Below are 115343 nucleotides of genomic sequence, written 5' to 3'. Positions count from 1 at the left end.
ATTTACGAGTCTAGTTCATTTTTTATGGTAGTTCGCGGCTTAGGTCACACAAGTCTTATTCAGAAAGAACACATACTAGCAAAAAGTTATACTACGAAATCAATCGCCTTGCGGGTCTCTCTGACTTTTCCTATGAACTCACCAGCAGCAACATGTGCAGGGTGATTAGCATACGCTGCAAGGCCTTCTTCATCATCATACGTAGCCAACAAGATAACCTGTACCTTTTCTGTCGTGGTAGAAGTAAAACATGTTGAAACTTCAAAAGATCGCACTGAAGGAATCTTTTCCTCAAGGCTTCGCAGGAGTGTTGCAACTTTCTCCGCGTTTTCTTCTGCAAACGCCCCTTCCGCTTCGTCCTTCATTGTAAACCATACGATATGCTTAATCATTTCTTCTACCCCAATCTAGCTATAGCTAAAATTTGTCATTGAAACAGAACAGCAGCGTCCTGAACTCTAAAAAAAGGTCGTGGAGATTAAAACACGTAACGAATCATTTTCACTTAATCCTTCGACCACTTGCCCTATCTGTAGCAGACTGGCCTCGTCATATGGACGGCCTATCAATTGAGCACCAAAAGGCAAACCGGAAGAATGAATCCCGGCAGGCACGCTCAATGCGGGGAATCCGACAAGGTTTGCCGCAGCATTCATCCGAATAAGTGTCTCGAGAACACTCTCTTCCTGCCCGTCAGGCCATAGAAACGTCTTCTGGTCTCGTGTCGGCGCAACCATAGGATTTGTAGGAGCAAAAAGCACATCAATCTGCTCGAACATTGCACTCCATGCCCTGCGTAACGCAGCTTGCATTCTTTTGGCCTTAAGATAATCCTGCGCCGATAACAAGCTACCAGCCTGAAGAAAATCTCTTACATCATCACCATACAGTTGTGGCGTTTTCCGAATTGGCTCGGCATGAACCGAAGCTGCTTCCGGCATCACAATACCCCATTGAGTAGGCAAAATAGCATCCGTTAACGGCACGGTGACTTCAATCAGTTCGGCACCCAATGCTTCCAATGAACGTAAGTGTTCCCGCAAACTTTCTTCTATCTCCGAATCAATCTGGTCAAAAAAGAAATTCGACGGCACTCCCACACGTAGTCCAGATACCCCCCTTCCCAATTTTGAACCAAAACCATGCGCAACTAATTGGGGGATGGCTATAGCATCCATTATCGGTGCCACATCAGCAACCGTACGCGTAATCGGTCCCGCATGATCAAGCGAAGGAGATAAAGGAACAACGCCATCCAGCGGCACTAGACCGTAAGTCGGCTTAAGCCCGACAACTCCGCATAGCCCTGCAGGAACTCGAATTGACCCGCCTGTATCCGAACCTGTCGCGGCCAATGCTCCGCCATACGCCACAGCTGCTGCAGACCCACCACTTGAACCGCCCGGAGAATGATTCAACTCCCAAGGATTGCCGGTTTGCGGTGTCATCGCACCAAAGGCAAATTCATGCGCATGAGTCTTACCAAGAATAACAACTCCTGCATCGCGCAAGGCTCGAGTAACATACGCGTCTTTTGTTGCCATGTGTGTGCTGCGAACCTTCGAACTGGCGGTCGTTGCCACTCCTTTCATATCGAATAAATCTTTCAGAGCAATCGGAATGCCGTGTAATGGACTACGCCTTTTCCCTGCAACCAGTTCAGCCTCAGCTTGGCGAGCGTCACGAAGTGCCTGATCCGCAAATACAGTGACATATGCCCCAATAATATCATCAACTTGAGCAATACGTTCGAGGACAGACTTTGTCAGTTCCACTGGTGACATCGTTCCGCTTTCAAGCTCGTCAATTGCTTCGGTGAGGGACAACTCATACAGTTGCATCTTCATCCCTCCAAGCCAGATATTCATCTTGAAGCATAACAGTATCAAGAACGGCAATCTGGTTTCGCATGTACGTCAGATTTCCTGCCACAGTTTCCAGCTGTTCAACAGGCAAGGGTAAATTCTCACGCTTTGCCATCTCTGCTATTAACTCTGCTGTATACGGCTCTAGACTCATAACCACTGCTCCGTAAATTTATGAAACTGATTTTTCTCCGCTATCCATAACGAGTGTAATCTGTCACGTAGATGCAAATGGTTGATTTCTGACGAGTAGGGACAGCGTATTTTTTTTGAATAAAGATGTACGTCCGTTGCCTCACCAGACGAACAGTGCAAAGACCTGAACACCGGTAATTATCTGGAGAAAGGCAAAAAAGCAGAGCAAAAACCCAAGTGCGCCATGCGCAGCGCACAGAACCGCGCGTTTCTTTTTGAACAATTCCATCCAGTAACCGGTAATAAATGTGGTGAGCAACAACGGAAGCATGAACATGCCTACTATATAATGCTCACCTGTAATGCGGTAGTTGTTCCACTCCTTGTGGGTAAAATACAACCCTACGCTGATACCAACTAGCCAGAGAAAGATTGCTATTTTACCGTACAGCACATGATGATTCCACGGAAAAGAGAACTTCATTTGCCTATGAACAACTAGGAAGCGTTTTGCGCCCCAGTACATTGCAATGTATCCAAAGACGATACCCAATAGCTGAATGGCTGGATGAATATAGAGGTGAAGTTTTGTTCCTTGGATCATAAAAATCCCCCCGCAACGGCTAGAGTTGTATCTCGAGTTGCCTAAAGTTGCACAAGAACGGCTCCGAACAATATGCATATAGATGCGATATCAAAGAGATAAAATGACGTTAGCCGCGTCAACGGCAGCATACTTCCGGCTAAAAAAGCACTTCCCAATATTGTTCCCACTAGCGAAGGAACTCCAAGTCCCCATGTGCACACCAAGGCAAAGATCATAACGCTGCACACATAAGCGAAGTACCAGATACGCATAAGCATTTTTTGATGCATAAGAACAAAATAGCTCACAGGAATAGGACTAAAGCGGGATAAGTACTCTTCTTTGTGTATGTATATACGCATCCACACATGCGGAATCTGCACAAGATACCAGATTACGCAGTTGGTAAGAATAAGCGGATTGAACATGCTGCCGCCAGCGGCAACCCAGCCCATGAGCGGCGGCATTGCTCCAGCAATACTCCCTACCAGAAGAGCAAACGGTGTGCGGCGTTTCATGGCGGTATACAGTCCGTTGTAAATGACTAGCACCATAGCGGCTACGATCAAAGTTCGACTGGATGCAGTCATGGCGTAGAAACTCATAGCCAGTGAAATCCACAGGACTGCTATCATGATGGCCGTTTTAGAACTCATGTAACCCTGAGGAAGCGGACGCGTCATCGTGCGGGAAAAGTACCCGTCTGTGCGTTTTTCCTGCACCTGATTAAGAGCGGAACAACCAGCGCAGAGGAAAAAGCTACCAAAACCTGTTGCAAACAGTGCTATGGAAAATTCTGGTGAATGCAACAGATAACCGAGCATAGACACAACGGCCACAGCCACAGAGACTGGAACGCGCGCAAGAACAAACAGATTCGTAAGTAATCTGCGTGTATCCGTCTTAGCTTCTAAGCGATAGACATTCATGTTCCCTCCTCTGTTTATTGTTTGTCACTTTTTTTACGATCTTCATCAGCCGTTAACGTCTTCAAGTACTCCGCAATGGCGGTTATCTCGTCAGGCGTTAAGGTGTCATACGCTGGCATCATGACTTTCCAGCTTCCGTCGCGCACAGTTTCCGGATTCCGTAAAATTTGTTCCAGAACTGCCCTGTCCATTTTTTTGCGGATACTAACTCCGCCCTGCTGTAACAGGAGGCGCTTACCCCAAATGCCTTTCAGGGTTGGTGCTTCAATTATGGAACCATCTGTTGAATGGCAGGATAAGCAGCCGTTATCTTCCAACAGCACTTTCCCGTCCGTTTTTTTTTCAATCTCTCCGGTCATCCACCCGATCATAAGCGCAAGATCATCTTCAGACACCTCCCCTTTGTAGGAAGGCATAACTGCGGGATACCCTTTGGTTATTGACTTGTTCGGCTCATAGATGGCCTCTCGTAAATATTTCTTGTCAACGACGATGGTCTTTTCGTTACCATCAGGTTCTACAACAACCTGCTTTGTGCCGAACAGGTTAAGCAATGACGGGCCTGAACCTCTGCTGCCGTCCAGAGAGTGGCAACCTGTACAGCCGTAGTTTTCAAACAGAGCAACCGCCGTTTGCTGTGCTTTGGATTCACTTTTCAGCCATTTTTCATAATCTTCCCTGCTCACCACTTCAACCGTGGAAAGCATATTCGCATGCTTAATGCCGCAGTATTCAGAGCATAAAATATCGTAACTACCCAATGTCCTCGGATCGAACCATGCATATGTTTCCATCCCCGGTACAGCATCCATTTTTATTCTGAATGCCGGAATATATAGGCTATGAATAACATCGTCAGATGTAATATTCAGACGTATTGGCGTACCTACAGGAACATACAAAACCTTGCTTCGCTTGCCGTCCGGATATTCAAAGCTCCACGAGAACATGCGCCCTACAACCTGCACCTCCATTGCACCATCCGGTACAGAACGCAGTGCTTTAAATCCAATCCAGCCATAGTAGAACATGGAGATAACAAGCAGAGACGGCAGCAGTACCCATATAATTTCGAGCCATACATTATCTTTTAATTTAGATGCAACAGGATGCCGCTCATGGTGATAACGGTACACCATAAACAGCGCCACCAGCGTAATTCCGAACAGGAGTACGATGGATATTCCAAAGATAACGTAGAATGCAAAATCTACTTGTTGTACCGGATTTATCGGCTGATCCATAATGACCTCATTAGTAGCGCCACCCTACATCAAAAAAAGTCATACCTATTGCGATGCCAAGCATTAAGAAACACAGCAGGACAAGATAGGCGAAAAATGTTTTTTCATATTTCAGATACATATAGTAGTACACAATAAGAAACGCTTGTATCGAAGCGACAACAAGTGTGAACACTACATCAAACAGACCAAAATCTATGCGGGAAAGAACCACTGTAAGAATTGTCAGTACTAAAAGTGCCAACAACACATACGTGTTCTGTTTATAGGACCCACTATGGATTTTTCGTCTGTGCGTCATGATAAGGAACCCTCACGCAATCAAATAAAAAAAGTGGAAAAATAAAAACCCAAAATCAAATCTACAAGATGCCAGCACAGAGCTGCATTTTCCAGCAGTGCATTATCTTTCCAGTTAATTTTGCCTATTTTCAACCACCAAAATGCGAATAGCAACAAGCCGCACCCGACAGCCACATGAATTCCGTGCAGACCGGTCATCAAGTAATACAATCCAAAGAAAAGAACTTCGCCGTCCGCTTTAGTCGCGAACAGGGAGGAGTTGGGATACAACCCCTCAGAAATTTTGCTATGCCACTCAAAGCCTTTGTTCACTAAAAAAATAAGTCCTAAAAGCACTGTCAGTAACAGCATGCTTCGGCTCATCACAGTACGTTCTCTATGCAATGCACTGATGGACATAGCTATCGTCCACGAGCTTACAAGCATTATGACGGTATTGAATGTTCCGTAAAACAAGCTAAGTTTTCTACCCGCCACATAAAATTCATTCGGAAAACGATACAAGTACGCTGCATACAATAAAAACAGTCCGCCGAAGAGTAAAAGCTCTGTGAGCAAAAACAGCCACATTCCAAGTTTTGCGACTTCCGGATCTTTAGCAGGCATCACCGTTCCCCGCGTTCCGCGCACTATCCAAAAACTCGTATGGCCCTGAAGTCACGACAGGCTCTTCTTCAAAATTCTCATGCGGCAATGGTGAAGCAATCTTCCATTCCAGCGTTTCGCCGCCCCACGGATTATCCGCAACAGGCTTGCCTTTAAACGTACCGTACAGCACGTTCACAAACATCATAACCAGTCCGGCAAGCAGCACCCATGAGCCCAAAGTTGAAGCAAACTGCAACGGCGCAAATTCCGGCAGGTAATCATAATACCGGCGCGGCATTCCCTGAAGCCCCAGCAGGAGCATTGGAAAATACAACCAATTAAAGCCCACGAACAATACGACGCATGCCCACTTTGCAATTCTGCAATTGTACATGCGGCCTGAAATTTTCGGCAGCCAGTAATGCATTGCTGCAAAGAATCCAAAGCCCAGTCCGCCGAATATTACATAGTGGAAATGCCCCACCACAAAATATGTATCGTGCACATAAATATCCGGCCCCGCAGCGCCCAGCACCAGCCCCGTCAGTCCTCCCACTGAGAACAGAAAGATAAATGCCAGTGCGTACCAGAACGGCGGATCAGTATAAATCGAGCCTTTGTACAGTGTCGTCACCCAGTTAAACACTTTAATTGCTGAAGGAATGGCGACAACAAAGCTTAAAAAAGGAGAAAACCAGCACGGCAAAATCGCTCATGCCGCTTGTAAACATATGGTGCGCCCACACCAGTGAGCCTGCGAAAGCAATCATCAGACTCGAAAATGCCATCATCTTATACCCGAAAATATTCTTCCGCGCGAAGACCGGAATGATATCCGAAATAATGCCCATGGCAGGTAAGATCATGATGTACACAGCCGGATGCGAATAAATCCAGAACAGGTGCTGATACAACAACGGGTCGCCCCCCTTGGATGGGTCGAACATTCCGACACCAACGAAACGTTCGACCATCACAAGGAGCACTGTTATTGCCAGAATTGGCGTCGCAAGGATCTGAATCCACCCTGTTGCATACAACGACCATGTAAACAGCGACAGACGCGTCCACGTCATGCCCTCGCACCGTAATCTATGGATTGTTGTTACAAAATTCAGACCTATAAAAATTGACGAGAAGCCAAGAATAAACACAGCAAAAACAGCAAGGCTCACATTAGTAGACGTGACCTCACTAAACGGCACATAAAACGTCCACCCAGTGTCCGGCGGGCCCCCGCCCGTAAACAAAGAGCACACGATCAAAATTGCACCGAAAATATACATCCACCACGAAAGCAAATTAATACGCGGAAACGCAACATCGTCCGCGCCCAATTGGATTGGTAAAAAAATATTTCCGAACGTTGCAGGGACGCTCGGGATAACCACAAAAAAGACCATGATGACGCCGTGTAATGTGAAAAGAACATTGTACGTTTGCGCGTCCATTAAATCCATGCCTGGACGAATAAGTTCGAACCTCATAAGGCCACCGAGCGTAATGCCCACCAAGAAAAACGCCATAATCGTGTACAAGTACAGTACGCCAATCCGTTTATGGTCGAGCGTAAACAGCCATGAACGAATCCAGCCTTTGCCGTCCTGCGTCGGCTTATAAAATGCATCTATGTTTCGGGCTGGTGACACGGCGTTTCCTTTTTTCTGTATGCCTTCGGTCTGTTATGTCTTCGACGAGCCTTCGGCCTGTTGTGTCTTCGACGAGCCTCCGGCGGCTGGGCTGAAACTTTTTGAAAAAAGTTTCCCCCAGACCCCCTTCAAAAACTTTTATCCACACATTTCACCGCTAACGCTTGGCTACTTCAATGTCATCTTTGTTTGAAATCTTAGGTAATCTTCTGACTTCACAATCTTTCGGTACAACAAGGTAAGATAATTCTCGTAAAGTTCTCCAACATGTCGTGCTCTCCAAGTACTTCTATGGACGCGGTACAACTGTTGATTACGTTCTCTCACTCGTATGCTCCACTTGATTGAAGGTATGTTTTGAATCTGCCATAGTTGTTCAAACTTCAGAATCAATCACACAGCAAACATCAGGTAGTCCGCGTAAAGCTCTCCTGCGCCTTAATCAGCGGACTGTTATCAAGTAGTAAAAGGGTTGAAGATTATTACAAAAGGTTACTGGTGGTATTTCAAGGCACCAGAAAGTGCCGAATAATGAACACTGCCAAAGGAAAAAGTGCAAACACAAGCGTGCTGGTCAGTCTTACTCTTCACGTTTCTTTTTCCGTTTCTTCTTGCCCCCGAAGGACAGAATCAACGCAAGAATTACAACAAATCCGATCACACCGAATCCGGCAATTTTCATTGTATCAAAGACATACTTTTTGCCCTTAGGATCATAAGAAAAGCAGAGCTGCGCTATGCGTTGAACAGAGAACAGCGGCGTGTCTGTTTCACTTTCTGTTAACGCCATAGTCACATCAAATGGAAGAATATTAGTGCCGTAAAGATAGCGGGTAATCCTTCCTTCAGGCGACACGGCCACAAGAATAACCGGATGCACAAAGTCTTTACCGATACGCTTAAACCTAAAGCCGATCTCGCCCATTAACGTATCGATGCTTTGTTTATCGCCAGTAAGAAATTTCCATGCATCCGGTGGGAAGGATGGGTCAGCTGCATGCAGTGCATGCATAAAATTTTTCTTCTTCTTTGCTGCCAGCTCCGGTGTGTCCAATTCATCAAAACTTACCATAATTATCCGGTAATCTTTATCCGGACTAAGGCGCACACTAGGCAGCACTCCGGCAATGGAGCTCATAAGAATATGACAAACGCCCGGGCAGGAATAGTACACAGGCGCAATAAGTACGGGTGATGTCATTAGTGAACGAATGTCGACCCGCTTGCCTGTGGAATCTGTAAAATAGATTGGTGTTGTTATGGTTTCACCAAGACGCTCTGTAACTCCTGCTTCAACAGAATCTGGCGCTGGCGTTGGATGCACATGACCGGACATATCCGGCACGGAACCATCATTTGGCGGCAATACACTGCCTTCACGATTCTTCGTGTTTATGTGCAGGGAATGCCCTGCGTTATCGGTGGCATCAGAACCAGAGTGTACATCATGCATCTGCGAACTCTGATCATTCATCTTTTGTGGTGAATCCGTTGATGGTGAATTAGCTGGTGCTGAATGATTCATATGATCGGAAGAGTCTTGCAATGGACTTTGCGCTTCAGTGCTTTGATTCGGTTTCTGAACAGGCTCCTCAGCACGGGAAAGACTGACAAGAAGAAACAAAGCAAAGGCTGCAATCACAGCAAAGCGTAATATTCGTATAAAACCGCGTTGTTTAAATACTGACACGGAAACTCTCCCGATCTTTGTAATAAGCTAAAATGTACTAATGTATTCGGACACTTTAACGCGGTCTTCTTCTTTCATACGCTTAGCAATACCGACCATGATGCTTTTTTTAGAACCACCGTATGTACCGTCAGCGTATCCGTTTAGCTTTTCAAGAACTTGATTAGCGGTCTGGCCTTTTAGCGGCTTGCCTACACCAAGAGCCATTGTTTCACCTGACTGCCCATGACATCCAGCGCATGATTTATACAGCGGTTCACCGGCGGTACCACTTGCAACACTGAGGGAAGCACAGACCAACAGGAAACTACAAATTGCAAAACAGACTGCCACTTTCTTCATCATAATTCTCCGTTGAATTCGTGAAATATAGATTTAAACCATAACATACCACCAACAATGGAAAAAGATCAATAGAGCAATCGTTGATAACTCTTCTTCCCTTTAAATTTCATATTTTCCGCGTAGACCCTACGAATCTACAGCCTGCGTCAGTGCTACAGGCTTTCTTCAAACCGTCTGAAACAAGACATTGCCGCAGCCAGTGACAAGACAAAAAAAAAGACGCCCCGAAAGGGGCGTCTTTATGTCTACGAAGCGAGAGATACTTACACAGTACCATCTGCATGGTTGTGGGATTCCACTTCTTCCTCCGGAATTTCGTTCGGGCTGAATGCGTAAAGCACTGGGCTTGCAACGAAGATGGAGGAATAAGTACCAACAGTTACACCAACAAGAAGTGTCAGTGCAAAGTCGTGAATAATTCCACCACCGAAAAGGAAGAGAGAAACCAATACCAACATTGTAGTACAGGAAGTCAGCAACGTACGGCTCAAGGTCTGGTTAACAGCCTTGTTAATTACTTCACCGTAAGTTGGTGCGGTACGCTGGAAGATGTTCTCACGGATACGGTCAAATACGATAATAGTATCGTTAAGAGAGTAACCAACGATGGTAAGCAATGCTGCTACGATGGTCAGGTCAAACTCTTTACCGAGAAGGGAAAGAATCCCGACGGTAATAAGAACGTCGTGAATAAGCGCAATAACCGCACCGAGTGCGAAATTGAGCTTCAGCTTCCAGCAAATACCAAGCGTAAGCAGCATAGCGATGAGAACCTGCAACTGCTTCGGAGTACCCATCAAGTCGAGAAGGTACATACCGGAGGCAAGTCCTGCGGCCATGATGCCCGCGGTAAACCAGCGTTGCTCGAATCGACCGGAGATATAGATAGCGATAAGAAGTACTGCAAAGTACAACGCTTCTAAAGCTGCGGAACGAAGGTCAGCACCAATCTTTGGACCAACCATATCGAGGCGTTCAATGGAGAATGTATTGTTCGGCATACTTTGACCGAACTGCGCTTTCAGAATCTCTGGAAGACGCTTGTCTACTTCACCAACAGAAGAGATACGCAAAAGGTATTCGGTATCACCGTCGCCAAAACGCTGTACAGAAAGTCCCTGAAGTTTAGCACTTGCGAGACTGTCTTTAATTTCCTGAGGCTGCACTGCGCTGTCAAAACGAACCTGTGCAAGTACACCACCGGAAAAGTCGATGCCGTACTTAGGGCCGCCGTGAAGGATGAGGGAGCCAAGGCCAAGCAAAAGGAGCGCAAGGGACAATATAACTGAATATTTACGCAGTCCGATGAAATCAATCTTGCTGTTTGGTTTAATAATGCTCAGACCCATGATCTATCTCCTTATATGCTGAGCTTTCTGCCCGGCTTACCATTGATCCAAAGACCAAAGATGATGCGTGCGCAGAAGATAGCTGTGAACATGGAAGCCAAGATACCGAGGCTAAGCGTTACCGCAAAACCACGAATTGGGCCTGTGCCGAACTGGTAGAGAATGATTGCCGCAAGCAATGTAGTTACGTTTGCGTCAAAAATTGTCAGAGTCGCACTGGAGAAACCTTCATCGACTGCTTTGAACGGAGTAAGACCGCGTCGAAGTTCTTCGCGGATACGTTCAAAGATAATTACGTTAGCATCAACAGCCATACCAAGAGTAAGGATGATACCAGCGATACCAGGCAATGTAAGGGTTGCACCGAATGCAGCAAGACCAGCAACGATGAACACGATGTTCATAAGGAGAACAACGTTAGCGATAACACCGCTGAAGCCGTAGTAGATCATCATAAAGATCATTACGAGCGCGCCACCAATAAGTGTCGCAGTAATGCCCTGATCGATAGATTCCTGACCAAGGGAAGGTCCTACGGAACGTTCTTCAAGAATTTTAACCGGTGCAGGTAAGGAACCGGCGCGGAGTACGATAGCGAGATCGTGTGCTTCTTCAGTAGTAAAGCTACCGGAAATAGAAGCGCGGCCACCGCGAATTTTTTCCTGAATTACTGGTGCGGAATAAACTTTGCCATCAAGTACGATAGCCATACGTTTTTTTACGTTCTCGCCAGTAAGCTCTTCAAAACGACGTGAACCGCTGCTATTGAAAGTAATAGCAACATATGGCTTGTTGAACTTGTCGTACGCAACGCGCGCATCAGAGATGGTGTCACCTGTGAGTGCTGCGTTTTTGTTCAGAACAATAACAGACTCAGAATAAGTTCCGTCAGGATTGCGATGCATCTGCTGCATAGCTTCTGTCCCCGGAGGAACAATGCCTTTAGCAGCTTTTGCAGGGTCTACCCCTTCACGAACCATTTTAAATTCGAGGTGCGCGGTTTTACCGATAATCTTAATTGCACGCTCGGTATCAGTAAGACCAGGGAGCTGTACCTGAATACGGTAGTCCTGCTGCTTACGGATATCCGGCTCGGCAACGCCGAACTGGTCAACACGGTTACGGATAGTTTTTACAGCCTGATCCAAAGTAAGATCAGCCACGTATTTTCTGTATTCCGGTGTGTAGGTCAGTGTGTAACGAACTTTTTTGTTATCAAGAACGGTAGATTCCGCATCTAAACGGTTGAAGCTTTTTTCAAGCAAAGCATCAAGAGCTTCTTTCTGTGAAGACTTAAGAAGTACAAACTCAAGCTTTTCGCCCTGCACAAGACGCGGCTGTAAAATGAAAATTTTATCTTCGCGTGCTACTGTGCGAATATCCTGCCCCATAAGGGAAAGATTAGTGGAAAGCGCCTTATCAACATCTACACCGAGAACAAGGTGGATACCACCCTGCAGGTCAAGGCCAAGGCTGACCTTTTCTTCAGGTAAGAACTTTTTGATTGGGGATGTTCCGATCGCTGGAATGCTTGGTAGAGCGTATACTACGCCAACTACGAGCACAAAAATCGCGACCAGTAATCTCCATCGCAACCCCTCTCTCATTATAACTCCTTGATACTATTCAAACAGCAAAACCCGATACGAAACCGATCGGGACAACAACAGCGTTGTGCTGAACAAGCAGGAAACTGAATAAGTCCAGTTTCCTGCTCAACAAATTATTTCTTTTTACCGTCTTTTGCTTTTTTATCAGCAGCAGGAGTAGAAGATTTAAGACCGGAGATGTACTGGCGACCTACGTTAACGGTAGTTTCACCAAGATCAACAGAAATAACGTCTTCTTTGATTCCTACGATGGTGCCGATAAGACCACCACCAGTTACAACAGTCTGGCCTTTCTGGAGATTATCCAACAGAGCTTTGTGCTCTTTCGCTCTTTTCTGCTGAGGACGGATAAGAAGAAAGTAAAAAATAACAAACATTAAAGCGAGTGGTACGAAGGCCGCAATCGGGTTGCCTTCCTGACCTGTCTGGCCACCGCCTAATGCGCCCATAGCCCAAGCTGCTTCTGGAAAGAACATAAGAACTCCTTAACGGTTATCAAAAAATCGTAACGTCGCAGCAAAAATATTCTCTGAGTTTTCCATTAAATCAAATGATTATCGAAATACTATCAGAAAATAATGCGACTGGTAATCATTAAAGCCAAACTGGCTTTGTTTTTTACTCGTAATAACAAAAAGCTATAAACCTGAATCGAGTACCTTTTCGTCAAAAAACATGCAAGTTTTTTAACTGCCGGTGTTTCTAACAGAAATAAAAGAACATGCATTTGCAATGCATGCCACCTTTAATTTACGCCCTTTTCTACAACGCCATTGTTACAACTCTGTTTCAACAGTTTTTGTACAGCATACCCAAATATAACATTCTGTCTTTACATGACTATAGATTGCACACTACCACTTAACCGCTACAATTTCGTAACAACAAAAATATGCCCTGTAAAATATTCACATGCCACACCCTCTCGTTACGCTTGAAAGTTTTAAAATTTTCGGCTTTCTAGAAGAGTGCTTACATTCATGTGCAGTAACTGAAAAAGAGTTGCATCATCATACAGCTAACAACCTTCTATCAAAAAAGAAAAGCCCCCATGCTAACAATGGGGGCTTTTTATTCATCAAAAAATTCTCGGGCAATTAACATTCAAAAATCGTGGGAGCGTGACCGAAGCAACTAAAACTACAAAGTAGCTGTTTCCCCTGCCTTTTCATCTTCTAACAGTTCCTTCTTTTTCATTTCCGTGTCCCTTTTAAGCTTAGCCAGCCACTCTAAATAGGCTTTCTGGTCAACAAAGGGATGCGGTTGCCCGTTCGGACGTTTTGAAAGTGAAGGTCCAACCTTAATAAGGTCATTAGCTGTCATCGGATGCCCAATCACACCCACAGTAACGTTGTCATCTTTAACAATACCTATGACACGGTTCACTGTGGCAATAAATTCGTCAAAACCCTCTGGTTTTCTAGAATAAACACCTACGCCACCAAGCATGAAAGCAGTATATTCTTTCCCGCGATCCTTCACCGTAAACTCTAATGACAAAGCACCTTTTGAATGGCCGGGAGTTTCGTAAAATTTAATAGTCTTATCACCAAGAGTAAGTACGTCCCCATCAGACACGTAACGACTTACCGTTGGAGCCGTTATCGGAAAATCTTTCTGATTTCGATCTAGCTTTGTTTTCCTATGCGCGGCATCAGTCATTATGACTTTTGCGCCGTACTTATTATGGTAGCATGCAGCCCCTCCCACGTGCGCAAAGTGTCCGTGAGTTACAATCACATACTTTATGTCTTTAGGTGAGAAGCCTAGTTTTTTTATGTTGCTCTGACCGACCTGAACATAGGGGTCGTGCAACGTGTCTATCAGAATCAATCCATCGCCGGTATCCAACAGATACGCCCCTACCCATGCAAGTCCCACATAATACAGATCATCAAAGTATGCGAACGGCTCAATAATTTGTTTCTCTTTATCGTAGATAATCTCGGCAGGGTCGCCAGCCAGCTTGGAATAGGTAGTCAACTTTTCACAGGGGTTAACCAGAGTATTCTCTTTGTATCGTATTGCAGCCAGCGCCACCACGGCGACCATCGCTGCACAGAAGACTGTTACCCCCATAAACTTTACGCCCTTCATGCCAATACTCCTCTGCTTATCGGTTACGAGAGAAAGTATATCCCGTGTTCCGCAGCTTTGAAATATTGAGTCTAAAGTTATCACAATGGGAATAAGAACAACTAAGCAAAACCAAACTAGCCACTATAAGACCTTATCACTTATCACTACAAAAAATAATATTTTACAGCATGTTAAACTTAGAAAAACCTTCTCCCAACAGCACCCTAAATTGTGTATGAAAACAACTTTTGCGATATTCGAGAAAGGTATACAAGCCCTCTCTTTTAGAAAGGAACAAGGTAGTGATAATGATGGCAGCAGCTACTAAATTTTTATCCTTACACAACAGAAAAGCCCCCATGCCAATCATGGGGGCCATCCGTTTTGGTCGTTTATCAGTCAAGCTTAGGAGAAGTCCTCAGTTTGAAAGAAACTATCTAGCCGTTGCTTGCTAGGAATGTTCAGAAAAAATTTCTGACACCCTAGTTTGTTCCCACGTACATGTTGCCGTATGGACGGTGGGAGAACGGCGTTACTTTTTTAAACTCGCCCTGCATCACTTCTTCCACATCCTTATCGAATGCTTCAGCCCAGTCTGAGACATGGGAACGGATGAAAGCGATATCTTCTTCGTTAATTGGTTCGAGCTGTAAACCAGGTCCAAGCTGGTAATCAGGAACGTCACCACGGATGTAAATAATACCCGCGTGCATTCCGGTACCAAGGCTTCTACCAGTGATAGGTGCTGCTTCGTCCATGGTTGAATCCATACCGAGGAGGATAATTGCTCCACCCGCCATGTACTCACCAAGGAAGTCACCAGCTTTACCGCCAGCTACGATTACAGGCTGTTTTTCCATGTAAGACTTCATATGAATGCCTACACGGTAACCAACATCCTGCCTGATAAGGATACGACCGCCACGCATTGCGTAGCCGAGAACATCGCCAGCCATACCGTTGATCTGGATTTCTCCATCATCCATAGTATTGCCTACGCCGTCCTGTGCGTTGCCTTCTACGCGCATAGTTGCGCCGCGCATAAACATCGCAAGGTCCTGTCCTGGAACACCGTGAATCAGGAAGTGAACGGGGCCTTCAATAGAGTTACCAATGTATCGCTGACCGCGAATATTTTCTAACTCAATCTCTGTTACACCGTCACGCACAGCTTCACGAATTTGCTCGTTCAATTGGCGGTAGTACACGCCTTCAGCGTTGATAGTACATTTTTTAGCCATGCCTAGTCCTCCAGTTTCACAATCACCGGCTCGCCGGCTTTTGGTGCCCATACTCTGTCGAGATCTCGACAAACTTCACGGATGGAGCTCTCTTCACTGGACATGAATACCATATCGTCCTTTTCACCGATGACAAGCGGACGAAGCTTAACGCGGTCGTTAAGTCCCATCATGCCGTTTTTGTCGGTTACGAGGATAGCAAACGGGCCGTTGAGCATTGCCGGGCCGTAGACCATACGCAGCGCTTCATACGCTTCACGTTCATCTTTCGGCATACGCTCAATTTCATCCCAGAAAGGCGGTGCAAAAACTTTACATGCCATTTCATGAGAAAGACCGTGCTTACGGATAAGAAGGTCGAGCAAGTATGCTACAACTTCGGTATCCGTCATCATGTTACATTCATAATCGTGCTGACACAGGTAGCGTCTGTTAATACCGTAAGAGGAAATCTCTCCGTTATGAACAATCGCCCAGTCCAGCAGGGTAAACGGATGTGCGCCGCCCCACCAGCCCGGAGTGTTAGTCGGGAAACGGTTATGACCAGTCCACATATGGCCGCTGTATTCTTCTAATTTGAAGAACTCTGCGATGTCTTCTGGAAAACCAACACCCTTGAACGCTCCCATGTCTTTACCACTGGAGAATACAAAAGCACCCGGCACTCTGTTGTTAATGTGCATGACGATGTTTACTACGTAATCATCTTCACCAACATCCTGCCACTTCGGACGTTCTGCCTTTGGAGAAAGGAAGAAGCGCCACATAAGCGGGGATTCTGTAATGGCTAACACCTTACGGGTTGGAATCGGCTCAGAAATCTTAATATCAAAGTACTGTTTGATAATCTCTTCAGCGCGGTCAAGGCCTGCCTGATCATCACACATCAGGTGGAAGGCATACAAATCTGCATGCTCAGGATAAATACCATATGCAGCAAAACCACCACCAAGACCGTTACCGCGATCGTGCATTGTTGCCATTGCATCGATCGGCATAGTACCAGGTATCAGTTTTTTCTTCTTATCAATTACCCCGAAGACACCACAACCTGAGATGTCTTTATCAAAATGCCAAAAATCTTTGGGAGCTTTCATATCTATCTCCAAAGCCCTCTACTCAGCAGCAGGGGTCCACTTTGTATCAAATTCTTCTTCCGGCCAGAGCAGTGCAGATGGTTGACCTGCGATAAGCTCGTCTTTCACGTCTGGAGTAATATCCAAACCGAAGCGAACAAAACCGGTGTACAACCCTGCAAAATCGACCTCTCCCACAAGCACATAGCCAATCAGCTTTTCATCACGGAAAATCAGCTTACGATATGATCCGTTTTCTTCGTCAAGTTCGGTAAAGACTTCGCAACCCTCGTCTTCTGCCGGATTAACATGACCAAGAGAGGCTGTTGGCAGCCCGTAGAAAGAAATTGCGTTCATTGGTAAGCCGCCAGGATGCGGAGATGCGTCCTCGCTCGCCATATTAAGGCCAGCGTGGTAGCCCTGACTGAATGCGTTAGGCCAGATTGGTGTAACTCTGGCTTCCTGAGCAATCATATCAGGTGCTTCAGCAACGTCACCTGCGGCGTATACGCCATCTGCGCTGGAACACATATTGTCATCAACTTTGATGCCTCTGTTCACAGCAATTCCGGCATCCTTAGCAAGGGTAAGGCTTGGCACAACACCAATGGCAACAACAACGGCTTCACAAGCCAGTTTCTGACCATTGGCAAGACGTACGCCAATAACTTCGCCCTGCTCTGTACGCAGAATTTCTTCCACAGTAGTACCGCAACGAATAGCGATACCTTTTTCTTCGAGCCTTTGAGCTACAAGGCCACCGGCTACATCATCGAACGCTGCGGAAAGCACGCGGCTTCCAAGTTCAACAATAGCAGTGGAAAGACCGTTGTAACGCAGTGCTTCTGCGGCCTTAAGACCGATAAGCCCACCACCGATAACGACAACTCTGTGGATTCTTTTAGAAAGTTCCAACAGCATGTGTGCGTGGTTCAGCGTAGTAAAGTTATATACTCCGCTGCCTTCTATGCCTTTAAGTGGAGGCATAAAAGGTACACCGCCTGTTGCCAGTAAGAGCTGTTTGTATTCAATCTGCTCTCCGGCTTCAGTGGTAATGGTCTTAGCTGCTTTATCAATGGCAGCCACACGGGTGTCTAGCTTAACTTCAACGTTGTTCTTTACGTAGAATTCATCAGGTCGAAGATTTACTCTTTCAAGACTGATTTTTCCTGCAAGAAAATATGAAATCAGCGGACGTCCATATGTAGGAGTATCTTCTTCACTTATAACAAGGATCGGAGTTGTTTTATCAACTTTACGAATCCCCTCGATAGCTCCGACAGACGCGACACCGTTTCCAACTATGACATACGACATGGACGAGCTCCTGCTATCAGCGAGATTCGAAAACCAGTGCGCCGTTAGGACAGGCTTCCACACATGCTGGCATGTCGCGGCCTTCACACAAGTCACATTTAATAATCTTACCCTTAGTAACATTGCGGCGAACCGCGCCGTAAGGGCATGCCATCAGACATGACCAGCAACCAACACACTGTTCTTCATCATAACAAGTGCGGCCTGTTTCCTGATCTTTGTATAACGCGCCGGAAATACAGGCGGATACACAAGATGGGCTGTCACAATGACGACAACTGAGAGCTACAGAGATCTGACCCTTGTCGTATACTGCCTTACATGGCTGTAAACCTGTCACCGTTTCTTCATTAGCGGCGATAACAACATCCTGACTAGCGGAATGTGCTGTTAAGCAGGCAACTTCACAAATATGGCAGCCAATACAGACATCTTTATTTGGATAAACTCTACGCATATCTACTACCGTCCTGCGTGTTTAACGCCGAGAATGTCCAGCTCAACTTCGTTAAGACCAAGACCACGCAGCTTATCGCGGTTACCACGCAAGCTTTCAATGGAGTTGAGTCCCATACCGCCGAGCATTTCCTGAATCTCGTGTCCCCATGCGCGGATGAGGTTCGCAAGACGCTTAGCAGCAACTTCTGGATTCTGACGTTTTTTAAGACGCGCTTCGTTGGTAGCAATACCCCAAGGGCATTTACCAGTGTAGCAACGTCCGCAAAGAGTACAGCCAACAGAAACCAAGGCAGCGGTACCGATGTATACTGCATCCGCGCCCAGAGCGATTGCTTTAATAGCATCCGCAGAGCAACGTACGCCACCAGCAACAACCAACGATGCGTGGTTACGAATACCTTCGTCACGCAGACGGTTGTCTACAGCAGCAAGAGCAAGTTCCATCGGAATACCTACGTTATCACGGATCATGGTAGGAGCAGCACCTGTACCACCTCTGAATCCGTCAATAACAACAATATCTGCACCTGCGCGTACAATACCGGAAGCGATCGCCGGAGCATTATGTACAGCCGCAATTTTTACAGAAACTGGAACCTTATATTCTGTTGCTTCTTTAATTGCGTAGATAAGCTGAAGCAAATCTTCAATAGAATAAATATCATGGTGAGGCGCAGGAGAAATAGCATCTGAGCCGACCGGACACATACGGGTTTTGGAAACCTCTTCGTCGATCTTTTCACCTGGCAGGTGGCCGCCGATACCCGGCTTAGCACCCTGACCAATTTTAATTTCTACGGCACTACCTGCGTTCAAGTAATCTTTATGAACACCGAATCGACCTGATGCTACCTGTACAATGGTATTTTCGCCGTATTTGTACAAATCAGGGTGCAAGCCACCCTCACCAGTGTTGTAAGCAATACCAAGCTCAGTAGCAGCCATAGCCATCGCCTTATGCAGGTTCAAGTTAATTGAACCAAAAGACATAGCGGAGAACATGAGCGGGTAGTTAAGCTTAAGCTGTGGGCCGATCTTAGTAGTAAGTTTCGGTCCGTCAGGTGTATCCTCAAAGCTCACTTTGTCTGGCTTAGAGCCAAGGTACGTGGTGAGTTCCATTGGCTCGCGAAGCGGGTCAATAGACGGGTTAGTTACCTGACTTGCGTCAAGCTGGAGATTATCCCAGTAGATTGGCTTATCACATGGTGAACCCATGCCGGAAAGCAAAATACCACCGGTATCGCCCTGCTTGTACACGTGCTTCATATATGTAGGAGTCCAAAGAGCGTTGTCTCTGAAGTCTGCCGGGTTTTTCTTAATAGTAAGACAACCGGTAGGACAGAATGCTTCACAACGGTGACAACCTACACATTTAGTATGATCATGGCTCACGCACTGACGAGCATCATCCCAGTAATGGGCTTCATACGAGCACTGACGCACACAAACTTCGCAATTGATACAGCGTTCGTTTTCACGAACGATAACAAAGTCGCTAAAATTCTGACTGATAGGCTTAAACAGCAAAGTAATATCTCCTCGTGACACAAAGCGCCCGCGCGCGTCATACGCATTTTTTTCTGAGCTAAATCTGAAACCGGTCAGTTACCACTAGCTGGCAACTGCCATGGATTATATTTACCGAAAAATGGTCAAATTTGTCAAGATTGTAATATTTAGTTTTTAGATTCTTCTAAAAATACATATTTAGTTGAACAAATACGAGTAGTTATTTAGCATTTATACAAAATTGTTATTATTTTAAATACACTCTGTTTTTACAATTTTGTATAAATACCCCTTTTCACGAATCCTTGCACTAATTCGATCACCCTCGCAGAGGTCTCCACATGGGTCGTAATCACGTGATGTCCTGTAACTTTTTCCTCAATGCGCAATAATTTGACCGTAATTTCCTTCGAAGCGACTTTTTTTGCGATTAAAAAAATATTTTCGAGAGGGACACTCTTGTCTGTAGGGGCTTGAATCGCTAAAACTGGGGCACTGATAGCATCCACCTCACCGCGCACTTTCTTTACCCCTTTCATAAGCTCATGTAATTGCTGCATACTTACAAATTCGTCATATCCTACCCACGGGGCTATTCGTAAGTGCTCAGCGTCGCGCCTCTTCAAAGGAAAAACTGGCTTAATGTGCTTAATTATAGGCGTAAAAGGCATACGCCAATCTTTCATCTGCCACGGAAAGAGCGAATACAAAAACAGTGGTGCCGCCAACGAGACCACCCCTGCGACCGGATATTTAGACGCCAAGTGTAACGCAAGCGTGCCGCCCATGGAAAGACCTATTACGAAAACTACATCTACTTGCGCCGCCAGTGCCTCATACTCTTTATGTGCTGCCCATTCCCAATCACCCCAGCCCGTCGTTTGAAAATCTTCAAACGTCGTTCCGTGACCAGGTAACATTATATTACGAACAACATACCCCTCCGATTCCAACGGCGCGACCAGTGGCTCCATCTCAAAGGGACTCCCTGTCCAGCCGTGGATAAGCAAGCAGCCTACTTTCATATTTTGTCCTTATACTTATTTGTTTTTTTTGTTTGCCTCCGGCGGCCAAAGAACCTTTCTGGAGAAAGGCTTCTCTGGACTCTCCAAAGACTTTTATTAACGAGGTACACTTACTGTTTAATACGTTGGAGAGCTTAATCAAAGCTACAAATCATGGATAATCAGTCTATTTTCAGCAAGGTAGTGGCGCATAAGCCGCGAGGCAATCACACAGGGTAGTAGACCTCACAAATAAAAGTTTTTGGAAGGGGGTCTGGGGGAGAACCTTGTTTCAACAAGGTTTCACCCAGCCGTCGGAGACACCCCCCGCAGGGTCGCCGAAGGCTCGTCGAGGGCATCTCCAATAAATCACTGCGCACTCCACGGGTTGTTTAAGCTCCAACAATACACTACAGTGTCGCACTCACAACGTAGGATGATAATGAGGAGTTTTCGAATGCAGTCATGTGACACTTTACTATTTGCAGAGATCATCGTCACTCAGGACGAGTCACGTTCCATCATATATAACGGTGGCGTAGCTATTTCTGAAGGCAACATTATGTGCATAGACACGGCAGCTGCCGTGCGTTCACAGTACACTTCAGAAAATGTTATGGAGCTTGGCAACTCCCTGCTTATGCCGGGGCTTATTAACAGCCACACTCATGCCGCTATGACACTGCTTCGAGGCGCTGCTGACGACCTGCCGCTTATGGATTGGCTCAACAACCATATCTTCCCTGTAGAACAGAATTTGACTGCAGAAAAGGTCGAGCTTGGCGCTTTGCTGGCATGCGCGGAGATGACTCGTTACGGCACCACATCCTTCTGTGATATGTATCTGATTGAAGATGCAACATATAAAGCTGTAGATCAATCTGGATTACGCGTTTTAGGCGGCGAGGGACTGTTCATGTTCCCGTCTCCGGCATATCCAGACTTTGATGCAGGCATAAAGCTTGTTCGTGAGTTGGAAGCAAAATGGAACAAACACCCACGCATCCGTCAGGCTGTGATGCCACATGCGGTATACACAACCACTCCCGAAATTCTGACGACCTGCCGCGAAGTTGCTGAAGAGCTGGACATCCCTATCCATATCCACTTAGCGGAAACACCTGCCGAGACTAAGGCATGCGTTGAAAGCTTTGGCAAACGCCCTGTTGAGTATGCTCACAGCTTAGGTTTGCTGAGTGGACGCACCACGGTCGCCCATGCAGTTGATGTTACAGACGACGAAATTTCTTTGCTTGCTGAGACAGGCACTAATGTTGCGCATAACCCTGAAAGCAACATGAAGCTTGCTTCAGGCATGGCGCCAGTTGAAAAAATGCTCGCTAAAGGCGTGAATGTAACTTTGGGAACTGACGGCGCTGCTTCAAACAACGCGCTGAACATGTTTACCGAAATGGCATCTTGCGCATTTTTGCATAAAGTCCAGCTTCTTGATCCGACTGCGGCAAGTGCTCAGACTGTGCTCGATATGGCGACATGCAACGGTGCACGCACCATGGGACAGAGCGACATTGGCTCTCTTGCTGTAGGTAACCAAGCGGATATCATTGCAATTGATCTCACACAGCCTAATCTGCTGCCGATGCATAACCCTGTGTCACAGCTCGTTTATTCAACGACTGGAGCAGAGGTTCACATGTCCATGGTGGCGGGTGAAGTACTGTATCGAGACGGCAAATATTTAAAAATTGACTACCCTGCCCTGATTGATGCTGCGAAAGATGTTGCTAAATGGGTACAAAAGAAGATACAGAAACGCAGCTAGCAGAGTGAAACAAATCCGCGCATTGTAGCGTAACTTCGAAAAATGCAAAATTTTACAGATAACTAAGCATGAAGTTGGTCTCGGTATCCGTACTTTTAGGTGACCTCGAGAACGACTACTGTCCGTTAAATGAGTTTTTTTTCTCGCGCCGCACACTGCGCAAAGTCGTTTCAATCTGGGCAACAAAAAGCTTAGTAATAAGTTATAAGGGTAACTCCTTATGACCTTGTCAAAATACACTGACCATATGTTTTTAGTTGACTTTTCGTCAAAAAAATATAATTGGACATCGCTTCAAAGATAATATGCGCGCGTAGCCCGCGCGACCTCAGGAGGAAATTAATATGAGTGCTAAAGCTACTGTAAGCTTCGCCGATGCTAAAATGACTGAAGAAGGCATGCTCTTTAACGGGTTTACTTGCCAGCCAGTGGTCGAACAGTGTCAGGGCTGCGATCGTACTGGTGAATTCGAAGGCCAGACATACTGTACAAGCTACCCAACCCCAACTACCAAATGGGCTCTTGGCGCTTGTAACTTTGCTACCCACATCAAAGCTACTGTTGATAAAGCTGGTAAAGTTAAAATCAACCCACTTAAGGCTTCCAAACGTGCCGCTCGCGGTCGTTAAGCTGCTATATTTTGGTTAGAGAGGGGGAAGGTTGGATTACAACCTTCCCTTTTTCTTTTTCAGGAAGAAAGAATTCAGCGCAGGTAAGTCTCCATTGATGCGTTGCTTCTAAAAATTCCAACTCCTATGTAGCCTGCTACACTCCGAGCTGAATTTTTTCACGCTTCGCCTCCCCTCAGTCATCACATTCAAAACCTGATGACAACATACTACATTGTGCTCAGTCCTCTCTTCCTGAACATTGTATTGTCAGGCATATTGCTAAATTAAACACCCCGATCCCTGACGGAGAACTCCCATGAGCGAACAAATTCTTGAATTTCTTGATGACCAGCATGATCTCGTAATTGAATTGCAAAAAGAGATGACCGCACGTCCTGCACTTTGCCCAACCAGTGGCGGACAGGGCGAAAAAGACAAAGCAGATTACCTGCTCAGCTGGCTTAAAGAAAACAACATTACAGATGTCGAAGAAATGCGCGCTCCGGATTCCCGCGTTAATTGCGGCTACCGCCCTACTCTTATCGCTCGCATTCCGGGTAAATCTGAAAAAACTCTCTGGATCATCGGCCACACAGACGTTGTACCGACCGGCGACCATGACCTATGGGAAAGCGATCCTTGGACTCTGCGCGTAGACGGTGACTACATTTACGGTCGCGGCGTAGAAGATAACCAGCAGGCTATCGTTTCCGGCCTTCTCGTTGCAAAAGGTCTTGTAGACAAAAACATTACCCCAGAATACACCCTCGGGCTCATCCTTACTGCTGATGAAGAAACCGGCAGCAAGTTCGGTCTCGAATACGTTGTAAAAGAGAACCCTGAACTCTTCAAAAAAGACGACCTCATCCTCGTTCCAGACATCGGTGATGCTGAAGGAACAATGATCGAAGTTGCTGAAAAGTCCATCCTCTGGCAAAAAATTTCTGTAATCGGTAAGCAGTGCCACGGTTCTACACCGTCCGACGGCATCAACTCCCTCGAAGCTGCTTCCGCTTTCATTCTCAAAGTTAAAAAACTGCACGGAATCTTCGATCGCGTAGACAACCTCTTTGATCCACCAATTTCCACCTTCACACCGACCAAAAAAGAAGCAAACGTACCGAACATCAATACTGTTCCGGGTCTCGATGTCTTCTACGTTGATTGCCGCATCCTCCCGGGGTACGAGCTCAACGAAATCCGCAGTGAAATGAAAAAACTTGGTGACGAAGTTGTAGCTGAATACGGCGTAAAAATTCGCTACGACGAAGATCAGGCAAACCAGTCCACAGCGCAGACTCCTGTTGATAGTGAAGTCGTAACTATGCTCGACCGCGCAATCAAGAAAGTCTACAATGTCACTCCGCAACCAAAAGGTGTTGGCGGCGGTACTGTGGCGGCGCATCTGCGCGACGAAGGGCTCCCAGTAGCTTGCTGGAGCAAGCTCATTCCTAACGCGCACGTGCCGAACGAAAAAAGCCGTATCTCTTGCAACATCGGTGATGCCAAAGTTATCGCCACCATGCTGTTTGATACAACCAAATAAGTAAGTTTTATATTGCCTCTGGCAGATCTGTGACGTTTAAGATTTGCCTCCGGCGGCTGGGGAAAACCTTTCTGTAGAAAGGTTCTTCCCCAGACCCCTTTCCAAAGACTTTTAACTGCGAGACACACCTGTTTTTAATGACACCTCGCGGCTTACGCACCACTACCTTGGTGACAACAAGCCGAATGTCCATGACTGGTAGCTCTTATCAAGCTCTCCAGCATAGTAAACAACAGATGCGCCTCGCTAATAGAAGTTTTTGGAGATTTTTAAGAACCTTGTTTCAACAAGGTTCTTAAAGTCCCGCTGACAAGCGCCGTCGGAGACACAGTTCTAAATTACAGCCCTGTCAGAGGCAAACGTAGATAAATAACGAAGAAAGAAATTATGATAAAAACACCCCCTCCAGCTATTTTTGATGTCATTGTAGTAGGCGCAGGTCACGCAGGTGCCGAGGCCGCCATGGCGGCGAGCAACCTTGGCTTGACCACGTTATTGCTGACGATCAACTTGGATCACATCGGCGCATTGTCGTGCAACCCAGCCATTGGCGGCCTTGCTAAAGGTCACATGGTTCGCGAGATCGATGCTCTTGGCGGCATGATGGGGGTCTGGGCAGACCAGTCCGGTATCCAGTTCCGTACACTGAACACAAGTAAAGGGCCTGCCGTACACGCAACCCGCGCACAGATTGACCGCGACGAATATATGCGTGTTGTTAAGCGTGACGTTTTCGCACAGGATAACTTGTGGATCTGGCAGGACACTGCACATTCTTTGCTGACTGAAGACGGACGCTGTACTGGTGTTCTCACACAGTTGGGTCAGGAATTTACGGCTAAAACTGTTATCATCACCACCGGCACGTTTATGCGCGGCCTTATCCATGTCGGCATGAATAACTTCTCCGGCGGACGCCTTGGCGATCCGGCTAGCAGCGGCTTGTCTGAATCCCTAAAAAGCATAGGTATGGAGCTTGGTCGTTTAAAGACTGGTACTGTTCCACGTATCCTTAAAGATAGTATCGATTTCTCCGTGATGGATGAGCAGCCAGGTGACAACCCGCCACCTCCGTTCAGCTTCCGTACAAAAGAAATCCCTCTTCCGCAGCTGCCTTGTTACCAGACTTGGACAAACGAAGAGACACATGAAATTATCAAAACTGGTTTCGACCGTTCCCCGCTGTTTACGGGCGTAATTGACGGAACCGGCGCACGCTACTGCCCTTCTATTGAAGATAAGATTGCGCGCTTCCCTGATAAAATCAGACACCAAATTTTTGTAGAGCCTGAAGGACTGAACAGTCCTGAGTGCTACCCTAACGGTATTTCCACAAGCCTGCCTCTGGATATTCAGAAGGCAATGCTGAAGACCATTCCAGGTTTGGAAAATGCTCAGATCATTCGTCCGGGCTACGCTATTGAATATGATTACGCGAACCCGACTCAGCTGCGCCCTACTTTGGAAACCAAAGTTTTGCCGGGTCTGTACCTTGCAGGTCAGGTCAACGGCACTTCCGGTTACGAAGAAGCTGCCGCACAGGGTCTGTGGGCTGCGCTTAACGCATTCACCTCACTTACCGGACGCGATCCATTTATTCTGGGACGCGATCAGGCATACATCGGCGTTCTCATCGATGACCTTGTTACCAAGGGCACAAAAGAGCCATACCGCATGTTCACTTCCCGTGCAGAACATCGTTTGCTGCTAAGAGAAAGCAACGCCGACATGCGCCTTACTGATATCGGACGCAAGATTGGTCTGGTAAAAGATGAGCAGTGGGTAATGTTCGACGCAAAACGCGCTGCACTTTCCACCATGCTGGAAGAGCTGGACAAACGCCGCATCAAACCTGATGCTGGAGTTCGCGCCATTTTTGACGAGCTCGGTGAAGCGCACCCTGTTAAAAGCCTTACTCTTGCGGAAGTACTGCGTCGTCCGGCACTGACGATTGATGACTTAAAGCCATTCTGGGCTGAAATTGTAGACTTCCCTGAAGACGCAAAAAAAGAAGCACAGGTTGTTGTTAAGTACGCAGGCTACCTGAAACGCCAAAACGAACTTGTGCTGCGATTTAGCCGCATGGAGAATGTTCCTCTTCCTCAGGATCTCGACTACACCGAGGTTGCAGGACTCACCCGTGAGGTTGAGGAAAAACTTGCAGCCGTGCAGCCGCTTAACTTAGGTCAGGCATCACGTATTTCAGGTGTTACCCCGGCAGCAATTTCCTGTCTGGAAGTCCACTTGAAAAAGCTTGGCAAAATTTAATACATCAATAAAAAAAACAGCCACCATTCTCGGTGGCTGTTTTTTTTGATCTTTTTTTAGAGAACACTACGAGGGCGCAACATTATACTATCGCCTCAAAGCTCAAGTTCATTTTTGGTGCTATTTTTGCAAAATAAAGTTTATTTCACAAAGCTGTAAACAGCATTCAGGTAAGGCCTTACTGCCAATTTTGCGATATACAACAAACCTGTTCACATTATTATAGTTTCAGTATATTTTTCCGAAACCTGTCTCAGCATAATTTTGCATTTAACAGTACAAAAAGCAGAGTATTACGTTGCCCTATCTCTCATTCAGCGCCTCTACAAGTAATAACTTCTTTACCCAGATCGGGAATAACTTTTCTGCTTCGTCTTTTCGAACAGAAACGGCTCTTTACACTGTTTATGCATTGCTCTCAGTCGTTGTTGCACTGATTGCAGTGATCATTTTTATGTGGTTCAAAAACCGCAAAAGCGCAAAATACGTCCCGCACGACTGGGTTTTGCATCCCTCTCATATTTCCAACACGTTGGGTATGGCACGCGACGAACACGAGAAGTTCGAAATCCAATTCCATTCCAAAAGCGAAAAACGCCGCTCTACCTCTTGCCTGCTGACAAATATTACTCCTGAAGCACTCACAATCGAGTGTAACGGACTTACAAATCTGCAAAGTTCGTGGGTAGGTAAGGATGTAGATTGTTATTTTCAGGTAAAAAAATCCAGCACCGGCAATACGTTTTTCATGTTCACAACACCAATTGCTGGAATTAGGGGCTATACAGACGGTACATCTGTGCTTACACTGAAGACTCCTAACAAACTGGAACAGCGACAAAAACGAGCTTCGCTGCGTATTTCGCCGCCGAGTCAGTATATAATGGGTCTTGCGGTGTGGTCTGCACCAGACAACATTTCTGCAAAAGGCACACTTGATATCCGCCAGTGGGGGCGCCCTGTACTGACGTATCTTCCTGAAAAAAATTACCAGATTACACTGGATAATATTTCCGCAGGCGGCATCAAAGTTCGCATACCACGAACTGAGGTGCGTAACTGCAATTTAGATTTTTCAATTGGGGACAAGCTCTTTTTACTGCTCGACATGTGGGACCCAGACACTGGCCAGCGTGTTCGATACTGGCTGTTATGCAGAGTACAGAATCCATTCATCGATTTTGTTACGCATGATGCCGAGCTTGGTATGCAGTTTCTCTACTTGGCACAACCGGATGCAAAAAATGCTGCGGAATTACGCTGGAACGAGGAGCCGATTGGCTCGGGACTGGACAGCATCGGTAACTGGGTAATGCGCAGGCATCTGGAGCTATACCGCGAAAAAGGTATCTAACCACCGCACTATCGTACAGAAAACGCATATGTTCGCATCCAATGCTTGCACAAGACGAAACTCATCGGTACAGTATACATAATGTATATTGCCCCATTTTATAGTAACTTTAAAAAGGAGACCCATCTTGGACGGAGGTTCTGAGAGTCGATTGTGGAACGTACTTGCAAATCTATTCAGTAAAACGACTGAAGAGGACGTTGAAAAAGCCATTATCGATGCCCGTGAGGAAGGCGAGCTTGAAGCCGAAGAAGGTTCCATGCTCCTCAATGTACTCTCACTTGATGAAACTCAGGTCCATGAGATAATGGTTCCTCGCACCGACATAGTCTGTGCAGAGACAACCACATCCATTGGCGACCTTGTTGAACTCATTGTTGAATCTGGACATTCACGAATTCCTTTGTACGAAGAAAACAGGGATAATATTGTTGGTCTTATCTACGCAAAAGACCTGCTTATTCACCTGCATGACCCTACCCTGCGTGACACTCCGCTTATAAGCTTTATGCGCAAGCCGTTTTTTGTTCCGGAAACCAAAATAGTAACAGATCTATTGCAGGAATTCCGTACCAGAAAGCAGCATATGGCTATCGCTGTGGACGAATACGGTGGAACATCCGGCCTTATCACTATTGAAGATATTCTCGAAGAGATTGTCGGTGAAATTGAGGACGAATACGACACCCCTAAACTTGAAGATATTCGCACCACAGAGGATGGGAACTACATTATCACAGGTCGTGCAGACCTTGATGATGTGAGTGAAGAACTTTCAATCACGCTTGAATCTGAGCAGGTGGAAACACTTGGCGGATTTTTGAGTGAACTTGCAGGGCATGTCCCGCAATCTGGTGAATCTTTCCACCTTTCTGGATACGACTTTACCATTGAAGATGCGGACGCCAAACAAATCCGACTTATTCGGACTGCAAAATCTGAGGGCTTGCCCGAAAAACACTAAGTCTTTGTTTGAATAAAACGTACACACCCTGCTTTGCAGGGTGTTTTCTTTTACTCTCGGCCATTTTTCCAGCTATGTAGTAACTATTCACTACAATTTGAGTTTCTTGACCGAAACACAAAAAAACGTCAGGGTGCAGCAATGCTTCAATTTGCCCCATTACTTGCCATGGGTACAGTAGGACTTGCTATTGGTTCTGCCAATACTATCTACCAGTTACCCCCTCTTGTCTTGCTCTATCCAGCCTGTTTGTACCTTATCGGACTACAGGCAGAATCTAGCTCAGTCGCATTTCGAAGAGGTTTGCTAACAGGTACCGCAGCGTTTACCGCCTGCCTGTACTGGATTGCCGTCCCTTTTGCAGAACAAACTGCCATGCCTTGGTATCTCGCCATAAGCGGGCCTGTTGGTGTTTCGTTTGTAATGGGTCTTTACGGCGCGGCTTTTTCATGGCTCTGCTATAAATTTTTGCGAAAAGCCTCCCCGCTATATGTAGGGATAACCACTTTTTTTGTCTGGGGTACGCTAGAACTGGGACGCGGAGTTATCCTCAGCGGCTTCTCATGGGCGTCACTCGCAGCAGCATTTGCTGACTGGCCTGCATTTGTTCAGCCTGTAAGTATTCTGGGTGCAGAAGGCTATTCCGCCCTGCTCGCAGCACTCGCCTGTTATGTTACAGCAGCTTTGATCACAAGTTCCGTCAAGCATTCCGTCACTGCACTTGTGGCTCTGGCACTACTTTTTACGAGCAGCTACTATTCATGGATGCAGCCTGCGGATGCTACTGCCAACATAGAAATTGCTATGGTTCAGGGCAATGTCGATCAGGGTGCAAAGTGGGATAAACGTTACATGCGCGGCACGGTTGAACGCTATGTAACCTTGAGCGAACAAGTACTCAGCCACCCTGTTGATCTGGTCATCTGGCCAGAAACCTCTATGCCGTTCTATCTGCAAAGCAGCCGAAAATACTTACCAATGGTACGAAGCCTTGCCATTGCAAGTAAAGCACCGTATCTCATCGGCACTCCCGGCTTTGCCAGGGGAACAGAGGGACGCAAATACGATATTTTCAACAGAGCATATTTAGTAGATTCCGAAGGCCTCATGCTTTCGTGGTATGACAAAATACATCTTGTTCCGTTCGGTGAATATATCCCATTTTATATACCTTTTGCTGACGAACTCCTTCAGGGCACAGGCGCTTTTGTACCGGGCACCGTGTATCAGCCTATTTCTGTTGGAAATCTTGCAATAGGTGTACTGATTTGTTATGAAGCTACATTCACTGAGCTTGCACAGGCCAGCGTTGAAAACGGTGCGAATTTATTGGTTAATATTAGCAATGACGCATGGTTTGGAAAAACGGCCGCACCGAAGCAGCATCTGGATATGACTATCCTGCGGGCTGTGGAACAAGGTCGGTACGTTGCCCGTGCAACAAATACTGGCATTACCGCTATCATTGATCCAAAAGGGAACATTACAACCAAAGGGAAATCTTTCCGTGCGGATGTTATTTTTGGATCAGTTGGAACACGAACCGGCTTTACATTCTATCATCGGTTCTTCTCGTTAATCCGCGCACTCCTTATTGGCGGAGCTATAGCAGTATTGGCCTATTCAATTTATATAAATAAAAAGAAAGAAATATAACATGCTTCAATTAGCAGATTTAAGAACTAAGAGTAACGCTTTAACCGAACAGTTCAACTCCTTATGGAGGAGGCTTTGACCTAAAAGGCAGTAAAGACCGCCTTGATGAAATCGAAAAACAGCTCTCAAGCCCCGGTGCATGGGATAATCCAGAAAAGTTGACACCTGTATTGCAGGAAAAAAGTCAGCTAGAGTCATTAATTGACCGTCTGGAAACACTTATGCAGGTTAAAGAAGATGTAGCGGAATGGCTTGCGCTGGCTGAAGAAGATCAAAGCACTGAAGTATTGGATACGCTGCATGCGCAATCCACACTTCTTGGAGAACTGTTAGAGCAGACTGAACTTAATCTGCTGCTGAGCGCACCGGAAGACCAGAACGACGCAATTCTGGAAATTCATCCCGGTGCAGGCGGCACAGAAGCTCAAGATTGGGCTAAAATGCTTCTTCGCATGTATGCGCGTTGGGCAGACAGACATAAATTTAAAGTCGAATACCTCGACTTACTCGATGGCGATGAAGCGGGCATTAAAAGTGTTACGCTGCGTATAAAGGGTGACAACGCTTACGGATTCCTTAAAGGGGAAAAAGGTATCCACAGGCTTATACGTATTTCGCCGTTCGATTCCTCAGGACGAAGGCACACTTCGTTTGCATCCATTGATATTATTCCAGATGCCGGTAAAGGCATTACTGTAGATCTTAAAGAGAGCGATCTGCGAATTGACGTGTTCCGTTCCAGCGGCCCTGGCGGCCAGAGCGTTAACACGACAAGTTCTGCTGTACGTATTACGCATGTCCCGACAGGCGTAACCGCACAATGTCAGAACGAAAAATCGCAGCACGCAAACAAAGATACTGCAATGCAAATTCTTAAATCCAGATTGTATGAAATTGAACTGCGTAAAGTGCAAGACGAACGTCAGGCAGAATACGCAGGAAAATTGGATATAAGTTTTGGTAGTCAAATACGTACATATACGCTTCAGCCATACCGTCTTGTGAAAGATCACAGGACAAACTCGGAGATCGGGGATGTTGATTCGGTTTTAGATGGAAAACTGGACCAGTTCCTACGTGATTTCCTGCTTTATCTACATGCAGAAAAGACTACATAATTTACGCCCAGAGGGGCTAGAGAACCTGACAGCCGAACTGGACACGCTGCGTCAGCTTATTTTGACGCACGCACACTCCACCCCGACACCGCAAGCTGATCAGCAACTAGCGCTTACGCGACTCATCCCTGGCCTGACTATGGATAGTTGGAATGCCCTGTCCGAAAGGTACGGTTTTTCCGAATGGCTCGCGCTCGATTTAGATAATTCAACCTATTTCAATCTTGCGAACCTGCAAAAGGTTATCGATGACCTTACACATAAGTCAGAACGTGACCCTTTAACTGGACTGTATAATAAGCAAGCCTTTGAGAATAAACTCACAATGGAATTGCAAAGGGTTGAACGCAGTAACGGTCAGCTAAGCCTAGCTATGATTGACCTCGATAACTTTAAAAACATCAATGACACCTATGGTCATAGCTGCGGCGATGAAGTCATCAGAACACTTGCTGATCTGTTGGACGCATCAACTCGCGGATATGACCATGCGGCACGCGTAGGTGGCGAGGAATTTGCACTCCTATTGCCAGGTGCCGGCCCCATCAGAGCAAAAGCTATGCTGGACAGGCTATGTTCGTTATTCGCTGATACCTTCATAAAGTGCAAGGATGCCAGTGTGCAGTGCACTTTCTCTGCTGGTGTTGCCTCTCTGAAAGGACGCAGCAAAGCAAGTGGGCAAGACCTTTTTGAGGTGGCAGACAAGGCTCTGTACCAGGCAAAAAATGCCGGTAAGAACCAAGTACGCGTCACCCGTCAGCTCATTGAGTTCGAATATGACCGCTCCACCATGGTGCATTCTAACGAAAAACAATTCCTTTTTTCTGGATCTAAATAAGGCAGTTACCCAGTATGAAAGCCAATAATACTCTCACAATTTCTATTCTAAGCGGCAAGGGCGGCGTTGGGAAAACCAACATCGCTTTAAACCTTGGCTACTGCATGTACAGGGGCGGCTTCCCTGTTATGCTGATGGACTGTGATTTGGGTCTTGCCAACCTTGATGTTCTGCTTGGTGTTACACCGGACACGAACATGCAGAGTTTGTTAGACACTGATACTCCCGCTGATGAAGTCGCTTTCCCTATCGAACCCGACGGATTTGATTTTTTACCAGCTGCATCCGGTGTGCCAGAACTCGTAGAAATGGATAGTGACCTGCGAAACTTACTCTTCCAGCGTCTTAATCCACTTTTTAGCAGTTATGAATATCTGTTAATGGACCTTGGTGCAGGCATTACCCCTACAGTACTTGCCTTTGCAGCAATGGCACGGATACGTGTTGTAGTTGTAACACCAGAGCCGACGTCTCTTACAGATAGTTATGCGCTTATGAAAGTTCTCTCTACGCAACACAACGTAAAGGACTTTTACATCATTGTGAACCAGGCTGAAGATAAAACTGAAGAAACAAGCACTTACAATAGACTTGCAACAGCCTGTGAACGTTTCCTCGGCTTTACTCCTGAGTTCCTCGGCGGTATTTGTCAGGACAAAATGGTGCCTGAATCTGTCCGAAAACAAACTCCTTTAATGAAACATGCTCCTAACAGTCGCGCTGCAAAAGACATCTTCGCTATTGCAGTTAAGTTACAGAAAATCAAAAAGAGCATGTTAGATGACATTTCTAAATCAATTTTTACAGAAAGTATGAGTGATATCAGCAATTAATTCTTGAATAATTAAACAGTTTGCGGCATAATGAATGATATCACACAGCTAGAAAGCACATACTTACATAAACATAAATCCAGAACATCTACGCTGTATTGTACAGTGGGAGTTGAGAATGAACAAAAGCGAACTGATTAAAACTTTGTCCGAAGAGAATAACATTGCTATTGAAGAAGCAACCATGATGGTTAACGTCTTCGTAGATAACATGAAAGATGCACTTGCTGATGGCAACCGTGTTGAAATTCGTGGCTTCGGCAGCTTTAAAATGAAAGAGTACGAAGGCTACACCGGCCGCAACCCAAAAACCGGTGAAGTTGTAACAGTACACCCTAAGCATCTTCCGTTCTTCCGCGCAGGCAAAGAACTTAAAGAGTTTTTAAACAGCTAGTCTGTTTTATATATCTCTGTGAAAGCGCAGGCTTCGGCCTGCGCTTTTCTTTTGCCCTATGAACAGCGTTTACGACATGTAAAAACCATTCTTCTATATCTCCTCATCACTTTCCACGTTTAAGCCTTTAAAAAGCCTTTGAGGCTCCACCTCTCCCTCCTCAACCTGCACATTCAGCAAGAAAATGACTCCGCCTTCTCCATAGATGATTCTCCCTTCTTTAGCCTAAGAGAATAAGTAGCCAAAACAGAAAAAGCGAATACTACAAGTACGGCTCTTGATAATTGGTTAGAGGCTTTGATTAATATGTGTATGTGATAAAACATTTTTCATCTCTAGCGGGTAACGGGTTGACCTTCTCCCTTTTGTACAGCAGAATCATAGGGAGTAGATAAACGAAGGAACTTGATGTTGCACACCATCGGGCAACCTTCCACACACTATATTGATTTGATGATGAAAGTTTTTTCATCCATTTTTTTGCACCTGTATTTGCTTTACCGGTACGAAAAATCATACGTAATGTTTTTAGTTTGGGTGACGCGGTAGACACGGGCACGTTCTGCCGGCACCAGGAGTTCACATGAATCCTACTATGGATCACGTAGCTATTTTTAAAATGCAGGGCTGCGGCAATGACTTTGTGTTCATTGACAATCGGGAATACAACGTGCCTGTTTCGCATATGAGTGAGTGGGCTCAAAAAATCTGCCGCCGCGCATTTGGCGTTGGCGCAGACGGCCTAGTTTTCTTAGAAGAATCAGACGACACCACTCTTGACTACCGCTGGCATTTTTACAATGCAGACGGTTCCCGAGCAGAGATGTGCGGCAACGCATCGCGTTGTGCTGCCAAGCTTGCAGTCCAGATCGGCCTTGCTGGTCCTGTTCACACCTTTGGAACAGACGCAGGTCCAATTCGCGCAGAATTTTGCGACGATGGTGAGATCAAAGTTGAACTCACCCCGCCTTTAGGACTAGAATTAAACAAACCAATTACTCTGAAAGACGGTGACAACGAAATCCATTTCGTTAACACCGGTGTTCCGCATGCTGTATACATTGCAGAAGATGCATCTGCGCTTAACGTAAAAGAGCTTGGTGCTCTTGTTCGTTACCATGATGTGTTTTCCCCTGCTGGTACTAATGCGAACTTTATGAGTGTTATTGACCGCGAAAACGTACATCTTCGCACGTACGAACGCGGCGTTGAAGATGAAACTTTTGCCTGCGGTACTGGTGCTGTAGCTGGCGTTGTTGTAGCAAACGCCCTTGGGCTGACCGGCACTAATGTACGTGTAAAGTCTTCCGGCGGAGAAATCCTGAGCATATCCATTGAAGGCAAGAGCGTTTTCTTAAAGGGTAAAGCGCTTGTTATTTACTCCGGCAGTGCTGTGCTTGAATCACTCGGACTTACGTTAGACTAACACTACAAACCCGCTGCGGGCAGCACTTTGCCCACATGAGGAGGCTATATGAATTTTTCCGGAGCCTATACTGCACTGGTTACTCCATTTCAAGATGGCAAAATTGACGAAGACCGCTTTCGTGCACACATTGAATGGCAGATTACTGAAGGCATCCACGGTTTAGTACCGTGCGGCACCACTGGCGAATCTGCGACTCTTACCCATGATGAGCACAAAGAAGCCATCCGAATCTGTGTAGATCAGGCAAACAAGCGCGTGCCGGTTCTCGCCGGTGCCGGTTCCAACAACACAAAAGAGGCTGTCCACCTCACCCAGTTTGCTAAAGAAGCAGGTGCGGACGGCGTTCTTCTCATAAGCCCTTACTACAACAAACCGACTCAGGAAGGCATTTACCAGCACTTCAAATATATTGCTGACACAATCAGCATGCCTATGGTGCTCTATAATGTTCCGGGTAGAACCGGCAGCAACATTATGCCTTCAACTGTTGCGCGTTTGCATAAAGATATTCCTCAGATCGTTGGTATCAAAGAAGCTACTGGCAACCTTATTCAGGTTTCTGACCTCATTGAACAGTGCGGCGCTTCCCTTAACGTGCTCTCCGGCGATGACTTCACCCTGCTGCCACTTCTCTCAATTGGTGGTGCCGGTGTTATCTCCGTAGTGTCCAACCTTCTGCCTAACAAAATGGCAAGTCTATGCAACGCATGGAACGAAGGCGACATTTCGACAGCACGTAAACTGCATTTTGAAATGCAGCCACTGAACAGAGCTATGTTTATGGAGTCTAACCCTATTCCAGTTAAAACTGCACTTGCTTTGCAGGGCAAAATGGATACAGATTTCAGACTGCCTATGGTGCCACTTGCTGACGAAAACTTAAAAAAACTTAAAGCGGTTCTGGTGGACTCCGGTCTGCTGTAAAACGTAACGTCATAGTATATATGTAAAGCCCGCAACTGCGGGCTTTACTCATTTAATAAGGCATCAATTCTATCTCAGGGGGTTGCACAATCGCGCCTCACAAGGTATTACACAATATCAAAAATGACGGCTGTACTCATATCAACCCTAGCAATACCAATACGATATGAACAAAAAAGTTTTACCACTCGAACGCCCGTGGCTGGACAACTACGATCCGGACGTACCGGCGAATCTGAAGTACAAGAATGTCTCCATTCCGAGCTTTCTTGACGATGCGGCGGAAAAAACGCCGAAACGTAACGCAGTAGTATTTAAAAACTACAAGCTTACATACAAAAAGCTACACACACTGGCAGAACGCTTTGCAGCGAACCTGCGAGAACAAGGTGTTAAGCCCGGTGATCGCGTATCTATCATGATGCCAAACTTGCCACAGACCATGATCGCACTTTGGGGAGTGCTTAAGGCTGGCGGCATAGTTGTTATGACCAACCCTCTCTATATGGAGAAGGAACTGGTTCATCAAATTCATGATTGCGGCGCAAAGCACATGATCACGCTTGACCTTGTGTGGCCTAAAATCGCAAAACTGCGCAAAAAACTTCCTATCGAGAAGTACTTTGTAACGCGTATTTCTGATGCGCTTAGTTTTCCGCTGAACACTGTTTATACACTTAAAAACAAGTGGCAGAAAACGCACATCGATATTCCGTATGACAATAAATCCGTACTTCCGTGGAAAACACTTTTCGCATCTAAAGAACAATTAAGTGTCCCTGTTAAGGACCCTAAAAACTCCGTTGCTCTGTTACAGTATACAGGCGGCACCACTGGTATTGCCAAAGGTGTAATGCTTTCTCACGCCAACCTTACAGCTAACGTTGAGCAGTGTAATGCCATGCTGGCAGCCATCTCCGAAGAACATCATACGTTCCTCGGACTACTTCCGTATTTCCACGTTTTTGGTCTTACGGTTAGCATGCTGTTCCCATGCGTCATTGGTGCTACTGTTATTCCTTTCCCTCGATACGTGCCTAAAGACGTTCTCGACGGAATTCAAAAATACAAACCGACCATCTTTCCGGGTGCGCCGTCTGTATACATTTCACTTATGCAACAAAAAAGTCTTCCTAAGTATGACTTAAGTTGCATCAAGTACTGTATTTCCGGTTCATCCCCGATGCCGGTTGAACAGATGAGACAGTTCAAAAAAATTACCGGCTCCAAGCTGCTCGAAGGTTTCGGCCTTACAGAAGCCTCTCCGGTAACACATTTGAACCCGCTCATGGGTGTTTCTAAAAACGGCTCCATTGGTCTGCCGTTTCCAGACACAGAGGCGCGTATTGTTGATATGGAAGTGGGCAGTGTTCCGCTCCCTACCGGCAAGATAGGCGAGCTTGTTATCCGTGGCCCTCAGGTTATGATGGGTTACTGGAACCGTCCGGATGAAACAGCTTCTACGCTGCGTAACGGCTGGTTGTACACTGGCGACATCGCCACAATGGATGAAGAAGGGTATTTCTACATTGTCGATCGTAAGAAAGACATGATCATAGTTGCCGGATACAACGTGTACCCACGCGAAATTGATGAAGTACTCTACGAGCATCCAAAAGTGCAGGAAGCTGTCACTGTCGGTGTTCCGCACAAAACCCGTGGTGAGATCATCAAGGTTTTCATTGTGCCTAAAGTCGGCGAAGAGCTATCTAAATCGGAAATTCTTTCCCACTGTCGTGAAAAGCTTGCGAACTACAAAGTTCCTAAGCAAGTAGAGTTCCGTGAAGAACTACCGAAAACTATTGTCGGCAAAGTTCTGCGCCGTGCGCTGCGCACAGAAGAAGAGCAGAAACAAGAAAGCAAAAAAGCTGCGGCTAAAGCTAAATGTGAATGCGTTGAAACTGACAAGGAACAGGGACAGCCTGAACCTGTCACGTCTCAGAAAGCTACATCTGAAGAAGCTCAAGCTGAAGCTACTATTCAACAAGAGCAGATGATTCACGCAGAAGTGACATCAGATGAAGCCGAGGCTGTATCTACCGCCACAACTGAACCTGCTGTTGAAGCGACTGCTGAAACCAAGACTGTACAGTAACTATGAAATTACTATTACAACGAGTAAAAAACGGAGCCGTCCATATTGACGGAGCCTCTGTTGCTTCCATAGATACCGGCCTCGTTGTCCTTGTCGGCTTTGGCGAACAGGACACTGAGGACATGCCGTCTAAAGCAGTATGGAACACCATGCTGCAAAAAATGATTGGCTTACGCATCTTCTCTGATGAACAAGGGAAAATGAACCTGAGTCTCAAAGACACAGGTAACAGCTTGATCTTAGTTCCTCAGTTTACTCTCTACGCAGACTGCAAACGGGGGCGTAGACCATCGTTCACATCTGCATGTCCTCCTGCTATTGCAAGCAAACTGTTCGACACCTTTGTGGAACAATGCAAAGCAGAACTTCCGGATCTAGTACAATGCGGTGTATTCGGAGCAGAAATGGATGTATCGCTTACCAACTGGGGGCCAGTCACCATTATGCTTTCGTCTGACGACGTTGCATAGCAAAGCACAAACAAATCCCCAAAAGGCTGAGTAGCTACCTACTCAGCCTTTTTCTATGTCCAGCCCTTAAGTAACACTTACCCAACACCATGCGCGTGCCACATATTACACAGGCAACTACCCCAAAGCATTGCAGCAACCCGTTGTTTTTTGGGCATTATTCACTTTTTTGAGTCAATCCTTAAATTGCAGTTACTTACTTTTTATATTAGAAAACACACGTGTCTATAAGGTAAAGGCGAAACAAACCGATATGGTTCACATTGGGAATACTACAGGTACTGCGGCTGTTTCGTGCCACAGCACCTGTACCGCTTCTACACTGGCATCAAGAATCGAGAACTATATGAATCCAGCTAACACGTTCAGATTAGGCTCTGCCTTAGTGCTGCTATACAAGAATGACCTGACACACGAGTTATGTCAGCCTCTTAAAGAGCACTTTGAAACCCTTGTAGCAGTACAAGACTATCAACACGTTGTAGTGGATTTATCTGACATGGGTGCCATTGACGAGTCCGGTCTACATCTGCTTGTGCACTTAAACTCGCGCGTGCGCGGCCACGGGAAAACATTGTACCTACTTTCCCCTCCGCGGCATTTCCTTGAACTACTGCAAAAAAAACAACTGTTACGTTTTTTTAATCTTTTTCGGAATGAGGACGATATGCTTTCCAGTCTTCCTCTCTAGTGGGATGCTTTCGTATGACATACTATTTACGCCACCACTTCGATCCCTTTTTCAATCACACAAAGCTCTCACCAGCTGCCGTATCTCGCGGTCGTGTCGATCACCATTGCCTTGGATACGTACAGAACGTTATTTCCGGTCAGATTATTGCCGAGTTCGTACCAACACCGGAAAACACTGAATTTCTTGATCCACAATTTATTTTTGATTCACCCGTACTTCCTGCAGGGCCTAATACGGTAGTGAACCCAGAAAACAGCCAACAACTTCTTGCCGCACAAAACGGATATGTTTTTTACCACGAAGATCTCATTTCAGTTAAAAAACTGTTGAATATTCATGGTGATGTAAACTTCAGCACAGGGAACGTTATCTACGTAAACGATCTTTGTGTTCACGGAACAGTGCGCACGGGTTTTGAGCTGCAGGCACGTAATATTCTGGCAAAAGATATTGTGGAAGGTGCAACAATTCGTACGTTAGATGCGTTCACTGCAGAAAGAGGGATTAAGGGCGCTAAATCCTGTGTCATCGATGCAGGCAGCAATATTCGAGCTGGTTTCTGTGAAAATTGCGACCTGCAGGCAGGTAACGACATTTATATTGAAGGGTCATCTCTTCACACAAAAATGTCACTAAACGGCTCACTTATCGTCAAAGACAGGCTACAAGGCGGTAAGATTTACGCCAACAACATGGTATATGTTGGCGAACAGCTTGGTGGCGGCATCAACACACCTACGTCCATCATAATGGGCTATCCTCCGGCTCTAATGAGAAAGCTTGAGTGCATTGAGGATAAGATAGAAACGGTTGATGAAACCATTAAGCAGCTACTGAAGACCAGCGCTAAAAGTGAACTTCATCGTACTGAAACCCGTGAGAAACTCGAATTTGAAGAGAAACGAATGGGGTCACTACGCAGAGAACAGCGGCGCATTATGAAATTAATGAAAAAAAAACGCAAACTCAGAACTTTGCCGTGTCATCGTGCCGGGTACAATCCGCCCAGGAGTGGATATCAGTATCGGCGGGCACTACACAAAAATTAACGATTATCTGGAAAATGTAGCTATCAGTTTACGAGACGGTGAACTACGCTTTACATCACCAGCAATTATTAAGAAGTAATTACATGGACATAGCAACAATTATCGGCCTATTCGGCGCATTAGCACTTATCGTCGGTGCTATCGCTGTCGGTGGCAGTCCTGCAGGTTTTATCGACGTACCTTCAATGCTCGTTGTATTTGGTGGTACCATTGCTGTAGCTTTCATCATGTTCCCGCTCGGCACTGTGCTGGGCTCAATGAAAGTAGGCATGAAGGCTTTTTTCTCTAAGCCTCCAGACCCTATGGATTCTATCGACATCGTTATCGACCTTGCAGAACGGGCACGTAAAGAAAGCCTTGTTTCGCTTGAAAAAGTCAGTATCGACAATGAATTTTTAAAACGCGGTGTTCTCCTTGTTGCGGATGGTACAGAAGAGTCGCTTATCCGCTCCGTTATGGAGATCGACGTAGATATCATGAAGAAGCGTCACCGCACTGGTCAGGAAGTATTCAAAGGTATGGGCAACATGGCTCCGGCATTCGGCATGATCGGTACACTCATCGGTCTGGTACGAATGCTTCAGGCGCTTGATGACCCGTCTTCTATTGGACCTGCTATGGCGGTTGCGCTGCTTACAACTTTTTATGGCGCAATTTTGGCTAACTGCATATTCCTCCCGCTGGCGAAAAAGCTGGAAGAACGCTCCAATGAAGAAGCCATGAACATGGAACTGATGACTGAAGGTGTGCTTTCCATTTTAAATGGCGAACACCCGAATATCGTAAGAGAGAAACTAAACTCCTTCCTTCCGCCGTCAAAACGTCAGGAACGATAGTATGGCTGATTCTCGAAAACGCGGTGGGGGGGAACCACCAGCAGAAGAAGGGCTACCACTTTGGATGGCTACTTTTGCAGACCTTGTGACACTGCTCCTTTGCTTCTTCGTTCTTTTGCTCTCGTTTGCACAGCAGGATGCTAATAAGTTTAAAACACTTGCTGGCTCTGTTAAGAATGCATTCGGTATTCAGGTAAAACGACAAAAGGCAAACTTTGCAGCATTTTCACCAGAAAAATTTGAACGCTCAGACGTTAAGCTTAAAAAAGAAGACCAGATGATTTTGGGGATGTTGCTTGAAATTAAAAGCTATATGCTCGAAGACCCATCTCTACACAAAGTGGCAACAGTAACAGCGGATAATAAAGGGCTTATTCTCCGTATTCCAGTAACAAACTTTTTTGGACCCGCTTCTGCTAGTCTGAAACCGGGAAGTGAAAAGCTACTGGATGGCGCTATCAACATTTTGAAACAACACACCGTTAATATGGTGGTCCGCGGGCATACTTCCAATACAGTGGAAGAGACAGAAGCATACCCGACAAATTGGGAGCTTTCCTCAGCCCGTGCTGCGGCTTTATTACGTGCGGTCATGGCACGTTCCGAGCTTCCAGCATCACGTCTGAAGGCTGTTGGTTATGCAGATTCACGTCCGTTATTGCCAAACACTACAAGAGAAAATAAAAAGCTTAATAACAGGATGGAGTTCTACATTCACCGTCCTCAAGACAAAAGCTGGTAAACTAACTCTACTGACTTACTTCAAGTCAACTCGATGCAGATTTACAAACATAAAGGCGACTTCCTCGAAGTCGCCTTTTTTACTGCACGAGTCTTCAGATTACAGTAAGCACATCTTGCCAATAATAAGCCGCGGCACGTAAGTCTAAAGTTACCTATCGGCAATTTTTTCCCACAACATAGAACGTCAATACACTGACATCACTATCTATTTTTATGGAACGCTTCTTGCTTTTTATCACAGCAAGGAGTCCCATGATGCAAATTTCGCCTACTGCATATCTAGCCAAACAGGTTAGTAGAATTACGACGAACAGTTCCGCAGGAACTGATTTCGACGCTATCTTTGACACCGTTCAAAAGAACAGTGCTAAGTATCGTGACAACTACACTCAGGCTAAAGAGAAAGTAAGACAGTCGGTCAACGACGAAGTCGCCTCGATCAAAAAACTTCCTATCAGTGCAGACGATTTTAGCGCTATTGAAAAGAAGCTTGAAAAAGCTGGAGTTCAAAAAGAAACGCTTGAACGTTTACAAGAACAGGCCGAAGATCAGTCCCTTACATGGGATAGCCTTTTCGGTATTCTTGAACAGACTGCAAAGTTTGAATTCAAGCCCGAGGTCGACACGCTCTCTCCTGATGCGCAGAATCGTATTTCATCTTTCTTGCAGCAAGCCGGAGTTGACCCAACTCAGACACACGACATTCTCAAAGATCTTCAGGCAGGTAAAACTGATAAAGCCTGGAACAGTATCTCTGATATATTGAAGAACGCAGACGGCACTACTGAGCTAGCCATTACCGAGGAAGAGTTACTTGCTCTTGGTAAAGGGCTTCAGCTCGACAGCAATACGCTTGCCAAGCTTAAAGGCATGGTCACCGGCCCTAACAGCACAATGAACAGCACTGATTTAAAACAGCTTGCTGCCCTACTTGATTCTTCTATAGATGCGCAGAGCGCCACAGGCGAAAAACTACTTGAAGAGATTAAGCAGCAGCTAAATCCTCTGATAGCAAAGGCCATTGAAAATAGTGATAAGGCTTCTTCAGGTATCCATGCCACAAAAGAAGAAAGTGCCGCACAAATTTTACGGGCTGATCAGGCGACTGAAAAAAGTCTCGGCTTCATGCAAAGTGTCAACAGCAAAGAAAGCACAACGCAGGCACAGCCTACAGCAAATACTGCTGATACGCAGAACGGACAGGCTACCGCCACTGCTGCTGCAGTTGCAGGCGCTGCTGGTGCAGGGTCAGCTGGTTCCGATGCAGACTCCTCACCGAACAGCAACCAGAACGGCACTGGCAACACATGGATGAATTTCTTTAATAATATTGTAGTGGCAGATCCTGGCTCCTTAGGACAATCCACTACGGCAACAATGACTGATCTTCTTAATCAAAACGTTTCTATGAAGCAGACAAATGCAACGATTCTGGAGCAGATTCAGAACGGAGTATTCAGATCCCTTCGTAGTGGCGTCAGTCAACTCTCTTTGAAAATTGATGCTGCCGATCTCGGACCATTAACAGTGTTGGTATCAACTAAAAATGGCGAAGTTGCCGCAAGCATCCGTACAGAAAATCCTGAAGCTGCCAAAGCAGTACAAGAAAACATGCATACCCTTCGTGCTTCTCTGGAAGCACATGGATTAAAAGTTGAAAAGTTGGATGTACAGAGTGGCACTCAGAACCACCTTAATGATCAAGGGTGGAATGACGCAGAACAGCACAATGCGCAACAGGAAGCACAGCAGCGCTTCATGGCTAAACAGCAGTTCCGCCAGCTCAAAGATACAAAAGAAGATCTGATCAACGGCAACACTCTTGAACAGCAATCAGCAAGCTCGCAAAGTGGGCTGTATCTTGTTGCCTAGCAATACGACAAAGCAAAAAACGGCAGACTGCAAAGTCTGCCGTTTTTTTGTTTAAATACGATAGGGTCAGATTAGCCGTACGCAATATACAATCAATCCTCTCAATACAAGCCTGCACACTATCTTTATCTGTCAACCCAGTCGGCATTTTCTCCATTCTAAAGCGATTATGACAGAGCACAGATCATCACCAACAGGTACTTTATTACCATCTCCCCACAACTATTTCCACTTCTGCCACCCTGCAAATTCTGCCAGCTTACTAGAATATATAGGCTCACTGTCCAAATTATAAGGAAAGAATGACCTAAATTCTTTATTAAGAACGACTTAATTTTTCTTTATAAAACATTAACACACTGTTTAGATTGATTTTTTTTTAACTTGGCACCTCCATTGCTATTTATCTAGCAGTACAACATGGAGGTTATACAATATGTCTTTAGTTATTAATCACAATTTGATGGCAATGAACGCAACCCGCAACCTGAACGACTCTTACGGTAAACTCGCAACATCTACCCGTAGACTCTCTTCAGGACTTCGCGTTGGCACCGCAGCTGACGATGCTGCTGGCCTCGCAATGCGCGAGCTGATGCGTGCAGATATTAAAACCCTTGGTCAGGGCCTGCGCAACGCAAACGACGGTATCTCAATGATCCAAACTGCTGATGGTGGCCTTGGCGTTATCGATGCCAAACTCATCCGCATGAAAGAACTTGCCGAACAGGCAGCTACCGGTACTTACACCGACGTTCAGCGTAAAATGATCAACCAAGAATATCAACTCATGGCTAAAGAAATCACACGTATCGCGCAAGATACTGATTTCAACAGCAGAAAATTACTCGCTGGTTCCGGTCAGGACATTGAAGTGGAAAATAGTGTCGCTTCAAGCACTCGGACGCAAGACGCTATAAAAGTTAATGAAGATGGCAATACCGAAACTTGGAGTAAAGAAGGCGCAGCTACCCTAGAGTCACTTACTGCAATTGATCCTTTATTTGGTGCTAACACAACTGATGCAAATAGAATTACAACCTTTGCCATGCCAGCTCCTGCAGTTGATGACAAAGCTTTCACATACACATCCGGTTCAGGTATTGCTAAAGTAGTTAATACGGTTGACCAAGCTGCTACAGATGTAGCAACAGTGAACATGAAAACAGGTGAACTTCTTAGCGGGTTTACTGATATAAAGGCAGGCATCTCAGCTGCAAACGGAACCTATACGGATGCCACTGGTACTGTTACAGCTGAATCACTTAACGCTGATGGTACATGGACACCGATCACTGCTACCACGACTACAGCAGCAAGCGCTACTATCCGCCTCACAATTGAGAAAGCCGATGGATCAGTCATCTCTGACACCTTCTCTGGCAGCTCCGGTGCGTTTACGGTTTCGAAGGTTGCGAATGGTTTTACTATTGAAACCGTAGCAGATTCTACAACAGGAATTAAAATTGAGTCTGGTTTCCGCGCTGCAAAAACTTTTGATCACACAACAAAGACTGGCGTTTCTGTTACCAACACAGCACTATCCTATGCTGAAGGATTTTCTGCTGGATCTGCTACTTCTACAGCCGATTTTACACATGATGCTAAAACAGGTGAAATCAACAACGCAGAAAGAGTTAATTCCTCTGCAACAAGCAGCTACGGGGATGTTAGAACCCCTGTTCAAGATTACACCATTGAAGCTTACAACGAGACTACAAATACTTGGGAAAAGTTATCTCTTGGAAATACCACTGGAGACACTCTGAACATTTCAGGGTCTGTTAAAGAATTCCGCATCATTGCTGAATACAGCGACAACCAGATGGTTCGTGATACATTCTCTAATAACACTGGCGGCGCATTTACCATAACCAAGACTCAGTATGGTATGGATCTAGGAATGACTACTGGTGCGACTGCTCAGACATCTTCCACCCAGTTGAACGTTAAATCTGAAGATCTTGTTGTTGTAAACGTACACTTCGGCTCCGGTAGCCAGTCAACCGACAGCTACGATACTTACATCAACATGGCGACTGCTAGGTCCCTTGGTGTTGGTGAAGAAGCAGGCGACAACATCGAAACTCAGGACAATGCTAAAAAAGCATTGGACAATCTGACTATCGCTATTCGCAGAAAAGACGAGATTCGTGCAGAAATTGGTTCCACTCAGAACCGTCTCGCTGCAACCATCGAAAACGTATCTATTCAGAAAGAAAACTTGCAGGCTTCTGAGTCCCGTATCTCTGATGTGGACGTAGCAACAGAAATGACTGAATTCAACAAAACTCAGATCATGACAAACGCTGCAGTATCCATGCTCGCGCAGGCTAACTCCCTGCCGAAAATGGCTCAGAAACTCCTCGACGCACGCTAATAGGGAACGTCCCCTTAATACATATAAAAGCCGAGGAAATTTTCCTCGGCTTTTTTTTCAACGATTTTGCAGTCGTTTTTTTAGACGTATCGTCACTGCTGTTAGATAGCTTTGTAGGACATTGAGGTTATACAATATGTCTTTAGCCATTGGCCACAATAGGCTGGTAATAATCAAGAGACAGCCTTAATCAGAGTTACAGCGATCTGGGCACATCGACTGAACGCCTTTCTTCCGGCCTTCGTGTTGGAACAGCACCAGATGACGCCGCTGGCCTTGCCATTCGCGAACTTATACGTGGTTGATTGTAAAACTCTTGGTCAAAAATTACGTAACGCGAATGACGGCATATCCATGTCCCAGACAGCAGACGGGGCTCTTTCCATTCCTCTACCCTGCAAATTTTTCCAACCCATTAGATCTACAGGCTCACTGTTCGAATTATAAGGAAAAAATGACCTGAATTCTTTATTAAGAATAACTTAATCTTTCTTTATTCACTATTAACACTCTGTTTATATTGATATTTTTAAAACTGGCACCTCCATTGCTTTATACAAAGCAGTACAACATGGAGGTTATACAATATGTCTTTAGTTATTAACAACAATTTGATGGCAATGAACGCAACCCGCAACCTGAACGATTCTTACGGTAAACTCGCAACATCTACCCGTAGACTCTCTTCAGGACTTCGCGTTGGCACCGCAGCTGACGATGCTGCTGGCCTCGCAATGCGCGAGCTGATGCGTGCAGATATTAAAACCCTTGGTCAGGGCCTGCGCAATGCAAACGACGGTATCTCAATGATCCAGACCGCTGATGGTGGTCTTGGCGTTATCGATGCTAAACTCATCCGCATGAAAGAGCTTGCCGAACAGGCAGCTACCGGTACGTACACCGACGTTCAGCGTAAAATGATCAACCAAGAATACCAGCTCATGGCTAAAGAAATTACACGTATCGCACAAGATACTGATTTCAACAGCAGAAAATTACTCGCTGGCTCCGGCCAGGACATTGAAGTTGAAAATAGCGTCGCTTCAAGCGCTGGTGCAAAAGACGCTGTAAAAGTTAACGAAGATGGCAACACCGAAACTTGGACTAGTATTGGCCCTACCTCAGAAACTGTAACTAAAACTGCAGGCACTACAACGCTTGGCACCACGGACGCCACTGGTATACAAACATTTAATGCAACTGCTGTTGACGTCATCTCGTACAAATCAAGATCTGGCAAAGCAGTAATTGCAAATGATATTGCTGTTAGTTCAGGAAGCATCGATACTAAAACTGGTGAACTGACTAGTGCAACTGCGCTTGATGCTGCTGGTTCGACGATTACTACGGGACAATACGCAGGCACTAAAGTCACAATTGAACAATTTGATGGCACTCAGTGGGTTGATATCACAGCAACAGTTGACGCTGGCGCCTATGTTGCCGCAAATAATGACATTCGGATTTCATCTGAAAATACTGACGGTTCTGTAATCCGAGATACATTTTCAAACAACACTGCAGGCACATTTAGCTTAACGCAAAACACTGCAGGTACAGATTACACCATTGGTACCGGTACATTATCTACCACAGCTATTCAGGTAAAATCTGAGGTAGCTGCGTCTAAAACATTTACCCAAACTACAAAGACTGGTGTAACTGTAGTCAATGACGCCACATCTTTCTTTGAGGACAACTCAACAAGCGTTATTCCTAACAAGGCAAGTTTCACTCATGATGGAAAGACTGGTGAAATCAATAAAGCCAAAGCCGTACAATCTTCTGCTACAAGCAGTTATGGTTCTATAAAGACGCCTGTTCAAGAATACACCATTGAAGCATATAATGAGACTACTAACACTTGGGAAAAGTTATCTCTTAATGCTACTGTTGGTAGTACACTTGACATCTCAAGCAGTGTTAAAGAATTCCGTATCACTGCTGAATACAGCGACAACCAGATGGTTCGTGATACGTTCTCTAACAACACAGATGGCGCGTTTACCATAACCAAAACTCAGTACGGTATGGATCTGGGAATGACTACTGGTGCTGGTGCACAGGATTCTTCTACCCAGCTGAACGTTAAATCTGAAGATCTGGTTGTAGTAAACGTACACTTTGGTTCCGGTAGCCAGGAAACCGACAGCTACAATACTTATATCAACATGGCGACCGCTAAGTCCCTTGGTGTTGGTGATGTAGCCGGTGACAATATCGAAACTCAGGACAATGCTAAAAAAGCACTGGACAACCTAACGATCGCTATTACCAGAAAAGACGAAATTCGTGCAGAAATTGGTTCCACTCAGAACCGCCTCGCTGCAACCATCGAAAATGTATCTATTCAGAAAGAAAACCTGCAAGCTTCTGAGTCCCGTATCTCTGATGTGGACGTAGCAACTGAAATGACTGAATTCAACAAAACTCAGATCATGACAAACGCTGCAGTATCCATGCTCGCACAGGCTAACTCCCTGCCGAAAATGGCTCAGAAACTCCTCGACGCACGCTAATAGCAAACGTCCCCTTAATACATATAAAGGCCGGGGCAAATTTCCCCGGCTTTTTCCCAACGATTTTGCAGTCGTTTTTTAAATGCATCGTCACTGCTGCTAGATAGCTTTGTAGAACATGGAGGTTATACAATATGTCTTTGGCCATTAACCACAATATGCTGGCAATAAATTCCAGATACAGCCTTAACCAAAGTTATAGCGGTATAGAAAAATCTACCGAACGCCTTTCTTCCGGCCTTCGTGTTGGAACAGCAGCAGATGATGCAGCTGGTCTTGCTATTCGCGAGATTATGCGTGCTGATATTAAAACCCTTGGTCAAGGGTTACGCAACGCGAATGACGGCATCTCCATGATCCAGACAGCAGACGGTGCTCTCGGTGTTATTGACGCTCAACTTATTCGAATGAAAGAGCTCGCAGAGCAGGCGTCAACTGGTACATACACTGATTCCCAACGCAAATTGATCAATCAGGAATATCAGAAACTTGCTCTAGAACTGACCCGTATTGCTGAAAGCAGTGTATTTAACACCAAGCAGTTATTGAACGGCTACCAGCATAATTTCACAGTAGAGCATGCAGCCCCCACTACCACCGGCACTGCCGCTGTAGATGCGACAAACAAAGCTATATCCACTATCGGCGCTACTGACACTGCAACTTTCACGAACAGAAACGAAGACGGTTTTGCCGTTACCACGACTGCTACATTCTCACACAAGGGAGTAGGCGGCGCGGTTCCAACAAACGCCACCTATACCTATAATGCAGATGGCACCACTTCTATTACACCTGAGACACAACCTGTTGCAGGCGATCAGGAACTTGTAAGCTCTGAAGTGTATAGCCTGAGCAAGCAGTATGAACCAAGCGATGCTACAAGCGTTCGCTACGAAATTTCTTCAGACGGCGGCAAAACCTGGAAAGATTTGCCTACCGCCGGTACCGTAACAACAAACGCCGGTGAACAACTCCGTGTTACAGCAGATTACCCTAAGGGTGAAATCACTGAAACCTTTGTTGACCCAAGCAGCACTGATCCTGCACTTGCTGGGGATGATGGGAAAATAGCATTCGTTTATGATGCCGGAACCCACACCGTCAGCTACACAACGGTACCTGTACACGGGACACCTCCACTGACTGAAGCACAAGTTGATGAAAACAGTGCGCAGGCAAAGGCTGATCTCTCAACAGTACAGAACAACATCAAGACGGACTCTGCTGCAACGATCAAATTCACCTTCGGTGCTCGTAACGAATCAACCGATCATTACGGTATTAAGATTGATAAAGTCAGTGCAAAATCTTTGGGGCTCGGTATTGAGGCGGGAGATTCTCTCTTAACACAAGAAAGCGCACGCAACGCATTGGACAATCTTTCAGCAGCTATCATCAAAAAAGATGCTATCCGCGCACGCATCGGCTCAACGCAAAATCGACTGGCAGCAACCATCGATAACATTTCTATCCAGCGTGAAAACGCACAGGCATCAGAATCTCGTATTTCCGACGTAGATGTTGCAGACGAAATGGTTGAATTCAACCGCAAGCAGCTTATGGCAAATGCTGCAATGTCTATTCTGGTACAGGCAAACTCTTTGCCGGAAACAGCACGCAAACTGCTTAGTCAGTCCTAGTCAGTTTACAAAGAACAAAAAAAAGCCGGAGAATTTCTCCGGCTTTTTTTATTGGCTCATATATCGTCAGTTATACATCAAGCCTGTCGAGTGCAATGCTGGCTGCATACTGTTCTGCACGTTTTACGCTTGGACCTTCTGCGATAACAAAAGTTCCATCTGGTAAACCAAGCTCAACCTCAAACACCTTAGCGTGTTCAGGGCCTTTACTGCTTTTAAGCGTATACGACGGACGGTCTTTAAATTTTTTCTGTGTCAGTTCCTGTAAGCGGCTTTTGTAATCTTTAGCCTTCGTGTTTTCCGGTTCATTAGGCCACTTGCCTTCAAACACGTTATCTATATATGCCAGCGCGCTGTCATATCCGCCATCAAGGAATACTGCACCAAGCACAGCCTCGAACGCATCACTCAATAAAGAATGTCTGTCACGCCCGCCCTGTGCTTCTTCACCTCTGCCAAGCTTCAAATATATTTCAAGCTGCATTTCAATAGCCAAATTCGCGAGAGACGGTTTACTTACCAGCTTCGCGCGCATACGGGTTAATATGCCCTCTCTAGCCTTAGGAAACTTGGCAAACAAGCGCTCGGAAACGCAAATTTCAAGAACTGCGTCACCTAAAAATTCTAATCGTTCGTTATGTTCTATCGCTCCGCCATGTTCATTCGCAAATGAACTGTGCGTAAGAGCTGTTTCAAGCAATGAAATGTCGGTAAATGTATAACGAATGTATTCTTGCAATCTTTCGAGCATACTATCCTTCTCGCACACAACGGTGCTTTTCTGCTAATAAATGCCTGGGTAAAAAAGAAAATAGCTGCCTTTTCTACACAATTCTTATCAACAGCATACGGTGATCGTATAAGTTTGCATTGGCGGTTATCTTTTTTTTGTCCGTATGTAAATACAGATGCTATTTTTCTATCAATTATGTCCAAAACTATGTAATAAACATTGCATTTGTGCAACATACACTACACATTCGTAACATACACTCAATTAGATATACGAACAGATGGCTCGTTGGGCATCCTGAACCAAAAAACAGTGAATATCTTCCTTGATTTTCTCTGTTATAATACGGCAAAGTGTAACTCGCATTTTAGCTCAAACTGCTTTATCTGTTTTATTATACTTTTTTAGTCCGTCGTCTATTCACGGCTGACTACTTTTTATGATATTGTTCCGACATCTGTGTTAGCATTTTCTGCTCAACTGTGCATACGTAACGCAGTACGGTTATATAGTTTTTTGACAGGAGGACGCAATGGCTGCAGGAATTTACATTGGCTCTACATCCGGATATTCCGGTAAAAACATGGTTGTTATGGGCATTGGTCTGCGTCTTCAAAAAGAAGGGTTTGATGTAGGTTACATGAAACCAGTGGGCGCTGTACCGGAAGAACGTGACGGAGTACTCGGTGATCAGGATGCATTTTTTGTTCAGGATATTCTTGGACAAGATGCACCGCCGCAGTTTGTCAGTCCGGTCGTCGTAACACAGGACTTTAAAGTTCGTGCTTTCAGCGGGCAGTTTGATGATCTTATGCCATCAATTAAGCACGGGTATGAACAACTTTCAGAGGGCAAAGATGCCATGGTTGTTGCAGGCTCCGGCTCTATGTACTCTGGCCGTTATTGCAACATTGATGGCATGCGCGTTGCCAAAGCGCTCGGCCTGCAAATTATCGTTATCGATCGACTCGATAAAGAATTGAACTACGACTACCTTGTCGTGCTCAAAGATGTTCTCGGGGACAGCCTCGCAGGTGTTATCTTAAATGATATTCCTTCCAGCTTTATGAATGAAGTGGATGGACTCATTAAGCCTTTCCTAGAACGTAATGACATTAAAGTACTCGGCGTAATTCCAAAAGATCCGCTTATGGGTGCGATCAAAGTAAGTGACCTTGCAGAACGCCTCGGCGGTAAAGTTATCTCCTGCCCGTCCAAGTCTGGGAAAGTTGTTGAAAACTTCCTCATCGGCACCATGCAGGTTGAAAACTTCATGACGCACTTTAGAAAGAATAAAAACTCCGCCGTTATCGTAGGTGGTGACCGTTCCGACGTGCAGCTTGTTGCCCTTGAAGGCAACTGCCCGTGCCTCGTGCTCACCGGTAACCTTTACCCTAACGATATTATTCTCACCCGCTCAGAGGTGCTGAATATCCCTATTGTCGTTGTTCGCGACGATACCTATACCGTAGCAAAAAAGATGGAAACAATTCTTTCCAGACACAAATTGCGCGATGTTATTAAAATTCGTCAGGGTGCTCAGCTTGTGAGTTCCTCAATCGATTTCGAATACCTCAAAGAACGTATGGGACTGGTTAACAAATAATTTTTTAGATTGTTGCTCCGGCGGCTGGGTAAGTCTTGCTAAAGCTAGATTTTCACAGCCGCCTTTCAAAAAAATTATGCCATCAGCAAGTACCCGCATACAGCTCTTTCACAACTTCATAATACGCTTTAATTTCTTCAAAATATTCCGCCATCAATAGTACCTCTACATTCCGAACAAGAGCTATGCATGTCTACAACTAGCCCACAACACAACGCGCTACCTTTTCGCACTGCATTTCCTTATCTTTGCCTTGTTGCGCTCATTTTTTATTTTAATTGTGTGGAACGGGCACTCCTATCGCCTCTACTTGTTTCCATTCAAAAAGAATTTCACTTCTCCTACACGCTGACAACCAGCTTACTTGTTGTGCGCTCGCTTGGGTTAAGCGTTAGCCTTTTTGCGAACGGCTTTCTTGCTACCCACTTCACACACAAACACATCATTACAGCATCTATATTTTTTTCCGGTGCAAGCTTTGCCCTGCTATCGCTCACGACAACCTACCTGCAACTGCAACTAGGCTTATTGTTTTTCGGACTTTCTGCCGGACTGTACTTTCCATCCGGCATGGCAACACTTGCCTCCCTTGTTGAGAAAGACGATATAAGCAAAGCATTCTCCATCCATGAATTAGCACCCAATCTCGCATTCATTACCGCACCGTTCATTGTAGAAATCATGCTTCTGTTCACAGACTGGCGTGGTGCCATGCGGTATGTAGGCATAGCGGCAATGCTACTTGCCATTTTCTTTGGGCTTTTCAGCAAAGGAGGCACAGGCAATGGAGCCCCACCACGCTTTGCTACCCTCAAGCGCATCATTACCAGACGTAACACATGGATCTTCTTTGTGCTTGCCGGCATCGGGCTTACGCTAGAGATTGCACCGTATTATGTGCTGCCACTGTTCTTGGTTGATCAACAGAATATGACAAGCCCAGAAGCAAACAACCTGCTTGCCATATCAAGACTCGCAACACCAGTCATGGCGCTTTCTGCCGGTTTTGTGTCCAGCAAAACAGGTATTAAACCTCTACTTTTCGCAGGACTGTTTTTAAGCGGGGTATCCCTTGCGCTCATGGCAACAATGCAGGGTGCGTTCCTCACAGCGGCAATAATTGCACAACCACTATTTCCAGCTATTCTATTCCCTGTAATCTTCAAGGTTTTTTCGGATTTCTTTCCACCGGAAGAACAATCACTTGTTCTCGCATTTACCATGCCCTTTATTGGCTTCATCGGCTCAGGTATCATGCCGAACTTTTTGGGATACTGCGGTGACGTGTTCTCCTTTGAGGCTGGTTTTGGAATACTAAGCGCGCTTACCTTCGCAAGTATGCTCGCGCTATTCATTACGCCATCAAAAGATTAGCACACTGAATAACTTGACAGTTGCAGAACGAATACCTACCTAAAGCCGGAACTTACTTTAAGGAGCAGAACATGGCTTATGAAATTAAATTAGTTAAATTGGTGAGCGGCGACATGCTCATTGGCAAAGCAAACGTTGAAGATAACATGCTTACCGAAGTTGCTGTTTTACAGACTGTACCAACTCAGCAAGGTGTACAGATGATGCTCCTGCCTTTCGGGTATCCGTTTGAGCAAGATTTCGACGCTAAAATTTCTACCGCACACGTAATCTACGAATACAAAGAGTGTCCGGAAGATCTTAAAACAAAATATCTCGAAGCTACTTCTAACCTTACCGTTTCCACCGGTGGCCTTGGCAATCTTGACCTTCAGGGTGGCGCAGGCGGTAACGTTACCGATATCTCCCAGCTTCTGAAAAAATAATTACGCTATTTTACAACAGTTTCTAAGAGGCGGCATTTTTGTCGCCTCTTACCTGTTTTGCACGACATAACTTTTTACGACACATCACGAATGTGAGAATGTGTCGCAGATACAAGCGCCGTTACCCTGCCAAAGGTATAAAATAAGGACATTCCATGCGTGAATTGCTGCAATTGGTTCCAAAACCAAGCCGTTACCTCGGCATTGAAGAAGGAACCGTTCATAAACAAGGTAAAGACATTTCCATCCACACCGCACTTGCATTTCCAGACATGTACGAAGTGGGTATGTCATACCTTGGTCAAAAGATTCTTTACGGAATTCTCAACGAGCGTGAAAACTGGTGGGCAGAACGCGTTTTCACCCCGTGTGTAGATACCGCACAGGTTCTGCGTGACCACAATACACCGCTTGCAACGCTGGAATCCGACACACCTCTTGGCGATCTCGACATGGTTGGCTTCCATGTTACTCACGAGCTTTGCTACACAAACATCCTGTACATGCTTGACTTAAGCAATATTCCGTTCCGTACAGCAGATCGTGGCGACACACTCGACATACCGATCATCATGCTGGCGGCGGTTGCACCTTATCTGCCGAACCACTTGCACCATTCATGGATCTCATGACTCTTGGTGAAGGCGAGTTCATGATGGTAGATTTGCTCGAAACTCTTGAGCAGTGTAAAAAAGAAAACACATCACGACACGAATTTCTCCTTCGTGCGGCGAAAATTCCGGGTGTATACGTACCGTCCTTCTTTGAAGAAAAAGAAGCAGGCGCCATGCTCGTGCCGACTGAAGACATTACCGCACGCCCAACTCGCCGAGTTGTACCAGAAATGGACGATGCCATTTTCCCTACCAGCCAGCCGATCCCGTTCGGCGCAGTACATAGCCGTCTTGCGTTGGAAATCGCACGCGGTTGTACCCGCGGCTGTCGTTTCTGTCAGGCAGGTATGACCTACCGCCCTGCGCGTGAACGGTCCGTACCGAACGTGGAAAAAATCGTACAGGAAAGCCTCACAACAACAGGCTACGACGATCTTTCTTTCCTCTCTTTATCCACCGGTGACTTCTCCGCTCTTAAAGAGCTGTTTATGAACACCGTAGATCGCTGTACACAGGAACAAGTTTCCGTATCATTGCCTTCATTACGCGTTGGCTCCATCGATGATGACATCATGGAAAAAATGGCTTCCATCCGCCGCACAGGTGCAACCCTTGCACCGGAAGCAGGCAGCCAACGTCTTCGCGACGTAATCAACAAAGGCATCACAGAAGAAGCCATCATCACCCACGTACGTAAGCTCTGGCAGCACGGCTGGCAGCAGGTTAAACTGTACTTTATGATCGGCTTGCCTACTGAGACCTACGAAGACCTTGATGAAATTGTAGAGCTTTGCCGCAAAGTACGCAGCGCAGCTGGCAGAAAAATGCAGGTAACCGCAGGTATCTCTCCATTTGTTCCAAAGCCGAACACTCCGTTCCAGTGGGAACCGCAAATTTCTTACGAAGAAATACGCAGCCGCATTTTCTATCTTCGCGACCAGTTCAAGAAAGAAAAAAATATGCGTATGCGCTGGCATGAGCCAGAATCCAGTCTTCTCGAAGGCATCTTCTCCCGTGGTGATCGTCGTCTCGCCAACGTTGTGGAAACCGCCTACGCCAAAGGTGCTGTATTCAGCAGCTGGATGGAGCATTTCTCCGTTGATCCGTACCTCGAAGCACTCGAAGAACACGGGCTCACCATTGAAGAATACACAGGCGGTCGCGACACCGAAGCAGCTCTCCCGTGGGATCATCTCAACAACGGTGTGAATAAAGAATTCCTCCTTCGCGAACTCAAACGCGCGAAAGAAGAAAAAATTACTGACGACTGTCGATACGGTGCATGCCGTGCATGTGGCGCCTGTGACAAAGGCGCACTAGAATCCGAGCTGGAACGTCTTACCGAAGACACAAAATACCAGAACATTCTCAACAACGACGCACGGGATCAGGAAGCACACGAGCTTGAGCTGGACGAAAAAGGCCGAATTGTCATCAAGTCCGAAGTCTCCAACAAGCCGCCAAAGCTTGCAGAGCACCTCACTATTAAAGCTGCGCATCTGCGCATCTGGTACAGCAAAGAAGGCGCATCCATCTTCCTCTCACAGTTGGAACTACAATCCATCTTTGAGCGTATCTTCCGGCGCGTAGAGCTTCCGCTCACCTTCTCTCAGGGCTTCCACCCGCTGCCGCTCATTTCTTTCGGCCGCGCGCTGCCAATCGGCGTAACAAGCAAAAAAGAATGGGTGAACATCTTCATTCGTGAGCCATTCACACCAGAAGAAGTATTCAAAAAGCTCATCCCTGCGTTACCTACCGGCATGTACCCAGTTGCCGTAGAAAAGCTCACCTTGTCCAAAAAACAAGCGCAGCCATATGCAGAGACATTCAGTGTTGAATACGTAGGCGACGAAGCACGCAAAGACGATTTTATTCAGGCATTCAAAGATATGCTCGAAGAAGAATCCATCATGTGGACGCGCCCTACTAAAAAAGGTGACCGCACCATGGATGTACGTCCTGTGTTCGCAAAAGTTATCTTCAACGAAGACAACATCACCATCACCCTCGACTGGACAACCAACTACGTGTCGCCAGTCAACATCGTTAAAGCCATCACACCAGGTTTCGACATCCTTGATTTCAAAATGACCAAGCTCGATCAGCACATGCCTTAAGCAGCTGGTCGAAAATAAGTTAATAGAAGAAGAAAAGCCCGTCACGTTGTGACGGGCTTTTCTTTTATTGTGCCTGCGGCGCTTGAGTTTTTATATGCCTCCGGCGGGTCTTCGACGAGCCTCCGGCGGCCAGAGAACCCTTTTGTAAAAGGGCTTCTCTGGACTCTCCTAAAACTTTTATCTACGAGGCCAGCACGTTTCTTATGGCTACATCGCGGCTTATGCGCCATTACCTTTCAGAAACTAAAAAAGGGTTATCCTTCAAATGAAGGATAACCCTTTATCTCATTATTCAAGTCAGTGGTTTTAAGCCGCGTGAAAATATCTTTGACAAAAGCCACTCGCAATAAAAATCGCGGTCAAGGGGGCGTCCCCCTTGCGGGTGCAGGGCAGCGCCCTTGCCCCTCGGAGAGCCGTCGGAGACTTGCCAGAGGCATCCCCCTGATAAGCGTCGCCAGAGGTATAAAAAAGGTAAATATTACTTACTCTTTCCCACCAGGATGTGCTTTGTCGTAAACTTCAACGAGCTTGGCGATGGTAAGATGCGTGTAGCGCTGCGTTGTGGTGAGCCGTGCGTGTCCGAGTAACTCTTGAACACTGCGCATGTCGGCTCCTGCTTCGAGTAGATGCGTTGCGAAAGAATGGCGTAAACTGTGCGGCGAAACGGCTTGCGGTAGACCTACACGCTTGCAGAGGTCTTCTATAAGCCGTGCTGCCTGACGACGGTTGAGTCTGCCGCCGCGAGCACCGAGAAACAACGCAGGCTCCTGCCCAGTTCCGTCGAGGTTACTCCGGACAGAAATCCATGCGTTCATGGCATCTTTTGCAGTGTCTGAAAGAGGCACAACGCGATCTTTTTCGCCTTTGCCTGTCACTCGCACTATGCCTGAATTCACGTTGATATCGTAAAGATCGAGTCGCAGCGCTTCGGAAATACGTAATCCCGAACCATAAAGAAGTTCAGCTAATGCGAGATCGCGTAACAATTGCTCTTCGCCATAGGCGCGCTTACGGGTGGATTCTGCTGCTACTTGCTTCTTTTTATTCAGCACTTCAAAAGTTTGATCAACATTGAGAGCTATCGGATGTTTTTGCGGTGCTTTGGGATTGCGAACGCCCTCTGTTGGAATATTTTCGATAAGCTTACGCTTTGCCATATATCTAAAAAATCCACGTAGCGCAGAAAGTTTGCGTCCCATGGAAGTTTTGCCAATTTGCACACGATGCAGCTCTGCTAAAAAACCACGGATATGCTCGCGTCCAATTTTTTCTGGCGTATCAAGCGTGTGTTGTGTTCGATGCAGGTACGTTTCAAACTGGAACAAATCCCGTGCGTACGCTTCGATAGTCGCACCTGAATATCCTTTTTCAATACTCAAGTGCCCTATGTACATTTCCGCCATATCAGGCAGGTCGGGTAATTCACCATCAAACGTATCGTCCGCAAACATGATCTTCTCCATCTAATCTGGGATGTCGCAACGTCTTTTTATAAAAACAAAAGGCTGTGAAAGACGGTCAACAGCCGTCAACAATAGAAAATTGGCGCCTGAAGAATGCTGACGTGCCGCACCGGATGCTCGCTAAACTTTTGCGTACTTCATTCCCGGAACCTGCCGCACTATCCCTGCCACTTCGAGCATCAGTAATGCGGTGCTGATCTGCGATGCAGGAACGCTGAGCATTCTGCTGAGCACATCTATATGCACAGACTCTTCGCCTGTGAGTAGTAAAATTATTCGATCATCGAGCGGCGCATCTGGATCAATAACTTTTTCTTCTAACGGTAGAATGTCGGAATGCACCCAAAGCTTAGCCTTAGGAAGCACTACATCATCTTCGGAATTCAAAACAGAATGAGCATTCTCGTTGCTAGCATTCGATCCGTCTGAAGCCACGTCCGTTATTGCAGGTTCATCACTTGCAACAGGCACTGACAAAGGAATCTCAATAACTTCTGGGATCGCTTGAAGCTGCTCTTCTATGCTTAGCTCACGCTCAACTGCTCGTTCGTTGTGGTCAGGCTCGACGGAATCTGGTTCAGCAAAAATAGATTCGGCTGGCTGAGCAGATTCTTCTAGTTTGACAACTTCTACTTTGACAGTTTCTTCGGGTGTGGCCGTTTCTTCAAGCTTAATAATTTCTTCAGGCTTAAAAGTTTCTTCAGATTTAGCAATTTTTTCAGGCTTAGAAAGTCCTTCAACTTTAGTAGGTTGTTCAGGCTTAGTAGCTTCTTCAGTGTCATGGGATTCATCAAGTTGATGAGGTTCGACTCCTACACATACAACATCAGCAGCCTCCGATTCTGGGAGATCCGGCATCGGAGCTACAACAGAAGGTTGCGCAGAAGAAACTGAGGTTGAGATATTCCCTGTTCTGGTGAAGTTATCAAGCGAAATTCCGAGCAACGGGGCGATAGATACAAGAATATCGTCGCAAGAGAACACAGCGGTTGCACCCTGACGGATAAGATCATGACATCCTGATGAAGAACGCGCCTGCATACGCCCCGGCACAGCAAAAACTTCGCGCCCTTGCTCCAGAGCATGGCGTGCAGTAATAAGGCTGCCACTTTTAGGTACTGCTTCGATAACGAGCACACCAAGAGACAGGCCACTGATGATACGATTTCGTAGAGGAAAATTGCGCCCTTCCGGAGGCATATTGGGAGGAAATTCCGTAACGATAATGCCGCGATCTGCAACATCAAAAAATAAGTCTCTGTTTTCCGGCGGGTACACATGCGAGATGCCAGTACCAAGTACAGCAATCGTGCTTCCCCATCCTGCAAGAGCATGGGCATGAGCAACGGAATCAATACCGCGTGCAAGACCGGAAACAGTTGTCACACCGGAGGCAGACAATGTCCGGCTCAGCATCTCCGTGGTGCGTATTCCGTCTTTAGAACAGCGTCTGGAGCCAACAACCCCGATAGACGGATTCGTCAGCAACGAAACATCGCCCTTATAGTACAGAAATAGTGGTGGGTCGGGGATTTCGCGCAACAGGTCAGGATACGTCGGGTCAGACCACAGCAGCACCTCGCAAGCAACCTGCGCGGCATTCTCCCACTCTTTTCGTGCCTGCTCCCGCCACTGGTTACTAAGCACAGCCTGCACAACCTTTGCGGAAATGGAAGCCCGCGCAGACCAGCCTTTAATATCTTTCATGGCGGCATTGGCAGAACCATACTCAGCCAGAAGCCGCTTGGCGGTTCTAAATCCGATGCCAGCAGTGTACCGTAGCGCCAATGACGCCCAAAAATCTTCTCGTCTATCTTCCGACAAAGTCGCAAGGCAGCTTACAGGAGTTGCATTCATATCTATCTATTAAATACCGGAAAGCATTTTGCGGGCAAGACGCGCTTCGTTCGTTTTTGGATATTTCTCAACCACTTTAAGAAGGTATCGACGCGCTTCAGAAAATTCATCCAGCCGCTCATAGGAATAACCAATTTTCAACATTGCCGCCTGTGCTTTGCTGCTATCTGGAAAACGACGGAGCACTTCGCGGAACAAGTCCACAGCAATGAGATAATCTTTTTGCGAATAGAACGACTCACCCACCCAATACACAGCATTAGGCATTAATGGATCATGCGGAAATTCAGTTAAGAACTCTTCAAGACGCTCACGCCCTTCTATGTAGCTTCCTTTCCCAAGAAGCTGCAAGGCATGTTTGTACATGGAAGTGGAACCGGTCTTCATTACAGGCGGACGAACACTTCTTTTGGAAGTCTGAGGAACAACACGCGGCGCAGAACTAGCCAATGTAGCTTTTGGTGTTGTAGGTGTTTTTACAACAGGCGTTGGTGCAGCCTTTTTGACAGGTTGAACCGAAGTCATAGCTGCTGGCTTTACAGATGGTGACGCGGAACGCTTACCGGAAGGTGTATGCAAAGGCTTTGCGATACTCTTGGTACTAGCAGCCAAGCGCTGCGAAGAAGGCTTTACAGAGTCCTTCTTCAACGGCACAAAAGGCACCCGTGCATTTGCTTTCGCCAGAGTAGCGGGACGTGGATTCGTTTTAAGAGATTTTTCTACAGCTGAATTTTTTGCATCAACGTACTTTGAACTAGAGCCTCTCTTAACGGCCTTTCGTGTGCCGCTAGACAATGCAGAACCACTAAGATCGTCTGCCATACTCTGTTTCGCAGTATTAACGCTACGAGGTGATGTAAAAACATGCACATCTGATGTTAGCTGAGCAGACGAACCGATCAACTCTTTTTGCGACGGGACAGGAAGACCCAGTTGCTTCTCTAAATTGGCAATGCGCGTCGAAAGACCAGCTTCGCGCACCGCAGCATTTTCTCTAAAATCCAGAAAACGCTGCTCCAAATTTTCCATACGCCACTTAGTACTTGCCACGTCCGTATGCATATTCGCAGTACTACACCCGCAACATACTAATATTATACTACCTACAAATAACCGCCGAATCATTGCCGCTCCTCTATGCCCGCCCACTGCTACCAAGCCATTTTCCGATTACAGCAGTCGATAACTACATCTGCAACCCAATATAACGCGCAGCATACCTTCAATTTGTTTTCAACAGAAGTTATTTTTTCAAGAAAGAACACCTGTTACACCTTTTTTCGTGCATACTGGCAAACACAGGGAAACTTGCTTTTCGTGTATAAATGGTGCAATAAACCATTGCTCGGCATAGAAGCCGTGCAAATGCATCCAAAGGAGTTCTTGTAGCATGAATGGGCTACTCAACGACCCTCAGTTTTTAGGACTTAGACTTGCCGGCTTTTTAGTCATTATGACTGTTCTCGCCGTGCCGTCTCTTCCTCTTATTTCTGCTATCAGCCAGAGCATCGCAAAATCTCAAAAAAAGAGTTTCTACGATAAATTCGGCAAGCAGCTTACACGTATGTGTCTCGTTTTCGGTGGCACCACGCTGGCAATACTCGCCCTTGGAGTTGTCCGCTACCTGACAGTTGATCCGATTATGCTTCAAGGCCCGTATCAACTACCACTGTTTATAACGATCGGCGTTATCATACTCGCATCAATCGTCTTGACCGTGTACTTCAACGCTTGGAAAGCTATGCGCAAACAAAAAAGCGCGCATATCACTCTTGGATTGGTAAGTTCTGCTCTCCTGTTCTGTGCAGTTATCTGCATTGGAATGTTTGCAAACGTGCTTCAGTCCATTGAGCATTTCCTTCCTTCTGCTGGAACACCGCTCGAGATACTGACTGCGCTTATTACAGCCGCAAGTTCAAAAGCATTCATTACCTACATCGGTCTTGGTCTCATTACAGGCTTCGCCCTGTGCGGCACCTTCGGGCAAATGTACCTGATATCCCGCAGAGAAAAAGACGACTTCGGTCGTGATTACTATAAATTTGCAATACCATACGCAGCCAAATGGGCTATTGGTGGCACAGTGCTCCAGCTTGCAGCTTCCTTTGCAATGCTTGCAGCTACCCACCTGTCCGTTGTTACTGAACTCATAACCACGAGTATGTTTAACGACCTGTTGCAGAACCCAATTGTAATGGCGTGGGCTTTTGCCCTTCTTCTGCCTGTCTTTGCCTGCATTCTCTGGACATTTATTGTACTTAGCGCAACACCAATGCGCAGAAAAGTCAGCATCTACTGTGCCGGAATCGTCATGGTTATTGCCGACATCAGTCTATTGTTCGCAGCCTACATTGGCATCATGATGACCATGGTACAGCCAATAATTGTTAGCTAGCGTCCAACTCATTGCGAGTTTTTAGAAAGCCCGACGCTATCCGCGTCGGGCTTTCTTTTTTCCTCACACTTTTTAACATAATTAGAACTCGCAACAGAACTTACACTTTTGTGCAAAAGTCGTTGACAACATATGTTAATCTGTTCAAATATTCTTCAGATTGACTGAATATTGGTGAACCACCAATTTGAATTATAAACGGTATGCAACCGGATAGAAGAGGATTCTGGAATGGATTTTAAACTTGATTTGCTCCCTGAAGAAAAACGGAATCACGAATGTTTGTTAGAGCTTGAAACACTCTCATTCGGCCAGATGCGCAGTGACCACATGTTCCTTTGCGATTACGAAGATGGCGAATGGAAAGACCCGCGTGTTGTTCCTTATCAGGACTTCTCTATTGCCCCTGGCGCTATGGTACTCCATTACGGTCAGGCTATTTTTGAAGGTGCAAAAGCATTTCAGCGCAATGATGAGATTTTCACATGGCGCTTTGATAAAAACGCAGAACGCCTTAACGAATCTGCACGAATTCTCTGCATGCCTGAAATTCCAGTAGATCTTCAGGTTGAAGCACTCAATCGCCTGCTCGACGTTGAACGTGACTGGTGTCCAAACATTGAAGAATCTTCTCTGTACATTCGCCCGTTCATGTTCGCTACACAGGACTCCCTTGGTGTGCATCCAAGTGCTAACTACACTTACTGTATCATGCTCTCACCAAGTGGCCCTTACTACGCTGGCGGCTTCAGCAATACAGTTACCCTGCTCGTAACAGAAAAATTCCACCGCGCTACACCAGGCGGCACCGGTGCTGCTAAAGCATGTGGCAACTACGCCGCGTCTCTGCGTGCACAGGAATTTGCAAAATCAAAAAATTGTGCTCAGGTACTCTACCTTGATACAACCAATACCTATCTTGAAGAAGTTGGTGCAATGAACCACTTCCATATCAAGAAAGACGGTACTATCATCATTCCAGAATTTACCGACACAATCCTTAAATCCATCACTTCTCAGTCAGTGCTGGATCTCTTCCCGAATGCTCGTCAGGAACGCATCAAAATTGCTGACTTCCTCGAGCAGATTGAAAACGGTGACATCATCGAAGCTGGCGGTTTCGGTACCGCAGCAGTAATTACCCCAGTTGGTAAATACGTAACCGATGCTGGCAAAGAATATGTTGTAGGTAACGGCGAAATCGGTGAACACACCCGCGCTATCTACGATAAATACGTAAGCATGCAGCGCGGCGATACTGAAGCTCCAGAAGGCTGGCTCGTTCAGGTTCCTCGCTACTAAGCATCACCTGCCCTTAGATCATTAAAAAGGCGCCCTTTTGGGCGTCTTTTTTGTGACTACTGTATATTACCGATGTGAATTTGTGGTGCGTTGCCTCTGGCAGGTCTGCGACGCTTTGTTGTCTCCGACAGCGCTTATCAGCGGGATGCCTTCGGCGACTTAAGAACCTCTTGCAAGAGGTTCTTAAGAATCTCCAGAAACTTTTATTAGCGAGACCAGCACGTTTTTTTATGGTCTCACGCGGCTTATGCCCCACGACCTTGAGCAGAACTCTCCAAAATTTGATTCTTCTGTGCACGTAGCTAACATATTTACACAGAAACACCCAAAAAAAGCCCCTACCTATGAGAGGTAGGGGCTTTTACACACCGAAATTTGTTGTAGTAGCTAAAAAGCAGTTACTAGCGACGTGGCTCGCGTGCTTTAGCTTCGGAAAGAGTTGCTGGGCGACCCATCAAGTTTTTTCCATTAAGGGTTTCAATTGCAGCGTCTGCTTCATCAGCATCCATGTCTACAAAGGCAAACCCGCGGGAACGACCAGTTTCCTGATCTTTCATAATGCGTACACGGATTACGGTGCCACATTCTTCAAAGAAGTCACGCAAGTCATCGTCTTCAGCAGACCATGCAAGGTTGCCAACAAAAATACTTTTTACCATCTGATTCTCCATAAAATTTCACGGCTCTCCCGTGGTTCTGCTGCAATATACCGAAATTGGGAATGGTCGCAACGAAAATATACGCCCCACAAAATATCCCGTAGAATATTCTCCCTCCACAGCCTCACCCCATACCGAGTTGCCTTACGTATCCTACTAGCTCCACACTGAGATACTCTACCCCGCACACACAAAGAAAAGCTGACTTAACCAGACACACTTCAAGTTAATCAAACCGAGATAACTGACACATAACAAATTATACACAAGGTAGTGAGGCATAAGCCGCGTGAGATCATAATTAACCAGTTCACCTCGCAGATAAAGGTTTCTGGAGATGCTTAAGAACCTCTTGCAAGAGGTTCTTAAGCCGTCGGAGACATCCCGCTGATAGGCGCTGCCAGAGGCACCTTACTGGTAAACACCACTAGAAGCTTCCCCAAAACACCCCATCTGTGAACATCGTAAAAAAGCACAAAAAAAGGGGACAGCAACCGCTGCCCCCTTTGGGAATCTATATTGGCCGACTTAGCTAAGCCAGTCGTTCAATTCTGCAATCTGTGCTCTTACAGCATCGGGGCCAGTACCGCCCTGAGTTCTGCGACGAGCGACAGCATTTTTGTAGGAGAGTACTTCGTACACATCGTCTGCAATCAGATCAGAAACAGTGTTGAACTCTTCGATGCTGAGATCTTCGAGTCCTTTGTTTTTGTCTTCTGCAAGCGCCACCGCAGCGCCGGTGATGTGGTGAGCTTCACGGAACGGAACGCCTTTGCCTACGAGGTAGTCAGCGAGTTCTGTTGCGTTAAGGAAGCCCTGTTTGAGCACTTCTTCCATGCGTTTTGTATTAAAACGCAATTCGGAAAGCATACCTGCCATGATGGCGAGGGATGTTGAAACTGTTTTATCAGTATCAATAAACGGCTCTTTATCTTCCTGCATATCACGGTTGTAGGTCATTGGAAGACCTTTAACTGTAGCAAGCAGGTTGATGAGAGAACCGAAAGTACGACCTACTTTACCGCGCATGATCTCCGAAACGTCGGGGTTTTTCTTCTGCGGCATGATGCTTGAGCCGGTGGCGTAAGCATCTGGCAGGTAGATGTACCCGAAGTTAGGGTTTGCCCAGTATACGAGTTCTTCGTTGAGGCGCGAAAGATGCGTCATAACGAGTGAACCGTCGAACAAGGATTCCAGAACAAAATCTCTGTCGGACACCGCATCCATAGAGTTTTTGAAAGTTCCGTACATGCCGAGTTCTTCTGCAACTGATGCAGGATCAAGCGGATATGTGGTGCCTGCAAGTGCTGCTGCACCAAGCGGACACACACGAGCGCGTTTGTCGCAGTCTACCAGACGCTCAAAATCGCGCTGAAGCATCCATGCGTAGGCAAGAAGATGATGTGCAAGGGATACAGGCTGTGCTGGCTGCATATGAGTGCAACCTGGAAGCAAGGTATCCACGTGCTCTTCTGCCTGCTTAACAAGCTCTGCAACTACGCCTTTAATAAGGTCCTGCCATTCGCGGATAGAGTCAGACACGTACAGGCGGAAATCAAGCGCCACCTGATCGTTTCTGGAACGTCCGGTATGCAGGCGTTTGCCAGCATCACCGATAAGCTCAGAAAGACGGTTTTCGATGTTCATGTGAACATCTTCGTACTCAGTTTTCCACTGGAACTGACCGTCTTCAATTTCCTTAAGAATAGCATCAAGGCCGGATACGATGGAATCTGCATCTGCCTGACAAATAACCTGCTGACGAGCGAGCATACGCGCATGGGCTTTAGACCCTGCGATATCCTGCTTGTAGAGGTTTTTATCGTAGGAAACAGATTCTGTATATTCTTCTACGAGCGCAGCGGTTTTCTGACGAAAACGTCCGCCCCACATCTTTTTTTCTGCCATGATGAAAACCTACTTTTTGTAGCCGAGCAAACGTAAGCCCTGAAGCTTAATAAAGCCAGCTGCGTCTGCCTGATCGTAAACGTCGTCCTCTTCAAAAGTTGCGAGATCTTCGCGGTAGAGAGAGTAAGGAGACTTACGACCAACAGGAATAACGTTACCTTTGTACAGTTTGATACGAACAGTACCGGAAACGTTTTTCTGGGTTTCATCAATAAGTTTCTGCATTGCTTCACGCTCTGGAGCGAACCAGAATCCGTTGTAGATGCAATCTGCATACTTAGGAATCAAAGAATCACGCAGGTGCATGGTGTCACGGTCGAGGCAGATGCCTTCGAGATCGCGATGAGCAACGTGCAGAATTGTGCCGCCCGGGGTTTCGTAAACGCCACGTGACTTCATGCCAACAAAGCGGTTCTCAACCATATCGAGACGACCAACGCCGTGTTTGCCGCCAACAGTGTTAAGCGCTTTAACCATTTCGGCAGGGCTTAATTTTTCACCGTTAAGAGCAACAGGGTCACCGCTGATAAATTCGAGTTCAATGTACTCTGCTTCGTCCGGAGCCTGTTCTACTGGAACAGCCATGAGGTAGGAACCTGGACCCGGCTCAAGCCAAGGGTTTTCCAGCTCGCCACCTTCAAAGGAGCAATGAAGCATATTTCTGTCCATGGAGTACAGCTTACGGGAAGCTGCAACTGGAAGCGGAATGTCGTGCTGCTCAGCAAAGTTGGTGAGGTCAGTACGGGAACGGAAGTTCCATTCACGCCAAGGAGCAATTACTTTGATGGATGGATCAAGAGCCATTGCAGAAAGTTCGAAACGAACCTGATCGTTGCCTTTACCGGTTGCGCCGTGGGCTACTGCCTGAGCGCCTTCCTCGTGTGCAATTTCGATAAGGCGTTTAGTGATAAGCGGACGCGCAATGGCAGTACCGAGCAGGTAGCGGCTTTCGTAAATTGCGTTAGCGCGCATCATCGGGAAGATAAAATCGCGTGCGTACTCTTCACGAAGGTCTTCAACGTATGCGCGGGTAGCACCGGTAGCCAATGCTTTTTCATCTACGCCGTCGAGGTCTTCTTCCTGACCTAAGTCAGCAGTAAGAGTAACAACTTCACAATTGTAAGTAAGGGCAATCCATTTGAGGATTACAGAAGTATCGAGCCCGCCGGAGTATGCGAGCACAACCTTTTTAATATCATTAGACATTTCGTACCTTCCATTCTTTTATTGAAAAGCGGAGCACATTACATGCTCCGCATACTATCTAGCAACAAATCTCAATAAATCAGCAACGTAATGTGTATGCTGCTTTGAATTTATATTCCTAGCAGCGACACAGTCTGTTGTCTGTTTGTCTTAATCTGCTTTGAATACCCATTCGAGAATTGCTTTTTGCATGTGCAGGCGGTTTTCTGCCTGATCCCATACAATCGAAGCCGGACCTTCGATAACTTCTTCACTCACTTCCTCGCCGCGGTGTGCTGGCAGGCAATGCATAAACATTGCGTCCGGATGAGCAAGAGCCATCATCTTCTCATCAATCATGTATCCTGCAAATGCTTTTTCACGGCGCTTTTGCTCTTCTTCCTGTCCCATTGATGCCCATACGTCTGTGTTTACGTAGTGTGCACCGTCGAGAGCCAATTTAGGCTCGTGGGTACAGAAGATTTTAGCTCCAGCCTGCAACGCAAATGCAAGCAGTTCTTTATCCGGCTCGTAGCCTTCCGGAAACGCCATAAACAGCTCAAACGGAAAGTACATTGCAGCTTCAATCCATGAGTTGGCCATGTTGTTGCCATCGCCAATCCATGCAACACGTACTGCGTCAAAGTTAGGAGTGCGCTCGTGGATAGTTAAGAGGTCACTCATAATCTGACATGGGTGCCCTTGGTCAGTAAGCGCGTTTACAACCGGAATATCACCATAGTGTACCAGCTGTTCAATGTTTTCCTGACCGAAGGTTCGAACAATCATACAGTCATTGTATCGGGAGAGCACTCGAGCAGTATCTTTTAGCGGTTCACTTCGACCCAACTGGCTTTCAGCCGGAGTCATAAAAATGGTTTTGCCGCCAAGTTGGTACACAGCAGTTTCAAAAGAAACGCGTGTACGGGTGGATGCCTTCTCAAAAAGCATAATCGCTGTTTTACCAGCTAGAAGTTCACTTCGGTGATCAGTGTCCTTCATCTCTTTAGCGCGGGCAATAAGGTCATATGCAGCTTGGCAACCCAAATCTCTGATACGTGTAAAGTGCTTGGTCATCATGACCCCCTGTAATTATGTGCTTTCCCAATAAAATCCTTAAAAAATAGTCTCAGATTTTCAGCAGAACTTGCAGCTTTTAAAGCTCCTTTTGCCGGATCAAAGCAAATCTGTGCAGTACAAAGTGCAAAAAAACCAAGATCAAAGCATACATAGAAGCATGTGGCATTTGGGGCTTTAAAGCAGCAAAGCAATGTACAAGGTTGCCATCAATCTGGAATATCCTTGCCGAAAATAACCTGAAGCAGATGTTTTAGGCTGAATGCACAATCTTGTAAACCCACGCCGTATGAATTTTTCGCGGAATATCCACTTAAAACACTGCCCTGCACTACTGCAGCGCCCCATTTTGACCGGAGCTCACATTACAGACCAAAAGGCGTTGCTGTATGCCTTTGTCATCAATATGCAAACGGTTCCATTTTTGAAGTGTTGCAAAACTATGCAAGCCTCGGTATATGTTCACAATGAGTACAAAAGCATACAGCAATCCCTTGCGACATTATCGGCAGCAGTATACTCGGCACGATGATGAACAGGCATTTCAAGTTTTAGTCGAAGAGACAGACTTGCATGTAACTGCATGTAAGAATCTGTCTTTAGAGATTGCCGCGTATGTGACAGAACTACGCGGCATGTTGAAGTCCTACATCACATTTCACCCCGAGTTTTTGGAAAGCTTTTCCCCTGTAGTTGTGCCGGAGCACGCGGCACTCATCATTAGACGCATGGCAGAAGCTGCCAACATTGCTAATGTTGGACCTATGGCGGCAGTAGCTGGCACTATCTCACAGATGGTGTGCGAAAAATTTGCATATCAGAGCCCCGAACTTATTGTCGAGAACGGCGGCGACGTATACATGCTTTCTTCCAAACCAAGAATTGCAGGTCTATTACCGGACCCTAACAGTGATGCCACCGTTGGTATTAAGCTGGATGATACGGACTTCCCTGTGGGAATCTGTGCCTCCTCCGCTACCATCGGGCATTCCATCAGCCTAGGCTCCGGCGAACTTGTTGCAGTTCGATCCAAAAACGGCAGCCTTGCGGATGCATGTGCAACCTCATTTTGTAATATGCTGAAACTTCCCGGCGATGTGGAACGCGTTACAGAAGAGGCCATGCGCTTACAGCACCACGGTATTGAAGGCGTTTTTGCTCAGTGCGGTGACAAAGTCAGCGTATGGGGCAAAATGGAATTAGCCGTTGTTTAAGAATTGGGCACAACATACCAATTTATCCTGCTGAATCTCGCATACCAACAAAATCTACGAGCATAGTGGAAGTAAAACGTACGACCTGATACACTGCTCTGACGAGGTGTTGATATGCGAGAAGCAGCAGTAGTCTTTCCTCATCAGCTTTTTTTGGATCATCCTGCCGTTGTGCAGAACCGTCCTGTCTTTTTATTGGAAGAACAGCTTATGTTTGGCGATCACCGCTGGCAGAGCAACTTTCATAAACAAAAACTCATGCTTCATCGCGCCAGCTTGAAGGCATATGAGCACCGTCTGCAACAGGCGGGACACGCGACCACGTACATTTCCCATCTTCCATCGCAGAACATGCACAATCTGTTTGCAGCACTGGCAGAAGCCGAAATTACGCACATCTACATCGCCGCCCTTTCAGATTACCTGCTGGAAAAACGACTCCAGCGCGAGTGTATCGCACACAACATCACCCTGACCACACTACCAACACCCTCATTCTTTTTGCAAAAAGGCGAAGCCGAGGCACTGTTAGGCGACAAGCCGCGTCAGGCATCATTCTATTCTGCCCAGCGTAAAACGTTAAACGTATTGCTACAGGAAAACGGAAAGCCAGTGGGCGGCAAATGGTCAATGGATACCCAGAATCGCTATGCGTATGATGGCATTGTGCCGGTTCCCCCGCCACCACCGGATGTAACATCTCCATTTTCCACAGAGGCATACGCACACGTAACAACAGCCTATCCAGATGCATTCGGTTCAGACTTACAACTTCTCTACCCGCACACACATGAACAGGCGCAGCAATGGCTTGATGACTTCATCGAACACAAACTGCCCCATTTCGGCATCTATCAGGATGCCATCATGCACGATCACGACTTCCTTTTTCACGCCCTCATATCTCCGGCGTTGAACATAGGATTACTTAGTCCGCAGCAGGTGCTTAATGCAGTTCTGGACATATGGGAAGAACGCAAGATTCCTCTCAATTCTATAGAAGGATTTATACGGCAACTTATCGGCTGGCGGGAATTTATGCACGCAACTTACTGCAAGCTAGGTGTGCAGCAACGTACATCAAACTTTTTCAAGCATACCCGTCCGATTCCACAATCGTTCTACACCGGCACCACAGGAATTACTCCTGTGGATACAGTCATCAAACGAGTGCTGGAACACGGATATTGCCATCACATAGAACGGCTTATGATTCTGGGGAATTTCATGTTGCTCTGTGAGTTCGACCCCACGCAGGTGTACACGTGGTTTTTAGAGCTTTTCATAGATTCTTACGACTGGGTTATGGTGCCCAATGTGTACGGCATGAGTCAGTACGCGGATGGCGGGCTCATTACTACCAAACCGTATGTGAGCAGTAGCAATTACGTACGCAAGATGAGCGATTTCCCTCAAGATGAATGGTGCCCTATCTGGGACGGGCTATACTGGCGTTTTATCTTCACACATTATGAATTATTTGAAGGCAACAACCGCACACGCCCCATGATCTGGGGATTGCAACGCATGGATGAAACCAAGCTGCAACAACATCTGTCCGTGGCGGAAACTTACCTTGCGTCGCTACCGCCAGCTATTGACGGTTCGCAATAAAGATACCGCAAACAATCAGGAAGCCGGACAAGCCATGCACCCATGTAATTGCTTCACCTAAAATAAGCCACGCCTCGATACCGCAAAACAGGGGCAAACTGTAATACACAATGCCCGCTTTTGCAGGGCCTATGCTCGCGATGGCATAGTTCCAGAAAAGGTATGCTAGAAGTGATGCGCCTACACCAATATATAAAATAGATCCTAAAACGTGCGGTGCTGGCATAACAGGCGGTGCGTATGTCCATTCCCACAACACCCACGGCAACAGCATTATCCAACCAAGAATAAAGTTGGCACCAAGGTACGCTGTCGGCAATAACGCAATCGGCTTACGGCGGACTAAAATGGTGTAGATTGCAAAAATAAGTGTGGCGAACAGCATCAGCAAATCGCCGTCATTAAACTGCAATTCAAGCAATAACCCAAGATCACCCCGTGTTGTAAGCATCACAACACCCAGCACAGAAAGCACAACACCACACAGACGTGTCACAGTGATGCGATCATTCAAAAAGATATGCGCCAATACGATAATGAAAACTGGTGAGAAAATGGCAATCAACGACAAGTTCAGCGCCGTAGTTTTATGCCCTGCAATATAAATTAAGGTGTTAAAGACGGTAACACCCATAAATGCTGTGGGGATAAGATGACGCAAACTTAAAAGCAGCTCTGTACGCTGACGGTACAATGCAGCAAATGCAAACGGCAGCAAAACAACTGTCGCGGTTGTCCAGCGGCAAAAAGCAAGCGTAACCGGAGCAATCTCACTGGATAATCCACGGGCAACAATAAAGTTACCGGACCAGATAACGGTGGCCATCAACGCAAACAGGTATCCGCCATAACGAGCAAGCTGAGGAGGAAGATTCATTATTTTCTCATTGTCAAAACATGTTAGCGATCACAAACTTTATTCAGTAAGTTAGTGAGTTGCATAATGCAAGCTCATTCAATCACATCAATCTATACCCATCTACTCCTTCTATTAGTTTATTCAATTTGTTCTATCTTCTCAGGTAGGTTATGAAATGGAAAATCTTTTTCGGGAGTCTTCATGGCGTTTCGCACCATTGTTTACACATTCTTTGCTCTTCTTATTTCCACAGCAGCCTTTGCTACCACATTTCCCCAGCTCGACACAGCGCAAGTCGACACGCTGCGCAGCCAGCAAGGCACACGTATTGTAGATGCACGTAATCCCAATGCCTTTAACGGCTGGGCATTACAGGGTGAGAAACGCACGGGCCACCTTCCCGCTGCCACCAACCTTTCAGCTTCCTGGGTTACGCAAGACCTTCCCCGCACTGCTGAAGTAACTGCGGCAAAAAATCTTTCCGCTGCCAAATCCATCATCGTCTACGGATACACACTTGAACAGGCTACCATTGTAGCTAACTGGCTTGTTGAACAAGGCGTCAGCGCATCACAAATCTCTCTTTATAAAGATTCCTTTGCCGCATGGGTGCAAGCAGGATTACCTCTTGAGCGTCTGCCGCATTACGAAGGTATCGTTCCTGCCCAATGGGTACAAAAACGTATTGCTGAAAAAAATATTCTCGTTGTGGAAGCCTCATGGGGCGAAGGCAAAGTATACAATCAGAACCACATTCCTACAGCTGTGCACCTGAATACAGATCTTCTTGAATCTGAAGCACGCAGATGGAACTACCTTCCGGCTGATGAAATTCGCACTAACCTGCTCTCGATCGGCGTTACCGCAGACACACCAGTGGTGCTGTACGGTGAAGCTGGAATTGACGCAGCACGCGCAGCCGTTGCCATGCGCTCCCTCGGCGTAAAGGACGTTCGAATCCTTAACGGCGGACTTTCCGCATGGAAGGCAGCCGGATTCAAAACTGAACGAACCGAAGTAACGCCTACACCTGCCACAACTTTTGGCACAGCGACTCCAGACACAAGCCTCATCATCGACATCAAAGAGGCAAAGCGGATTCTTAAAGATAAAAATGGCGAGCTTGTTTCCATCCGTACATGGGATGAATACATCGGGGAAACAACCGGCTACTCATATATTAAGCCTAAAGGGCGCATCAAAGGTGCTACATGGGGACATGCAGGAAAAGATTCCTACAACATGGATGACTTCCGCAACCCTGATAACACCATGCGCGATTACACAGAGATTGCAGCATTCTGGAAAGAATGGGGCATTACTCCGGACAAAGAAGTTTCTTTTTATTGCGGCACTGGCTGGCGCGCCAGTGAAGCGTTACTGTATGCTCAGGCTATGGGGTTCACCCAAGCTAGTCTCTATGATGATGGTTGGCATATTTGGAGTATGAATCCAGCTAATCCTACTGCAACAGGCACACCTGTGAAGTAGCAGCCAGCCTTTTTCATCCTTACTGTCGGTATGTCCCCTTAACTACCAAACCCCCTCGGTACAGTAAGAGATGTTATGAAAGCCAGAATCACATGTGTATAGCAGCAATGTGATTCTGGCTTTTTTTGTGCCCGCAAGAGCGAATTAAAAAAAATAATTAAACGGGGATGCTATAGCTTCCCAGCTGCGCAAAAATGGACAAAGAATAAAGTGTAAGAATTTTAGACAGTAATGCGATTTTCTGTCATATATTTTTAGATATTCAATTTTTCTTACACAAAAAGTAAAAACATTAAACTATGCTACACAAAAAACTCTCCCTATAACGACCTTACACATTCACCACAAATGAGGTCGCCATGAACCATCCGAAAACTATTATTCGAGTCGCTGATCTTCCTACTCCTACTGCCGGTCTTGCTCTTGGTATTGCCAGCCTTGGTTGGTGTTGGGAAAATGCAGCACCTTTACAGGGCTACGCACAGTTAACAGGTGCAGCTATTGCTGCCATGTTACTCGTTGCGCTCCTCGCTCGTTTTGTTTTCTACCCTAAATCGTTGCTGAACGATCTTGCTCATCCCGTTGTTGGCAGCGTTGCTCCAACATTCGCCATGGCAACTATGGTTATCTCCAACGCAGTTTCAAAATTTGCTCCAATGGCAGGCGAAGCACTCTGGCTTGCAGCTGTCGGAATTCACCTTATATTTCTTGCATTTTTTATCTTTCACCAGATCAACGATTTTTCCTTACAGAAAATGGTTCCGAGCTGGTTTGTGCCACCAGTGGGCATTATCGTAGCTAACGTAAGCTTCGCTGGAACACACTTCTACTCTTTTGCAACATTGTTATTGTACTTCGGCATGGTTGCTTACGCCATCATGTTGCCGATCATGATCTACCGTCTCATCTTCTGTAATGAAATTGTAGACGCAGCAAAGCCGACCATCGCAATTATGGCAGCACCGGCAAGTCTCTCACTTGCAGGCTACCTGTCCATGACAAGCTCTCCTTCTGCATTAATTATTGCAGTATTACTCGGCATTGCAGTACTCATGACATTTGTACTCTACGTAGCATTTATAAAACTTCTTCGTCTTCCTTTCAGCCCTGGATTCGCAGCTTTCACATTCCCGCTCGTAATCGGGTCTACCGCACTGTACAAATCCAGTGCATGGATGAGCGCACAGGGATGGCAGCAGGAGATTGTAGATCAGGTAGCAAGCCTTGCAACAATGGAACTGTACATTGCAACCATTATCGTTTCCTACGTTGCTATCCGCTACGCACTCTTTTTCTTCCCGAAGGAAGCGATTTTCCCATCCTTCAATAAAGCGCGTCTGGTAGCAGGAACAGTTTCTCACTAATTTTTCCCGCCTAGCGACAAAACAGTATTGCCCGACGTGATTCTCACAAGTGCAATACAACGGCACTAGAAAGAGCCAAAATCTGACATTCATTGCATGTAAGATTTTGGCTTTTTCAATATGCAACCTTATTTCGTGAGGATAACCGAGAAAAGACTTTATGCTTGCAATCTGTCCGCTTACACTGCCGTCCTGATCACAACGCACAATCTCATACGCCAAACTTCTGGCTACTGTAGAAATGAATTGATGGAGGACGTTATGTGTATTTTTAAAAACAAGATTGCTTGGCTATTTCTGATAGCAAGTTTGGTCTGTGGCATTAGCTATAATGTCATTGGATCTCATATCGATGAAAACGGCTTCCTCATTGAACCATTTTTCCTTATTCCGCTCACATGGCTATTTTTTTTCATCAGTATGCTCTCCTTCATTATCGGATTCACCCGCACTGTGTGCTTCCATAAAAAAAGAGCATCCTTAAAAAAATGGTGAGCATACAACTATCTGAAACAAGCACTGTCTTTAGAAAGAAGTGGTAAATAAAGCGTAACACCCAAAATTCCTGCCTAAAGGCAGTCTACAAATTGTTGGGGGTGAACATCGTTATTTAGTCCCAACTATGTTCTCTATACTGCGAGAGCCGCTATATTAATTTTCAATATGGCAGCTCTTTTATATTCTATTTTTAACGCATGTAGACTTTACTTTATAACCTCATCTTATTACGAGTACTGCAAACATAACCTCTAAGTAAAAGGTATTTACTTTATGCGTACTCTTTCAGAATGCGAAATCATAGTTAAAGACGTATTACAGGACAGCCCATACTGTGAAAAATACACTTGGGATGACACTACAACCGCTTCCGCAGAACAAAGCGCTGAATTGAACCGTGCTGACGGCATGGGCATGACGCTGTTTCTTGCAGAGCTTTTACAGGATAACAACGCCCCGTGTGTTGAAGAAGTAATTGGCCTGCTGGAAGAGTTTGTACAGGAATGCACAGCGACCGAAAAAACGGCCTTGCTGGACGAATTAAGCGCGTCCCTCAACAACGCTGATTAATCTCATAGCCAATAGCGGACAGTGCGTTACAACCAGTGCTCAGTGAATTCTACCTGGAGCTCTGTTCTGAACCACATGCTGTACAAGCAAGAACAAGACGCTCGCTTCGGGTATCCGTTGACTTGCAGTTTTCCTCACCTTATTATGGTTGTTCAAAATTAAACACATGAGCCGTCAAGCTCTTACCATAAAGCGAGATTACACATGAACGGATGTATACGTTGTGGCGACAATAAAATGATCAATTACTACTGTGAAAAATGTGGCATGCTTGGATTCTCCAAAGGTCCTAATGGCGCATGGGTTGCCAACACTGGCGACGTAGTAAAAGTAGTTCAAGCTGGCGGCGTTAAAAACGGCTGTCCAACTTGCGGCGGCAAAGTTACCGAACGTGAAGAAAAATTCTGCGTTTGGTGCAAGCCAGAAGAAGAAAAATAAGATTTTCCGTACATAAAAAGCCCCGTACAGTTCGCTGTACGGGGCTTTTTATGTACTTACACCTAATAAATTGTCATGCCAGAGGTGCCCATCGCTCAAATATGAACGGAATGCTGTCTGCAAATGCTCCTGCCTTTCGCTCTAACTTGAAGGCACATCTTTTAATGCCTTCAACCCTTCAGCAGACCGCACATGTAGATCCATTTGCGGGAATGCAATCTCAATTCCCAGCTCGCGGAAAGCTCCATCGATTTCATAGCGTAAATCAGACATCGTTTTTAACGTAAAATCAATGTCATCAATCCATACACGTAAAATGAAATCTAAACTACTTGCACCAAAGTCATTGAACAGAACCCGAGGTTCCGGTTTAGGTAATACGCGCGAATGATCTTTAGCTATTTTCATGAGAGTTTTTTCAACAAGCTTTGTATCTGAGCCGTATGCAACTCCAACAAGAATGTCCCTGCGCAATGTAGGATCGTCTTTTGTCCAGTTTGTTACCTGTGTTGCAATCAGATCGGAATTGGGAATTATGATGCTCGCATTTTCGAACGATTCAACGACTGTGGTTCTAATATTAATTTTTTTCACAGTGCACCACAGCTGCCCTACCTGAATAATATCTTCCTGTTGAATGGAACGACCAAAAAGTAAAATTAAGCCGCTAATAAAGTTATTAAAGATAGCCTGCATACCAAAGCCGATACCCACAGAAAGACCACCTGCGATAACAGTGAAGCTTGTTAAATTTACACCAAGAAATCCCATTGTAAACAAGGCAAACAACGCCCAGAATGTATATGCTGAAATAGTTTCTAAAGAATGTATTGTGCCGCGCTTTGACCTTGGCCACTTTTTCCCCTCACGGTTAATATAGGTTTTAACCACTGCAATTGCCGCACGAGTCAGGAAAAAAAGAGCCACGACCATGACAACATTGAACAACTGCAAAGAAAAACCTTTCCAGCCGAACTTTAAATCGCCTGTTGCTTTAAACACGCCTGCACCGAAGAAATCATAAAGCCAAGATCCAGCAAGCGCTGCCGATGCTGCCCATATTAATGGTGACAATATTCCCATAAGCAATGCACGAACGAATGCGTATGCGCCGGTATCCGGAAGACGGGAAATTCCATATCCTGCGAGACACGTTACCGCCATGCCTATCGTATAGATGTAATAGCCTGTATAAATCAGCATTCCCGCCAAGACAGCAAGCCGACCGAATCCAAACAATGCCATTACGACAGAGGCTATCAGCCCCCAAAACCAGATTGTCTGTTTTATTCTAAGAGAACGAGCAGAGAGGCGACGTTTCATAACGGCGACAATGATTACAACCAATAACACCCACACAAAAATAACAAGTTGCTCCGGCAGACCAGTTACAAGCAAAAGCCCACCCACTGCAAACAACCACGTTAAAAGAATTCTGGAAGGATTGTCGTAGTCACTAAATGTACGTCGAATAATATCTCCCGCCCACATTGAGCCGAAGCTATAAATGCTCACTCCCAGAATGGCGACCATACCGGTCACATGGGGGTAAAAATGATGCTTGGTGAGCATAATGGAAGCGCCGATACTCACCACCACACTGGCAGCTATAAATTTCGGCAGGTCAGACTTATGTTCATTTTTAAGAAAAATACTTTTTCCAATGAACACTCCCAGCCCACTCAAGAGTAAAAAAACTGAAGAAAAGAAGAGAATTTTGCTGCTATAATCTGTTGAGGCGGCGGAAAGGCGTCCCAACCAAACAGGAAGTCGTAACGACAGCCAATAACTGGGCGAAAAATCACTCGTCCAGAACTCACTGGTTAATGGTAGATTTTTCCCTACCAAAAAATAGTTCTCCCACTTGGAAGGTATCTCTTTTTCCATTCGCGTCAAAAGAGTCAGCGATTTCTTTTCTAGCCGCCCTGCAATATCTAATTCGATCTTTATTCGTACGGATTGTTGCTTTAATGTACTCTGGAGTGCGTTTAGTCGGTCGGTATATTTTTGATAATTCCAGTCATCTTCGGATGACAATGGCGCTTCATCTTTACTGGAAAAATTTCCTGACGCATTTTCCAAACCATCAAATCGTGTTTGAACCTGTTTTTGTAGAACCTTCAATGCGTCAAAAATATCAGAACTTTTTTCATTAATACTGGACAGGTGTGCATAAAACTCACAAAGCACCATTGGCGTGGTGCTCGCTATCCCCAGACTTAAAATTATCTGCCGATATCCAGAGTTCAAGAACTGTAATTCGTCCCTAATTTCATCCAGCTTAATGTCGCCTGCTTTACGTAAAGAAGTTTCTTCGTCTTCAAGAATTGCCAGAACATTAAGACGACCAGTATCAGCAGCATTCGCCGACATGGCCTCATCTTGAGAGAAAGCCAAGACAGGGAAAGCAAGAACCCACATGAAACAGATGGCAAAGAATAAACGCCCCATATGCTGAAACCTCTTCGTAAGAGTGGCAAGTACTACGCCAGCGAACACAACACCCAATCTCACTTATTCTATATTCCTTACCGAGTTCCTTACATTACAAATTCTTCTAAAGCTGTTTTATGCGCTTCGAACCTTCACAGCACTCTTTTGCCTCCTAAAAAGCAATAAGCGAAAAGCTCCACCGAGATCATCAATAATTACTCACAACTCTTCAGCGCGCTTCCTCATTTTCAATTGGCAAAACTTGTTTTTCCCATAAAAAAACGTCCCTGTTCTCATTCGAAAACAGGGACGTTCGTTCTATTTTTATATCTTACATTCCAACGGTGGTACGCCTACTGAAACAGCGCCTATGCTATTTTATTCCACTCACACAAACTGTCAGATCAAGCATTCTTCATACTAGTATTCTTACAAATTCAGTATTCACCAACAATTTTTATTCTTGTTCCTGTTCAACCTGATGAGCTAGCTTATGCTTTCTACGCATAAATAAAAGCGCCACTAGAGGAATAATCGCCGCTGCAATACCCATTTGAGAAATAACAGCCGACTTGCTGACCCAATCAAAGGAAATGAACTGCATGGCGAATGCGCCAAGAATAAAATAAGTAAATGTGAGAATGGACGCGGCTGTACCTACGTCGGAATCCACAGTTTCCAAGATCATATGGTTACTTACAGGTCGGCTTACGCCAATCGAGAAGGTCATAAAAAACATGGTAATGGCAAACCCTATCGCGGTGTGCCCAAAGAAAAACAATGCAATACTCGAAACCAAGATGCCAAGAAGCGAACCCTGCAATATTTCCATAGAAGTCATGCCAATACATAGACGTGAGCAAAGGAAAGAGCCCAGCATAAATCCTAAGGCATTAAAACCAAAAAAGATTGCGTACTCTTGTTCCGTCAGTCCGTATGACAGAATGTAAATATCTGCGGAGCCAGCAAGAAATCCAAAAAAACCGATCCCCATGAAGGAAAAGGTAAAACAGCTTAAGGAAAATGGCACATTGGACAATACCGCAGAGTAACGGGAAACGACTTTCCAAACAGAACCGCGTATTTTTTCGAACTCCGGTTCGTCAAAAGTAATGCTCCCGTACATTGCCAATGTTGCAAGCACCGCCTGACATACAAAAATCCAATGCCATGATGCGAATTCCAACACAAAACTACCGAACAACGGTGCAAGCATTGGGCACAACGGGACAATAACCCCCATGTACGCCAGCACTTTTTGGCGTTCCGCACCTGTGTACAAATCTTTAGCAAGAGCCATAGATAGTGCAGAAGCTGATGCCGCCCCGGCTGCCTGAATAATACGGGCAATAACAAGTAGCCAGATACTTTGAGACAAAGCACATAGCAGGCTGCCAAGAATATAGATAGTAATGCCGCCCAGCAAGACAGGACGCCTGCCGACACGGTCTGATAGCGGACCGTAGATCAACAGCGAAAAGCTGAAAAACACAAAGAAAAGTACCAGCGACAAGTTCGCAGTAGCCAGCGGTATCCCCATCTGTTCCTGAATAATAGGCAACGCAGGAAGATACATATCCGTAGACAGCGCTGGGAACGCCGCCAGAAGCGTAATAAAAACAAAATGTGACATATCTTTCCATGTACCCAAAGTTCAAATTGCTACTAACCCAAAACAGGCTCTAAAATGTTCAGCCTACAGTACCCGTTGCAAAATAGTACTGACGATTATTTACCCTGCATATGCTTCAAAGATACCCCCACCCTTAGGTCGGAATAAATCTGGGCAGTGTTACAACACGGAAAAATCTAAGTCCAAAGCCATATAGCCGTATGTAAGAATTTGATTTTTTTATGAAGTACGATCAGGCAATCGCGTGAAGTAAGAAAGCCATACAGCAACAAGTATTCGGCGCAGAATGTGTTCGTTTTTCATCAGTCTGCAATTACAGACCTTTTTTAACGCAGTAAACAAAAACACTTACGCCTATGGCAACCCCTGTCATCATAATTGCCCAAGCCAGCTTCGTATAAAAAGGATCATTTTCTTTCATAGTTATGCTCTTATCTTGTAGTGGAGTGCATCTGCAATATAAACAGACAATTTACGTACAATTTAATACGTAATTTTACTGAGACACACATACTTGCCACTGGTCACTATGTACACTACAAAGGCTGCGTCTACCTAAATATCAGCGTATTGTTACAATGATACGATATGAAATTTTTTATAGGAGGGAATATGGATATTTCCACTTTTGATAAAGAGGTTAAGGCGGCGCTTGGAACACTTCCTGAAGAGCCAATTAAGTATGCAAAAGTAGTTGTAAACACTGCGGAGAACTTCATAGATTTCTACTTTGTAGACATCACTTGGAACGACGGATTAGGCGAAACAACCACGCAGCTCAAAATAAGCCGTGAAATTTCTTCCAAAGAAATTCATGAAAAAATTACAGCTGCATACGATTACGCTTCTCTTCAAGCTCTTATGTAATCACTGCACATAAAAAAGCTCCATCTACGTTGTCTATAGATGGAGCCTTTTTTATTGGGGGATGTCTCAAGTACCCTAAACCACGTCTCTTCCTTCAAGGTAGTGCGTTCTCAGACCAACGACGTTAAGCCTTACGCCAGTTCCGCTTAGTCATTGTTCTTCCGCCTCAAGGATCAGACAAAGTTACAGATACTAGCAAGATACTCCCCTTAGGCACGGTACTATCAAATACCCTTCTTCCGCATTGCCTAATGCCTCGTACCTGCCACAAAGATAGAATAATCCTACAATGGCAGATGTGATGGCATCCAATTCATCGTGGCTGATCTTTATTCTTTTTTGTGTGACAGTTTTTTTGGTGGAAGAAGCTTGTGTTGAAATTTTTTTCGCCGAAACACCATCTAACGGTGTCCGATTATCCACGTGCTGACTCCAGCTGGCTTTAGCGCGTATCTTTTTAGGACTAATCGTAATGGCACTGGAAACCTGCGCTTCTTCCTTCTGACTCACTGCGCCCTGTGTAAATTGACCTGTGATACCGAATTCAATCAGTCCCTCAATAAGATCTGCCAACCCTGCCTGCTTGCGCGGAATAGAAAGAATGTCCTGCGTGCCGCCGGGGTACCCTTCAATTACTTCCAGACCAAGCGCCTTAAATTTGGCCGCAAGCCCCATGCCCCGCTGCGTTAACTTTTGCATACTGGGAATAAGACAAGGATAGCTCGAAATCCCGCGCTGCTTTAACACCCTTTCGCATTCACGAGTAATGCCATACTGCTCACGCATGATGTCATCATCCCAAAACGTTGTTCGTCCATGAGGGATACCAAGCGGGGAATCTATAGAAATTAAATTTGCTCCTGCAACGAGTGCCGCTTCAATCATATCTTCATCAGTCTTCATGCGTGATGTCGTCGCAATATTGCCGCGCAGAACACAAAAACCGGACTCCCTTTTTTCTGACGCAACGAGATCTATTCCCACAACGCAAACATCATCAAGCGACATTTCCGCTTGCAACTGGCTGTAGGTCACAGCAGGAGCTTGATCACCTTTGTATGCAGAGATTTTAATGCCGGAACTAAATCCATAGTTCGTTGCCGTTGCCCATTTGATTACGCTTGAAGACTTTGCAAAGCGAACTGAGGAGCGCACAGCAACAGGAATAGACTTCTTGGCGTACAAACGAGCGATGCAGGCATCCTGCAACACTTTCTGCGCTTCAATATCCGCATGGTTATGCGTGATCATCCGCCGCAACGCAGCAGAATCTCCACGACGATAACGATGCCACAATACAGATGGGGACTCAGTAGCTGTGAGGCGTACCAGCCCGACAGCATGTTCAATGGCCGTTCTGCCGCCAGACAATCCCGCCCGCTTTGCACAATATCGTAGATCAATATGAGCAGACGGCAGCACCATTTCTGGAAAGTGCTTCTGAATAAATTTGCAGTCGTGCATCGTACCGTTAAACGTCACAACAACTTTTGCGCGCCGTATTGCTTCTACAAATGCACTCGAATCCTCCCCCGCCACATACACATTGTATGTTTTACCAAACGACCAGCCTATCATAGTGAGCGAATCATAATACAGGCTGCTTCCGGTAGTTTCCACACGCAAAAACATCACATCGTCAGGAAACTCCAAAGCAATCCTGTAATGCTCTGCCTTTGGCAAGGCACGGGCAAAGAACTCAGCATCGCCTGAACTAAGTGCATCAACAGAATCATTCAACGCGCAGGGACGTGAAACCGGCGCATCCTTCGCAAACAGCGTCCAGTCCGTTACCCCCTGTTGCCAGAGAACTTCTTCCTGCCGCTTGCTGATTCCTCTAATATGAAGAAATGTATTTGTGATCATCAGTATTGTATTCAGTACGCCTATAACAGGTTAGGTGACGAAAGTTTTTTCAGCGCAATAAAGATCACACAAGAAAAAACAGCCAAGATTGATGCCAGCACCATTGCTCTATCAAACTCACCGCTGAACACAGCGTTGTAAATTTCAAGAGACAGCGTGTTGGTTTTACCGATAATATTTCCACCCAGCATAAGGGTTATACCCACTTCACCGAGTCCCCTCCCAAGGGCAAGAAACCAACCGGTCGCTATACTACGACGAATATTGGGAAGAAGAACCTGCCAGAAGGTTTCCCAATCATTCTTTCCCAGCACATGGGCAAGCTCCGCCAACCGGCGAACATCGCCCCTCAGTGCCGTTTCGACAGACTTTACCATAAGCGGCAGCCCCGCCACAAACGAGGCTATGACCACACCTGTAAAACTGAACACAATATCTACAGGAAGCGCAGTACCGATAAGCCCTGAGCGTCCAAGTAGCATAAGCAGTACAAATCCTGTGGCTATTGGTGGAAACACCAGCGGCAGCGTGACCAAAAAATCCACCACAGAACGCATCATGCTTTTTTTACTTGTCAGATAATACCCAAGTAAAACACCACTTACTAAATGCAGTATCCCCACAAGACATAGCGTTTTTAGCGTAAGGTACAGAGGAGTAGTAGTTTGCTGCTCCGATAATATTGCAAAAAAATCCATACAGACTATAGCCCGTGCTTATGAACGATGGCCTGCGCTTCGGGCGTATTGAGAAATTTCAAAAAATCCTGCTGTTCTTTTTCCTGCGATTTGTTGGCAAGTACGCCCACAACAATTGAAATGGGGGAGTACAATGACTCATCCACCATTACATACCCGCCAAGCTTATCTGCAACATTCAACGCATGGGTAAGGTTCAAGAATCCCATATCAACTTCATTGGTTGCTAAGTATGAAAATACCTGCGGAACAGTGGATACTTCCACAAGTTTGGGTTGAATTGCAGGAATCCTTCCGCTTGATTGTAAAAATTCACGCGCAGCTTTGCCATAAATAGCTTTCTTACCATCCGGTAACGCAACGCGAGTTGTCTGCGGAGCATCCAACCCTTCAACAGTTGATGCTTTTACGGATTTGGAAAATGCCAGCACAAGCTTGCCGCGTCCGAGTTCGTACATCGACTGCATGGGAAGGTGTGCTTTTTTCAAAAATCCGGTGTCACCAAGAACCAACCCTACCTTACCCCCCTGCTTTGCCAACATGGTTACACGAGCCATATTGCCAAAGATAAGATCAACAGAATTACCTGTCTGCTGCGCATATTCAGCAACAAGAGCGTTCACCATTTTTTTGTATCCAGCACCGGATGCTAAAACAACATCGTCAGCCAAACATGCTGTTACTGAAGAAACAAACAGAAATACACCCATGAGAGCAATTCGAAGTAAATTCATAATATTTATCCTTACATAGATACAAAAAAGCATAACGCACAACGCTGATTCTCTATGTAAAGCCAACCTCAAACACAACCGAGTCACGTAAATAATATAAACCGTGACATCACCCCTTGCGTCTCCAGCCACAAACAGCTGTCACAACATGACTAAGTTCACAAACAACAACATCTTGCAATTTCAAACAGTTAGATGATTCAACTTTTTCAGAAATTCTAATACCCGCCCTGCACAGTAGAAGCTGTGTAGACTTGCTGGATTCACTACTGCGGTGGTTATTATTTCTAACATGTACGGATGGTTATGTTGCTTCAAAAGCATAGGAGTACATACTGTTTCAGATCAAGAGCAACACTCACAGAATAGAAGGCAAACACTCTCCCTGATACGTTAAGGGCGACACATCGTGTCGCCCAAGGAGTGTCTTCACTCTGTCTCTGGCAGTGAATGTCTGCATTCTGTACATTTTGATGAATGTCTTAACTCTTTATTTTTCTGTATATTTTAATGAATGGCTGTACTTCCGTATATTCTAATCTTCGACGTTCAGGTTCACCTCACTGACCGTCGAACACCAAAATCGTACAGCGATGAGTGCAGTTCCCCTTGTGCCTTCTTTTCGTCAGTTCAAATTAACTTAAGTTATGGAGACTGCTATGCCTATATGCGAACAAGTAAATGGATTTTTTATTCCAAGCGTTACCTTGATGGGAATCGGAGCACATAAAGAGCTCCCTGCTAAAGTCCGCTCGTTGGGTGGAACCAAGCCGCTGCTGGTAACAGATAAGGGAATGACTGCCATCGGCATGACTCAAAAAATTGTAGATCTGCTTGTGGCGGACGGTATTCACTGTGTTGTTTTTGATGAAACAGTGCCGAACCCTACAGATAAAAACGTAGCGGACGGGCTTGCCGTATATCAAAAAGAACAATGTGATTCGCTTATCACCCTTGGTGGCGGCAGCGCACATGACTGCGGCAAGGGCATAGGACTGGTAAGCACCAACGGTGGTACTATTCACGATTATGAAGGGCTGGATAAATCAGAAAAAGGTATGCCGCCATATATAGCAGTTAACACCACTGCCGGTACTGCTTCAGAAATGACACGCTGTTGCGTTATTACCAACACAGCGCGCAAAGTAAAAATGGCCATCATTGATTGGCACGTAACACCTGCCATCGCGCTAGATGACCCGCTGCTGATGATGGGAATGCCACCTGCCCTCACAGCAGCAACCGGCATGGATGCATTAACGCATGCCATTGAAGCATATGTATCCATAGCAGCTACACATCTGACTGATGCATGTGCGGAAAAAGCAATCAAACTTGTATCAAAGCACCTGCGCCCGGCCGTTGCCAACGGGCAGGACATTAATGCTCGCGAAGGCATGTGCTACGCTCAATATCTGGCAGGAATGGCCTTCAACAATGCAAGTGTCGGGCATGTTCATGCTATGGCGCACCAGTTAGGCGGCTATTACAACCTGCCGCATGGCGAATGTAATGCTATTCTTTTACCATTTGTTGAAGAACGAAATCTGATCGCTAAAATGGATCGCTTTGCAGAAATGGCTGCATGGCTGGGTGAAGATACCGAAGGCATCAGCACCCGCGATGCTGCTAAAAAATGTATGAAAGCAATCCGCGCATTATCTAAAGATGTCGGCATCCCGAGCGGATTAAAAGAACTGGGAAAACGCTACGGGAAAGAAGTGAAAATCGCTGACATTCCGATCATGACTGAAAATGCTCAAAAAGACGCATGCGTACTCACAAATCCACGTACTCTCACTCATGAAGAAGTTATGGAGATTTATGAAGCCGCTATGTAACTAAACCATCATACACAACGGCATCCCCATGCCCTTGTGTTTCCGCTCCTCGCAAAACCAAATGCCCCCTTCTCATGCACTGAGAAGGGGGTAAAAGGCTACAGGAGGAAAAAGTTCATGCAGCCGATACGGAACTGGGGGTAAATTTGGGGTATGTAGCTCCACGCCAAGAGCTACATACTATTATTGTGCATTCAGCAGATGCAGGTTGGGTGCATAGCTGATTTTTTGGAAAAACATGGGAACAAATGCCATCTCGTGACACCGTCACTCTGCATCTTTCAGCAACCTGAAAGCCAACATAAATTTTTTATACGCTACTTTTTCAATCAAAGTTTATTGGTAGAACTCGTCTTAGAAAAAGAACTTCATAATGTAGTCGAGAACAAACCAGCTTGCGCCGAGTAACGCAAACAATAGTAAAATTTTACTGAAGCCATTCTTAGCCTTTGTCAGCTCGACACGTTGATTTGTGTCATCCACCAATTCGACTGTATAAAAACGCGGTTTGTCTGGTTCCAATATAAACACAACAAGCCCGCCTTTTATGACCAAAGACTCTTCCAGAACCATATAGTCAAAGTCGTACTGCTCATTTGTCGTTACATTAACAAAGGTGTATGTGCTGAACCGCATATTGTCGTCATCAGCATATTCCAGCTCTGACACTGCATCACATTCGTCTGCTATCACTTCTACGCTCATTGCATCTGCTCCTTCACAATAAGTACGGGACAAGCACTGCTGTATACAAGTTTATGCACCACACCACCCACTAGAAGATGGGACAGCTTACTGCGTACACCCGCCCCAATAACGACCAGCCCTGCGTTCTTTTTCTGCGCCTCTTCAATTAACACCTCGTGTGTTGGATTGCCGTAGCGCACTGCCACATCAAAGTCCCTTACATCCGAAGCGTCGACTATGCTTTTCACGGCTTCCACAGCCTGCTCTGTTTTTTCCACCACGGCACGTTCTACCACTGGTGAAAGACTGAACGCCTCCATGTCCATTTCGTAGGCGATACCGGCTGTAAGTCGAGAGCCATAGCGTTCTGCCAATGCGCTCGCCTGTTGCGCCGCAGCGTTGGCTTCTGCACTTGCGTCATATGCTAGAAAAATACTTTGTAATGAAAGCCCTTTGTTTCCGGTGATTACCAGAAGATCACAATCTGTCTGACGCACTACCGTACCGGCAACAGAGCCGATCACTATGGATTGCAGAAGCTTTTTTGAGTGCGTGCCGAGTGCGACAAGGTCACATCCGAGGGAAGTTATCTGCTCCACAAGAACATCTGCCGGATTTCCTATGCAGAAATGTCCCCGAACCTTCATGCCTTCTGATTCACATAAAGAGACTGCATTATTAAGAGCGTTACGAATATCTTCGTACATATTGTACAGAACACTTGTATCACCTTGGATTCGCAAATCACCCTGATACTCCGGACAAACCGTAACAATATCGATCATGGAATTTTCAGAACGTGCAAAGCGTGCTGCCTGCCGAACTATATCCAAGGATGATTCTGCGCCGTCAAAAGCTACAAGCATTTTTTTATACATTCGTAACGCCCTTCTGTGCTTAGATTACATCGTGCTTATGCGTTAGAGCCTGCACCCATTTCCATTTCACGTTCTTTTCTGCGACCAACGATCATACCTTTAAGGATGATGTACGCGCCTACGCCCAAAGCAAAACACATAAGTCCGAAACTTACCTGACTCATGCTACTGATAAGACCGGAGTCCCAGTTAATAGCATCAAGCTGTTTTAAGTATTTAGGAATAGCAAGACCGCGACTGAATGCAACGATCAGCATAATAGTCGCCATTACATATTTGATTACATAATCCTTAACATACGTAGTACCGATTGCGCCAAGCTGAACACCAAATAATGAACCGGCAAGAATTATAAGGGTAAGGCGAATGTCTACCATACCATAGAATGCCCAGATGAGTGTGCCGCCAAGACCCATTACAAATGCAACAACAAGCTCGGTTGCAGATGCCATAAGGCTGGTCATACCGATAATGTAGATCATGCCCGGTACGCCTGCGAAACCGCCAACAGCAATAGTAGCTGCAAGCAAACCTGCTGCAAGGCCAACCGGTGCGGTAAACCAGAATGAAATTCGGATGTCGCTGCCTTTAAAGGTCACCATCGGCCACAGTTCGATGCTTTGCAGTTTTTTAGCAAGGTTGGTTACTTTTTCTTCACCACCATTGCGTTTTGTAGTGATGGCATCTTTCATAACAAAGCTGCCAACGGTAACCAGCACGAACACAAATGCTAACGAAACGTAGAGGTTTGAACCAGCTGGTCCCCATAACTCAAGAATTAGTTTTTGAATTTGAATACCAATCTGCACGCCAACTTCGGCAGAGATACCGACAATCAAACCCATTTTAATATCTACCTGACCGTACTTGTAACGTTTTAATGCGCCTACAAGTGCTTTAGGGAATTTATGGCACATGTTACTTGCAACAGCGACAGGTCCCGGAACGCCGAGACTCATCATACCCGGTGTAAGAACAAATGCGCCGCCGGAGCCGATAAAGCCACTTACCAGTCCGCCTACGAAGCCTACAAAGAAGAGAAAAAGCACACCCGCAAGAGACAAGTCTACAAAGCGCGCGCCGTCTAATAATAAATCATGCATGGTATATCTCCTGACTATTCGTCACTGCTACGCATTCATTGCCGCGCGACTTCGGGTGTCTTTACGCTGGGTTGTTTCTGCCTTTTTAGTCTTTCTCCCAGCACTTGAGGAAGCTTCAATGCCTAATGCTGTCCAAACGTTACTGGCGAAGTTCCCATGTACGTAGGAAAACAAAAATACAGTTGAAACAGGCAGCAAACAGTACGCGCCACCCTTTGCATATAAAGTGACCATAGGATCTGCAAATTTAAAAACAGCTGCGTATAAGGCGATACTTACTGCGCCGAATAATAGAGCTTTGATTTTTGCTTTTTTCTTTCTGTCGTGAGCGTTCATTATATCTCCTTCGGTACTACCTGCGTTTGGTGTTACGCACGTAACTGAGGTCTTTTTTTTGCGTTCTTTGAAGCCTGTCTGTTAGATGTTGCTTTTTTCCCCTTATGCTCGTTGACGATACGATTAGCCGTATCACTATCGCCACTCTCAGCAAACACGACCGCTACAAATAGCCTTTCTAGCGTTTTAAACAGATTCACAACGCCCTCCTTTATCAAGCGTAGGACCTCTGCGTTACTCAGCATCTCCCCATGCTAAGTATTCGTCATAAAAAAATAGGGCACATCTATGTGTAATTGAGCTGGTATGCGTTCTTCACACCGCAGAAGAACAAATTCTACTTCTCTCGTTTCATTGCAAATATTTCGTACTGCCTCGCAAAAGCTCGAAAACACAATAACTTGCCTGGCATTAATGCTTGGGGTGGAACCCGGTAATTTGGCGACCTCCTCGCTAAATATTTGTTTGAAAGAACGGTTTGATGATTCAAGAAACTTTTTACCCAGCTGCCCTGCCTTTGCTTTGCCCAGCACGCAGGCGAACAACAGTTCGCATCCTAAACGTGCTGCAATAGGCAACGCAGCTTGGATAACCTGCCTTTCGGCTGGTTCTCCGTCATAGGCAACGATGATCTTCTTCTGCTTCTCATCTGCCTTCATCATTTCCAGAGCCGTATCCCACTCACCTGCTTCCGCAAATGCTGCTGCGGTTGTTACGGACTCCAGCATCTTAAGTATCTTCATGAATTATCTCACCATTCTCCTCGGGGTTATCTCCCTCAATAAAGCAGCATTCGTGCCAATTTATAACTATCTATTTTAATTGATTTTATTTTACAGATGCATTTTTACTACTAAAAAAACCGCTACAAATTGCAGCGGTTGTAATTATATCGCTGTAATTTGCAGCAATTCATTTGCAACATGGGATTATATCGCAAAAAAAATGCTGCATATTGCAGCAGCGGAATACATAGATTTACTGATATCAACCTGATATACATAGATAAACAAAAGGCGGGAAAGATGGGACTTTTTAGCAGACCAGAGAACATTGCCCCTGTACCGGAAACAACCGCAACCACGCAGGAAGAGCTGCGTAGCGCCGTTGAGAAAGCAAAGCTGCCTGAAAATGTACGGCACATTGCACTGGAAGAAATCACCAAGCTGGACAGAACAGATCCGTCCATTGCCGAGTTTGGCGTTGGTGTGACCTATGTAGAAATGCTGCTTTCGCTTCCGTGGAATATTTCATCTCAGGATAATCTGGAGCTTGAAAACGCCGTCACCGTGCTTAATCAGGAACACTTTGGATTGAATGGCGTAAAGCAGCGCATTCTAGAATATCTAGCTTCCAACATCACCTGTCATATTAAAAAAAGTACCGTACTTGTTGTGGATGATGAAGAAATCTCCCGCGACAACATGGCATATGCACTTGGAAAACTTTCCTGCGAAATCCTTGTCGCCTCAAATGGTCTGGAGGCTGTAAGTATTCTGGAAGAACGCAATGTGGACTGCATTGTAACTGACCTTAAAATGCAGAAAATGGATGGGCTTGAGCTGCTTAACTATGTTCAGGAAGAATGGCCGGACACCAAGCTTATTATTGTTACTGGCTACGCAACCGTAGACAACGCCATTGGCGCACTCAAACAAGGTGCTCTGCATTATTTGCCTAAACCCATCAACTTAGAGATTCTTCGCAACACCGTTCAAGAAATTTTAGAACAGCAGAAACAGGCATGTTCCGTTTCAGGCCCAATCCTGTGCTTCACGGGCCCTCCGGGTACCGGAAAAACATCCATCGGCAAATCTGTTGCCAATGCCCTTTCCAGAAAATTTGTTAGACTCTCACTTGCCGGAATGCGCGACGAGGCAGAACTTCGCGGGCACAGACGCACGTACGTGGGCGCAATGGCTGGCCGCATCATCAGTGAACTGAACAAATGCGGTGTAAACAACCCCGTCTTTATGTTGGATGAGATAGATAAAATAGGTCAGGACTTCCGAGGCGATCCTGCATCTGTCCTGCTGGAAATTCTTGATCCTGAACAGAACAGGCATTTTTTAGACTACTATATTGATACTCCGTTCGACCTTTCCCGCGTCATGTTCATTACAACAGCAAACGTAGTAGAAAATCTCCCCGCACCGTTGCGGGACAGAATGGAGATTATCCCCTTCTCCTGCTACACCTTGAATGAAAAGAAACAAATCGGGTTGGATTACCTTGCGCCGCGTCAGCTACGCACTCTCGGCTATTCTCAAAACGAAATTTCGTTCACACCGGAAGCCATGTCCACACTCATTTCCGGTTACACCAGAGATGCAGGGCTGCGCAGTGTGAACAGAGAAATTGGTAATGTCTGCCGCAAAATCAATTTACAGATTCTGCAACAGTCCAAACAGCCACCTATCTCTGTTTCAAGCGACGATATTGTTTCACTGCTGGGGTACGAGCGATACACATTTGAGGCTGCAACAGCGCAGCCGCTTATCGGTGTAACGGCGGGTCTGGTATGGAGCGAATATGGCGGACAGCTTATCTATATTGAAACAGCCAAAATGAAAGGCACTGGACAACTGCTGATGACAGGCTCTCTGGGGGACATTTTGAAAGAATCCGCCCAGACAGCACTCAGTTTCATCCGAAGCAATGCTACGCAGTTTTCAATTGATGAGAATATGTTTGAACAAACGGACATCCATGTTCACATCCCAGCTGGTGACATATCCAAAGACGGTGCATCAGCAGGAATAACAATCGCGATGGCGCTGCTGTCACTACTCACGAGACGACCTGCACGAAGGGACGTTGCCCTGACGGGGGAATTTACCCTGAGCGGACGAGTATTACCTGTAGGGGGATTGCGCGAAAAGATTTTGGCAGCGCAGCAAGCCGGAGTCCGCACTATTCTGCTGCCGGAACGCAACAAAAGAGAAGTGCTTGTTATGAATGATGAAGTGCGCAACGCAGCGGAACTGCATTTCATATCTTCTATCAATGAAGTGGTAGATTTAGTACTCCTGCCGTCCTCAGAGTTACAGCACGCGCAGGGAGAAGGCTAAAGTACAAGAAACGCGCTTTCAGAGCAAAAACGACACAAGTAAAACAATATTAGCGAAAAATAAGAACCAAAGGACAAATACGGACTAATTATCAAGCCCGAGCCGTTTCATTTTTCTCCACAGAGAGCCTCTATTCAAGCCCAGCAATTCTGCCGCACGGGTTTTGTTGCCTTCTGCCTGTTCCAGAACCCAACGCAGGTATCGACGCTCATTATCTTCAAGCGACACCACGTCATCGAACTCAATAGGCGAAGCCGGCACTGTTGACCGGAGCAGTTTATCGCCCCATAAATCAGGCGGTAACTGTGCTACGCGAATAACTTTTCCGTTACATAGCACAACGGCACGTTCCATTAAGTTTTCCAGTTCACGAACGTTACCGGGAAAAGCATATCCAGACAGAATATTCAGCACTTCATCATCAATATCTGTAATTTTTTTCTTAAACACAGACGCAAATTTGTTCACAAAGAAGCCTGCCAACAGCGGTATGTCATCTTTACGTTTACGAAGCGGCGGCACATCAAGCGTTATAACATTTAATCTGTAATACAGGTCACGGCGGAATGTTCCATGCTCCACCATGCTCAATAAATCTCGGTTTGTTGCTGCGATAATGCGCACATCAACCGGCACTTCTATTGTTCCGCCAACTCGGAGTAGCTTTCTAGTTTCAAGTACTCGCAACAAGTTCGCCTGCATACTCAATGGCATATCGCCAACTTCATCCAGAAAAAATGTACCGTTATCCGCAGATTCAAGCAGACCTTTTTTCGCGCTATGAGCACCGGTAAATGCAGATTTTTCATGCCCGAACAATTCGTTCGCAAGCAGCTCTTCATTAAACGAGGCACAGTTAATGGCGAAGAATAAATTCTTTCTTCTAGGGCTTCCCATATGCAGAGCTTTAGCAACAAGCTCTTTGCCTGTTCCTGTTTCGCCTTGAATAAGCACCGTGCACCCCACAGCCGCAACTTGATCTATCTGACGCTTCAGAACATTAATCGGCGTACTATGCCCCACTATTCTATCAGAACCGGAAGTTCCCAGCTGCTGTCGCAACATGGCTACTTCTTCTTTCATCCGCTTCTTTTCCAGCGCCTTCTGCGTCATCAAACTCACTTCATCAAGACGAACCGGTTTTGCAAGATATTGAAATGCACCTCTGCCCATTGCCTGCACGGCATTATCTACAGTGGCGTATCCTGTCAGCACAATAACCTCTGTATCCGGAGCCTTGGCCTTAATAAACTGAAGCAACTCCATCCCGCTGATGTCGGGCATACGCATATCCGTCAGCACAACATCGTACTGATATTTTTCTACAGCGGCCTGTGCCTGCGCACCGTTTTCAACAGCTGTGACTGTTGCGCCCTGTTGAGAGAGTACATGCGCTAAATTTTCCCGAGCAATTAACTCGTCTTCAGCTATTAATATCTTCGCTTCATTCATAACGCCCTACATATGCTTTTGAGCCGAACACCACCGTCGTGATAACGGTAGCTGCCAGCCGCTTGAATGGCTCTTTCAGGCGACACTCTCATCGCTGTTCACCAGCGGTAAGTCTATATAAAATCTGGAACCGACGCCGAGCGTGCTTTCTACGCGGATTTCTCCATCAAGTTCTTCTATTATGCCGTATGCGACAGAAAGCCCAAGTCCCGTGCCCTCACCCACATCTTTGCGTGTAAAGAACGGGTCAAACACCTTGGGCAAATCAGCGTCACTAATCCCCCTACCGGAATCAGTTACAACAAGCGTTACAGACTCCTCAGCATGTTCTTCCAGTACGGTTATCGTGATGAACCCCGAAGTATTCACCTTCATGGCTTGAATAGCATTAATGATGAGGTTGATCAGCACCTCACCCATTCTCTGTGGATCAATATGCACAAAGATATCTTCTGGCACATCCACTTCCAAAGTCACTCCGGAAGGAACCTGTGACGAAACAAGCCGTACAGCATTCTCTACAACAGTCTTCAACGACACAGTACGCACGGACAAATCTGCACAGCGTGCAAATTCAAGCAACCCACGGACAATATCCCGCGCACGCGCTGTTTCTGTTTCAATATTATCAAGAAGCTTTTTAGCGAAGGGATCGATGGAACTACTCAGCTCACCTTGCAAAATTTGCGCAGAAGTAGAAATATTGTTGAGTGGATTATTCACCTGATGGGCGATACCGGCACTGAGCGTACCGATGGATGACATTTTCTGAGCCTGAACCAGTTGCGATTGGCGATGTTCCAGTTCAGAAACCATACGGTTAAAAGCGACCTGAACTTGTGCAATTTCATCATGCACATTTTCCACTTCAACAGGTGCAAAGTTACCTTGCGCAATTTGTTTTGTAGTCTCTTCAATAATCTTAAGCGGACTCACAATTCGTTTGGAGATAAAATACAGGGTGCACAGGAATAAAAAAGTCACTGTTAAAATAGAAAAAAGCAACTGCTTACGCAATTGCCTGTTAATTTTGAGAATATTTTCGCGTTCCAACGTAGCAATACTCTGCGCCTGAATAACCAGTTCCTGCCCGATTTCACGCAGCTTTACTATCTCTGCCTTCAGATTCCGACCCTGTTGTGTTGCAACAGTATACATGGAAATGATGCCTGCCCGATAAGCAGAAATAGTTTTCTTCAGCTTAATTATATTGCCGATCATGGTTGCATCAAAATTCAAATCAGAATGCTGATTCAACAACAGCAGCGTATTTTCTATTTCCTCAAGGGCGAGATCATAGCTGCTTTCCTCTCCATACAGCAGGTAGTTTTTTTCCTGCCGACGGAAATTCAAAATAGAACTTTCCACATCATCAATAAATTCAACTGAATATGTTTTATCCTCAACAAGAAGTAATTGCTTATAGGAGAAGTAGGTCTGCCCCCCTAAGCAAATAGAAAGGATGAGAAAGCCTGCAATAATCCGCTGTCGAACGTTAAGTCTCAGCATCCACCCTCCTGACCGAACCACACAACACATTGAATTTATTATACCTGAATAGAAATATTCTATTGTGATTTTTAGCACAAAGTCAAGGCGCAAGATAATAATCTGAACAGATTAGAGCCCATAACCATGATTAATTTTTTAGTAACCATTCATATATGCAGATTCATCATCGCAAAAGCAAGATTGTACAATACGGCACAATCTACTGGCTATACTTTGCTGGAAACACAAGGAGTATACCAATGAACGTTTCTACAATTGCCAATAATACTGTTTACTTTTCACACAGCTCAAAAAATCTTAGCGATGTTGCATGGATTGATCATCCTACCTTCAAAGGTATTCAGATCAAACATTTGCTTACAAGTGCTGAAACAGGCAACACCTTCAGCTCCCACCTTATTAAGGTTGCCCCACAATGCGGTCTGGAATCTCACTGCCACGAAGAACAAAAAGAGTTGCACGAAATTATAGATGGCAGTGGAGAATGTGTTTTAACCGGAAAAACAATCTGTTATGAACCTGGAGTAATGACAGTAATTAATGAAGGTGAGCCCCATCAGGTGATGGCTGGTACGCAGGGGCTCATTCTGTTAGCAAAATTTTTTCCACCACTTGTATAATTATAGACGTGGGTACGAATGGTAAAAGAGAAAAACGAAGTCCGCATTCTCAATTTTTCTGAAGAATGGGGAATTGAAGCGATATTCGGCAAGCGAATACAAAACACCTTCCAGCGCCATATCCACTCCACCTACCTCTTCGGACTTGTTGAAGCGGGTACACGGAGTATTACATGTGGCGACGATACGTATTGTATTGCCGAGAAAGAGCTGTTCGTATTGCAACCTTCACAGGTTCATGCATGTACGTGCAGTGCTGATCATTGCTATAGCATTCTCAGTGTAACACCTGAAATGGTAGAAGAGATTGTTCCACAACATCTCGGCAGCAAGCATTCCCGCCCATTTTTTCCGGAAATTTGCCACAAAAACGAACACCTTTCTCAACAACTTCGGAACATTTTTGCTCTCATAAAAACACAGGGCATGAATCATCATGCCCTTACTTTAATCCAACAATATATAGCTGCCCTGCTGCAATACCAGCCTACAACAACGCCTAAAGACATTCAGCTCCCTGAGCCGGTGGTAGACAGTGCCTGCCAATTTCTAAAAAAGAACCACGCCCAAAAACTGCCTTTATCTTCCCTTGCAGAACATGCACGTTTAAGCCCATTCCACTTTCAGCGGATCTTTCTAAACGCATGGGAATAAGCCCCAACGACTACCTGCAAGCTCACCGTGTCGCCGAAGCAAGACAACAACTGAGCATGAACATCCCGCTGAGCGAGCTTGCTATCTCGTTAGGCTTTTTCGATCAAAGCCACTTTACACGCACCTTCCGTAAAGTAATGGGCGTTTCACCTGGAAATTACCGCAAAACAAATTCCAACTAGCCCGCACTCTGCCCTTTTTCTGTACCTTTTCTTACATCATAGCCATCATCTTTCCCTTACGATAACCATCGTCCCTTTACATTCCGCGCTATTCAAATTGTCTTTCACGAAAATTATATGGATAGTCACATGGAATGTTGCATAAAAAAAGAATGTAAAACAGATATACATTCTGCTGTTAGATGATCATTTTTCCTAACAGTACAAGTAGTTATATTAAAAAGCCAATTTCTATCCTAACAACCCGAGATCGCTTAAAAAATAAAGAAAAAAATTGCCCATAACCAATAAAAGAACTAAAAGATCCGCTAAGGAGAAAGTATGTATAGATTAGCCACACTCAGCCTTATTGTTATCCTGACTATTTTTGCTTCAGGATGTGGTGCACAGCATCACCAGAAAGGCGTTGGAATTGAAGACGGGAAAAAGCTTACACCTGGTGTAGTGCAAGCTAAAATTCAGAAAGGAATGAGTCAGCCTGACGTTATTGCCGCGTTAGGATCACCTAACATCGTGACAAAAGACTCTTCCGGTAAAGAAACCTACATTTGGGATAAAGTTAGCTCTGCAAAAAGCTATTCTAACAGTTCCAATGGATATTTCCTGTTCCTTCTTAGTGGTGAAGGCAGCGCAGGTGCAGTGCAGTCTTCCCAAAACACACTCACAGTTATCATCAAATTTGTTGAAGGATTTGTAGATGAAATTTCGTATCACTCAAGCAAGTTCTAAACTGCTTCTCGTATCACTTTGTTTAATGTTTCTTGCAGGCTGCGCGCACTCTCCTACACCGCCACCTGCACCTGATCTTACTCAACTACAGATCCGCCAGATGCAGACACGCGAATACTCTGGTGTAACAGAACTGCAAGTAGTTAAAGCTGTTATTGGGGCGCTTATGGATGAAGGCTTCAGTATCAGTTCAACAGACAAAGAATTAGGCGTAATTACTGCCGCTAAAGAAGTTTACGAACTTGATAGCAGCACAAAATTTGCCGCAGAATTTAACCTTGGCGCAGGTGCTGGCACATACCAGACAACACTCCGCTCCGAGGCTTCATCATTTATTAAAACCTACGGAAAAAATGTTCAGGTGCGAATCAGCATCGTACAAAAAGCCGTAAGTAACGCTGGCGGTAATATCTGGTCACAGCCTGTATACAATGCCACCGTGTACCAAAGTATTTTCTCTAAAGTCGGTAAAGCTGTTTTCCTTGAAAAAGAAAATATGTAGCAGCCGCAACACTCTGCCTTTCAGCGTACTTCGCTGAAACTGCTGACAGATACTTTTGAGACAAATTAAGCCTCTCACCAATGGTGAGGGGCTTTTTTTGAACCTTCGCAATACATTGCATATTTCGCATTGGCGATCTTGTCTCAAAAGAAAACCCAAACAGATCAATAGTCCCGCCATCACGGATACTGCTTGAAAAAGATAGCCAGCCTTATTCTATACAACGTATAACGATACTAATTGACACACAAAAAGCAAGACAGCAGTCTAGCGCGACAGGATAACTACATGATTTAAAAGAGGTACACCATGCACTACTACGACCCTGCTGAAGGCTGGTCTAGGGATCAGATTTCTCAAATTCAAGTTGAACGTCTTCAATCAACAATGAATCAAGCTGCAAAAGCACCGTTTTATCGACAGCAGTTTGCAGATGCTGGTGTTACCCCTTCATCCATAACTACTCCCGAAGATATCCGGAAACTTCCTTTCACAACAAAGGACGACCTGCGGTCACAGTATCCAGACAAAATGACCACAGTTCCACGGACTGAAATTGTGCGGATGCACGCATCAAGCGGTACAACAGGTTCGCCGACTGTTATTCATCACACTCAAGAAGATTTGAATAACTGGACAAGCCTTGTTGCCCGATGCCTTCATATGGTGGGAGTACGCCCTACTCATGCCTTTCAGAATATGACTGGATATGGTCTCTTCACTGGCGGCCTTGGCTTACATTACGGTGCAGAACGACTGGGTTGTCTCACTATTCCATCAGGCCCCGGTAATACAGCACGACAATTAAAGCTTATGCAGGATTTCAATACTCATGCAGCCCACATAATTCCATCCTACGCACTCTACCTAGGCGCTTCACTACAGGAACAAGGATACTCTCCTGAAGAACTACCTTTGGAAATTATCGTCACAGGCGCTGAACCACATACGGAAGAAACACGTCAGCGCATTGAACAATTCCTCGGCGCAAAAGCGTACAACTCATATGGTCTTTCAGAAATGAACGGACCGGGTGTGGGCTTTGAGTGCACCTATCAGTCAGGTTTGCATATTTGGGAAGATGCATTCATTGCAGAAATTGTTGATCCAATGACGTTACAGCCTGTTCCTGACGGAGAAATCGGCGAACTGGTTATGACGACACTCAACAGAAAAGCAATGCCGATTATTCGCTACCGAACTAGAGATTTAACGCGTTTCATTACCGGCGAATGTGAGTGCGGTAGAGTCCACCGCAGGATTGATAGAATTTTGGGACGAGCCGATGACATGCTTATCCTCAAAGGGGTGAATATTTACCCGATGCAGGTGGAAGAAGTTTTGATGAACTTCCCTGAGGTTGGAGAGAACTACGTCATTGAGCTTGAAAACGATAGCTTCATAGACCAGATGCGTATCAAAGTTGAAATAAAAGAAGAATACTTTGTAGAAGATATGCGCGTCCTTCAGGGACTTCAGCATAGAATTGCAGACCAGCTCCGCAGCGAGATTCTCATCACACCACGTATTGAGCTCGTACAACGGAACAGCCTCCCGAAATCTCCCGGTAAAGCACAGCGTGTTGTAGACAATCGCTAGCCCCGCTCCATTCGACTATATTTTGCAGAATCCAGACATTCTTTGTGTCTGGATTTTGTATTTACATAGACAAATTCTGCGGCTCGTCCCCAACGATTCAAACGTAACATATACATTACAACGATCACGCCACCATTTAATCTACTATAATGCGGGAGAACCTTTCACCCAAAAAACTACGCTATGCAGTACAATTCGTATATTCCAGACCCCATTCAGGACTACTTAATCAAGATCATTATTGACCTTGGTGATGAGAGCTGGGCTGTCGGTTCCGGATTCATACTGTATTATAAAAACACACAATATCTCGTCACTGCATTCCACAACTTGAGCGGCGGCGTATCTGCTGAAGCCCATTTCAAACAAAAATTTCCGCCCCGTCCATCCCGTATAGAACTCTATTATGCGAACAAATTATTACTGTCGTTCGTTCCATACGTTCACAACAAAAGCTTATTTACAGTGCACCCCGCCGCAACTCATTTACGCGGCTGCGACGTTGCCACACTTAACTTACATGCAATAATTCCGGAAGAAACGACAATCCCCAATTGGAACAACACGCTTGGTTTTCCTCTTGAGTCCAATCAACAGACACCAACACGGCCGCATCATATTGTGACAGACATGTTCCTGCCTGCCGGAAGTAATGCACTGGTGTATGGCTATCCCGGAGGAAGAGACTACAATGGCCGCCCTATCGCTGTCGGAAGTAAAATAGCAGCGTATGATCCAAACGAGCCGACAATACTGCTTTCCGGCTACACATCATCCGGCTGTTCCGGTGGTATAGTCATAGCTCGCGACACAAACGGTTACCTGAAGACAGATGCAAATAACCACCTGACACGTGCCCTCAATTCCTACCCGCTTGTTGACCAACTTCTCGGAGTCTATGCAGGACGACTTGAAGGACTCACCACTGGCTCTTCGAGCTTCATACGTACACACATAGGCGTAGTCTGGACAACGCAAGTCATCCTTGAAACGATCCACGCCCATTGTCACAGCACCTGCTAAGCGCTATTCCGTATCATCCAGATTGTACTTATGCATTTTTTTGTACAGTAGCGGTCTTGATATTCCCAGCAGCTTGGCAGCCTTTGACCTGTTGCCTTCCGCAACACTCAGCGCCTGCGTTACCGCACGCCTTTCTGTATTCTCTACAAGAACAGTCAAACTGAATGGCGCACCGTCCAGTTCGTCATGAGCAGAAGCTGTGCGAGCCTCATTCTCAATAAGAATATTTTGCAAATCGTGCTCTGTAATCTCATTATGCTGAATCATAACCAGCGCTCTTTCGAGCACATTTTTCAGCTCACGAATATTCCCATTCCAAGGACGTGATTGCAATTCTTGAAATGCCATATTTGTCAGACGCTTATGGAAAATACCATTTTTAATGGAAAGCTGACGCCAAATATTCTTTGCCAGCAACGGAATATCTTTCGGACAGTCACGCAATGGGGGAACAGTAATAGGAATGACGTTCAACCGGTAAAACAGATCTTCCCTGAATCGCTTCTCAGCAATCATTTTCTGCAAATCACAGTTTGTTGCGGCAATAATTCGCACATCAACGGTAGTTCGTTTTTCACTACCCAGTCTATCAACTTCCTTTTCCTGAATTACACGCAGCAGCTTTGCCTGTGTTGAAAGAGGCATATCGCCAATCTCATCCAAGAAAATTGTACCGCCGTGGGCTAATTCAAACTTCCCTTTCTTGCCGCCTTTACGTGCTCCGGTAAAAGCGCCTTCTTCGTAACCGAATAATTCGGACTCAAAAAGCGTCTCCTGAATTGCAGAACAGTTCAGGCGAATAAAAGGCCCGTCTGCTCGAGGGCTTAAATTATGAATGCTCTGTGCAAAGCACTCCTTGCCCACACCAGATTCTCCGTGCAGCAACACGGTGGCTTGCGCCATTGCTGCCTGCATTGCCGTCTCTTTTGCCTGCTTCAGCGCCAGCGTCTTTCCCTGAATATTATCGAAAGAATATTCTGTTCCTGCGCTCACGCGACGGACTTCGCGCATGGCTAAGATCTTTTTCTGTAGCCTTTTAATGTTGTCACTAAGCGCAGCAACCTCATCTACATATCGAAAACGAACAATTCCGACAGCACCACGGCACTCGCCTTCCTCCACGATAGGAACACGGGAAACAACATATGTCTTCCCGTTAATCTGCTGCACATCATCGTGTTCACTCACACCGGACTCGGCAACAAGGTGCATACGGGTATTCTCGATAACATCACTTACGTGCATACCCTGCACATCAAGCTTGTCCACATCGTGCAGTTCACAAAAACTGTTATTCACAAAAATAATCTTACCAAAACGATCTACAACCATCAGGCCGTCTGCAGAATAATCTAATACTTTGCTCTGAAACTCTACAAACTGCCACAATTCAGGAAACATATCGACTTGTTGAAACATGAATTCACTCCCGAAACATTTATGTGTAATCAATAGAGACACCTGTCACATATCATTACACCTGCCGTCGGCTTTCATTACACGGACAATTATCCCCTGTATACAAGGGTAATCACCAATATCTTCGAATAAATCATCCCATTATCATCAAGCGGCATCATCCAACTGTCACGCTTTGTAACACCTGCTATCTACAGGACTTTTTCCCAAAACACGAAAACTATAACTCAACCACCCAAAATAATACAGCTTCTCCAAAATTATTTTCTCACTGCAAACCTTGGCATGCTTTATGTAGTGAGTACTTACATCAATTGATAAATTACGTTTTACTAGACAATTATCAACTCGGAGGCAGCAATGGCTAAGACTTTTAAAGAAGTCATGGCAGATGCCGGTATTTCAATGGATTTTCAGGCATGCGGCAAAGCACCTGAAGAAATTGTAGACCGCGAAATTAGAATTGAACCACATCCACGAGTAAAAAAGCTCAAAGATATTTTCATGGAGACTCTCTCCAGTGCGAACAACGAGTTTTCTTACTGGTACACACGTGAGTACATGAAAAACGACGGCGAAATTCCTGTTGTTCGCCGCGCCAAAGCACTCAAGCGTGCCTTCTCTAATTTGACTCCGGTAATCTACCCTGGTGAAAAACTTGTTATGCATAAAGCATCATACTTCCGTGGCTCATTCCCGATGCCATGGTTGTCCGAAGGCTTCTATGTTGCTCAGGAAGAAGCATTATATCAGGAAGCATTGGAAAGAGGTTCTGCCTCCGCTGATGAACATTCCAAATTTGGTCAAGGCGGCGGTAACGTTGTCGCAAGTTTTGGTAATGTAGTTTCAATTGCTGGTAAATTCGGCATGCGTCAGGAAGAAATCCCAGCGCTTGTTAAGCTTGCCAAAATGTGGGTTGGCAAATCAGTCGACGATCTCGGACATAAATACGAAATGATGGTTCCAGACTATAATGTTAAAGAAAACATTATGCGTAACATCGTCTGTATGTTCGACTCCGGCTACACACTTCCGCAGGGTCGTGAAGTAATTAACTACTATTTCCCTCTTGAGTACGGTTTTGACGGCCTCATCAAAATGGCCAAAGAATTACGCGACGAAGTTGCTGGACGCGCAGATGGCGACGGCATGGTCGGCACAAACCGTCTCTTCAACTACCATGCAGTAATTTACGCTATCGAAGGCGTGCAGAACTGGATTCTGAACTACGCTAAAGAAGCACGCAGACTGGAAGCTATTGAAAAAGACGACCAGCAGCGTGCTGAATACTGCGAAATGGCAGAAATTTTAGAATGGATTGCACACAATCCTCCTCGCACCTTCCGCGAAGCATTCCAGCTCATCGAAACAATCCACCTTTCCGTACTGAACGAAGATGCTATCTCCGGTCTTTCTCCAGGACGTATCGGTCAGGTTCTATACCCTTACTTTGAACAGGATATGGAAGCAGGACGCATCACTGAAGATGAAGTACTTGAACTTCTCGAATTAGATCGACTTGTTAAAAGTTCAATTGACTGTTTCGCTTCCATGGGTGTTGTTGGCGGCGTATTATCCGGTAACACATTCAACACCGTATCAATCGGTGGTCTGGATAAAGATGGTCGCGCAGCAACCAACAAACTTGAATACCTTGTTCTGCGTGCTGCTGCTTCCAACGCTATGCCGCAGCCGACTATTGCTCTTCTTTATGATGAGAAATTACCGGAAGATTTCCTCATGCTCGCTGCTGATGTAATCAAAACCGGTGCTGGCTACCCTGCATTCATGAACACCCCTGTTGCTCACAGTTTCCTTATGAAGCAGTACGGCCCGGAAGGTATGACAGAAGAAGAAGCCCGTGCATGGGCTATCGGCGGCTGTCTTGAAACATCCGCATGTTGCTGGAAACCGCTACACCTTAATGACAAAGAGTACTGGATTCCTGGTGGTGCAGGCCAGCCGACTTCCGTTGGTGTCCACTTTGTTTCCATGCCTAAAGTTCTTGAACTCACATTGTGGAATGGTTTGGATCAAAGAACTAAAGAACAGGTTTTTGCACCGCATGGCCGTAAACTTGATTCCTACGATACAATCTGGGATCAGTTCAAGTTGTACTGGCAGAAAGCTTGTGACGTTCTGGCACTTACCAACAACGTACAGCATGATGTTTGGCGTAAAAACAACATGGGCGTCTTCCACTCCATGCTGAAACCGGATTGCCTTGCAACTGGTCATCTCATTAACGAACTTGGCTATCGTTACAATGCAACCTACAACGTAGAATCTGCCGGTACCATCACAACCATCAACTCTCTTGCAGCCATCAAGAAACTTGTTTTTGAAGAAAAAACAGTTTCCCTTGACGGTCTGAAAGAAGCAATGGCAAACAACTTTGGCTTTAGAACAGCGCACGAAGTTAACTCTTTCTCCATTGCTGACCAGCAGAAAAAAGATCTGGATCACGGCGAGTGGGACAAACTCCACTTCCAGTGCCTGCAGGCACCAAAATACGGTAACGACGTTGAGTATGCCGACTCCATCCTGCAAGACTGGGAAAACTTCTTCTGTCCGGATTGTTCAAACTACGAATCCCTTTACGGCCATCCAATGTACCCATGCCAGATCTCAGTATCTACACACGGTGCAATGGGCTCAGCAACCATCGCGTCTGCTGACGGACGTCTTTCCGGAACTACGTTCGCTGATGCTTCCTTGTCAGCATACCCAGGTACAGATCGCAATGGTCCATTTGCATTGATGAGCTCCGCTGCCGGTTGGGATCATTCCCAGTCACAGAACTCACAGCTCAACATTAAGATCCACCCAAGCGCAATTAACGGCGAAGCTGGATCACGCAAACTTATCGACCTTACCCGTGCGTACATGCGTAAAGGCGGCTTCCACGTTCAGTACAACGTTGTTGACTCCAAAATGCTTGTCGACGCTCAGAACAACCCGCAAAACTATCGTGACCTCATGGTTCGAGTTGCTGGCTTTACCCAGTACTGGGTTGAAATTGGTAAGAGCGTTCAGGATGAACTTATTGCACGTACCGAATACGAAGGAATCTAATTATGGAACTTACATATCGTGATACCCGTGAATTTGTACCTGTTGACGTGGACAAAGGACTCGATCGCCTTACTGGTGAATGGGTAAAAGCTGATGCAACAGCCCCTTCCAGCTACACCATGATGCCTAAATGCAAGTTCTGTCAAAACTACACTGAATCTGATACATACATTGGACAGTGTGAAGCCAGCGAACAGGAAAATAAATTCATCGCATACGGTGACATGAATGCTGTAACCTGCGAAATGTATAAATCTAAATAACCAGCCCGAGGCGGGAGCAGAAATGCTTCCGCCTTATAAAAGCAGGAAAAGAATATGCAAGATAAGCGAAAAAAATACGGCTGGTCAGTTGTCGCTGCATCAGGACTGGCTATGTTCTGTCTATTCGGATACCGCGCAACCTTCTCAATCCTTAAGGTGCCTATGAGTGCCGATATGGGTTGGAGTCAGGCTGAGGTAACACTCGGCTACTCATTCATGATGGTCTGTTACGCACTCGCAGCTTTCGGTTGCGGTATGATTCTCGATAAATGGGGCACGAAACCTGTATTCTTCCTTGGTGCAATTCTTGGAGCTGCCGGTTTCTGTGTAACCAGTCAGGTCCATTCCCTGTATGCCTACTATGCCTCCTACGGTATCCTCGCCGGTGTTGCTACAGGTATGCTCTGGGTTTCTTCAACCATTTCCATCCGCAAATGGTATGTAGGTAAGCAATACGCTAAAATGTTCGGTATTGCCTTTGCCGGTGCTCCGCTCTCACAGGTAGTTATGAGTCTGTTTGTAAAACAGAGCCTTGCCGGTGCAGAAGGCGACGCTTGGCGTTCTGCGATGATACTGCTTGGCGGATTAACTTTTGTTTGCCTTATTGCTGCAGCCTTACTCGCCAAAAAGAGTCCGGAAGATTATGGCATGAAGCCATTTGGCGAAGTTCCATCTGCATCCGGCCAGCCTGAATACGTATGGGGTGTTAAAGAAGCATTCTCTACCTATCCAATCTGGGGTGTTGTTCTCACCTTCCTGACCAGTATGCTTGCTGAATTTCTTGTATGGACACAGGTTGTCAGCTACTGGACAGCTGACCTTGGCCATTCCCTTTCAAAAGCCACCAACATGTACATCATCATCGGCATCGTTGGTATTTTCTCCATGCCGCTGCTCGGCATTGTTGCAGACAAAGTTGTTCAGTTCTCTTCCTGTGAAGCACAGGGACGTAAAAAAATGCTCATTTTCGGCCCTGCAACAGGTATTTTCGCATGTGGCTTACTGCTACTTCAAACGCCGGAAAGCACAATTTTAGGCATAGCCGCCTGTTTCATCTTTGCTATCTACTGGGCAATCGTTCCGGGTGGCGTTGTCGGCTACACAGGAGCCGTTTACGGACGAGCGACTCTTGGTAAAATATGGGGACTTGCTACCCTTATAGTAATGGGTATCGGCCCATTCATCGGTCCTCTCATCGGTGGTTACATGAAAGATACATACGGCAGTTACCAGTACTCTATTGTATTTGCCGCATGTGCATTTGGTGTTTCCGTTCTCTTTGCTACCAGCTTGCCGCTTTCCACAGCGCCAGAAGCCAGTGAAGCTGTTTCTGAAGAACTTCCTGCGAACTAGTTCAAGAGATTGTCGGGGAGCTGTTCATTCAGCTTCCCGTTTTAAAAACGTCCACACTGAGAGAGACAAATGTCGCAAGCCCCACTTTCCACCCAACCCGCTCATGATATTAATTCTAACGGTCTTATCTTCGACATTCAGGGACACTCAGTTCATGACGGCCCCGGAACTAGAACAACCGTGTTTTTAAGTGGATGCCCACTAAACTGTCTTTGGTGCAGCAATCCGGAAGGTTTGTTCAGAAAACCTGTCATGATGTATAGAGAAAGCCGCTGTCAATGCTGCGGCAACTGTATAGAGACATGTCCGAATGATGCTGTGGAGTTAGTTGATGACAAACTCAACTTCAATCGCGAATTCTGTGATGTATGCGAAAGCATGGACTGCATCTCTACCTGCTATTACGAAGGCGTAGTTTCAAGCGGTGTTGAATACACCATTGACGAACTGATGCGAATTTTCCAACGCGACAGGCAGTTTTGGGGAAGTAACGGCGGTGTGACATTCAGTGGTGGCGAGCCTCTACTACAACGAAATTTCATTCTCCCAATGCTCAAAAACTGTAAAGAAAGCTACATTCACACATGCATTGAAACCACATCATGTGTCGCAACAGACTTTTATCTCGAAGTAATGAGCTACGTTGACTGGGCATTTATCGATATCAAGCACATGAACTCCGAGAGCCATAAGGCACTCACTGGCGTAGGAAACGAGCTGATTCTTCATAACATCAAGGCAGCAGCCCAAAGTGAGCACCGCGGCGTGATGGTTCCACGTATCCCAGTTATTCCGGGATTAAATGCAAGTGAAGAAAACATCAGAGAAACTGCAAAATTTATTGCAGACATTGGCTTAGATGTTTTGAACCTGCTTCCATTCCACAGACTGGGCGAATCCAAATACCGCCAGCTTGGCACTACCTATGCGCTTGAAGACCAGAAGCCACCTTCCAACGAGGACATGCAGCGCTTCAAAAAGATTGCCGAAGAAGAAGGGCTCATTTGCTTCACAGGTTGGGAAACACCTTTTTAAGACCAATCATACTCATGCAACGACATCATGGAGTGGACAAATGAACAACCAAGATACGCATGACACTTTAATAGAACAAATTGTAGATATTGAACTTGAAATGTTTCAAGGAGCAATTTCCACTATTCATTCACCATGTCAGGAGCGCATTAAAACGTTCCGGAGTATGCGCTGGATGCATCATTCAGTCTCCACGCAGGAAACACTGGAATCACATCTTTACGATATTACAGTCGCAAGAATGCATGGTCGAAATTTAATGACTGAAAAGTATGCCCGCATGGAAAATAAAATTCCTCCTCTCAATGAGCATCCGGCTATTAAGACTATCGCAGCCATTGAAGTTCAATGGATGAGTCAGTTTGCAGCGGAAAAAACCGATGTTTTCAATGGAGATCACGAAGGTTTTACCCGATACATATCCGCAGAGCTTGAAACGCTGTCCAAAAAAACGTTAGACCTCACATTACAATCCACATTGGAAGCCAAAGCTAAGAAACTCAATTTAGTCGAACAGCGGTACAATAACCTCTTTGAACGATACAATATTGAAACAGCGTAACTCAGCATAGCGCCGCTATTCTGCACTCGCTCTTCCAAGCCTAAAAATTCAAAAAAGGCAGCACAAAATTTACATTGTGCTGCCTTTTTTACTGCCAAACAGAACCCGCATGCGCAGTCATGTAGGCCTCTCCAATATTAACTGCGAAGCATCGCTAGCTGCAAAAAATCTTATCAAATTCTTTTTCAGAAAGAATACGTTGGGTCACAAACACGCCATCATTGAAGACTGTGTAGTTTGTATATGGCATACAGTGCGCTTGTGCCTCTTCCTTTGATTCAAGCTTACGAACTGTAATTTTTTTGCCACGCGCAGTTGCCACGCGCACCAAGTCTTCAACGTAGTGCTCTGTAAAAGGACAGGCATTGGTGTAATAGACTGCTAAGCCGTCTTTAATGGAACACTCACCAGACTTAGCCGAAGCTTTAAATGCAGGCCGAGCTCCTTTTTCTGAAAAGCATTTCCCCCACAGCTCAAAATATGGTGGCGCTGTATCCAGCAGTTCAAATCCTTGCTTTTTAAAAAAGCGTTTATCGGACATAAACGGCTGCTTTGTCTTGCCAGTAACTACAATTACTCCGTCCTTGCCTTGGGCATCTGCCATGCATTCTTCAAGTAATTTTTGTCCGTACCCCTGCCCTTTGTACTTACCTGAAACCCAGAAGCAGTTGATCAACAAATAGTTAGGCGCATCAACAGGTACCCATGCATGTTCTGCCGGAACATATTCAATAAAAACCTTACCGCGCACATCCAGCTTTTTAAAAACATATCCATCTTGAAACTGCCCTGCCAGCCAGTCCTTTTTTGCCTGATATCCGTGTGCACATTTCTTATCCGCTATGGCGCAACATATGTGCTCATCATCAATATTTTCTTCAGAAAGTTTAACAATCGACTCCATCCTTCCTCCAAGCTTAACTGCTGCATACTAGTATCATGTCATATATAGAAAAAACAAAAAAAGTACTACTCACAGACAGTTGCAACATCTTATTTGAACACTTTTCTCTTCACATCACATATCCCCATCTTTGCTGGCAGTTCGTACCACCTTGTCCCAGACAAAACATATTCTTCAGACGACGCTTACAGCCTCCATCAATCAGTTCTCTCTTCTTAGAAGGGGTCATACGTTTCTGCAAAAAAGATTAGTCAGTTTCTTGCAAACAAACCATCCAATCGAGTCAGTTACGACTCTAAGAACCAAATTTGGTTCACCCTGTAATGCTTACAACGCGGTAACAACCGCACAGCTGAGTCAATATGCACTCATCTATATTACAACACTATATGATCACACAAACAGCGCTACACATAACCATCTGAATTTAATGAACTAAAGAAAATAACGCAAAGCATCCTCTTGGCATGCCTATTGCTCTGATTATTCAATAAATTTGGTAAGTTAGTTTCGAATAAGAATACAGTCACATTTTATGGCACCACGCTCATATTCTGAACTAATAGGTCCTAAATTTATACGTTCACTTTGCGACCAGATACATTTAAAGCACTCGGCCTTCCCCGACTCTGCCCAACCTGTAGAGCGAACCGTACAAACAGCATTCAAAATAGAGCAGTAACTTCACGTTTATTAGATCGACGATTACCCCGAAGACTCTCGATCTTCCTCCTAATAGACTGGATTACATAACTATTCCCCCCACACGCGCTGTTTCTCTCACACTAACGTCTCGGAGGCATCTATGCGACTGAATTCTCTAAAAGTTAAACTGCTCATTCAAATTTCGGCGTGCATTATCGTACTGTTTGCCGTTTTGCTGACCACATCCATCAGCTTTACGCGCTCAGCCGCCATACGAGATGCTCAAGCCATCAGTTACAAAATTGCACAAGAACAAGTTTTGCTCATTCAAGAGCGATTTAATGACGGCTTCACCATTGGCAGAACTATCTCTCAATCAATCGAGGCTATTGTTAAATCAAACCGCCCTGCCGACCGTGATCTCATTGTTGAAATGCTCCAGCGAACCGGAGAAGCTAACTCCGAACTCTTTGGGGTATGGGCTGTGCTTGAACCCAACGTGTACGGAAAAGATTCTGACAACCTTACGGAGATGACTCACAGCACAGAGCAGGGAGTTTTTGCACCATACTGGAACAAGAAAAATGGAGCACTTGCTCTTTATTCCTGCAATAACTTAGATAAGCCGTGGTACACCTACAGCCGCGACACCAAAGAAGAAAGCGCTTCTGCTATTACCGCGTATAAAGACAGACAAGGTCTCACCTTCACCATTTCAAGCCTTTCCGTACCAGCGATTGTAAACGGAAGAGCTATTGGTGTTGTCGGTGTAGATCTCTCTGCCGATTTCCTCAATAACATTGTGAACCATATTGATGCATTTGACGGTAACAGCCAAATGGCATTGATTGATTCTTCCGGTAAGGTGCAAGCAGCAACAAATAATCCTGATGCCCTTGGAACTCCGTACGACGACATGGTAAAAAGCGGACACCAACTTTTTATTCGCGCTCAGGATGGTGAAACGGTCATCAACGAAACTGACGAGACTCTTCGAGTCCTTATGCCTGTTCAATTCGGTAAGTCTGAAAAACAATGGGTCGTATCTTTCTCTGTTCCCATGAACGTTGTTCTTGCTGAAACAAACAACCTCACCCGCACCCTGCTTCTTACTGGCTTTGCCTGTATTCTGGTTGCCTTTGCAGGAATTTTCTACCTTGCAGGACTTATTTCCCGTCCAATCGTCGACACATCCAAAGTCATCAGCGACATCGCAAATGGTAGGCTTGATTCGCGCTGTGTAGTTCGGGGACAAGACGAAATTGCAGACATGCAGCAAGCCGTAAACACTATGGCAGCCAAGCTTCAAGAGAACATGAAAGAAATTGAAGACAACATGAAAAAAGTTAGCCTTCATTCTGACGAAGCCAAAAAAGCAACAGCACAAGCTGAGCAAGCAGAAAAAGAAGCCCTTCAAGCACATAGTCAGGGCAAACTTGCGGCGGCAGAGCAATTGGAAGTATTTGAACGCGACCTTACAACTGTTTCCTCCCATATGACTGAAAGCGTACGCACAACTGCAGACGGCGTAAGCCAGCAGGACATGCGCAACAGCGAAACAGCCACTGCTATGGAAGAGATGAACAGCACAATTTTAGAAGTTGCACGTAATGCCTCTGAAGCAGCAACAAGCGTAGATACTGTATTCAGTGAAGCAAAATCCGGCTTGAAAGTTGTAGAAGAATCCGTTTCAACCATCAAAAACGTATATTCATTAAGTGAGCATCTAAAGAAAGAAATGGGCGATCTGGGAACACAGGTTGGCTCTATCAGCGACATCCTTAATGTCATCAGCGACATTGCAGACCAGACAAACCTGCTCGCCCTGAACGCTGCAATTGAAGCAGCAAGGGCTGGCGATGCCGGACGCGGCTTTGCTGTTGTAGCAGACGAGGTGCGCAAGCTTGCTGAAAAAACCATGGATGCCACAAGACACGTTGGTGATGCCATCCAGTCTATCCAATCCGGCACCTATCAAAACATTGAAGCTATGACGAACACTGCCAACGCGGTAGAAGCTGCTACTCAGCTCGTTACAGAATCCGGCCATGCTTTTGAGCGCATTGTAGAAAAAGTTACACCAGCAACAGACCAAGTAAGAGCTATTGCCACAGCGGCTGAACAACAATCTTCCGCCAGTGAAGAAATTACACAGGCAATCGAAGAAATCAGTCACATTTCAACCATCACTGCTGAAAAAATGCGTGATGCTGAAAACTCTGTGCGCGACCTCAGTACTGTTTCCGACTCACTCAAAAACATGATTCAGGAACTTCAACAAGGCTAGCACGAGCAGTTCATATATAAGGATGAGGGTTCAAACGCCTCGCTAAAAAGAAGACAGGTAAGATTGTCCTACGACCTTGCATATACGTTCAAGGTAAAGGCTGCCCCCATCTTGCCACTCCAAAAAATTAGGGTCATAGATACAAATCTATGACCCTTTTTTCATGCAAAATTTCATGTGTACACATCATTCCCATACCCTAAACAGCCGCACCTTCCCGCATATGTGTCCCTTCACCACTCGTATTGTCTTGCCTGTTGCAAAACATTTTCAAGCTCAAATTCAAGCACGGCACAAAACTGTTCCTCTAATAATCACACCAAGTTCACAACCAAGAGAACACCTAAAACGGCCTTTGCCAATAGACCAATCCATCACTTGTCTAGATTATCAATAGCAGTCAACGCCCTGCAATATTTGTGTAACAAAGCTACCACATTCACCCCGTAGAACCATCACATCAAAAACAAAAAACTCTGTTTTGAACGGTTCATGAGGAAATGACGTATGCAAAATGTTACACAGGTAACCATTAATAAACAAACACCAGCCATTGCTACAAACGGACTGACCAAAGTCTATCCCAATGGTACGCGTGCTGTTTCAAATGTGTCACTCACAGTGGCATCAAATGAATTCATTTCAATTATCGGGTCATCAGGGGCAGGAAAGTCTTCTCTGCTTCGATGTATCAACCGCCTTATTCGCCCGACCTCCGGAACACTTGAACTGTTCGGACAGGACATCACTTCCGTATCAGGAAAACAAATCAGACAAGTGCGCAGCAAGGTAGGAATGATCTTCCAGCAGTTTCATCTGGTTCGCCGTCTTACTGTTCTGGAAAATGTTCTGGTCGGCCGTCTGCGCTTCAACAATTCAATGTTCAGTCAATGCTGCTCGCTGATGCGCCATTTCAGTACAGATGAAAGAGAAGCCGCCTTTGAATGCCTAAAACAAGTCGGCATCGCACAACTTGCTTTTCAACGGGCAGACACCCTTTCCGGCGGACAGCAACAGCGTGTCGCCATTGCCCGCGCACTGGCGCAGGAGCCGGAAATTTTCCTTGCTGATGAACCAATCGCAAGTCTTGATCCACACAGTGCAGAGGTTGTTATGGATACCCTTCGGGAGATTCATGAAACCCGCGACATTCCGGTTCTTGTAAACTTGCATCATATCGATTTTGCCACTCGGTACGGCAAGCGCATTGTCGGTATGCGCCACGGCGAAGTCATTCACGATGTCTCACCGTTAAATCTTGATGATGACATGATCACAGAGATTTACGGAGCACGTATTAACGAGGCTATGGGCGAGCTTGCTGCTTGTGCCTAGCGTAGACGGGTACCAACTCTTTATTTTTAACATTCTGGAGAAAACTATGTTTCGTCGTTTAGTTGTGAGCATTGTTGCTGCGTTTATGCTTATCTCATTGGCAATGCCTGCCCTTGCTGCCGCCGGACAGGATGCATGGCCTGCAAAAATCCGCATCGGATTTATCCCTACAGAAGGAAATGCAGACATAAAAAAACGGTTCGAACCGCTTACCAGCCACTTGCAAGACATTCTGGGTGTTGAAGTGAGAAGCATTCAGCGCATCAGATTACGCGGGCATCATC

Annotated in this window: 99 protein-coding genes and 5 pseudogenes; 58 read left to right on the top strand and 46 right to left on the bottom strand. The window is 45.7% G+C overall.

Annotated features, from left to right (window positions below; genetic code table 11):
• Positions 1–86: 86 nt before the first annotated feature.
• From MKHDV_RS12655 to MKHDV_RS12555, 22 genes are all read right to left on the bottom strand, one after another.
• Positions 87–392, bottom strand: coding sequence for a Dabb family protein (locus tag MKHDV_RS12655; RefSeq protein WP_160715836.1), 306 nt, complete (start codon positions 390–392; stop codon positions 87–89).
• A gap of 66 nt (positions 393–458) precedes the next feature.
• On the bottom strand, positions 459–1841 hold the full coding sequence (locus MKHDV_RS12650) for an amidase (RefSeq protein WP_160715834.1): 1383 nt from the start codon (positions 1839–1841) through the stop codon (positions 459–461).
• A complete protein-coding gene (locus MKHDV_RS12645; RefSeq protein WP_160715832.1) occupies positions 1828–2019 on the bottom strand; it encodes a hypothetical protein in 192 nt (63 codons plus the stop codon). Before MKHDV_RS12645 ends, MKHDV_RS12650 begins: the two co-directional genes overlap by 14 nt.
• Before the next feature lie 141 nt (positions 2020–2160).
• Entirely contained in the window at positions 2161–2604 is a 444-nt protein-coding gene (locus MKHDV_RS12640) for a DUF4079 domain-containing protein (protein ID WP_160715830.1), read from the bottom strand.
• 41 nt (positions 2605–2645) lie between these two features.
• Positions 2646–3515, bottom strand: coding sequence for a UbiA family prenyltransferase (locus MKHDV_RS12635; protein WP_160715828.1), 870 nt, complete (start codon positions 3513–3515; stop codon positions 2646–2648).
• A 14-nt stretch (positions 3516–3529) separates the two neighbouring features.
• Positions 3530–4759 carry a cytochrome c oxidase subunit II gene (coxB, locus tag MKHDV_RS12630; RefSeq protein ID WP_160715826.1) on the bottom strand — a complete coding sequence of 410 codons (1230 nt, stop codon included), beginning with the start codon at positions 4757–4759 and terminating at the stop codon, positions 3530–3532.
• A gap of 10 nt (positions 4760–4769) precedes the next feature.
• Complete coding sequence (locus tag MKHDV_RS12625) at positions 4770–5060, bottom strand: cytochrome C oxidase subunit IV family protein (RefSeq protein ID WP_216846923.1); 291 nt, start codon at positions 5058–5060, stop codon at positions 4770–4772.
• Positions 5061–5080: 20 nt separating this feature from the next.
• Positions 5081–5668, bottom strand: coding sequence for a cytochrome c oxidase subunit 3 (locus MKHDV_RS12620; protein WP_254060475.1), 588 nt, complete (start codon positions 5666–5668; stop codon positions 5081–5083).
• Positions 5658–6284, bottom strand: a complete 627-nt coding sequence (locus MKHDV_RS18980) for a cbb3-type cytochrome c oxidase subunit I (protein WP_254060474.1) — start codon at positions 6282–6284, stop codon at positions 5658–5660. The genes MKHDV_RS12620 and MKHDV_RS18980 overlap by 11 nt, the downstream gene beginning before the upstream one ends.
• Positions 6285–6297: 13 nt before the next feature.
• Positions 6298–7299, bottom strand: coding sequence for a cbb3-type cytochrome c oxidase subunit I (locus tag MKHDV_RS18975; RefSeq protein WP_254060473.1), 1002 nt, complete (start codon positions 7297–7299; stop codon positions 6298–6300).
• 580 nt (positions 7300–7879) lie between these two features.
• A complete protein-coding gene (locus tag MKHDV_RS12610) occupies positions 7880–8989 on the bottom strand; it encodes an SCO family protein (protein ID WP_160715820.1) in 1110 nt (369 codons plus the stop codon).
• Positions 8990–9016: 27 nt separating this feature from the next.
• A complete protein-coding gene (locus MKHDV_RS12605) occupies positions 9017–9334 on the bottom strand; it encodes a c-type cytochrome (protein ID WP_160715818.1) in 318 nt (105 codons plus the stop codon).
• A gap of 263 nt (positions 9335–9597) precedes the next feature.
• Positions 9598–10683, bottom strand: coding sequence for a protein translocase subunit SecF (gene secF, locus MKHDV_RS12600; RefSeq protein WP_160715816.1), 1086 nt, complete (start codon positions 10681–10683; stop codon positions 9598–9600).
• Positions 10684–10694: 11 nt separating this feature from the next.
• The gene (gene secD / locus MKHDV_RS12595; RefSeq protein WP_160715814.1) at positions 10695–12290 is read right to left on the bottom strand and encodes a protein translocase subunit SecD; all 1596 of its coding nucleotides are present in this window, start codon (positions 12288–12290) and stop codon (positions 10695–10697) included.
• 116 nt (positions 12291–12406) lie between these two features.
• On the bottom strand, positions 12407–12769 hold the full coding sequence (yajC, locus tag MKHDV_RS12590; RefSeq protein ID WP_160715812.1) for a preprotein translocase subunit YajC: 363 nt from the start codon (positions 12767–12769) through the stop codon (positions 12407–12409).
• A gap of 664 nt (positions 12770–13433) precedes the next feature.
• The gene (locus MKHDV_RS12585; RefSeq protein WP_160715810.1) at positions 13434–14390 is read right to left on the bottom strand and encodes an MBL fold metallo-hydrolase; all 957 of its coding nucleotides are present in this window, start codon (positions 14388–14390) and stop codon (positions 13434–13436) included.
• A gap of 464 nt (positions 14391–14854) precedes the next feature.
• Positions 14855–15613 carry a hypothetical protein gene (locus MKHDV_RS12580; protein ID WP_160715808.1) on the bottom strand — a complete coding sequence of 253 codons (759 nt, stop codon included), beginning with the start codon at positions 15611–15613 and terminating at the stop codon, positions 14855–14857.
• A gap of 2 nt (positions 15614–15615) precedes the next feature.
• Positions 15616–16710 (bottom strand): glutamine amidotransferase family protein, encoded by a 1095-nt coding sequence (locus MKHDV_RS12575; protein WP_160715806.1) that lies wholly within the window; start codon positions 16708–16710, stop codon positions 15616–15618.
• 18 nt (positions 16711–16728) lie between these two features.
• A complete protein-coding gene (locus MKHDV_RS12570) occupies positions 16729–18006 on the bottom strand; it encodes an NAD(P)/FAD-dependent oxidoreductase (protein ID WP_160715804.1) in 1278 nt (425 codons plus the stop codon).
• Between the two features lie 16 nt (positions 18007–18022).
• Entirely contained in the window at positions 18023–18463 is a 441-nt protein-coding gene (locus tag MKHDV_RS12565) for a 4Fe-4S dicluster domain-containing protein (RefSeq protein WP_160715802.1), read from the bottom strand.
• Between the two features lie 5 nt (positions 18464–18468).
• Positions 18469–19992, bottom strand: a complete 1524-nt coding sequence (locus MKHDV_RS12560; protein ID WP_160715800.1) for a glutamate synthase-related protein — start codon at positions 19990–19992, stop codon at positions 18469–18471.
• A gap of 251 nt (positions 19993–20243) precedes the next feature.
• The gene (locus MKHDV_RS12555) at positions 20244–20999 is read right to left on the bottom strand and encodes a carboxylesterase (protein WP_160715798.1); all 756 of its coding nucleotides are present in this window, start codon (positions 20997–20999) and stop codon (positions 20244–20246) included.
• 436 nt (positions 21000–21435) lie between these two features.
• Between MKHDV_RS12555 and MKHDV_RS12550 the strand changes: the two genes are divergently transcribed.
• The 26 genes and pseudogenes from MKHDV_RS12550 to MKHDV_RS19230 all read left to right on the top strand — a co-directional run bounded on the left by MKHDV_RS12550 (position 21436) and on the right by MKHDV_RS19230 (position 50998).
• The gene (locus MKHDV_RS12550) at positions 21436–22761 is read left to right on the top strand and encodes an amidohydrolase (RefSeq protein ID WP_160715796.1); all 1326 of its coding nucleotides are present in this window, start codon (positions 21436–21438) and stop codon (positions 22759–22761) included.
• Positions 22762–23105: 344 nt separating this feature from the next.
• Positions 23106–23390 (top strand): PxxKW family cysteine-rich protein, encoded by a 285-nt coding sequence (locus MKHDV_RS12545; RefSeq protein ID WP_160715794.1) that lies wholly within the window; start codon positions 23106–23108, stop codon positions 23388–23390.
• Positions 23391–23688: 298 nt separating this feature from the next.
• The gene (locus MKHDV_RS12540) at positions 23689–24918 is read left to right on the top strand and encodes a M20 family metallo-hydrolase (protein WP_160715792.1); all 1230 of its coding nucleotides are present in this window, start codon (positions 23689–23691) and stop codon (positions 24916–24918) included.
• A 387-nt stretch (positions 24919–25305) separates the two neighbouring features.
• Entirely contained in the window at positions 25306–27186 is a 1881-nt protein-coding gene (mnmG, locus tag MKHDV_RS12535) for a tRNA uridine-5-carboxymethylaminomethyl(34) synthesis enzyme MnmG (protein ID WP_160715790.1), read from the top strand.
• 538 nt (positions 27187–27724) lie between these two features.
• Entirely contained in the window at positions 27725–28540 is an 816-nt protein-coding gene (locus tag MKHDV_RS12530; RefSeq protein ID WP_160715788.1) for a PilZ domain-containing protein, read from the top strand.
• Between the two features lie 127 nt (positions 28541–28667).
• On the top strand, positions 28668–29504 hold the full coding sequence (locus MKHDV_RS12525) for a hemolysin family protein (RefSeq protein ID WP_160715786.1): 837 nt from the start codon (positions 28668–28670) through the stop codon (positions 29502–29504).
• Positions 29505–29645: 141 nt separating this feature from the next.
• Positions 29646–31160 (top strand): apolipoprotein N-acyltransferase, encoded by a 1515-nt coding sequence (gene lnt / locus MKHDV_RS12520; RefSeq protein ID WP_160715784.1) that lies wholly within the window; start codon positions 29646–29648, stop codon positions 31158–31160.
• 1 nt (position 31161) lies between these two features.
• Positions 31162–32278 (top strand): peptide chain release factor 2 gene (gene prfB / locus MKHDV_RS12515; protein WP_174239241.1). Its coding sequence is split into 2 segments (ribosomal slippage): positions 31162–31236 and positions 31238–32278, totalling 1116 coding nucleotides; the frame shifts between segments, so codons are not numbered across the junction.
• Positions 32259–33116, top strand: coding sequence for a GGDEF domain-containing protein (locus MKHDV_RS12510; protein ID WP_160715782.1), 858 nt, complete (start codon positions 32259–32261; stop codon positions 33114–33116). Before prfB ends, MKHDV_RS12510 begins: the two co-directional genes overlap by 20 nt.
• 14 nt (positions 33117–33130) lie before the next feature.
• Positions 33131–33949 (top strand): MinD/ParA family protein, encoded by an 819-nt coding sequence (locus MKHDV_RS12505; protein ID WP_160715780.1) that lies wholly within the window; start codon positions 33131–33133, stop codon positions 33947–33949.
• A gap of 97 nt (positions 33950–34046) precedes the next feature.
• On the top strand, positions 34047–34343 hold the full coding sequence (locus tag MKHDV_RS12500; protein WP_256370010.1) for an HU family DNA-binding protein: 297 nt from the start codon (positions 34047–34049) through the stop codon (positions 34341–34343).
• A gap of 583 nt (positions 34344–34926) precedes the next feature.
• Entirely contained in the window at positions 34927–35769 is an 843-nt protein-coding gene (dapF, locus tag MKHDV_RS12495) for a diaminopimelate epimerase (protein ID WP_160715776.1), read from the top strand.
• A 48-nt stretch (positions 35770–35817) separates the two neighbouring features.
• Positions 35818–36696, top strand: a complete 879-nt coding sequence (gene dapA, locus MKHDV_RS12490) for a 4-hydroxy-tetrahydrodipicolinate synthase (RefSeq protein ID WP_160715774.1) — start codon at positions 35818–35820, stop codon at positions 36694–36696.
• A 166-nt stretch (positions 36697–36862) separates the two neighbouring features.
• Positions 36863–38791 (top strand): long-chain fatty acid--CoA ligase, encoded by a 1929-nt coding sequence (locus MKHDV_RS12485; protein WP_160715772.1) that lies wholly within the window; start codon positions 36863–36865, stop codon positions 38789–38791.
• Between the two features lie 2 nt (positions 38792–38793).
• Entirely contained in the window at positions 38794–39261 is a 468-nt protein-coding gene (dtd, locus tag MKHDV_RS12480; RefSeq protein ID WP_160715770.1) for a D-aminoacyl-tRNA deacylase, read from the top strand.
• A 346-nt stretch (positions 39262–39607) separates the two neighbouring features.
• Positions 39608–39952 carry an STAS domain-containing protein gene (locus MKHDV_RS12475; RefSeq protein WP_216846922.1) on the top strand — a complete coding sequence of 115 codons (345 nt, stop codon included), beginning with the start codon at positions 39608–39610 and terminating at the stop codon, positions 39950–39952.
• Positions 39953–39966: 14 nt separating this feature from the next.
• Complete coding sequence (locus MKHDV_RS12470) at positions 39967–41004, top strand: FapA family protein (RefSeq protein WP_160715766.1); 1038 nt, start codon at positions 39967–39969, stop codon at positions 41002–41004.
• A gap of 83 nt (positions 41005–41087) precedes the next feature.
• Positions 41088–41840, top strand: coding sequence for a motility protein A (locus MKHDV_RS12465; protein ID WP_160715764.1), 753 nt, complete (start codon positions 41088–41090; stop codon positions 41838–41840).
• A 1-nt stretch (position 41841) separates the two neighbouring features.
• Positions 41842–42582, top strand: a complete 741-nt coding sequence (locus tag MKHDV_RS12460; RefSeq protein WP_160715762.1) for a flagellar motor protein MotB — start codon at positions 41842–41844, stop codon at positions 42580–42582.
• Between the two features lie 254 nt (positions 42583–42836).
• Positions 42837–44456, top strand: coding sequence for a flagellar hook-length control protein FliK (locus MKHDV_RS12455; protein WP_160715760.1), 1620 nt, complete (start codon positions 42837–42839; stop codon positions 44454–44456).
• Positions 44457–44892: 436 nt separating this feature from the next.
• Positions 44893–45313 (top strand): annotated as a pseudogene (locus MKHDV_RS18725) (flagellin); the annotation flags it as partial.
• Between the two features lie 191 nt (positions 45314–45504).
• Positions 45505–46836 carry a flagellin gene (locus tag MKHDV_RS19240; RefSeq protein ID WP_371416030.1) on the top strand — a complete coding sequence of 444 codons (1332 nt, stop codon included), beginning with the start codon at positions 45505–45507 and terminating at the stop codon, positions 46834–46836.
• A gap of 136 nt (positions 46837–46972) precedes the next feature.
• Positions 46973–47223, top strand: a pseudogene (locus MKHDV_RS12445) (flagellin); the annotation flags it as partial.
• Positions 47224–47423: 200 nt separating this feature from the next.
• Positions 47424–47844, top strand: a pseudogene (locus MKHDV_RS12440) (flagellin); the annotation flags it as partial.
• A 956-nt stretch (positions 47845–48800) separates the two neighbouring features.
• Positions 48801–49355: a flagellin gene (locus tag MKHDV_RS19235; protein ID WP_160715863.1), complete on the top strand. Its 555-nt coding sequence runs from the start codon at positions 48801–48803 to the stop codon at positions 49353–49355.
• A gap of 134 nt (positions 49356–49489) precedes the next feature.
• The gene (locus MKHDV_RS19230) at positions 49490–50998 is read left to right on the top strand and encodes a flagellin (RefSeq protein ID WP_160715758.1); all 1509 of its coding nucleotides are present in this window, start codon (positions 49490–49492) and stop codon (positions 50996–50998) included.
• A gap of 70 nt (positions 50999–51068) precedes the next feature.
• Here the strand turns inward: MKHDV_RS19230 and rnc are convergent, their stop codons facing one another.
• Entirely contained in the window at positions 51069–51749 is a 681-nt protein-coding gene (gene rnc, locus MKHDV_RS12425; protein ID WP_160715756.1) for a ribonuclease III, read from the bottom strand.
• 514 nt (positions 51750–52263) lie between these two features.
• Between rnc and MKHDV_RS12420 the strand changes: the two genes are divergently transcribed.
• From MKHDV_RS12420 to MKHDV_RS19225, 5 genes and pseudogenes are all read left to right on the top strand, one after another.
• Positions 52264–53337: a phosphotransacetylase family protein gene (locus MKHDV_RS12420; protein WP_160715754.1), complete on the top strand. Its 1074-nt coding sequence runs from the start codon at positions 52264–52266 to the stop codon at positions 53335–53337.
• 189 nt (positions 53338–53526) lie between these two features.
• The gene (locus tag MKHDV_RS12415; protein ID WP_160715752.1) at positions 53527–54711 is read left to right on the top strand and encodes a nitrate/nitrite transporter; all 1185 of its coding nucleotides are present in this window, start codon (positions 53527–53529) and stop codon (positions 54709–54711) included.
• A gap of 71 nt (positions 54712–54782) precedes the next feature.
• Positions 54783–55136, top strand: coding sequence for a hypothetical protein (locus MKHDV_RS12410; RefSeq protein ID WP_160715750.1), 354 nt, complete (start codon positions 54783–54785; stop codon positions 55134–55136).
• A gap of 155 nt (positions 55137–55291) precedes the next feature.
• A pseudogene (locus MKHDV_RS12405) lies at positions 55292–56994 on the top strand (TIGR03960 family B12-binding radical SAM protein); the annotation flags it as partial.
• Positions 56995–57297: 303 nt separating this feature from the next.
• Positions 57298–57867, top strand: a complete 570-nt coding sequence (locus MKHDV_RS19225; RefSeq protein WP_371416029.1) for a TIGR03936 family radical SAM-associated protein — start codon at positions 57298–57300, stop codon at positions 57865–57867.
• Between the two features lie 482 nt (positions 57868–58349).
• Here the strand turns inward: MKHDV_RS19225 and MKHDV_RS12400 are convergent, their stop codons facing one another.
• From MKHDV_RS12400 to ybgF, 3 genes are all read right to left on the bottom strand, one after another.
• Entirely contained in the window at positions 58350–59318 is a 969-nt protein-coding gene (locus MKHDV_RS12400; protein WP_160715748.1) for a tyrosine recombinase XerC, read from the bottom strand.
• A gap of 132 nt (positions 59319–59450) precedes the next feature.
• Entirely contained in the window at positions 59451–61187 is a 1737-nt protein-coding gene (gene dprA, locus MKHDV_RS12395; protein ID WP_160715746.1) for a DNA-processing protein DprA, read from the bottom strand.
• A gap of 9 nt (positions 61188–61196) precedes the next feature.
• Positions 61197–62237, bottom strand: coding sequence for a tol-pal system protein YbgF (gene ybgF / locus MKHDV_RS12390; protein WP_160715744.1), 1041 nt, complete (start codon positions 62235–62237; stop codon positions 61197–61199).
• A gap of 340 nt (positions 62238–62577) precedes the next feature.
• On the opposite strand from ybgF, the gene MKHDV_RS12385 reads away from it, so the two are divergent.
• Positions 62578–63582 (top strand): hypothetical protein, encoded by a 1005-nt coding sequence (locus MKHDV_RS12385; RefSeq protein WP_160715742.1) that lies wholly within the window; start codon positions 62578–62580, stop codon positions 63580–63582.
• A 231-nt stretch (positions 63583–63813) separates the two neighbouring features.
• Positions 63814–64884 (top strand): branched-chain amino acid aminotransferase, encoded by a 1071-nt coding sequence (locus MKHDV_RS12380; protein ID WP_160715740.1) that lies wholly within the window; start codon positions 63814–63816, stop codon positions 64882–64884.
• A gap of 401 nt (positions 64885–65285) precedes the next feature.
• Here MKHDV_RS12380 and MKHDV_RS12375 read toward each other — a convergent pair whose 3' ends face one another.
• The 4 genes from MKHDV_RS12375 to argF form a co-directional block, all read right to left on the bottom strand.
• The gene (locus MKHDV_RS12375; RefSeq protein ID WP_160715738.1) at positions 65286–65543 is read right to left on the bottom strand and encodes an RNA-binding protein; all 258 of its coding nucleotides are present in this window, start codon (positions 65541–65543) and stop codon (positions 65286–65288) included.
• Positions 65544–66071: 528 nt separating this feature from the next.
• Complete coding sequence (gene argH / locus MKHDV_RS12370; RefSeq protein ID WP_160715736.1) at positions 66072–67451, bottom strand: argininosuccinate lyase; 1380 nt, start codon at positions 67449–67451, stop codon at positions 66072–66074.
• 9 nt (positions 67452–67460) lie between these two features.
• Positions 67461–68657, bottom strand: coding sequence for an argininosuccinate synthase (locus MKHDV_RS12365; RefSeq protein WP_160715734.1), 1197 nt, complete (start codon positions 68655–68657; stop codon positions 67461–67463).
• A gap of 150 nt (positions 68658–68807) precedes the next feature.
• The gene (gene argF, locus MKHDV_RS12360) at positions 68808–69713 is read right to left on the bottom strand and encodes an ornithine carbamoyltransferase (RefSeq protein WP_160715732.1); all 906 of its coding nucleotides are present in this window, start codon (positions 69711–69713) and stop codon (positions 68808–68810) included.
• A 467-nt stretch (positions 69714–70180) separates the two neighbouring features.
• On the opposite strand from argF, the gene MKHDV_RS12355 reads away from it, so the two are divergent.
• Positions 70181–70927, top strand: a complete 747-nt coding sequence (locus tag MKHDV_RS12355) for a UPF0280 family protein (RefSeq protein ID WP_160715731.1) — start codon at positions 70181–70183, stop codon at positions 70925–70927.
• Between the two features lie 114 nt (positions 70928–71041).
• Positions 71042–72541 (top strand): cryptochrome/photolyase family protein, encoded by a 1500-nt coding sequence (locus MKHDV_RS12350; RefSeq protein WP_160715730.1) that lies wholly within the window; start codon positions 71042–71044, stop codon positions 72539–72541.
• On the opposite strand, the gene MKHDV_RS12345 is transcribed toward MKHDV_RS12350, so the two are convergent.
• Positions 72522–73418, bottom strand: coding sequence for a DMT family transporter (locus MKHDV_RS12345; protein ID WP_160715729.1), 897 nt, complete (start codon positions 73416–73418; stop codon positions 72522–72524). The two genes, MKHDV_RS12350 and MKHDV_RS12345, sit on opposite strands and share 20 nt — an antisense overlap.
• Before the next feature lie 183 nt (positions 73419–73601).
• Here MKHDV_RS12345 and MKHDV_RS12340 point away from each other — a divergent pair, with 183 nt between their 5' ends.
• The 5 genes from MKHDV_RS12340 (at position 73602) to MKHDV_RS12320 (ending at position 77761) form a co-directional block, all read left to right on the top strand.
• Positions 73602–74891, top strand: a complete 1290-nt coding sequence (locus MKHDV_RS12340; protein ID WP_160715728.1) for a rhodanese-like domain-containing protein — start codon at positions 73602–73604, stop codon at positions 74889–74891.
• A gap of 359 nt (positions 74892–75250) precedes the next feature.
• The gene (locus tag MKHDV_RS12335) at positions 75251–76255 is read left to right on the top strand and encodes a TDT family transporter (protein ID WP_160715727.1); all 1005 of its coding nucleotides are present in this window, start codon (positions 75251–75253) and stop codon (positions 76253–76255) included.
• A gap of 120 nt (positions 76256–76375) precedes the next feature.
• A complete protein-coding gene (locus tag MKHDV_RS19220) occupies positions 76376–76750 on the top strand; it encodes a DUF3955 domain-containing protein (RefSeq protein WP_371416028.1) in 375 nt (124 codons plus the stop codon).
• A 276-nt stretch (positions 76751–77026) separates the two neighbouring features.
• Positions 77027–77323 (top strand): hypothetical protein, encoded by a 297-nt coding sequence (locus tag MKHDV_RS12325; protein WP_160715725.1) that lies wholly within the window; start codon positions 77027–77029, stop codon positions 77321–77323.
• A 204-nt stretch (positions 77324–77527) separates the two neighbouring features.
• Positions 77528–77761, top strand: a complete 234-nt coding sequence (locus tag MKHDV_RS12320) for a hypothetical protein (RefSeq protein WP_160715724.1) — start codon at positions 77528–77530, stop codon at positions 77759–77761.
• Between the two features lie 141 nt (positions 77762–77902).
• Here the strand turns inward: MKHDV_RS12320 and MKHDV_RS12315 are convergent, their stop codons facing one another.
• Both MKHDV_RS12315 and MKHDV_RS12310 read right to left on the bottom strand, forming a co-directional pair.
• Positions 77903–80212: a mechanosensitive ion channel family protein gene (locus MKHDV_RS12315; protein WP_160715723.1), complete on the bottom strand. Its 2310-nt coding sequence runs from the start codon at positions 80210–80212 to the stop codon at positions 77903–77905.
• Between the two features lie 439 nt (positions 80213–80651).
• Positions 80652–81827 carry a Bcr/CflA family efflux MFS transporter gene (locus MKHDV_RS12310; RefSeq protein WP_160715722.1) on the bottom strand — a complete coding sequence of 392 codons (1176 nt, stop codon included), beginning with the start codon at positions 81825–81827 and terminating at the stop codon, positions 80652–80654.
• Positions 81828–82439: 612 nt separating this feature from the next.
• On the opposite strand from MKHDV_RS12310, the gene MKHDV_RS12305 reads away from it, so the two are divergent.
• A complete protein-coding gene (locus MKHDV_RS12305) occupies positions 82440–82694 on the top strand; it encodes a hypothetical protein (RefSeq protein ID WP_160715721.1) in 255 nt (84 codons plus the stop codon).
• A gap of 192 nt (positions 82695–82886) precedes the next feature.
• On the opposite strand, the gene MKHDV_RS12300 is transcribed toward MKHDV_RS12305, so the two are convergent.
• From MKHDV_RS12300 to modA, 3 genes are read right to left on the bottom strand one after another with little or no spacing between them, the layout of a single operon-like run.
• The gene (locus MKHDV_RS12300; RefSeq protein ID WP_160715720.1) at positions 82887–84560 is read right to left on the bottom strand and encodes a ribonuclease H-like domain-containing protein; all 1674 of its coding nucleotides are present in this window, start codon (positions 84558–84560) and stop codon (positions 82887–82889) included.
• Between the two features lie 20 nt (positions 84561–84580).
• Positions 84581–85258 carry a molybdenum ABC transporter permease gene (locus tag MKHDV_RS12295; protein WP_160715719.1) on the bottom strand — a complete coding sequence of 226 codons (678 nt, stop codon included), beginning with the start codon at positions 85256–85258 and terminating at the stop codon, positions 84581–84583.
• 5 nt (positions 85259–85263) lie between these two features.
• On the bottom strand, positions 85264–85992 hold the full coding sequence (modA, locus tag MKHDV_RS12290) for a molybdate ABC transporter substrate-binding protein (RefSeq protein WP_160715718.1): 729 nt from the start codon (positions 85990–85992) through the stop codon (positions 85264–85266).
• 659 nt (positions 85993–86651) lie between these two features.
• Here modA and MKHDV_RS12285 point away from each other — a divergent pair.
• Positions 86652–87833, top strand: a complete 1182-nt coding sequence (locus MKHDV_RS12285; RefSeq protein ID WP_160715717.1) for an iron-containing alcohol dehydrogenase — start codon at positions 86652–86654, stop codon at positions 87831–87833.
• 354 nt (positions 87834–88187) lie between these two features.
• Here the strand turns inward: MKHDV_RS12285 and MKHDV_RS12280 are convergent, their stop codons facing one another.
• From MKHDV_RS12280 to MKHDV_RS12255, 6 genes are read right to left on the bottom strand one after another with little or no spacing between them, the layout of a single operon-like run.
• Entirely contained in the window at positions 88188–88538 is a 351-nt protein-coding gene (locus tag MKHDV_RS12280) for a hypothetical protein (protein ID WP_160715716.1), read from the bottom strand.
• Positions 88535–89398 (bottom strand): universal stress protein, encoded by an 864-nt coding sequence (locus tag MKHDV_RS12275; protein ID WP_160715715.1) that lies wholly within the window; start codon positions 89396–89398, stop codon positions 88535–88537. Before MKHDV_RS12275 ends, MKHDV_RS12280 begins: the two co-directional genes overlap by 4 nt.
• A 35-nt stretch (positions 89399–89433) precedes the next feature.
• The gene (locus tag MKHDV_RS12270) at positions 89434–90501 is read right to left on the bottom strand and encodes a sulfite exporter TauE/SafE family protein (RefSeq protein ID WP_160715714.1); all 1068 of its coding nucleotides are present in this window, start codon (positions 90499–90501) and stop codon (positions 89434–89436) included.
• Positions 90502–90528: 27 nt separating this feature from the next.
• Positions 90529–90837, bottom strand: coding sequence for a hypothetical protein (locus MKHDV_RS12265; RefSeq protein WP_160715713.1), 309 nt, complete (start codon positions 90835–90837; stop codon positions 90529–90531).
• 32 nt (positions 90838–90869) lie between these two features.
• Positions 90870–91037 (bottom strand): hypothetical protein, encoded by a 168-nt coding sequence (locus MKHDV_RS12260; RefSeq protein ID WP_160715712.1) that lies wholly within the window; start codon positions 91035–91037, stop codon positions 90870–90872.
• A 54-nt stretch (positions 91038–91091) separates the two neighbouring features.
• Positions 91092–91580: a hypothetical protein gene (locus MKHDV_RS12255; protein ID WP_160715710.1), complete on the bottom strand. Its 489-nt coding sequence runs from the start codon at positions 91578–91580 to the stop codon at positions 91092–91094.
• Between the two features lie 282 nt (positions 91581–91862).
• Between MKHDV_RS12255 and MKHDV_RS12250 the strand changes: the two genes are divergently transcribed.
• Positions 91863–93908 carry a S16 family serine protease gene (locus MKHDV_RS12250; RefSeq protein ID WP_160715708.1) on the top strand — a complete coding sequence of 682 codons (2046 nt, stop codon included), beginning with the start codon at positions 91863–91865 and terminating at the stop codon, positions 93906–93908.
• An 84-nt stretch (positions 93909–93992) separates the two neighbouring features.
• Here MKHDV_RS12250 and MKHDV_RS12245 read toward each other — a convergent pair whose 3' ends face one another.
• Positions 93993–95360, bottom strand: coding sequence for a sigma-54 dependent transcriptional regulator (locus MKHDV_RS12245; RefSeq protein WP_160715706.1), 1368 nt, complete (start codon positions 95358–95360; stop codon positions 93993–93995).
• Positions 95361–95435: 75 nt separating this feature from the next.
• Positions 95436–96869: a sensor histidine kinase gene (locus tag MKHDV_RS12240; RefSeq protein ID WP_160715704.1), complete on the bottom strand. Its 1434-nt coding sequence runs from the start codon at positions 96867–96869 to the stop codon at positions 95436–95438.
• 242 nt (positions 96870–97111) lie between these two features.
• Here MKHDV_RS12240 and MKHDV_RS12235 point away from each other — a divergent pair, with 242 nt between their 5' ends.
• The 7 genes from MKHDV_RS12235 to MKHDV_RS12205 all read left to right on the top strand — a co-directional run bounded on the left by MKHDV_RS12235 (position 97112) and on the right by MKHDV_RS12205 (position 102181).
• A complete protein-coding gene (locus MKHDV_RS12235) occupies positions 97112–97492 on the top strand; it encodes a cupin domain-containing protein (RefSeq protein ID WP_160715702.1) in 381 nt (126 codons plus the stop codon).
• Positions 97493–97510: 18 nt separating this feature from the next.
• On the top strand, positions 97511–98146 hold the full coding sequence (locus MKHDV_RS12230; protein WP_160715700.1) for an AraC family ligand binding domain-containing protein: 636 nt from the start codon (positions 97511–97513) through the stop codon (positions 98144–98146).
• Entirely contained in the window at positions 98137–98328 is a 192-nt protein-coding gene (locus MKHDV_RS12225) for a helix-turn-helix domain-containing protein (protein ID WP_160715698.1), read from the top strand. The genes MKHDV_RS12230 and MKHDV_RS12225 overlap by 10 nt, the downstream gene beginning before the upstream one ends.
• Positions 98329–98649: 321 nt before the next feature.
• Positions 98650–99057 carry a hypothetical protein gene (locus MKHDV_RS12220; protein ID WP_216846921.1) on the top strand — a complete coding sequence of 136 codons (408 nt, stop codon included), beginning with the start codon at positions 98650–98652 and terminating at the stop codon, positions 99055–99057.
• The gene (locus MKHDV_RS12215) at positions 99026–99559 is read left to right on the top strand and encodes a hypothetical protein (protein WP_216846920.1); all 534 of its coding nucleotides are present in this window, start codon (positions 99026–99028) and stop codon (positions 99557–99559) included. The genes MKHDV_RS12220 and MKHDV_RS12215 overlap by 32 nt, the downstream gene beginning before the upstream one ends.
• A 309-nt stretch (positions 99560–99868) precedes the next feature.
• On the top strand, positions 99869–101158 hold the full coding sequence (locus MKHDV_RS12210; RefSeq protein ID WP_160715696.1) for a phenylacetate--CoA ligase family protein: 1290 nt from the start codon (positions 99869–99871) through the stop codon (positions 101156–101158).
• A gap of 183 nt (positions 101159–101341) precedes the next feature.
• The gene (locus MKHDV_RS12205; RefSeq protein ID WP_160715694.1) at positions 101342–102181 is read left to right on the top strand and encodes a hypothetical protein; all 840 of its coding nucleotides are present in this window, start codon (positions 101342–101344) and stop codon (positions 102179–102181) included.
• 3 nt (positions 102182–102184) lie between these two features.
• On the opposite strand, the gene MKHDV_RS12200 is transcribed toward MKHDV_RS12205, so the two are convergent.
• Positions 102185–103600, bottom strand: coding sequence for a sigma-54-dependent Fis family transcriptional regulator (locus MKHDV_RS12200; RefSeq protein ID WP_160715692.1), 1416 nt, complete (start codon positions 103598–103600; stop codon positions 102185–102187).
• Positions 103601–103960: 360 nt separating this feature from the next.
• On the opposite strand from MKHDV_RS12200, the gene hpdB reads away from it, so the two are divergent.
• The 5 genes from hpdB to MKHDV_RS12175 all read left to right on the top strand — a co-directional run bounded on the left by hpdB (position 103961) and on the right by MKHDV_RS12175 (position 109888).
• The gene (gene hpdB, locus MKHDV_RS12195) at positions 103961–106675 is read left to right on the top strand and encodes a 4-hydroxyphenylacetate decarboxylase large subunit (protein ID WP_160715690.1); all 2715 of its coding nucleotides are present in this window, start codon (positions 103961–103963) and stop codon (positions 106673–106675) included.
• A gap of 2 nt (positions 106676–106677) precedes the next feature.
• On the top strand, positions 106678–106938 hold the full coding sequence (gene hpdC / locus MKHDV_RS12190; RefSeq protein WP_160715688.1) for a 4-hydroxyphenylacetate decarboxylase small subunit: 261 nt from the start codon (positions 106678–106680) through the stop codon (positions 106936–106938).
• A gap of 54 nt (positions 106939–106992) precedes the next feature.
• A complete protein-coding gene (locus tag MKHDV_RS12185; RefSeq protein WP_160715686.1) occupies positions 106993–108291 on the top strand; it encodes a nitrate/nitrite transporter in 1299 nt (432 codons plus the stop codon).
• Positions 108292–108360: 69 nt separating this feature from the next.
• Positions 108361–109326, top strand: coding sequence for a glycyl-radical enzyme activating protein (locus MKHDV_RS12180; protein ID WP_160715684.1), 966 nt, complete (start codon positions 108361–108363; stop codon positions 109324–109326).
• Between the two features lie 40 nt (positions 109327–109366).
• Complete coding sequence (locus MKHDV_RS12175; RefSeq protein ID WP_160715682.1) at positions 109367–109888, top strand: DUF4125 family protein; 522 nt, start codon at positions 109367–109369, stop codon at positions 109886–109888.
• Between the two features lie 154 nt (positions 109889–110042).
• Here MKHDV_RS12175 and MKHDV_RS12170 read toward each other — a convergent pair whose 3' ends face one another.
• Complete coding sequence (locus MKHDV_RS12170) at positions 110043–110792, bottom strand: GNAT family N-acetyltransferase (RefSeq protein ID WP_160715680.1); 750 nt, start codon at positions 110790–110792, stop codon at positions 110043–110045.
• 805 nt (positions 110793–111597) lie between these two features.
• On the opposite strand from MKHDV_RS12170, the gene MKHDV_RS12165 reads away from it, so the two are divergent.
• The 3 genes and pseudogenes from MKHDV_RS12165 to MKHDV_RS12155 all read left to right on the top strand — a co-directional run.
• Positions 111598–113724, top strand: a complete 2127-nt coding sequence (locus MKHDV_RS12165) for a methyl-accepting chemotaxis protein (protein ID WP_160715678.1) — start codon at positions 111598–111600, stop codon at positions 113722–113724.
• 507 nt (positions 113725–114231) lie between these two features.
• Positions 114232–115059 carry a phosphonate ABC transporter ATP-binding protein gene (phnC, locus tag MKHDV_RS12160; protein ID WP_160715676.1) on the top strand — a complete coding sequence of 276 codons (828 nt, stop codon included), beginning with the start codon at positions 114232–114234 and terminating at the stop codon, positions 115057–115059.
• Between the two features lie 46 nt (positions 115060–115105).
• A pseudogene (locus tag MKHDV_RS12155) lies at positions 115106–115343 on the top strand (hypothetical protein); the annotation flags it as partial.

The organism is Halodesulfovibrio sp. MK-HDV (assembly GCF_009914765.1).
GTDB lineage: Bacteria > Desulfobacterota > Desulfovibrionia > Desulfovibrionales > Desulfovibrionaceae > Halodesulfovibrio.
Note: the sequence above shows the minus strand (reverse complement) of the source record. Positions and strands in the feature narration are given on the sequence as shown.

Coding starts and splice junctions, on each gene's coding strand:
- MKHDV_RS12655 (WP_160715836.1), bottom strand. CDS start 392: ATGATTAAGCATATCGTATGGTTTACAATGAAGGACGAAGCGGAAGGG.
- MKHDV_RS12650 (WP_160715834.1), bottom strand. CDS start 1,841: ATGCAACTGTATGAGTTGTCCCTCACCGAAGCAATTGACGAGCTTGAA.
- MKHDV_RS12645 (WP_160715832.1), bottom strand. CDS start 2,019: ATGAGTCTAGAGCCGTATACAGCAGAGTTAATAGCAGAGATGGCAAAG.
- MKHDV_RS12640 (WP_160715830.1), bottom strand. CDS start 2,604: ATGATCCAAGGAACAAAACTTCACCTCTATATTCATCCAGCCATTCAG.
- MKHDV_RS12635 (WP_160715828.1), bottom strand. CDS start 3,515: ATGAATGTCTATCGCTTAGAAGCTAAGACGGATACACGCAGATTACTT.
- coxB (WP_160715826.1), bottom strand. CDS start 4,759: ATGGATCAGCCGATAAATCCGGTACAACAAGTAGATTTTGCATTCTAC.
- MKHDV_RS12625 (WP_216846923.1), bottom strand. CDS start 5,060: ATGACGCACAGACGAAAAATCCATAGTGGGTCCTATAAACAGAACACG.
- MKHDV_RS12620 (WP_254060475.1), bottom strand. CDS start 5,668: ATGCCTGCTAAAGATCCGGAAGTCGCAAAACTTGGAATGTGGCTGTTT.
- MKHDV_RS12605 (WP_160715818.1), bottom strand. CDS start 9,334: ATGATGAAGAAAGTGGCAGTCTGTTTTGCAATTTGTAGTTTCCTGTTG.
- secF (WP_160715816.1), bottom strand. CDS start 10,683: ATGGGTCTGAGCATTATTAAACCAAACAGCAAGATTGATTTCATCGGA.
- secD (WP_160715814.1), bottom strand. CDS start 12,290: ATGAGAGAGGGGTTGCGATGGAGATTACTGGTCGCGATTTTTGTGCTC.
- yajC (WP_160715812.1), bottom strand. CDS start 12,769: ATGTTCTTTCCAGAAGCAGCTTGGGCTATGGGCGCATTAGGCGGTGGC.
- MKHDV_RS12585 (WP_160715810.1), bottom strand. CDS start 14,390: ATGAAGGGCGTAAAGTTTATGGGGGTAACAGTCTTCTGTGCAGCGATG.
- MKHDV_RS12580 (WP_160715808.1), bottom strand. CDS start 15,613: ATGGCTAAAAAATGTACTATCAACGCTGAAGGCGTGTACTACCGCCAA.
- MKHDV_RS12575 (WP_160715806.1), bottom strand. CDS start 16,710: ATGAAAGCTCCCAAAGATTTTTGGCATTTTGATAAAGACATCTCAGGT.
- MKHDV_RS12570 (WP_160715804.1), bottom strand. CDS start 18,006: ATGTCGTATGTCATAGTTGGAAACGGTGTCGCGTCTGTCGGAGCTATC.
- MKHDV_RS12565 (WP_160715802.1), bottom strand. CDS start 18,463: ATGCGTAGAGTTTATCCAAATAAAGATGTCTGTATTGGCTGCCATATT.
- MKHDV_RS12555 (WP_160715798.1), bottom strand. CDS start 20,999: ATGAAAGTAGGCTGCTTGCTTATCCACGGCTGGACAGGGAGTCCCTTT.
- MKHDV_RS12550 (WP_160715796.1), top strand. CDS start 21,436: ATGCAGTCATGTGACACTTTACTATTTGCAGAGATCATCGTCACTCAG.
- MKHDV_RS12545 (WP_160715794.1), top strand. CDS start 23,106: ATGAGTGCTAAAGCTACTGTAAGCTTCGCCGATGCTAAAATGACTGAA.
- MKHDV_RS12540 (WP_160715792.1), top strand. CDS start 23,689: ATGAGCGAACAAATTCTTGAATTTCTTGATGACCAGCATGATCTCGTA.
- mnmG (WP_160715790.1), top strand. CDS start 25,306: ATGATAAAAACACCCCCTCCAGCTATTTTTGATGTCATTGTAGTAGGC.
- MKHDV_RS12530 (WP_160715788.1), top strand. CDS start 27,725: ATGGCACGCGACGAACACGAGAAGTTCGAAATCCAATTCCATTCCAAA.
- lnt (WP_160715784.1), top strand. CDS start 29,646: ATGCTTCAATTTGCCCCATTACTTGCCATGGGTACAGTAGGACTTGCT.
- MKHDV_RS12510 (WP_160715782.1), top strand. CDS start 32,259: ATGCAGAAAAGACTACATAATTTACGCCCAGAGGGGCTAGAGAACCTG.
- MKHDV_RS12505 (WP_160715780.1), top strand. CDS start 33,131: ATGAAAGCCAATAATACTCTCACAATTTCTATTCTAAGCGGCAAGGGC.
- dapF (WP_160715776.1), top strand. CDS start 34,927: ATGAATCCTACTATGGATCACGTAGCTATTTTTAAAATGCAGGGCTGC.
- dapA (WP_160715774.1), top strand. CDS start 35,818: ATGAATTTTTCCGGAGCCTATACTGCACTGGTTACTCCATTTCAAGAT.
- MKHDV_RS12485 (WP_160715772.1), top strand. CDS start 36,863: ATGAACAAAAAAGTTTTACCACTCGAACGCCCGTGGCTGGACAACTAC.
- dtd (WP_160715770.1), top strand. CDS start 38,794: ATGAAATTACTATTACAACGAGTAAAAAACGGAGCCGTCCATATTGAC.
- MKHDV_RS12475 (WP_216846922.1), top strand. CDS start 39,608: ATGAATCCAGCTAACACGTTCAGATTAGGCTCTGCCTTAGTGCTGCTA.
- MKHDV_RS12470 (WP_160715766.1), top strand. CDS start 39,967: ATGACATACTATTTACGCCACCACTTCGATCCCTTTTTCAATCACACA.
- MKHDV_RS12465 (WP_160715764.1), top strand. CDS start 41,088: ATGGACATAGCAACAATTATCGGCCTATTCGGCGCATTAGCACTTATC.
- MKHDV_RS12460 (WP_160715762.1), top strand. CDS start 41,842: ATGGCTGATTCTCGAAAACGCGGTGGGGGGGAACCACCAGCAGAAGAA.
- MKHDV_RS12455 (WP_160715760.1), top strand. CDS start 42,837: ATGATGCAAATTTCGCCTACTGCATATCTAGCCAAACAGGTTAGTAGA.
- MKHDV_RS19240 (WP_371416030.1), top strand. CDS start 45,505: ATGCCAGCTCCTGCAGTTGATGACAAAGCTTTCACATACACATCCGGT.
- MKHDV_RS19235 (WP_160715863.1), top strand. CDS start 48,801: ATGGTTCGTGATACGTTCTCTAACAACACAGATGGCGCGTTTACCATA.
- MKHDV_RS19230 (WP_160715758.1), top strand. CDS start 49,490: ATGTCTTTGGCCATTAACCACAATATGCTGGCAATAAATTCCAGATAC.
- rnc (WP_160715756.1), bottom strand. CDS start 51,749: ATGCTCGAAAGATTGCAAGAATACATTCGTTATACATTTACCGACATT.
- MKHDV_RS12420 (WP_160715754.1), top strand. CDS start 52,264: ATGGCTGCAGGAATTTACATTGGCTCTACATCCGGATATTCCGGTAAA.
- MKHDV_RS12415 (WP_160715752.1), top strand. CDS start 53,527: ATGTCTACAACTAGCCCACAACACAACGCGCTACCTTTTCGCACTGCA.
- MKHDV_RS12410 (WP_160715750.1), top strand. CDS start 54,783: ATGGCTTATGAAATTAAATTAGTTAAATTGGTGAGCGGCGACATGCTC.
- MKHDV_RS12400 (WP_160715748.1), bottom strand. CDS start 59,318: ATGTTTGCGGACGATACGTTTGATGGTGAATTACCCGACCTGCCTGAT.
- dprA (WP_160715746.1), bottom strand. CDS start 61,187: ATGAATGCAACTCCTGTAAGCTGCCTTGCGACTTTGTCGGAAGATAGA.
- MKHDV_RS12385 (WP_160715742.1), top strand. CDS start 62,578: ATGAATGGGCTACTCAACGACCCTCAGTTTTTAGGACTTAGACTTGCC.
- MKHDV_RS12380 (WP_160715740.1), top strand. CDS start 63,814: ATGGATTTTAAACTTGATTTGCTCCCTGAAGAAAAACGGAATCACGAA.
- MKHDV_RS12375 (WP_160715738.1), bottom strand. CDS start 65,543: ATGGTAAAAAGTATTTTTGTTGGCAACCTTGCATGGTCTGCTGAAGAC.
- argH (WP_160715736.1), bottom strand. CDS start 67,451: ATGGCAGAAAAAAAGATGTGGGGCGGACGTTTTCGTCAGAAAACCGCT.
- MKHDV_RS12365 (WP_160715734.1), bottom strand. CDS start 68,657: ATGTCTAATGATATTAAAAAGGTTGTGCTCGCATACTCCGGCGGGCTC.
- argF (WP_160715732.1), bottom strand. CDS start 69,713: ATGACCAAGCACTTTACACGTATCAGAGATTTGGGTTGCCAAGCTGCA.
- MKHDV_RS12355 (WP_160715731.1), top strand. CDS start 70,181: ATGAGTACAAAAGCATACAGCAATCCCTTGCGACATTATCGGCAGCAG.
- MKHDV_RS12350 (WP_160715730.1), top strand. CDS start 71,042: ATGCGAGAAGCAGCAGTAGTCTTTCCTCATCAGCTTTTTTTGGATCAT.
- MKHDV_RS12345 (WP_160715729.1), bottom strand. CDS start 73,418: ATGAATCTTCCTCCTCAGCTTGCTCGTTATGGCGGATACCTGTTTGCG.
- MKHDV_RS12340 (WP_160715728.1), top strand. CDS start 73,602: ATGGCGTTTCGCACCATTGTTTACACATTCTTTGCTCTTCTTATTTCC.
- MKHDV_RS12335 (WP_160715727.1), top strand. CDS start 75,251: ATGAACCATCCGAAAACTATTATTCGAGTCGCTGATCTTCCTACTCCT.
- MKHDV_RS19220 (WP_371416028.1), top strand. CDS start 76,376: ATGCAACCTTATTTCGTGAGGATAACCGAGAAAAGACTTTATGCTTGC.
- MKHDV_RS12325 (WP_160715725.1), top strand. CDS start 77,027: ATGCGTACTCTTTCAGAATGCGAAATCATAGTTAAAGACGTATTACAG.
- MKHDV_RS12320 (WP_160715724.1), top strand. CDS start 77,528: ATGAACGGATGTATACGTTGTGGCGACAATAAAATGATCAATTACTAC.
- MKHDV_RS12315 (WP_160715723.1), bottom strand. CDS start 80,212: ATGGGGCGTTTATTCTTTGCCATCTGTTTCATGTGGGTTCTTGCTTTC.
- MKHDV_RS12310 (WP_160715722.1), bottom strand. CDS start 81,827: ATGTCACATTTTGTTTTTATTACGCTTCTGGCGGCGTTCCCAGCGCTG.
- MKHDV_RS12305 (WP_160715721.1), top strand. CDS start 82,440: ATGGATATTTCCACTTTTGATAAAGAGGTTAAGGCGGCGCTTGGAACA.
- MKHDV_RS12300 (WP_160715720.1), bottom strand. CDS start 84,560: ATGATCACAAATACATTTCTTCATATTAGAGGAATCAGCAAGCGGCAG.
- MKHDV_RS12295 (WP_160715719.1), bottom strand. CDS start 85,258: ATGGATTTTTTTGCAATATTATCGGAGCAGCAAACTACTACTCCTCTG.
- modA (WP_160715718.1), bottom strand. CDS start 85,992: ATGAATTTACTTCGAATTGCTCTCATGGGTGTATTTCTGTTTGTTTCT.
- MKHDV_RS12285 (WP_160715717.1), top strand. CDS start 86,652: ATGCCTATATGCGAACAAGTAAATGGATTTTTTATTCCAAGCGTTACC.
- MKHDV_RS12280 (WP_160715716.1), bottom strand. CDS start 88,538: ATGAGCGTAGAAGTGATAGCAGACGAATGTGATGCAGTGTCAGAGCTG.
- MKHDV_RS12275 (WP_160715715.1), bottom strand. CDS start 89,398: ATGTATAAAAAAATGCTTGTAGCTTTTGACGGCGCAGAATCATCCTTG.
- MKHDV_RS12270 (WP_160715714.1), bottom strand. CDS start 90,501: ATGCATGATTTATTATTAGACGGCGCGCGCTTTGTAGACTTGTCTCTT.
- MKHDV_RS12265 (WP_160715713.1), bottom strand. CDS start 90,837: ATGAACGCTCACGACAGAAAGAAAAAAGCAAAAATCAAAGCTCTATTA.
- MKHDV_RS12255 (WP_160715710.1), bottom strand. CDS start 91,580: ATGAAGATACTTAAGATGCTGGAGTCCGTAACAACCGCAGCAGCATTT.
- MKHDV_RS12250 (WP_160715708.1), top strand. CDS start 91,863: ATGGGACTTTTTAGCAGACCAGAGAACATTGCCCCTGTACCGGAAACA.
- MKHDV_RS12245 (WP_160715706.1), bottom strand. CDS start 95,360: ATGAATGAAGCGAAGATATTAATAGCTGAAGACGAGTTAATTGCTCGG.
- MKHDV_RS12240 (WP_160715704.1), bottom strand. CDS start 96,869: ATGCTGAGACTTAACGTTCGACAGCGGATTATTGCAGGCTTTCTCATC.
- MKHDV_RS12235 (WP_160715702.1), top strand. CDS start 97,112: ATGAACGTTTCTACAATTGCCAATAATACTGTTTACTTTTCACACAGC.
- MKHDV_RS12230 (WP_160715700.1), top strand. CDS start 97,511: ATGGTAAAAGAGAAAAACGAAGTCCGCATTCTCAATTTTTCTGAAGAA.
- MKHDV_RS12225 (WP_160715698.1), top strand. CDS start 98,137: ATGGGAATAAGCCCCAACGACTACCTGCAAGCTCACCGTGTCGCCGAA.
- MKHDV_RS12220 (WP_216846921.1), top strand. CDS start 98,650: ATGTATAGATTAGCCACACTCAGCCTTATTGTTATCCTGACTATTTTT.
- MKHDV_RS12215 (WP_216846920.1), top strand. CDS start 99,026: ATGAAATTTCGTATCACTCAAGCAAGTTCTAAACTGCTTCTCGTATCA.
- MKHDV_RS12210 (WP_160715696.1), top strand. CDS start 99,869: ATGCACTACTACGACCCTGCTGAAGGCTGGTCTAGGGATCAGATTTCT.
- MKHDV_RS12205 (WP_160715694.1), top strand. CDS start 101,342: ATGCAGTACAATTCGTATATTCCAGACCCCATTCAGGACTACTTAATC.
- MKHDV_RS12200 (WP_160715692.1), bottom strand. CDS start 103,600: ATGTTTCAACAAGTCGATATGTTTCCTGAATTGTGGCAGTTTGTAGAG.
- hpdB (WP_160715690.1), top strand. CDS start 103,961: ATGGCTAAGACTTTTAAAGAAGTCATGGCAGATGCCGGTATTTCAATG.
- hpdC (WP_160715688.1), top strand. CDS start 106,678: ATGGAACTTACATATCGTGATACCCGTGAATTTGTACCTGTTGACGTG.
- MKHDV_RS12185 (WP_160715686.1), top strand. CDS start 106,993: ATGCAAGATAAGCGAAAAAAATACGGCTGGTCAGTTGTCGCTGCATCA.
- MKHDV_RS12180 (WP_160715684.1), top strand. CDS start 108,361: ATGTCGCAAGCCCCACTTTCCACCCAACCCGCTCATGATATTAATTCT.
- MKHDV_RS12175 (WP_160715682.1), top strand. CDS start 109,367: ATGAACAACCAAGATACGCATGACACTTTAATAGAACAAATTGTAGAT.
- MKHDV_RS12170 (WP_160715680.1), bottom strand. CDS start 110,792: ATGGAGTCGATTGTTAAACTTTCTGAAGAAAATATTGATGATGAGCAC.
- MKHDV_RS12165 (WP_160715678.1), top strand. CDS start 111,598: ATGCGACTGAATTCTCTAAAAGTTAAACTGCTCATTCAAATTTCGGCG.
- phnC (WP_160715676.1), top strand. CDS start 114,232: ATGCAAAATGTTACACAGGTAACCATTAATAAACAAACACCAGCCATT.